The 112158-nt window shown below is 69.0% G+C and carries 114 protein-coding genes, 1 tRNA gene, 1 pseudogene and 1 riboswitch (2 of these 117 running past the window's edge); of the genes and pseudogenes, 42 read left to right on the top strand and 74 right to left on the bottom strand.

What is annotated here, in order from left to right; genetic code table 11:
- Window positions 1-641: the 3' portion of a hypothetical protein gene (locus HDA45_RS31865; protein WP_246480852.1), read on the top strand. 277 nt of this gene lie to the left of the window's left edge; only the last 641 of its 918 coding nucleotides appear in the window; the start codon falls outside the window, past its left edge; it ends in the stop codon at window positions 639-641.
- A gap of 33 nt (window positions 642-674) precedes the next feature.
- Here the strand turns inward: HDA45_RS31865 and HDA45_RS31860 are convergent, their stop codons facing one another.
- Together HDA45_RS31860 and HDA45_RS31855 are read right to left on the bottom strand one after the other, a co-directional pair.
- The gene (locus HDA45_RS31860; RefSeq protein ID WP_184901578.1) at window positions 675-1178 is read right to left on the bottom strand and encodes a DUF488 domain-containing protein; all 504 of its coding nucleotides are present in this window, start codon (window positions 1176-1178) and stop codon (window positions 675-677) included.
- Window positions 1178-1516 (bottom strand): nuclear transport factor 2 family protein, encoded by a 339-nt coding sequence (locus tag HDA45_RS31855; protein WP_184906258.1) that lies wholly within the window; start codon window positions 1514-1516, stop codon window positions 1178-1180. Before HDA45_RS31855 ends, HDA45_RS31860 begins: the two co-directional genes overlap by 1 nt.
- A gap of 76 nt (window positions 1517-1592) precedes the next feature.
- Here HDA45_RS31855 and HDA45_RS31850 point away from each other — a divergent pair, with 76 nt between their 5' ends.
- Window positions 1593-2570, top strand: a complete 978-nt coding sequence (locus tag HDA45_RS31850; protein WP_184901576.1) for a helix-turn-helix transcriptional regulator — start codon at window positions 1593-1595, stop codon at window positions 2568-2570.
- A gap of 61 nt (window positions 2571-2631) precedes the next feature.
- Here HDA45_RS31850 and HDA45_RS31845 read toward each other — a convergent pair whose 3' ends face one another.
- From HDA45_RS31845 to HDA45_RS31835, 3 genes are all read right to left on the bottom strand, one after another.
- On the bottom strand, window positions 2632-3051 hold the full coding sequence (locus HDA45_RS31845; protein WP_184901574.1) for a histone-like nucleoid-structuring protein Lsr2: 420 nt from the start codon (window positions 3049-3051) through the stop codon (window positions 2632-2634).
- A gap of 69 nt (window positions 3052-3120) precedes the next feature.
- Window positions 3121-3648 carry a pyridoxamine 5'-phosphate oxidase family protein gene (locus HDA45_RS31840; RefSeq protein WP_184901572.1) on the bottom strand — a complete coding sequence of 176 codons (528 nt, stop codon included), beginning with the start codon at window positions 3646-3648 and terminating at the stop codon, window positions 3121-3123.
- Window positions 3645-4520, bottom strand: a complete 876-nt coding sequence (locus HDA45_RS31835) for an NAD(P)-dependent oxidoreductase (RefSeq protein ID WP_184901570.1) — start codon at window positions 4518-4520, stop codon at window positions 3645-3647. Before HDA45_RS31835 ends, HDA45_RS31840 begins: the two co-directional genes overlap by 4 nt.
- Before the next feature lie 83 nt (window positions 4521-4603).
- Between HDA45_RS31835 and HDA45_RS31830 the strand changes: the two genes are divergently transcribed.
- The 4 genes and pseudogenes from HDA45_RS31830 to HDA45_RS42520 all read left to right on the top strand — a co-directional run bounded on the left by HDA45_RS31830 (window position 4604) and on the right by HDA45_RS42520 (window position 6435).
- Window positions 4604-5608 (top strand): GlxA family transcriptional regulator, encoded by a 1005-nt coding sequence (locus HDA45_RS31830; RefSeq protein ID WP_184901568.1) that lies wholly within the window; start codon window positions 4604-4606, stop codon window positions 5606-5608.
- A pseudogene (locus HDA45_RS43280) lies at window positions 5605-5886 on the top strand (DMT family transporter); the annotation flags it as partial. The gene HDA45_RS31830 and the pseudogene HDA45_RS43280, both read left to right, overlap by 4 nt.
- Window positions 5887-5917: 31 nt before the next feature.
- Window positions 5918-6211: a DMT family transporter gene (locus HDA45_RS43090; protein ID WP_221471295.1), complete on the top strand. Its 294-nt coding sequence runs from the start codon at window positions 5918-5920 to the stop codon at window positions 6209-6211.
- Complete coding sequence (locus tag HDA45_RS42520; protein WP_221471294.1) at window positions 6208-6435, top strand: hypothetical protein; 228 nt, start codon at window positions 6208-6210, stop codon at window positions 6433-6435. Before HDA45_RS43090 ends, HDA45_RS42520 begins: the two co-directional genes overlap by 4 nt.
- Here HDA45_RS42520 and HDA45_RS31820 read toward each other — a convergent pair.
- A complete protein-coding gene (locus tag HDA45_RS31820) occupies window positions 6374-6883 on the bottom strand; it encodes a DUF4231 domain-containing protein (protein WP_246481464.1) in 510 nt (169 codons plus the stop codon). The two genes, HDA45_RS42520 and HDA45_RS31820, sit on opposite strands and share 62 nt — an antisense overlap.
- A 561-nt stretch (window positions 6884-7444) precedes the next feature.
- Here HDA45_RS31820 and HDA45_RS31815 point away from each other — a divergent pair.
- From HDA45_RS31815 to HDA45_RS31805, 3 genes are all read left to right on the top strand, one after another.
- The gene (locus tag HDA45_RS31815; protein ID WP_184901566.1) at window positions 7445-7903 is read left to right on the top strand and encodes a VOC family protein; all 459 of its coding nucleotides are present in this window, start codon (window positions 7445-7447) and stop codon (window positions 7901-7903) included.
- A gap of 21 nt (window positions 7904-7924) precedes the next feature.
- Window positions 7925-8728 carry a metallophosphoesterase family protein gene (locus tag HDA45_RS31810; RefSeq protein ID WP_184901563.1) on the top strand — a complete coding sequence of 268 codons (804 nt, stop codon included), beginning with the start codon at window positions 7925-7927 and terminating at the stop codon, window positions 8726-8728.
- 294 nt (window positions 8729-9022) lie between these two features.
- Window positions 9023-10687, top strand: a complete 1665-nt coding sequence (locus tag HDA45_RS31805) for an alpha/beta hydrolase family protein (protein WP_184901561.1) — start codon at window positions 9023-9025, stop codon at window positions 10685-10687.
- A gap of 110 nt (window positions 10688-10797) precedes the next feature.
- On the opposite strand, the gene HDA45_RS31800 is transcribed toward HDA45_RS31805, so the two are convergent.
- Both HDA45_RS31800 and HDA45_RS31795 read right to left on the bottom strand, forming a co-directional pair.
- On the bottom strand, window positions 10798-12264 hold the full coding sequence (locus tag HDA45_RS31800; protein WP_184901559.1) for a trypsin-like serine protease: 1467 nt from the start codon (window positions 12262-12264) through the stop codon (window positions 10798-10800).
- 61 nt (window positions 12265-12325) lie between these two features.
- Complete coding sequence (locus HDA45_RS31795) at window positions 12326-13876, bottom strand: S8 family serine peptidase (RefSeq protein ID WP_246480851.1); 1551 nt, start codon at window positions 13874-13876, stop codon at window positions 12326-12328.
- Between the two features lie 227 nt (window positions 13877-14103).
- Here HDA45_RS31795 and HDA45_RS31790 point away from each other — a divergent pair, with 227 nt between their 5' ends.
- Complete coding sequence (locus tag HDA45_RS31790) at window positions 14104-16953, top strand: ATP-binding protein (protein ID WP_246480850.1); 2850 nt, start codon at window positions 14104-14106, stop codon at window positions 16951-16953.
- A gap of 18 nt (window positions 16954-16971) precedes the next feature.
- Here the strand turns inward: HDA45_RS31790 and HDA45_RS31785 are convergent, their stop codons facing one another.
- From HDA45_RS31785 to HDA45_RS31755, 7 genes are read right to left on the bottom strand one after another with little or no spacing between them, the layout of a single operon-like run.
- Window positions 16972-18681: an ABC transporter ATP-binding protein gene (locus HDA45_RS31785; RefSeq protein WP_343072201.1), complete on the bottom strand. Its 1710-nt coding sequence runs from the start codon at window positions 18679-18681 to the stop codon at window positions 16972-16974.
- Window positions 18682-18686: 5 nt separating this feature from the next.
- Window positions 18687-20405, bottom strand: coding sequence for an ABC transporter transmembrane domain-containing protein (locus HDA45_RS31780; protein WP_221471293.1), 1719 nt, complete (start codon window positions 20403-20405; stop codon window positions 18687-18689).
- On the bottom strand, window positions 20402-21583 hold the full coding sequence (locus HDA45_RS31775; RefSeq protein ID WP_184901555.1) for an alpha/beta hydrolase: 1182 nt from the start codon (window positions 21581-21583) through the stop codon (window positions 20402-20404). Before HDA45_RS31775 ends, HDA45_RS31780 begins: the two co-directional genes overlap by 4 nt.
- Before the next feature lie 38 nt (window positions 21584-21621).
- Window positions 21622-22692, bottom strand: a complete 1071-nt coding sequence (locus HDA45_RS31770; protein WP_221471292.1) for an iron chelate uptake ABC transporter family permease subunit — start codon at window positions 22690-22692, stop codon at window positions 21622-21624.
- On the bottom strand, window positions 22689-23696 hold the full coding sequence (locus tag HDA45_RS31765) for a FecCD family ABC transporter permease (RefSeq protein WP_343072200.1): 1008 nt from the start codon (window positions 23694-23696) through the stop codon (window positions 22689-22691). The genes HDA45_RS31770 and HDA45_RS31765 overlap by 4 nt, the downstream gene beginning before the upstream one ends.
- Window positions 23697-23731: 35 nt before the next feature.
- Window positions 23732-24712, bottom strand: a complete 981-nt coding sequence (locus HDA45_RS31760) for an ABC transporter substrate-binding protein (RefSeq protein ID WP_184901553.1) — start codon at window positions 24710-24712, stop codon at window positions 23732-23734.
- Window positions 24713-24745: 33 nt separating this feature from the next.
- Window positions 24746-26596 (bottom strand): siderophore-interacting protein, encoded by a 1851-nt coding sequence (locus HDA45_RS31755; RefSeq protein ID WP_184901551.1) that lies wholly within the window; start codon window positions 26594-26596, stop codon window positions 24746-24748.
- Between the two features lie 125 nt (window positions 26597-26721).
- Here HDA45_RS31755 and HDA45_RS31750 point away from each other — a divergent pair, with 125 nt between their 5' ends.
- On the top strand, window positions 26722-28335 hold the full coding sequence (locus HDA45_RS31750) for a helix-turn-helix transcriptional regulator (RefSeq protein WP_221471291.1): 1614 nt from the start codon (window positions 26722-26724) through the stop codon (window positions 28333-28335).
- Between the two features lie 121 nt (window positions 28336-28456).
- Here the strand turns inward: HDA45_RS31750 and HDA45_RS31745 are convergent.
- Window positions 28457-28529, bottom strand: a tRNA-Asn gene (locus HDA45_RS31745).
- A gap of 113 nt (window positions 28530-28642) precedes the next feature.
- Here HDA45_RS31745 and HDA45_RS31740 point away from each other — a divergent pair.
- Window positions 28643-28870, top strand: coding sequence for a hypothetical protein (locus HDA45_RS31740; RefSeq protein ID WP_184906585.1), 228 nt, complete (start codon window positions 28643-28645; stop codon window positions 28868-28870).
- A 76-nt stretch (window positions 28871-28946) separates the two neighbouring features.
- On the opposite strand, the gene HDA45_RS31735 is transcribed toward HDA45_RS31740, so the two are convergent.
- Genes HDA45_RS31735 through dnaG form a run of 3 tightly spaced genes read right to left on the bottom strand, consistent with a single transcriptional unit; the run spans window position 28947 to window position 32164 of the window.
- Complete coding sequence (locus tag HDA45_RS31735) at window positions 28947-29711, bottom strand: trans-aconitate 2-methyltransferase (protein ID WP_184901547.1); 765 nt, start codon at window positions 29709-29711, stop codon at window positions 28947-28949.
- Between the two features lie 33 nt (window positions 29712-29744).
- Complete coding sequence (locus HDA45_RS31730) at window positions 29745-30257, bottom strand: hypothetical protein (protein ID WP_184901545.1); 513 nt, start codon at window positions 30255-30257, stop codon at window positions 29745-29747.
- Window positions 30258-30259: 2 nt separating this feature from the next.
- Window positions 30260-32164 carry a DNA primase gene (gene dnaG, locus HDA45_RS31725; RefSeq protein ID WP_184901543.1) on the bottom strand — a complete coding sequence of 635 codons (1905 nt, stop codon included), beginning with the start codon at window positions 32162-32164 and terminating at the stop codon, window positions 30260-30262.
- A gap of 45 nt (window positions 32165-32209) precedes the next feature.
- On the opposite strand from dnaG, the gene HDA45_RS31720 reads away from it, so the two are divergent.
- The gene (locus HDA45_RS31720) at window positions 32210-33148 is read left to right on the top strand and encodes a sigma-70 family RNA polymerase sigma factor (RefSeq protein ID WP_184901541.1); all 939 of its coding nucleotides are present in this window, start codon (window positions 32210-32212) and stop codon (window positions 33146-33148) included.
- Here HDA45_RS31720 and HDA45_RS31715 read toward each other — a convergent pair whose 3' ends face one another.
- Complete coding sequence (locus HDA45_RS31715; protein WP_184901539.1) at window positions 33149-33715, bottom strand: carboxymuconolactone decarboxylase family protein; 567 nt, start codon at window positions 33713-33715, stop codon at window positions 33149-33151. It lies immediately after the preceding gene.
- 236 nt (window positions 33716-33951) lie between these two features.
- Between HDA45_RS31715 and HDA45_RS31710 the strand changes: the two genes are divergently transcribed.
- Window positions 33952-35292 (top strand): aldehyde dehydrogenase family protein, encoded by a 1341-nt coding sequence (locus HDA45_RS31710; protein ID WP_184901537.1) that lies wholly within the window; start codon window positions 33952-33954, stop codon window positions 35290-35292.
- 387 nt (window positions 35293-35679) lie between these two features.
- Here the strand turns inward: HDA45_RS31710 and HDA45_RS31705 are convergent, their stop codons facing one another.
- The 12 genes from HDA45_RS31705 to HDA45_RS31650 form a co-directional block, all read right to left on the bottom strand.
- Window positions 35680-37482 (bottom strand): glycosyl transferase, encoded by a 1803-nt coding sequence (locus HDA45_RS31705; protein WP_184901535.1) that lies wholly within the window; start codon window positions 37480-37482, stop codon window positions 35680-35682.
- A 9-nt stretch (window positions 37483-37491) separates the two neighbouring features.
- Window positions 37492-38568, bottom strand: a complete 1077-nt coding sequence (locus HDA45_RS31700) for a serpin family protein (protein ID WP_184901533.1) — start codon at window positions 38566-38568, stop codon at window positions 37492-37494.
- A gap of 573 nt (window positions 38569-39141) precedes the next feature.
- The gene (locus HDA45_RS31695) at window positions 39142-40413 is read right to left on the bottom strand and encodes a deoxyguanosinetriphosphate triphosphohydrolase (RefSeq protein WP_184901531.1); all 1272 of its coding nucleotides are present in this window, start codon (window positions 40411-40413) and stop codon (window positions 39142-39144) included.
- Between the two features lie 29 nt (window positions 40414-40442).
- Window positions 40443-41105 (bottom strand): ElyC/SanA/YdcF family protein, encoded by a 663-nt coding sequence (locus HDA45_RS31690; RefSeq protein WP_184901529.1) that lies wholly within the window; start codon window positions 41103-41105, stop codon window positions 40443-40445.
- Window positions 41106-41137: 32 nt separating this feature from the next.
- A complete protein-coding gene (locus HDA45_RS31685) occupies window positions 41138-41743 on the bottom strand; it encodes a response regulator (protein WP_184901527.1) in 606 nt (201 codons plus the stop codon).
- Window positions 41740-42936, bottom strand: coding sequence for a histidine kinase (locus HDA45_RS31680; protein WP_184906246.1), 1197 nt, complete (start codon window positions 42934-42936; stop codon window positions 41740-41742). The genes HDA45_RS31685 and HDA45_RS31680 overlap by 4 nt, the downstream gene beginning before the upstream one ends.
- A gap of 15 nt (window positions 42937-42951) precedes the next feature.
- Window positions 42952-43680, bottom strand: a complete 729-nt coding sequence (locus tag HDA45_RS31675) for an ABC transporter permease (protein ID WP_184901525.1) — start codon at window positions 43678-43680, stop codon at window positions 42952-42954.
- On the bottom strand, window positions 43677-44600 hold the full coding sequence (locus HDA45_RS31670; protein WP_184901523.1) for an ABC transporter ATP-binding protein: 924 nt from the start codon (window positions 44598-44600) through the stop codon (window positions 43677-43679). The genes HDA45_RS31675 and HDA45_RS31670 overlap by 4 nt, the downstream gene beginning before the upstream one ends.
- Before the next feature lie 156 nt (window positions 44601-44756).
- Window positions 44757-46145, bottom strand: coding sequence for a glycine--tRNA ligase (locus HDA45_RS31665; protein WP_184901521.1), 1389 nt, complete (start codon window positions 46143-46145; stop codon window positions 44757-44759).
- Window positions 46146-46237: 92 nt separating this feature from the next.
- On the bottom strand, window positions 46238-46903 hold the full coding sequence (locus tag HDA45_RS31660) for a class F sortase (protein ID WP_184901519.1): 666 nt from the start codon (window positions 46901-46903) through the stop codon (window positions 46238-46240).
- Window positions 46904-46990: 87 nt separating this feature from the next.
- Window positions 46991-47620: a sortase domain-containing protein gene (locus HDA45_RS31655; protein ID WP_184901517.1), complete on the bottom strand. Its 630-nt coding sequence runs from the start codon at window positions 47618-47620 to the stop codon at window positions 46991-46993.
- 7 nt (window positions 47621-47627) lie between these two features.
- Window positions 47628-48695 (bottom strand): hypothetical protein, encoded by a 1068-nt coding sequence (locus HDA45_RS31650; protein ID WP_184901516.1) that lies wholly within the window; start codon window positions 48693-48695, stop codon window positions 47628-47630.
- A 223-nt stretch (window positions 48696-48918) separates the two neighbouring features.
- On the opposite strand from HDA45_RS31650, the gene HDA45_RS31645 reads away from it, so the two are divergent.
- The gene (locus HDA45_RS31645; RefSeq protein ID WP_378317079.1) at window positions 48919-49302 is read left to right on the top strand and encodes an ArsR/SmtB family transcription factor; all 384 of its coding nucleotides are present in this window, start codon (window positions 48919-48921) and stop codon (window positions 49300-49302) included.
- Between the two features lie 2 nt (window positions 49303-49304).
- Entirely contained in the window at window positions 49305-49718 is a 414-nt protein-coding gene (locus tag HDA45_RS31640) for a Fur family transcriptional regulator (protein ID WP_101606092.1), read from the top strand.
- Between the two features lie 397 nt (window positions 49719-50115).
- On the opposite strand, the gene HDA45_RS31635 is transcribed toward HDA45_RS31640, so the two are convergent.
- The 21 genes from HDA45_RS31635 to HDA45_RS31535 form a co-directional block, all read right to left on the bottom strand.
- Complete coding sequence (locus tag HDA45_RS31635; protein ID WP_184901512.1) at window positions 50116-50841, bottom strand: TIGR03943 family putative permease subunit; 726 nt, start codon at window positions 50839-50841, stop codon at window positions 50116-50118.
- Window positions 50838-51854 (bottom strand): permease, encoded by a 1017-nt coding sequence (locus HDA45_RS31630; RefSeq protein WP_184901510.1) that lies wholly within the window; start codon window positions 51852-51854, stop codon window positions 50838-50840. Before HDA45_RS31630 ends, HDA45_RS31635 begins: the two co-directional genes overlap by 4 nt.
- Before the next feature lie 37 nt (window positions 51855-51891).
- Window positions 51892-52314, bottom strand: coding sequence for a hypothetical protein (locus HDA45_RS31625; protein ID WP_184901508.1), 423 nt, complete (start codon window positions 52312-52314; stop codon window positions 51892-51894).
- Window positions 52311-53132, bottom strand: a complete 822-nt coding sequence (locus HDA45_RS31620) for an isoprenyl transferase (protein WP_020629380.1) — start codon at window positions 53130-53132, stop codon at window positions 52311-52313. The genes HDA45_RS31625 and HDA45_RS31620 overlap by 4 nt, the downstream gene beginning before the upstream one ends.
- Before the next feature lie 39 nt (window positions 53133-53171).
- Entirely contained in the window at window positions 53172-53933 is a 762-nt protein-coding gene (gene recO, locus HDA45_RS31615; RefSeq protein ID WP_184901506.1) for a DNA repair protein RecO, read from the bottom strand.
- A 49-nt stretch (window positions 53934-53982) separates the two neighbouring features.
- Window positions 53983-54420 carry a CD225/dispanin family protein gene (locus HDA45_RS31610; protein WP_184901504.1) on the bottom strand — a complete coding sequence of 146 codons (438 nt, stop codon included), beginning with the start codon at window positions 54418-54420 and terminating at the stop codon, window positions 53983-53985.
- A gap of 27 nt (window positions 54421-54447) precedes the next feature.
- Entirely contained in the window at window positions 54448-54921 is a 474-nt protein-coding gene (locus HDA45_RS31605) for a CD225/dispanin family protein (RefSeq protein WP_184901502.1), read from the bottom strand.
- Between the two features lie 54 nt (window positions 54922-54975).
- Window positions 54976-56130, bottom strand: a complete 1155-nt coding sequence (locus HDA45_RS31600) for an RDD family protein (protein WP_184901500.1) — start codon at window positions 56128-56130, stop codon at window positions 54976-54978.
- Between the two features lie 147 nt (window positions 56131-56277).
- Window positions 56278-56730 (bottom strand): DUF2752 domain-containing protein, encoded by a 453-nt coding sequence (locus tag HDA45_RS31595; RefSeq protein WP_184901498.1) that lies wholly within the window; start codon window positions 56728-56730, stop codon window positions 56278-56280.
- Entirely contained in the window at window positions 56727-57077 is a 351-nt protein-coding gene (locus HDA45_RS31590; protein WP_125676138.1) for a CD225/dispanin family protein, read from the bottom strand. The genes HDA45_RS31595 and HDA45_RS31590 overlap by 4 nt, the downstream gene beginning before the upstream one ends.
- 25 nt (window positions 57078-57102) lie before the next feature.
- Window positions 57103-57444, bottom strand: coding sequence for a CD225/dispanin family protein (locus HDA45_RS31585; protein WP_184901496.1), 342 nt, complete (start codon window positions 57442-57444; stop codon window positions 57103-57105).
- Between the two features lie 156 nt (window positions 57445-57600).
- Window positions 57601-58500 carry a GTPase Era gene (era, locus tag HDA45_RS31580; RefSeq protein WP_184901494.1) on the bottom strand — a complete coding sequence of 300 codons (900 nt, stop codon included), beginning with the start codon at window positions 58498-58500 and terminating at the stop codon, window positions 57601-57603.
- Window positions 58500-58826, bottom strand: coding sequence for a cytidine deaminase (locus HDA45_RS31575; protein WP_038517063.1), 327 nt, complete (start codon window positions 58824-58826; stop codon window positions 58500-58502). Before HDA45_RS31575 ends, era begins: the two co-directional genes overlap by 1 nt.
- Window positions 58819-60171 carry a hemolysin family protein gene (locus HDA45_RS31570; protein ID WP_184901492.1) on the bottom strand — a complete coding sequence of 451 codons (1353 nt, stop codon included), beginning with the start codon at window positions 60169-60171 and terminating at the stop codon, window positions 58819-58821. The genes HDA45_RS31575 and HDA45_RS31570 overlap by 8 nt, the downstream gene beginning before the upstream one ends.
- A gap of 12 nt (window positions 60172-60183) precedes the next feature.
- Complete coding sequence (ybeY, locus tag HDA45_RS31565; RefSeq protein ID WP_184901490.1) at window positions 60184-60738, bottom strand: rRNA maturation RNase YbeY; 555 nt, start codon at window positions 60736-60738, stop codon at window positions 60184-60186.
- Complete coding sequence (locus HDA45_RS31560; RefSeq protein WP_184901488.1) at window positions 60735-61820, bottom strand: PhoH family protein; 1086 nt, start codon at window positions 61818-61820, stop codon at window positions 60735-60737. Before HDA45_RS31560 ends, ybeY begins: the two co-directional genes overlap by 4 nt.
- 114 nt (window positions 61821-61934) lie before the next feature.
- The gene (locus HDA45_RS31555; RefSeq protein ID WP_184901486.1) at window positions 61935-62285 is read right to left on the bottom strand and encodes a histidine triad nucleotide-binding protein; all 351 of its coding nucleotides are present in this window, start codon (window positions 62283-62285) and stop codon (window positions 61935-61937) included.
- A 491-nt stretch (window positions 62286-62776) separates the two neighbouring features.
- Window positions 62777-63529 (bottom strand): 16S rRNA (uracil(1498)-N(3))-methyltransferase, encoded by a 753-nt coding sequence (locus HDA45_RS31550; RefSeq protein ID WP_184901484.1) that lies wholly within the window; start codon window positions 63527-63529, stop codon window positions 62777-62779.
- Window positions 63530-63532: 3 nt separating this feature from the next.
- Window positions 63533-64699: a molecular chaperone DnaJ gene (dnaJ, locus tag HDA45_RS31545; protein ID WP_184901482.1), complete on the bottom strand. Its 1167-nt coding sequence runs from the start codon at window positions 64697-64699 to the stop codon at window positions 63533-63535.
- 40 nt (window positions 64700-64739) lie between these two features.
- Window positions 64740-65765: a heat-inducible transcriptional repressor HrcA gene (gene hrcA / locus HDA45_RS31540; RefSeq protein ID WP_101606072.1), complete on the bottom strand. Its 1026-nt coding sequence runs from the start codon at window positions 65763-65765 to the stop codon at window positions 64740-64742.
- 391 nt (window positions 65766-66156) lie between these two features.
- Window positions 66157-67653 (bottom strand): CoA-acylating methylmalonate-semialdehyde dehydrogenase, encoded by a 1497-nt coding sequence (locus HDA45_RS31535; RefSeq protein ID WP_184901480.1) that lies wholly within the window; start codon window positions 67651-67653, stop codon window positions 66157-66159.
- Between the two features lie 140 nt (window positions 67654-67793).
- On the opposite strand from HDA45_RS31535, the gene HDA45_RS31530 reads away from it, so the two are divergent.
- Both HDA45_RS31530 and HDA45_RS31525 read left to right on the top strand, forming a co-directional pair.
- Window positions 67794-69416: a PucR family transcriptional regulator gene (locus HDA45_RS31530; protein ID WP_184901478.1), complete on the top strand. Its 1623-nt coding sequence runs from the start codon at window positions 67794-67796 to the stop codon at window positions 69414-69416.
- A 59-nt stretch (window positions 69417-69475) separates the two neighbouring features.
- Window positions 69476-69841, top strand: coding sequence for an SSI family serine proteinase inhibitor (locus tag HDA45_RS31525; protein ID WP_184901476.1), 366 nt, complete (start codon window positions 69476-69478; stop codon window positions 69839-69841).
- A 129-nt stretch (window positions 69842-69970) separates the two neighbouring features.
- Here HDA45_RS31525 and HDA45_RS31520 read toward each other — a convergent pair whose 3' ends face one another.
- From HDA45_RS31520 to HDA45_RS31510, 3 genes are all read right to left on the bottom strand, one after another.
- Window positions 69971-71524 (bottom strand): DUF4153 domain-containing protein, encoded by a 1554-nt coding sequence (locus tag HDA45_RS31520; RefSeq protein WP_184901474.1) that lies wholly within the window; start codon window positions 71522-71524, stop codon window positions 69971-69973.
- A gap of 68 nt (window positions 71525-71592) precedes the next feature.
- Window positions 71593-72630 carry an ATP-binding protein gene (locus tag HDA45_RS31515; RefSeq protein WP_184901472.1) on the bottom strand — a complete coding sequence of 346 codons (1038 nt, stop codon included), beginning with the start codon at window positions 72628-72630 and terminating at the stop codon, window positions 71593-71595.
- On the bottom strand, window positions 72627-73310 hold the full coding sequence (locus HDA45_RS31510) for a response regulator (RefSeq protein WP_184906244.1): 684 nt from the start codon (window positions 73308-73310) through the stop codon (window positions 72627-72629). Before HDA45_RS31510 ends, HDA45_RS31515 begins: the two co-directional genes overlap by 4 nt.
- Before the next feature lie 240 nt (window positions 73311-73550).
- Between HDA45_RS31510 and HDA45_RS31505 the strand changes: the two genes are divergently transcribed.
- From HDA45_RS31505 to HDA45_RS31490, 4 genes are read left to right on the top strand one after another with little or no spacing between them, the layout of a single operon-like run.
- A complete protein-coding gene (locus HDA45_RS31505; protein WP_184901470.1) occupies window positions 73551-75122 on the top strand; it encodes an NCS1 family nucleobase:cation symporter-1 in 1572 nt (523 codons plus the stop codon).
- The gene (locus HDA45_RS31500; RefSeq protein ID WP_184901468.1) at window positions 75073-75915 is read left to right on the top strand and encodes a nitrilase-related carbon-nitrogen hydrolase; all 843 of its coding nucleotides are present in this window, start codon (window positions 75073-75075) and stop codon (window positions 75913-75915) included. The genes HDA45_RS31505 and HDA45_RS31500 overlap by 50 nt, the downstream gene beginning before the upstream one ends.
- Window positions 75915-77300, top strand: coding sequence for a dihydropyrimidinase (gene hydA / locus HDA45_RS31495; protein WP_184901466.1), 1386 nt, complete (start codon window positions 75915-75917; stop codon window positions 77298-77300). The genes HDA45_RS31500 and hydA overlap by 1 nt, the downstream gene beginning before the upstream one ends.
- A gap of 10 nt (window positions 77301-77310) precedes the next feature.
- The gene (locus tag HDA45_RS31490) at window positions 77311-78300 is read left to right on the top strand and encodes a TIGR03842 family LLM class F420-dependent oxidoreductase (protein WP_184901464.1); all 990 of its coding nucleotides are present in this window, start codon (window positions 77311-77313) and stop codon (window positions 78298-78300) included.
- 61 nt (window positions 78301-78361) lie between these two features.
- On the opposite strand, the gene HDA45_RS31485 is transcribed toward HDA45_RS31490, so the two are convergent.
- Window positions 78362-79855 (bottom strand): FAD-dependent monooxygenase, encoded by a 1494-nt coding sequence (locus HDA45_RS31485; protein WP_184901462.1) that lies wholly within the window; start codon window positions 79853-79855, stop codon window positions 78362-78364.
- Window positions 79856-80028: 173 nt separating this feature from the next.
- On the opposite strand from HDA45_RS31485, the gene HDA45_RS31480 reads away from it, so the two are divergent.
- On the top strand, window positions 80029-81498 hold the full coding sequence (locus tag HDA45_RS31480) for an alpha/beta fold hydrolase (protein ID WP_184901460.1): 1470 nt from the start codon (window positions 80029-80031) through the stop codon (window positions 81496-81498).
- Here the strand turns inward: HDA45_RS31480 and HDA45_RS31475 are convergent.
- From HDA45_RS31475 to HDA45_RS31455, 5 genes are all read right to left on the bottom strand, one after another.
- Complete coding sequence (locus HDA45_RS31475) at window positions 81474-82703, bottom strand: styrene monooxygenase/indole monooxygenase family protein (RefSeq protein ID WP_184901458.1); 1230 nt, start codon at window positions 82701-82703, stop codon at window positions 81474-81476. The two genes, HDA45_RS31480 and HDA45_RS31475, sit on opposite strands and share 25 nt — an antisense overlap.
- An 88-nt stretch (window positions 82704-82791) precedes the next feature.
- Window positions 82792-84027, bottom strand: coding sequence for a serine hydrolase domain-containing protein (locus HDA45_RS31470; protein WP_184901456.1), 1236 nt, complete (start codon window positions 84025-84027; stop codon window positions 82792-82794).
- A 10-nt stretch (window positions 84028-84037) separates the two neighbouring features.
- Window positions 84038-84838, bottom strand: a complete 801-nt coding sequence (locus HDA45_RS31465; RefSeq protein ID WP_184901454.1) for a siderophore-interacting protein — start codon at window positions 84836-84838, stop codon at window positions 84038-84040.
- Window positions 84839-84868: 30 nt separating this feature from the next.
- Window positions 84869-85225, bottom strand: a complete 357-nt coding sequence (locus HDA45_RS31460) for a hypothetical protein (RefSeq protein WP_343072199.1) — start codon at window positions 85223-85225, stop codon at window positions 84869-84871.
- The gene (locus tag HDA45_RS31455; protein ID WP_184901452.1) at window positions 85222-85638 is read right to left on the bottom strand and encodes an SgcJ/EcaC family oxidoreductase; all 417 of its coding nucleotides are present in this window, start codon (window positions 85636-85638) and stop codon (window positions 85222-85224) included. The genes HDA45_RS31460 and HDA45_RS31455 overlap by 4 nt, the downstream gene beginning before the upstream one ends.
- Window positions 85639-85750: 112 nt before the next feature.
- Between HDA45_RS31455 and HDA45_RS31450 the strand changes: the two genes are divergently transcribed.
- Complete coding sequence (locus HDA45_RS31450) at window positions 85751-86422, top strand: TetR/AcrR family transcriptional regulator C-terminal domain-containing protein (RefSeq protein WP_184901450.1); 672 nt, start codon at window positions 85751-85753, stop codon at window positions 86420-86422.
- On the opposite strand, the gene hemW is transcribed toward HDA45_RS31450, so the two are convergent.
- The 3 genes from hemW to HDA45_RS31435 form a co-directional block, all read right to left on the bottom strand.
- Window positions 86415-87629, bottom strand: coding sequence for a radical SAM family heme chaperone HemW (gene hemW / locus HDA45_RS31445; RefSeq protein WP_184901448.1), 1215 nt, complete (start codon window positions 87627-87629; stop codon window positions 86415-86417). The genes HDA45_RS31450 and hemW overlap by 8 nt on opposite strands.
- A 64-nt stretch (window positions 87630-87693) precedes the next feature.
- Window positions 87694-88050: a hypothetical protein gene (locus tag HDA45_RS31440; RefSeq protein WP_184901446.1), complete on the bottom strand. Its 357-nt coding sequence runs from the start codon at window positions 88048-88050 to the stop codon at window positions 87694-87696.
- A gap of 85 nt (window positions 88051-88135) precedes the next feature.
- On the bottom strand, window positions 88136-88549 hold the full coding sequence (locus tag HDA45_RS31435; protein ID WP_184901444.1) for a VOC family protein: 414 nt from the start codon (window positions 88547-88549) through the stop codon (window positions 88136-88138).
- Window positions 88550-88631: 82 nt separating this feature from the next.
- Here HDA45_RS31435 and HDA45_RS31430 point away from each other — a divergent pair, with 82 nt between their 5' ends.
- The 10 genes from HDA45_RS31430 (at window position 88632) to HDA45_RS31395 (ending at window position 96626) form a co-directional block, all read left to right on the top strand.
- A complete protein-coding gene (locus HDA45_RS31430) occupies window positions 88632-89204 on the top strand; it encodes a TetR/AcrR family transcriptional regulator (protein WP_184901442.1) in 573 nt (190 codons plus the stop codon).
- Window positions 89205-89356: 152 nt separating this feature from the next.
- Complete coding sequence (locus tag HDA45_RS43275; protein WP_360907593.1) at window positions 89357-89443, top strand: putative leader peptide; 87 nt, start codon at window positions 89357-89359, stop codon at window positions 89441-89443.
- Window positions 89444-89479: 36 nt separating this feature from the next.
- The gene (locus HDA45_RS31425; RefSeq protein WP_184901440.1) at window positions 89480-91174 is read left to right on the top strand and encodes a nitrite/sulfite reductase; all 1695 of its coding nucleotides are present in this window, start codon (window positions 89480-89482) and stop codon (window positions 91172-91174) included.
- The gene (locus tag HDA45_RS42515; RefSeq protein ID WP_276368387.1) at window positions 91171-91323 is read left to right on the top strand and encodes an eL43 family ribosomal protein; all 153 of its coding nucleotides are present in this window, start codon (window positions 91171-91173) and stop codon (window positions 91321-91323) included. Before HDA45_RS31425 ends, HDA45_RS42515 begins: the two co-directional genes overlap by 4 nt.
- A complete protein-coding gene (locus HDA45_RS31420; protein ID WP_184901438.1) occupies window positions 91320-92015 on the top strand; it encodes a phosphoadenylyl-sulfate reductase in 696 nt (231 codons plus the stop codon). The genes HDA45_RS42515 and HDA45_RS31420 overlap by 4 nt, the downstream gene beginning before the upstream one ends.
- Window positions 92016-92026: 11 nt before the next feature.
- Window positions 92027-92947, top strand: a complete 921-nt coding sequence (gene cysD, locus HDA45_RS31415) for a sulfate adenylyltransferase subunit CysD (protein ID WP_184901436.1) — start codon at window positions 92027-92029, stop codon at window positions 92945-92947.
- A complete protein-coding gene (locus HDA45_RS31410; RefSeq protein WP_184901433.1) occupies window positions 92947-94209 on the top strand; it encodes a sulfate adenylyltransferase subunit 1 in 1263 nt (420 codons plus the stop codon). The genes cysD and HDA45_RS31410 overlap by 1 nt, the downstream gene beginning before the upstream one ends.
- On the top strand, window positions 94206-94955 hold the full coding sequence (locus HDA45_RS31405) for a sirohydrochlorin chelatase (protein WP_184901430.1): 750 nt from the start codon (window positions 94206-94208) through the stop codon (window positions 94953-94955). Before HDA45_RS31410 ends, HDA45_RS31405 begins: the two co-directional genes overlap by 4 nt.
- 194 nt (window positions 94956-95149) lie before the next feature.
- Window positions 95150-95773: a cyclase gene (locus tag HDA45_RS31400; protein ID WP_184901428.1), complete on the top strand. Its 624-nt coding sequence runs from the start codon at window positions 95150-95152 to the stop codon at window positions 95771-95773.
- Between the two features lie 79 nt (window positions 95774-95852).
- Window positions 95853-96626, top strand: a complete 774-nt coding sequence (locus HDA45_RS31395; protein WP_184901426.1) for an enoyl-CoA hydratase-related protein — start codon at window positions 95853-95855, stop codon at window positions 96624-96626.
- On the opposite strand, the gene HDA45_RS31390 is transcribed toward HDA45_RS31395, so the two are convergent.
- Genes HDA45_RS31390 through HDA45_RS31380 form a run of 3 tightly spaced genes read right to left on the bottom strand, consistent with a single transcriptional unit; the run spans window position 96623 to window position 97649 of the window.
- Window positions 96623-96967, bottom strand: a complete 345-nt coding sequence (locus HDA45_RS31390; RefSeq protein WP_184901424.1) for a barstar family protein — start codon at window positions 96965-96967, stop codon at window positions 96623-96625. The genes HDA45_RS31395 and HDA45_RS31390 overlap by 4 nt on opposite strands.
- Window positions 96964-97434: a guanyl-specific ribonuclease gene (locus HDA45_RS31385; protein WP_184901422.1), complete on the bottom strand. Its 471-nt coding sequence runs from the start codon at window positions 97432-97434 to the stop codon at window positions 96964-96966. The genes HDA45_RS31390 and HDA45_RS31385 overlap by 4 nt, the downstream gene beginning before the upstream one ends.
- Before the next feature lie 11 nt (window positions 97435-97445).
- Window positions 97446-97649 carry a hypothetical protein gene (locus HDA45_RS31380; protein ID WP_184901420.1) on the bottom strand — a complete coding sequence of 68 codons (204 nt, stop codon included), beginning with the start codon at window positions 97647-97649 and terminating at the stop codon, window positions 97446-97448.
- A 58-nt stretch (window positions 97650-97707) separates the two neighbouring features.
- Here HDA45_RS31380 and HDA45_RS31375 point away from each other — a divergent pair, with 58 nt between their 5' ends.
- The 3 genes from HDA45_RS31375 to HDA45_RS31365 all read left to right on the top strand — a co-directional run bounded on the left by HDA45_RS31375 (window position 97708) and on the right by HDA45_RS31365 (window position 101459).
- Entirely contained in the window at window positions 97708-98673 is a 966-nt protein-coding gene (locus tag HDA45_RS31375) for a zinc-binding dehydrogenase (protein WP_184901418.1), read from the top strand.
- A 184-nt stretch (window positions 98674-98857) separates the two neighbouring features.
- Entirely contained in the window at window positions 98858-99904 is a 1047-nt protein-coding gene (locus tag HDA45_RS31370; RefSeq protein WP_184901416.1) for an alpha/beta hydrolase, read from the top strand.
- A gap of 79 nt (window positions 99905-99983) precedes the next feature.
- Window positions 99984-101459 carry an amino acid permease gene (locus HDA45_RS31365; RefSeq protein WP_184901414.1) on the top strand — a complete coding sequence of 492 codons (1476 nt, stop codon included), beginning with the start codon at window positions 99984-99986 and terminating at the stop codon, window positions 101457-101459.
- Here the strand turns inward: HDA45_RS31365 and HDA45_RS31360 are convergent.
- Window positions 101434-102483 (bottom strand): nitronate monooxygenase, encoded by a 1050-nt coding sequence (locus HDA45_RS31360; RefSeq protein WP_184901411.1) that lies wholly within the window; start codon window positions 102481-102483, stop codon window positions 101434-101436. The two genes, HDA45_RS31365 and HDA45_RS31360, sit on opposite strands and share 26 nt — an antisense overlap.
- 152 nt (window positions 102484-102635) lie before the next feature.
- Between HDA45_RS31360 and HDA45_RS31355 the strand changes: the two genes are divergently transcribed.
- Window positions 102636-104399: a family 20 glycosylhydrolase gene (locus tag HDA45_RS31355; RefSeq protein ID WP_184901409.1), complete on the top strand. Its 1764-nt coding sequence runs from the start codon at window positions 102636-102638 to the stop codon at window positions 104397-104399.
- 57 nt (window positions 104400-104456) lie between these two features.
- Window positions 104457-104903, top strand: coding sequence for a pyridoxamine 5'-phosphate oxidase family protein (locus HDA45_RS31350; RefSeq protein WP_184901407.1), 447 nt, complete (start codon window positions 104457-104459; stop codon window positions 104901-104903).
- A 49-nt stretch (window positions 104904-104952) separates the two neighbouring features.
- Here the strand turns inward: HDA45_RS31350 and lepA are convergent, their stop codons facing one another.
- Complete coding sequence (gene lepA, locus HDA45_RS31345; RefSeq protein ID WP_184901405.1) at window positions 104953-106791, bottom strand: translation elongation factor 4; 1839 nt, start codon at window positions 106789-106791, stop codon at window positions 104953-104955.
- A gap of 113 nt (window positions 106792-106904) precedes the next feature.
- Between lepA and HDA45_RS31340 the strand changes: the two genes are divergently transcribed.
- Window positions 106905-107492 (top strand): class I SAM-dependent methyltransferase, encoded by a 588-nt coding sequence (locus HDA45_RS31340; RefSeq protein WP_184901403.1) that lies wholly within the window; start codon window positions 106905-106907, stop codon window positions 107490-107492.
- Here the strand turns inward: HDA45_RS31340 and HDA45_RS31335 are convergent.
- Both HDA45_RS31335 and HDA45_RS31330 read right to left on the bottom strand, forming a co-directional pair.
- The gene (locus HDA45_RS31335) at window positions 107489-107863 is read right to left on the bottom strand and encodes a VOC family protein (protein ID WP_184901401.1); all 375 of its coding nucleotides are present in this window, start codon (window positions 107861-107863) and stop codon (window positions 107489-107491) included. The genes HDA45_RS31340 and HDA45_RS31335 overlap by 4 nt on opposite strands.
- 23 nt (window positions 107864-107886) lie before the next feature.
- A complete protein-coding gene (locus HDA45_RS31330; protein WP_184901399.1) occupies window positions 107887-108792 on the bottom strand; it encodes an EamA family transporter in 906 nt (301 codons plus the stop codon).
- A 331-nt stretch (window positions 108793-109123) separates the two neighbouring features.
- Between HDA45_RS31330 and rpsT the strand changes: the two genes are divergently transcribed.
- Complete coding sequence (rpsT, locus tag HDA45_RS31325) at window positions 109124-109384, top strand: 30S ribosomal protein S20 (protein ID WP_037310642.1); 261 nt, start codon at window positions 109124-109126, stop codon at window positions 109382-109384.
- Between the two features lie 51 nt (window positions 109385-109435).
- Here the strand turns inward: rpsT and holA are convergent, their stop codons facing one another.
- Window positions 109436-110419 (bottom strand): DNA polymerase III subunit delta, encoded by a 984-nt coding sequence (gene holA / locus HDA45_RS31320; RefSeq protein ID WP_184901397.1) that lies wholly within the window; start codon window positions 110417-110419, stop codon window positions 109436-109438.
- A gap of 135 nt (window positions 110420-110554) precedes the next feature.
- Window positions 110555-110687: riboswitch (SAM riboswitch) on the top strand.
- 12 nt (window positions 110688-110699) lie between these two features.
- Here holA and thrC point away from each other — a divergent pair.
- Window positions 110700-111965 carry a threonine synthase gene (gene thrC, locus HDA45_RS31315; RefSeq protein WP_184901395.1) on the top strand — a complete coding sequence of 422 codons (1266 nt, stop codon included), beginning with the start codon at window positions 110700-110702 and terminating at the stop codon, window positions 111963-111965.
- Between the two features lie 17 nt (window positions 111966-111982).
- Here the strand turns inward: thrC and HDA45_RS31310 are convergent, their stop codons facing one another.
- Window positions 111983-112158, bottom strand: partial view of a ComEC/Rec2 family competence protein gene (locus HDA45_RS31310; RefSeq protein WP_184901393.1) — the final stretch only. It continues 2230 nt past the right edge of the window; only the last 176 of its 2406 coding nucleotides appear in the window; the start codon falls outside the window, past its right edge — the gene reads right to left on this strand; the stop codon is at window positions 111983-111985.

Raw genomic sequence — 112158 nt, 5'->3', positions numbered from 1 at the left:
ACGGGCTCGCCGAATCCCTGATGGTGGCGATCCACGAGGAAACCCACATGTGGGATCTGGATCCCTCGAGAACCTCTTGGGACGTGTACATGTCCGCGTGGATCAACAATTCCCGCAAGGCGATGAAGGTACCGCTCCACGGTGGATTCCCCCGGCGCGAAATCCTGCCGCTGATCACGGACAAGCTCACCGACTCGATGGACGGCATCTACCTGCGAGACCAGCAGCAAGGGTCGTATCGCATGCAGGGAGTCATGGCGGAACTCAACGCCGGGCTCATGGGACTGCCAGCGGCGACGGTGGTCGCCGAGTACATCCAGGGCGTGGGAGCCAGCAACTCCAGGGACATCGCCGCCACCAACATCCGGTATCTCCTGCTCTATCTGCGCGTCGCCAAAGCCAGATATCCCGATTACTGGGCCAAGGCCAAGGCCCAGCCCGAACTGCGTGAACTGGTACTCGTCGAGTTTCTCCGCGCGGCGTATTGGCTCGATCAATCCGCGCCTTACGCGAGCAAACTCGGCAGCGCGGACGTGGACAAGATCGTCGCCAAGAACTACGCGCCCGAAAACATCGCGATACTCGAAGAATTCACCGGAGCCAAGGTGAACACGAGCACTCAGAAGAACTGCTCGACCTGACCTCGCCCACGGCTTGCCGGTGACGGGCCCGCTTCAGTCCGGGCGCAGGTCCGTGACCGGCAAGCCGTTCCCCCTTCGCAACCGAGCGGCCACGAGGGAACGGTGGCATGCTTCCGGATCGCGTTCGACGCAGAAGAGCGCGGTCACCGAGTGGCCGGGAAGCCCCGCCACGAGAGGACCGAACTCGAACGGGTCGAGGATTTCACGGGTGTAGCGCTCGGTGTACTCGGGCGCCAGCGCGACACGGTTCCGCTTGCCCACGCCCTGGCGGTCGTCCTCGCGGTACTGGAGCCGGCGCAGTTCGGTCGTCGGCGCCAGCTCCTTCACGTGCCGGTAGCCGATGTCCGCCGCGGCGAGCGCGCGCTGGAGCCGCACCGAGTTCGCCCAGGAGTAGTCGGGACCCCGCACACCGCGGCGCTGGCGGAGGTCGAGCAGCGACGCCACGCCCTCGTCGGCGAGTTTCTCGACGAAAGCGCCGGCCGTGAAGCCGTAGACGCCGATCGTCACGATCCGTCCGACCTCCGCCAGCCTCCCCATTACGGCAGGAGCACCGGCTGGTCCACGGCCCACAGCCACGAACCGTCCGGCTGGCGGCGGGCGACCTCGACGGTGATCTCACCGGTGGTCAGCGTGGACGCCGTGAGCGCCAGGTCGCCGCTCACCAGCGCCGGATGCTGTCTGCCCGGCTCGAGCACCGGCGCGGCCGCGACGAACTGCTCGTACACCTTGCGGATCTCCGCGTGCCCTGTCGCGAGGTTGCCCGGCGGGAACGCCAGCACGGCGTCCGGTTCGTACAACGCCACCAATCCTTCGACATCGCCCGCGTTGCCGCGTTCGATGAAGAACTTGCCCAGGTCGTTCGGCTCAGTGGCCACGGTCTTGCTCGTCATGTGGATGAGCCTCCCAGCGAATCACGACATCCTGTGTCGTGTATTCCGCTAGGCTTTTCGCATGCGCGCCGACCGGTTGGTCTCGCTGGTGTTGCTGCTGCGCCACCGCGGCCGGTTGTCCGCGTCCTCGCTGGCCCGCGAGCTGGAAGTGTCCACCCGCACCGTCCTTCGCGACATCGAGGCGCTCTCCGCGGCCGGGGTCCCGGTCTACGCCGAACGCGGCAGGCACGGCGGTTTCGCGCTGCTGCCCGGTTTCCAGACCGAGCTCACCGGGCTGAACCACGACGAGGCGCTCGCGCTGCTGGTCGCCGGATCGCGGCGCGGCGCGCAGATGTTCGGCCTCGGCTCGGCACTCGCTTCCGCCATGCTCAAGGTGGTCGACGCGCTGCCCGAAGGTCAGCGGGACACCGCGGCGGGCGCGGCCCGGCGCCTGCTCGTCGACCCGGAGACCGATCTGCTCTCGCGCCGTGTGGCGGGCGAGGAGGTTCCCGACGGCATCGTGGCCGAGGTCCGGCGCGCGGTGTTCTCCGGGAACAAGCTGCGGATCCACTACGCGGCGGCGGGCGGGCCCGCCCGATGGCGCACGGTGGACCCGATCGGCCTGGTCACCGTTCGCGAGCAGGGATACCTGCTGGCCACGAGGTCCGGTGAGGACCGCACCTACCGGCTGTCCCGGTTGCGGGCCGCCGAGGAACTCCCCGAACCGGCGCAACGACCGGATCTGGTCGATCTGGACCGGGCCTGGCAGGAACGCGGCACGCGGTTCCGGACCGGCGGCGAAGACCAGGTCGTCGTGCTGCTGCGGATGAATCCGGGACGGCGGGAGGAACTGGCGGGCACCGCGCTGGCCGTCCTCTCCGAGGAGACCGAAGCGGACGGCTGGCTGCGGCTGGAAGTGACCTTCCAGGACGCGCGACACGCCGAATGGGCGTTGTGGCAGCTCGCCACGAACGCGGAAGCCCTTACCCCGCAGTGGTTGCGTGATTCTCTGCGCGACCGCGCCACCGCGATCACCACCAGCTACGGAGCGCCTTCCTGAGGCGGGGAGCAGTCCGTTCGTGGTGCTCGCGTCGTGCGACCACCACGAACGGACCGGCGACCTACTTCTTCCGGGGCGAACGCTTGCGCGCGGGCTTGGCCGGAGCGTCTTCGACGGCCTCCGGCTCGGCGGCGTCGAAAGCCTCGTAGATCTCGTTCGGGATCCGGCCGCGCTCGGCGATCGAGTACCCGTTCTCCCCTGCCCAGGCCCGCACGGCCTGGTTGCGCTCGCGGTCGACAGGCTTCTTCGCACCGTCCACGGCACCCGCCACCGTGGTCTGCCCGGCCGCGACCTTGACCCGGCGCCCGCCGACGCGTTTGCCCGCTTCGACGTACTGCGCGAGTTCCTCACGCAACGCCTCGGCGTTCGAGTCCGACAGGTCGATCTCGTACGAGACACCGTCGAGCGCGAAGGGAACGGTCTGTGTCGCGGTCCCACCATCCAGGTCGTCCACGATCTGGACGACGACTTTCTGAGCCATGAAGAGCCTTTCACCAGGTCACGCGGCAGATCATCCGCATGAGCGATCGCTGGCGAGCGTAACCGGCCTTCACGGGATCGGCGGGCTGACACCCGCCGTCGTCACGAGACGTGACTCACCACGGTCCGCTCGCCAGATCCGGCTGCGCAGGTCCGCGCCGCGGATCACCTGGACGCGCCACGGTGTCAGGCGCAGCACGTGCAGCTTCGGATCGGACGGATCCGTCCAGAAGTTGCCGAGCGGATAACCGGCGCCGCGCGGGCTCGTCCGGCGATACAGCTCCCACACGTGTTCCTTGACCGGGAGTTCGTTGTCCCAGACGGCGGTCGCGTCGACGGCCACCGAGTTGTTCCCCGGTGCCCAGTAAGAGAAATTGGTGTGCGGGTTACGCGCGAGGTGGGCCGCCTTGACCGGGGTCCGGTAGGTGGCCAGCCAGCCGAGCGGCTGTCCGTCGACCTTCTCCCACACCGGGATGAGGACGCGGGTCCGCGGGCGGTTCTCCGCGTCGACCGTCACCATCGTGGCGTAGTTGATGGCTCCGACGTAGGTGTCGAACTCGGTTTCCAGCTCGCCGAAGTCGCGGGTCGTCATGCTCATGCCGCGCTCCGGAAGGACTCGACGGCGCGGGAAAGGCTGGCCGCGCCGTGCCCGTCGTCGATCTGCCGGTCGATCAGGTCCTTGACCGGGGCCAGCGTGCCCACCGGAACGCCCAGCTCCCGGCTGGCGCGGATGATCGTGGCCAGCCCCGCCTGGTTCATGGCCAGACTCGACTCGCCGCCGCTGAACCCGCCGCTGTCGATCTCCTCGGCGAAGGTGGACAGCGCCGGGAACGAATCCGTCAGCCACGACAACAACATCGGCGTCAGTTCGGTGGCGCGGACGCCCGCGGCCGCGGCCATCGCCGTGGCGTGCAGGAAACCGCCGATCATGCCGTACATCCCGGCGAGGATCGCGACGTCGTAGCCCGAGGCGAGACCGGCGTCCCTCCCGAGGAAAGTGCCTCGCCCCAGCAAATCCAGCAGCGGCTGCCAACGCCGGTGGACGGTTTCCTCACCGCTGTAGCTGATCGAAGACCCGGCGGTGCCGATCGTTTGCGGTACCGCGTAAACGGCTCCGTGCAGATACCGCGCCCCGTGCTCGTCCGCCCAGGCGGCCAGTTCCCGCGCGTCCTCCGGCCCGCCGGAGGTGACGTTGACCAGCGCCCGCCCGGCGACGGCGCCGGCCGCACCGGCCAGGACCCGCCGGGCGACAGTGGAATCCAGCAGCGCGACGATCACAAGATCCCCGGCCGCGATCGCCTCCTCGGCCGTGGCCGCCGCCTTCGCCCCGGCCGCGACGAGCGCGTCCGCCTTGTTCGCGTCGCGGTTCCAGACCGTCGTGGGATGGCCGTGGCGAAGGAAGGTCTCGGCCAGCGCACGGCCCAGATTGCCGAGGCCGATGACGGTGACGTGTTCGGGTGTTGTGCTCATGACTCCAGCCTCGCGACCCCTGCTTCCGGCTGCCAGTGACACAGATGACCGGGAGCACCAAATTCGTGCCATAGGATGGGGGCATGAGCGCTGGTTCGGTCGCCCTGGTCGTCCCCGAGGAGATCGGGATCGCCTTCTGGGATCTGTACGAGGTGAGCATCCCCGCCACCGTTTTCGGGATGCCGCAGCCCGATCTGGCCGATCCCTGGTACGACCTGCGGCTGTGCGGAACCGGAGACCGGGCCCGGGAAGCCGCCCCGGGCTTCGCGCTGCGCACCCCGTACCGGCTCGAGGACATCGTCGGCGCCGAGACGGTCATCGTGTCGTCAGTGCCGGACGACGTACTCAGCGACGGCGCGCCGGTCTCACCCGAGCTGATCTCCGCGCTGCGCCGCGCCCACGACGCGGGCGCCCGGATGGTGTCCCTGTGCTCCGGCGCCTTCGCGCTCGCCGAGGCCGGGCTGCTCGACGGCCGCCGCGCCACCTCACACTGGATGCACACCGCCCAGCTGGCCGAACGCTTTCCCGACGTCGAGGTCGACGACTCCGTGCTCTACGTGGACGACGGCGACGTGCTCACCAGCGCCGGGATGACCGCCGGTCTGGACCTGTGCCTGCATCTGGTCCGCCGCGATCTCGGGGCGCACGTGGCCAACCAGCTGGCCCGCCGGATGGTCGTCCCCGCGCACCGGCCCGGCGGGCAGGCGCAGTTCATCGACCTGTCCGTCCCCGCCACCGACGATCAAGGACTCGCGCCGGTGCTCGACTGGGCGAGGGCGAACCTCGACAAGCCGCTGACGATCGAAGATCTCGCGCGGCGCGCCATGATGAGCCGCCGGACCTTCTACCGGCGTCTGCAACAGGCCACCGGCACGACACCGCTCCAATGGCTGCTCGCGCAACGACTTTCGCAAGCGCAGAGCCTGCTGGAATCGACGGACTTCCCGGTGGAGAGGATCGCGGAACTCAGCGGTCTCGGCACCGCGAACAACCTGCGCCACCACTTCCTCAAACAGGTCGGCGTCTCGCCGGGCGCCTACCGGAACGCTTTCCCGCGACAGCCCCAAATGACCGCCGCCGCCGGGTGATCGCCGCAGCGGAACGGACGCGGAGCGCCGTCCCGTTGGCGGGAGCGGTGTCCGCCGGTGCCGGGTTGGCGGTTCAGGCCCGGTTGAACGGCGAGCTCGGTTCGCGGGTGGGAGACGGGTTCGCGACGACGCTGACGTCGACGTCGGTCAGCCTCTTCCTCCTGCTGGTGCTCGTTCCGCTGCTGCCGGCCGGACGACGCGGGCTCGGTCTGATCCGCACGGCGGTGCGCACCGGCGAGCTGCGACGGCGCCACCTCACGGGCGGCGTCTGCGGCGCGGTGGTCGTGGCCGGTCACCGCGGCGCGGGCGGTGGGTGCCGCGGCCTGCGTGGCGGCGGTCGCGATCGCCGGGCACGATGCCTGGGACACTCCCGGAACCCTGGTACTGGTGGCGCTACCCGTGCTCGCCGGTGTCGCGATCGCGATCCAGTCGGCGTTGAACGGACGGGTCGGAGCGGTCGCCGATTCGCCGTGGCCACCCACTCTGGTCAACTTCTCCGTCGCGGCCGTCTCGCTCGCCGTCGCTCTGGCCATCCGCGTCGCGTTTCGCGGCCCCCGCCCGGACGCCTGCCGTCGGAGCCGCTGCTCTACCTGGCCGGGGTGATCGGCGTCGGCATCATCGCGGTGGCGACGATCGCCGTCCGGCGCATCGGCGTGCTGGTCTTCGGGCTGGCCACGGTGGCGGGACAGCTGCTCGGCGCCGTCGTGCTGGACGCGCTGACACCCGGCCCTCGGCCCTCGCTCGCCACGTTCACCGGTGTCGCGATCACGTTCCTCGCGCTGGCGCTGGCGGCGCACCCGCGTTTCCGGCGAGCGGATGGGCGTTGACCCTCAAGAGGGCGGCCCAGGCGGAGGAGCGGCCGCGGTCAGCCTTCTCGTCGCCCAGCGCTGCCCGGCTTCCCCAGCGATCTCCTCGACCGTCTTGACCAGCGTGTGACCGGCATCGTCGTTTCCGTAGGGCGGAGACTTCACCAGATACAGCGCCGCTTCGCGTTCGATGGCATAGCGAACCTGACTTTGTTCGACCCCAGTTCTCGTGAAGACTGAAAGTGGTCCGCACTCCCGTCGAGACGAGCACGACCGCGCCGAGTGCCGCGATCACGAGCGACGGCAAGGGAGTCGCGGCGAGGACCGGGATCGCGGCCGCGCAGCAGATGGCCACGAGTTCGGTCGCGGCGTAGCGCCGACGATGTCTGGCACTACCGGCCTGGTACCACCGCCACTTGGCGATGACCGTGACCGGTAGTGAGGCACCGTCGCGCTGGGAGGTGAGCATCCAGTGAGGAGCGGCGGTGGAAGGCTTCTCCACGGGTTGGGACACCATGTCCGGTATATCGCGGCGAGCCCTCGTGTTCGTTCGGCCTTCCGCGGAACGAGTCCTTGTCGTGACGTGGCCCGGGCACGTGCCCGACCCCGCTGTCCTGAAGGCCTCCTTTGAGACGCTGATCGTCTCAAAGGAGGCCTTCAGGACACGAGAACACCTCGTCGCGGCCCGGCCATTAGTCTCCAGTGGACGATGGAGCAGGGCAGTGATCGTGTCCAGCCACTTCGAGGCGATCGGGATCGGCGTCACCAGCGAGGACGAGTTCGAGGAAAGGGTCGTCTCCCTGATCGGCGCGGGCACCGGCGATGCTCGGCCTCCTCGACGGCGTCGATCGGGAGATGGTCTGTCCCATCGCGGTGGAGTTGGAAGACCGAGCGGTCCTCGCCCACTCCGGCGGACGGCTCGGTTCCGTCGATAACCCCACCAATCACGACAGAGGGTGTCGTATTTCCGTTGGGAAGGTGACCTCGCGACCGTCGGGCAAGCCGACGGTCACTGGCGAGGAGTGTGCGGATGGGATCTCAGGCCAACCCCTGCATCGTGTTCGACGGCAACGCGCGACAGGCGATGGAGTTCTATCAGGAGGTGTTCGGTGGCGATCTCGAGGTGGGGACGGTCGCGGACTTCGGCTCACCGGACTCGGCCGACGGCGACAAGGTCATGCACTCCCGGCTGGACACCGCCGCCGGGTACACACTGATGGCGTGGGACTTTCCGGAGGATCGGCCGGGCCATCCGGCTCACCGGCCGGGCAACAACGTCGCGGTCTTCCTCGGTGGAGACGATGACGAACTCCGCGAATACTTCGAGAAGCTGTCCGTCGGCGGCGAGGTGACGCTGCCTCTGGAGAAACAGGTGTGGGGCGACCAAGCGGGTTCGCTGGTGGACCGATTCGGGATCAGCTGGATGTTCAACGTCACGTCAGAGCGAAGCGAGACCCTCCGGCGCGAGAGTCCGTACGCTGGTTCCTGAAGGCTGTCTTCGGGGGTGGTCATGGGAAGAGTCGCCATCATCGGCGATGTCGGCGGGCATCCGGACCAGCTGCGCCGGGCCTTGGCCTGGCTCGGCGCCACCGAACGAGGACTTCCGCCGGATCTCACCGTGATCCAGGTGGGCGATCTCGTCGATCGCGGCCCGGACAGCCCGGGTGTGCTCGACATCGTGGCGAACTTGCTGGACGTGCGGCGATGGATCCAGCTCGCCGGGAACCATGAGGCGCAGTATCTACCCGGCAGGGCCGTCTTCTGGCGCGAGCCGCTCGGGGAGGGCGACGTGGCTCGGCTACGGGAGTGGTGGGCCGATGGGCGGTTACGTGTGGCCGAGGCCGTCCGTACCGCCGAGGGCGACGAACTCCTGGTCACCCACGCGGGTTTGACGCTCGCCTGCTGGCAGCGGCTGGGAGAACCGATGTCGGCGACCGAGGCCGCGGGCCTGCTCAACGAGCGTCCGGAGTTGATCTGGGAAGTCGGCGCACACGGCCGCGACGGCGGCGCGGGTCCACTGTGGGCCGAATCGGGCGCGGCGCTGCACGAACCCTGGATGGGCTATCGCGGTGTCGTCCCCTTCGGCCAGGTCCACGGGCACTCCACGGTCGTGCGGTTCGCCGACCGAACCTGGCGGTGCGCCGGACGGGTCCGGCAACGCGCGGCGGTCGATTGGCACGCTCGCCACGTTCGCGTGCGAGTGGGAGGACGCGTGTTCACCGGTATCGACCCGGGGCACGGCCGCAACGGCGCCGCCGAGTGGCAACCGCTGGTCCTCGAAGACTCACAAGTCACGACACCGAGCCTGCGCTAGAGAACTATGTCCTGACACCATTCACGCTTTTCGATCCCCTAAGATTTCTCCTTGGATCCGTTCCGCTTTTCACCGTCCGCCTGAATGAGGTCGAACTCCTCGCCGTACCACTCCAGCTCCCCTGAAGCCAGTCGAATTACGTGCCCCGGCCAGTTCTTTTCCGCTCTGGCGCACGATATCCGCGGACACGGGCGCGGGCCCACCGAGCTCCGGCCGATCACGATTCGGATGCGAACGTAACAACCTCCTGGCCGGATCGCGACGTGGCTAACACGGCACACCACGGAGGCGGATATGGACGCGTTCGAGATCCGAGTGCACGGAATCGGCGACCATGACTACTACAGCGCCCTGGGACGACCGGAAATCGAGCCGCGGTTCGGTCGCTCGGAGGTGGCGAAGGCCCCGAAACCGGTCGGCCACCCACTCAAGTTGGTGAACTGGTCACGGACGTCCCGCGGACTCTCCAAGGGTTTGCTGTGGTATTTCGCGTTCCCGTTCACACTGGTCAACACCGTGGGCGAAATGGGACGCGGTGAGAGACGGCTGCGCTTCGCCGTGTCGACGGTCGGCATCCTGCTCACGATTTCCGCCGCGGCCTGGCTGATCGTGTTCGCCGAAACGATCCTCAAGGTCGTCCCCCTTCCAGGCGACGACCGGCTGATATCCCAGCTGATTTCCGTTCTCATCCCACTGGGATTGGCGGTCACGATCATCAGGCGCCGCCCCACCGAAAAGATACGATCGAGATGGCTCAACGTCGTTGCGCTCGCAGGCTTCGGCGTCTTCGTGGGAATCTTTCAACCCGCGCAGTTCCAGTACACCGGCTGGCTGTCGCGCGCCGGCCGGTTCGACGCGATGACCGCGGTGGTCCTGACGACGACCGTGGTCACCATGCTGATCGCAGCTGTGCTGATCACAAGCAGGAAAGGCCGCGCCTACATGGCGGCCGCAGCCCTGCTCCTCGACATCGCGATGGTCGCCATGCACTCCGTCAGCTCCATGCTGCGCATGAGCCTCGACTGGATCGCGACCTGGCTCTCGCCGCTCCCGGCGGGGGACGCTCCGACACTGCAGGCCGAGGAACGATCGTTGATGGCCTACTTCGACCGGGCCGAAATAGTGTCTTCCCGGCTCGACTTCGTCGCCGTATTCAGTCTCGTCGCGCTCATCGCCTTCCTGATCGCCGCCGTCTCGAAGCTGGGCCTCCGATTCCCTCGGGACAAGCGCGAACGAGCCGAACACCTGCACAATCGAGTCGAGAAGGCACCCGAGCTGCTGGCCGGGGTCCTCATCGTCGCGACGATCTTGATGGCCGCGGGCGCCGCCCTCCTGGTGCTCTCCGCCGAACCCCTGCTCACCGGCGGCTCACGACATTGGGTGATCATCTTCGTCAACACGCTGACAGCGGCGATGGCGCTCCTGATCATCCTCCGGCACCGATTGCCCGCAATGCGCATGGTCATGGGCAAATCAGCCGACATCGCGGGCTTCTGGCCGGTACACGGCCACCCCCTCGCGGGCGGGTCCTACAGACAAGACGCGCTCGATGCCATCACCCGCGCGGTCGGAACGGGTCACCACGTCGTCCTCGTCGGCCACAGCCAAGGCTCGATCGTGTGCGCGTGGTGGACCAAGCTCTACCCTCAGGGCACCATCGACCTCGTCACCTGCGGATCGCCGCTGAAATCGCTCTACGCCACCTACTTTCCCGGCCATTTCAGCAACGAGTTCTTCACCACCGTCAAGACGAAAAGCCCACAGTGGACAAACTTCTGGCGTCAGACCGATCCGATAGCGACCGCGGTGTCGTCAGCACGCAACACCGAACTCGACGACCGACCCGAAGTCCTCGGACACAGCGACTACTGGACCGACCCCACCCAGATCAAGTGGGTCAAGGAACGCATCGCGGCCACCCTCGAGACCAATCCAGCCAGTGGAGGCTGCATGATCTGACGCCGGCTCGCTGGCCGCCCTCGACAGCTCCGTGGAGCCCGTGGCCGCTCGAGCGGTCACGGGCTCCACGTTTGGCGGGGCTTCGGATCAGGAACCCGCTGATCCGCCGGTCATCGGACCGTGAGGGTGTACTCCGTGGTTCCGGCCTTGCCGGTGCTGTCCGTCGCGGTGACGGTCACCTTGTACGTACCACGCTGGTACGGGCCCATGAGCGTCATTCGCGAAGTGCCGCCGGGGTTGACGGTCTGCGGCGTGAACGTCGGTGCGTAGGACAGGCCGGCGCCGCTGAGCCGGATGGGACCCGTGCCGCCGGTGACGGTGATCGTCGCGTTGGCGTAGCCGCCGGGCGGGACGGTGCCGGAGTTCGGCGAGGTGGACGGTTTCGGGCCGTCGCCGGTGCCGCCGTCGCCGACCGTGAGCGTGAACTCGGCGGTCTTGGCTCCGGAAGCGCCCTTGGCGGTGACGGTGACCTTGTAGGTTCCCGCCTGGGTGCTCGCCGAGGTCTGCAGGGTCAGTTTGGCGACCTGCCCGGAGTCGACGGTCGCTGAGGGCTGGAAGGTGGCGGTCGTTCCGGCGGGCAGGGACGCCGCGCTCAGCTCCAGCTTTTCCGGGCCCTGGTCGCCCGCCGTGGTGGTGACGCTGGTGGAGACGTGCTTGCCGGGCTCGGCCTTGCCCGCCGCCGGGCTGAGGGAAACGCCGAACTTCCCGTCGCCGGGCTGGGTTCCGCCGATCTCACCGCGCGCCCAGTCGCCCATCGTGTTGGTCAGGCGCGCCATGATGCTGTAGCGGTCGCAGGCGCTGGAGCCCCACGACGAGACACCGACGATCACGCCGTCCACGATGAACGGACCGCCGCTGTCACCCGAGCAGTCGGCGGTGCGCCCGTCGTTGTAGCCCGTGCACACCATCAGGTCACCGTTGACCCGGATGTCGAAGACCTGGCAACCGGCGGGGTCGTTGACCGGCATGGTGGTCTTGCGGAGTTCGCCGGAGCCGCCGCTCGACGACGTCTTGCCGTAGCCGAGGGAGATGCCGGACTTGCCCGGCTTGGTGAGTGCGCTGTCTCCCGAGCCCGCCACCTTGGCCCACTGGCTTTCCGGCACCGGGAGGTCGTCGACGGTGGTGACCACCGCGACGTCGTGGCCCGTGCGCCAGCCGCCGGAGCCGGTGTACTGGGGGTGGGCCTTGAACGAGGCGACGGCCGTGCGGAACGTCTCGTCGCCCGGGGTGTTCAGGTCGTCGTCGCCGTAGATGTAGCTCTTGGCACCGGTGGTGTCGACCATGCAGTGCGCCGCGGTCAGGATCTTGCGTTTGCCGACCACGGAAGCGGTGCAGGACTGTCCCTGCGGACCTCCGCCCCCGACCCGCATACCCGCGATGACGGAAGGGTTTTCCTTGACCGTGGTGCGTTCACCGTTGACGATCCGGGTCCCCATTTCCGCCGCACGGAGCTGATCAGTCGGGGTCGCCGCGACGCTGATCTCGTCGGCGGGAGCGGCGATGGCGGTGCTCATGACTGGCGAGGTCGCCGCGGCCAAGGCGAGAGTGAGCGCTACGGCGAAGCGTGCTGTTCTCATCGTTTCTCCTTCAAGGGCAAAGACATGCGGAAGAGCGGACGGCGCTGTCCGTCCACTGTGGTCAGAACGTGATCGACCAGCCCGTGAGCGTGCCCACGTCGAATCGGTAGGTGTCGCGAACCGAGAGCCGCCATGTGCCGTTCGCGTCCTCGTGTGAGGCGTCGACGGTGAAGCTCTGGTGCACGCCGCCGGATTCGCCGACGCCGCCCGCGCGTTTGAGCGGATAGGACGTGCCGCTCGGCCCGATCAGGTCGATGGCGAGATCCCCGGTGTAGGCGTGGTCGATGTCCACTCGCACCGCCAGCGTGGCCGATGCCTTGCCGTCGCAGGAATCCTGGCTCACGGAGGTGCCCACCGCCGCGTCCGCGTCGGGGATGGCCACGTCCTGGTCGTTGCTCTTGATCCCGCACCTGGACGGCGTGCCGCCACCCAGGTCACCGACGTAGAGCAGCTTGTTCGGCGAGTCCGTGCCGGGGTTGGTGATCAGGTCCGGGGTGGCGCTGCGTACCAGCGCGTCGCCGACCTGCTGCGGGCTCGCGCCGGGGTTCGCGGCGAGATACAGCGCGGCCGCGCCCGCGACGTGCGGGGAGGCCATGGACGTACCGCTCCCGGTGCGGAACTTTCCGGTGTTGTCACTGGAGTAGATGTTGCCGCCTGGCGCGAAAAGGTCGACGCAGCGGCCGTAGTTCCCACCGCGGGTACGGTCCTTGTTGAACCAGCCGACGGTGAGCGCCTCCGGGACGCGGGCCGGGCTGACGGCGCACGCGTCCTTGCCGTCGTTGCCCGCGGAGACCGCCACGACGATTCCCTTGGCCACCAGGGCCTTGACCTGTTCGTCGCCGACGCCGAGCACGTCCATGCCCAGGCTCAGGTTCACCACCGCGGGTTTGACGGCGTTCTTGGCCACCCATTCCATGGCGCTGACCGTGGCCGAGTCCGGTCCGGAGCCTTTGCAGTCCAGCGAGCGCACGGCCACGACCTTGGCCTTCTTCGCCACACCGACGGTTTTGCCCGCGATCGTCCCCGCCACGTGCGAGCCGTGCCAGTAGCAGTCACTGGCGTCCGTGTCGTTGTCGAGGAAGTCGTAGCCGTGGCTCGCCCTGCCCTCGAACTCGGGGTGCTGGGCCTGCACCCCGGAGTCGATGACGTAGGCGGTCACCCCGTCGCCCGAGTTCGGGAAGGTGTACTTCTTGTCCAGGGTCGCGGTTCGCTGGTCGATCTGGTCCAGGCCCCATGACGGCGGACTCGGTTGTTCGCCCGCCGCCCTGGTCGTGCCGTCCTGGTGCACTGCCTTGACCGATGGGTCGGCGGCCAGCCGCCGCGCCTGCCGCTCGGAAAGGTTTCGGACCGAGAATCCGTTCAGTGTGACCGAGTACGTGCCGGTCACCTCACCGCCATAGCGCCGGGTGAGCGTCGCGGCGTGACCGTCGGCCGCGGCACGGGCGTCGCCTTCGAGCACCACGATGTACTGGCCGGAGTAGGGCCGATCGGCCTGGACGACAGCCGCTTCCGCCGGTTGCGCCCCGGCCACGCCCACGGTCGTCGCCATCGCCGCGGCGGCGACCGCGACGGTGAACAGGTTCGCCATCCATCTCGTTCTGCGCTGTTGCATCGATTCCTCCATCGCACGTTCGAGCGGCCGCAGGGGTTGTGACGTCGAGCCGCTCGGGAAATCACTTTTCGGCGTGGCGGAGAGGGGAACAAGTGTGGTCGCGACCCGTACCGGTACCTGATCCCGTGTGGACGCAAGTGCCGTAGTTCGCGGGGTTATGGCGCCGGTGCCCGCCGACCTACCATGTCGGGCATTCCTCTGCGGACGGATCACCGACAGGAGCGAACATGGCCGACGGTTGCGCGGATCCCCTTTCCGGCCGGTTCCGCTCGCCGCCGATGATCGGCCGGGACGCGGAACTCGCCGCCCTGCTCGACGCGGTACGGCACCCGCCGTCGGCTGTTTTCGTGGCAGGCCAGGCCGGAGTGGGCAAGTCCAGGCTGGTCACCGAGTTCGCCGCCGCGGCCGCCCGCGACGGCTTCCCGCGCGTGATCACGGGTTCGTGTCAGCCGCTGCCCGAACCGTTCCCGTACGGAGTGCTCCTCGACTGCCTCAGCCAGTGCGGCGACCTGCTGCGCGAGCCCGGCCCGGCGACCGGTGCGCTCCGGGACCATCTGCCCGAACTCGCCGACCGCCTGCCACCGGCGCCGCGCCCCCTCGGCGACCCGCACGCCGAACGGCACCGGGTGTTCCGCGCCGTGCGGGATCTCCTCCGTGCGCTGGGACCGGCCGTGCTCGTACTCGAGGATCTGCAGTGGGCGGACGAAAAGACCCGCCGGGTGTTGCGTTTCGTGCTGGCGAACCCGCCGCCGGACCTGTCGATCGTGGCCACCTACCGCCGCGAGGATCTGCCGTCGGTGGCACCACTCGGCCACGCCTTCCACGTCCCGCACGGAGTGACCGGGGTCGATCTCGTCCTGCGGCCCTTCGGTGTGGCGGACGTGCGCGCGATGATCGACGCCCTCGTGGGGGCCGCCGTGACGTCGCGTCGGTTCGCCGAGGCCGTCCTGCGTGAAACGGCGGGGATCCCGTTCGTGGTCGAGGAAACGGTGCGGGCGCTGCGTGATCCGATGCGGGACGTGCGCGCCGAAGGTGACTCGGCCCGGCGAGTCCTCGCCGGGGTCGACGTGCCGGCCTCGGTGGCGGACACGATCGAGGAACGGCTGGCGACCTTGCCCGACGCCGCACGAATCCTCACCGAGGCCGCTTCGGTGCTGGGCGTCCCGGAGACGCCCGAGGTGCTGAACACCGTGGCGGGAGAGGCGGAAGTGGCGCACCTGATCGCGTCGGTGGAGTCCGGTGTGCTCGTGGAGGAAACGGTCAACAGATACGGTTTCCGCCACAACATCGCCCGGCGCGCGGTGTACGCGTCGCTGCCGGGGCCGCGGCGGCGAGAACTGCACGAACGCGCTTTCGCCGCGCTGTCCGCGCTGGACCACACCCCTGTCGCCAGCCTGTGCGCGCACGCCAAAGCGGCGGGCATGAAAGCCGAGTGGTTGCGCTACAGCGAACTCGCCGCCAAGGTCGCGGAGGACGCGAACGACGTGTCCACCGCGGTCGACCTGCTGGTCGAGGTGTTGAGCGATGCGGAGACCAGTCCCGAGGTCGCGAACCGGCTGGCGACCAAACTCTGTGACCACGCCCTGACCGGACTGCCCGGCGGGGTGATGACCGCGAGGGTCGAAAACCTGCTGTCGGACCCGCGCCTGGCCCCGGACGTCCGGGCCCAGGTTCATCTGTGGTTCGGACTGCTGCTGCAACGGGAGACCGGGTCTCTCGACCGCGGCGCCGAGGAGATCACCCTCGCCCTCGGCCTGCTCGGTGACCAGCCGGAACGCACCGTACGCGGGATGGCGGCGATGGCCGGGCCCTATCTGGGATCCGCGTCCATCGCCGAGCACCAGAGGTCGCTCGACCGGGTCGAGGGGATCGTCGACCACCTGCCCACCCGGGAACTGCGCACCGCGCTGCTGGCCACGACGCTCGGCGGGCGGCTGATCGTCGGCGACCCGAGCACCTGGGAGCGCATCGCCCGGCTACCGTCCCCCTCGGACGTGCGCGACCCCGAGGAGCTCCATCACCTGGCCAGGGCCCACTGCAACCTGGCGGACGCGTGCTCGTGGATCGGGCACTACGCCAAGGCCTGGGAGTTCCTGCGCGACGGGATCGTCTTGGCCAAGCGGGTCGGCTCCTCGTACGTCGTCGGCACCGCCGAGGCCACAGCGGCCCGGCTCGACTGGCTCAGCGGGCGATGGTCGGATTTGGGGCAGCGCCTCGACAATCTGATCGAGACCTATGCGGACCTGCTGCTGACCACGGACCTGCATCTCACGCGAGGCTGGTTGGCGGCGGCACGGGGCGAGTGGGGGCGAGCGGAGGAAGCCTTCCAGGCGACGACGGGTCCGTACCCGGCGGCGCAGGTCTTCCCGGTGGGCATCTCGGCGGCGGGCGGGATGGCGGGCATGCTCCTCAGCCGGGGCAAGGTCGCCGAGGCGGAGGAACACGTGCGACGCGGCGTGACGATGGTGCGGAGCAAGGGCGCGTGGGTGTGGTCGGGCGACCTCCTCCCCCAGGCCGTCGACTACCACCTGGCGGTCGGCGACGTCGACGCCGCACGGCTGCTCGTCTCGGAAACGGCGAGTGGTCTCCGAGGAGTCGACGCTCCTCTGGCCCGGGCGGGGCTGGCCGCGTGCCGCGCGCGGCTGGCCGCGGCCACGAACGACCGCGTCGAGGCCGACCGGCTCTACCGGGAAGCGATCGACCTGCACTGGGATCTGGGTCTGTCCTACCGGGCCACTCAACTCGCCGAACAGGCCGAAGGCGAAACCCTCGCCGACGCCGAGGTCCTCGAAGCCCTGACCCGGTCCTACGACGCCCTGGGAGCCACGGTCGACGCCGCCCGCTGCCGCCACCGCTCCCGCAGTACCGGTGCGGCCACCCCGTCACCCCGTGGCAGGCGCGGCTACGGCAGCGAACTCTCCCCGCGTGAACAGGATGTCGCCCGCCTCCTGGCAGGCGGCCACACCAACCAGGAAATCGCCCAGGCCCTGTTCCTGTCCCGTCGCACGGTCGAGGAGTACGTGGTCAAGGTCCGCCGCAAACTGAACGTTTCTTCCCGCCACGACGTCCGGCTCTGAAGGCTCGCGCGCCCTGGATCACCCCGACCCGTTCTGCCATGCCGACCACAGCCTGGCGTAGACACCGCCGACGGCGATCAGCTCGGAGTGCGTCCCGCTCTCGGTGATGCGGCCGTGCTCCATGACCACGATCCGGTCGCACGCGGCGGCCTGGGAAAGCCGGTGGGCGATCACCAGCCCGGTACGGCCGGCGAGAACCGCGTCGGCCGCACGATCGAGCAGCCCCGACTGTGCCGAATCGGCTTCGGCGGTCGCCTCGTCGAGGATCGCCAGTTGCGGGTCGGCGAGCAGCAGGCGGGCCAGCGCGAGCTGCTGCGCTTGGGCGTCGGTCAGCGGATGACCGCCAGTGCCGACCACCGTGCCGAGGCCGTCCGGCAGCGCGTCGAGCAGATCGGTCGCGCCCACGGCCTCGAGCGCGGCGCGCGACTGGCCGTCAGTGGCGCCAGGAGCGGCGAGGGTGAGGTTGTCACGCAGGGTTCCGGCGAACACGTGGATCTCCTGGGTGATCACCGCGGTGCGCTCCGGCCGCGCGACGGTTCCGGTGTCGGGTGGGTGGATACCGGCGATCACGGCGGCCAGCGTGGACTTGCCCGCCCCGGACGCGCCGACGACGGCGAGGCGCTCACTGGCGGGGATGTCGAGCGTGATGTCGTCCAGCACGCGGGGGCCATCCCCGTAGCCGAACGTGACCTCGCGGAGCCGGACGGCCTGGGCGGTGGGCGGCTCGGGGGCCGGTTCCGCGAAGGGGATGGTGGTGACGCCGATCATGCGGCTCAGTGACGCGAGGGCGGACTGGAGGGTGTCGATGACGAACATCAGCTGGTTCACCGGGCCGAGCAGGCGCAGCACGAGCAGCATGGCCGTGGTCGCGCCACCGACGGTCGAGGCTCCGTGGCCGATCAGGACGAAGCCGACCACGAGCACGGCGGCCAGGCTCAGCAACTCACCGAGATTCAGGCGGGCGTTGAGCATGCTCTGCACGGTGCGGGCCCGCAGCGCCTGCGCGGCGACAGCCCAGGAGGCGGTCAGCACGGCACGATGGCGTCGTTCGCCGAGCCCGAAGCCGAGCACGGTGGCGTAGCCGCGCTGGGACTCGACGATCTGCTGGGCACGGGCGCTCATCACCGCACGCTCCGCGCGGTACACCTCGGGCCCGGTGCGCAGATACCACCGCAGCGCGAGTGCGTAGCCGGGCAGCACGACGGCGAACGCCGCGGCGTAGGGCCATTCCAGCGCCGCCAGGCCGCCCAGCGACACGACGATGGTGAACGCGGTGGTGGTCAGCACGCCGATCACCGCCGGGGCGGCATCGGCGACGGCGGTCACGTCGTCGCTGGACCGCGAGATCAGGTCCCCGGTTCCTGCTCGCTCCACGCGGTACTGCGGCAGCGTCAGGGCGCGGGCGACGAGCTGCTCGCGCAGTCCGGCGAGGATGGTGTGGTAGACCCGGGTGGCGAACACCGTCGTCGCCGCGGTGCCGGCGGCTCCGAGGATGGCCGAGACAGCCAGGAGGGCGGTGACTGTCAGTACGGCGCCGCGGTCGGCGGTGCCCGCCTGGACCCGGTCGACGAGGAGCCCGATCACCACGGGCCCGATCAGGCCGGCGGCTGTGCTGAGAATTCCCAGCGCCACGACGGCGGCGAGCCGCCACCGGTGGCCACGGCTGAGCCGCCACACCTCCCGGGCGGTCTCCCTGCCGCCCGCGACAGGCAGCGCAGAGTCGATCACGTCGGTCACGTCCTTCCGCCGCGCAGCTCGACGACCCGGTCGCAGCCGCCCAGCAGCGCCGGGGACGAGGCGATCAGCAGCGTCGAGCGCCCCGTGCGGATACCGGACATCCGCTCGGCGATGGCCTGCTCGGTCACCGAGTCGACCGCGGTGGTCGGATCGTGCAGGACCAGCACCGGTGCGTCGCACGCCAGCGCCCGGGCGAGCGCGACCCGTTGCCGCTGTCCACCCGAGAGCCGGGTGCCGTTCTCGCCGACCGGCCTGTCGGCATCGGTGGCGAAGTCCGCACACGCCGCTGCCCGCAGCGCCGCGTCCAGCAGCCCGGGCGCACGGGCGGACAGGGTGAGGTTGTCGCGGATGGTGCCGGTGAACAACGTGACCCGATGGGGCGCGACGGTGACCTGGGAGCGGTACTCGGCCGCGGTCAGCTCCCGCGCCGGACGTCCGTCGAGACGCACTTCGACGCCGTTTCCGGTCTCGCTCGGGAGGTAGGGGTTCATCAGCGCGTCGGCGACCTGGGCGGCGGTCCGGTCGTCGGCACGCACTCCGACGAATTCGCCAGGCTTCACTTGGACCGTCTCGCCGAATACGGACACGTCCAGCACAGGCGGAGGCGTGGCCCCCGGCGGTGGCGTGTCACCCGGCGAGGCCGCAGGCGTGCCCGCGCCACGCAGCACGTCGAGAATGCGCAGCGACGAGCCGCGAGCACCCGCGAGATTGGGGATGGCGGCGCTCGCGATCCACTGCATCTGCGGTAACAGCGCCTGGGTGAGGCCGACCGCGGCGATGAACCCGCCGACGCTCAGCCGCCCGTCCACCGCGAACCAGCCCGCCAGTCCCGTCACCGCCGCGACGAACACGCCGTTCACCGCGCCGGAGCCCACGAGGAACCTCCCGAGCAGGCCCGCGTTGCGTTTGGCGCCGGCGAGCGTTGCCCGGCTGGCCTGCCGGTATCGCCGAATCGCCTCGGCCTCCGCGCGTACGCCCTTGATCACCCGGTAGCCGGCGACCAGATCGGTGGCCCGCCCCACGGTGTCGGCGAGGAGATCCTGGTAGGCGCGAGTGTCGCGGGAGAGCCTTTCGCTCAGCAGCCCCATCGACCAGACCGCCACCGGCGCGCCGAGCAGCACCATGACCCCGAGCGGCCAATACGTGACCAGCAACGAGACCGCGATGAACCCGATCGCGGTGATCCGCGCGATCGGCAGGACCACGAGCAGCCCGGCGTTGGCCAGGCGGGCGACGTCGTTGGTCACCATCGAGACCACATCGCCGCCCGGCGCCCGCACTCCTCCGCCGTCGGGATGCAGCACCCTGGCCGACAGCGTGGCCCGCAGCCGGTGCTGCAACAGCTGGATCGCGTAGGTGTTGAGCCGGTTGGTGAGCCTGGCCGCCGTCGTCAGCGCGACGTACAGGGCCACCAGCACAGCGATCCACAGCACCAGTTGACGGGTGTCGCCGGTCGCCAGCGCCCGGTCGATCGCGAGGCCCATCACCACCGGGACGGCCGACTCGCCGACCTGCCACGCGATCGCCAGCAGCATCGCCGGGATCGTGACCTGGGGCAACGAGAGGATCACCCGCGCCACGAACCGGCCGGGACGCATCCCCGCCGCGACCTCGAACGGCGGGAGATCGGGAGGCTCGCCGCGAGCCTGCCCGAGCACCGGCATCCACCGGGTCAGCGGCCCCCGGCCCAACCCGGCGGGGTCGGAACGGGTCACGATCGCTCGAGCGGGAAGCACCAGCGCAGGGCATCGGCGAAGAGTCCTCGCCACCACGCGTAGTCGTGTCCGCCGGCGAATTCTCGGTAGACGGTGTCGTAGCCCTTCTGTGTGAGCACCTGGTCCAACCAGCGGCTGTGGGTGTTCGAACTCTCCAGCTCGCCGGCATCGTGGAAGACGCGGATCGGTGCCGGTGCCGCGGCCAGGTAGTCGGCGATCAGCGTCGGCACGGGGGTACGACGCAGCAGCTCGCCTGCCCCGGTGCCCCACTTGAGGTCGGGGTGGTACCCGCACGAAGGGGACTGGATGACGGCGTTCCCGAACGTCGCCGGGTGATGGAGCACCGTCCATCCGGCACACAGGCCGCCGAAGCTCTCGCCTGCCAGCGCCACGTCGCCAGGGTCGCGCGAGAGCGGATACCGGTCGTGGAGCCAGGGCAGCAGCTCGTCGATCAGCATCCGCGAGAACACCGGATCGCAGAGCAGCTCCTTGTCGCGCCGCTGTCCGGGCTGCTCGACGAGAACCACCGCACAGGGCCGGATCAGTCCCGCCTGGACGAGGGCGTCACGAACGCTCGGCGCGCTGTGGTCCGGCGTACCGTCCAAGTGGATCACGAACGGCAGTGCGCTCTCGGCTGAGAACTCTCCAAGGGGCATCGAGACCCAGATCCGGCGCTCGTTTCCCAGGAGCCCGCTCGCCAGCACGGCGGACTCCATGGACGGCGCCGGCCGCGCTTCGGCCTGATCGAGCCAGGGCAACGGCATCGCGTCGGGCAGCGACGCCACCGAGGCGCCGGAGAACCTCTCGACCGAGCACTCGGAGAATCTCGGCGGCGGGTTGAACGGATCCGGAACCCGTTCGCCTTCCCCCGTCGGCCCACTTCGGGTGAACACATACGAGAAGCGCAGATCGGAACGCATCCGCAGGGTGAGCACCCGGAACGGCGTCCCCGGCACCGAAGCGAACTCCGTGTCGATCTTGTTGAAGCCGATGACGGGGCCGATGACGACCGAGAGGGTGACCGTCGTGTCGTCCCCGGACTCGTCGACGAACGTCACCAGCACCTCGTCCGCGGTGACCCGCTCGACAAGCGGAGCACCCGTCTCCTCGAGGTGCCGTCTGAATCTTTCAGGACTCCACTCACCGGTCGACAGCTTCTCGACGGACGGATCAGCCATTTCTCGCGCTCTCGATTCTGTGTCGCCAGGGGAAGTGGTCACAGGCGTCTCCTGGCTTCGATGAACAGCAGCCAGCCGAGGTAGCCGCCGCCGAGCATGACGGTGATGATCCCCACCGGCAGTGGGGTGGGCGCGACGTGCTGGGCGATGTAGTCCGCGGCCAGAGCCAGCAGCGCGCCGACGAAGGCGGCGGGCGCGAGGGTGGTCCCGGCGGTGCGGGCCAGCCTGCGAGCGATATGCGGCGAGACCAGGGAGATGAACGCGATCGGCCCGGAAGCGGCGGTGACCGTCGCGGTCAACGCGACCCCCACCACGATCAGGCCGAGGCGGACCGTCGAGACCCGCACCCCTTGGGAGGCGGCCGCTTCGTCACCCAGTTCCAGCTGCCGCATCGGACGGCTCAGCATCGCGGCCAGTAGCAGCAGTACGGCGATGCAGGCGCCACCGATGAGGACCTGGTTCCAGGACACGCCGTTGAGGGCGCCGGTGCCCCAGGCCGCGGCGGCCATGGCGACTTTCAGGTCGGCTTCGAGGATCAGCCAGGTGTTCAACGAATCCAGGACGGCCGCGAGGCCGATACCGACGACGATCAGCCGGAATCCCTGCACCCCACGCCGGTAGGCGAGAACGTACACGACGACGGCGGTGGCCATCCCGCCCAGCAACGCCCCGCCGACCAACTGCCAGTAGCTGCCGTTGACGACCAGGATCACGATCAGTGCTCCGGTGTAGGAGCCCTGGGTGAACCCGATGATGCCGGGGTCGGCGAGCGGGTTGCGCAGCGTCGACTGGAAGAGCGCACCGGACACCCCGAGCGCGGCGCCGAACACCAGCGCCGCCGCCACCCGGGGCAGCCGCCACTCGACCACGATGTCGTGGACGAGCCCGGTCTCGCCGCCGGTCAGCGCGGAGATCGCCTGTCCGGGACTGAGCTGGTACGAGCCGGTCATCAGCGCGAGTACCGCCATGCCCGCGGCCGCCAGCGCGAGCACCGCGCAGACGACGACCGAACGCCAGTCGAGCCGTACCGCGATCCTCCGGTGCCGCAGCACCAGCACCCGCCGCCCGAAGTCCACCTCGCCGGTATCGGGTCCAGTGCGCGTATTCACAGTCCGCTTGCCTTCTTCCGCAGCACCATCGCGATGAGAACGGGAGCGCCGACGAACGCGGTGACGATGCCGACGGGGATCTCGCTGGGTCTCATCACGATCCGGCCGAGGATGTCGGAGGCCAGCAGCAGGATCGGGGCCAGCAGGAGGCTGTAGGCGAAGATCCAGCGCTGGTGCTGGCCGGCGATCCAGCGAGCCACGTGCGGCACCATGAGCCCGACGAAGCCGATGGGTCCGGCGATCGCCGTCGCTCCGCCGACGAACAGGGTGAGCGCGATGATCGCGAGGACGCGGGTGCGGGTCACCCGGACGCCTTGGGTGACCGCCAGATCGTCGCCGAGAGCCATGGCGTTGAGCGGACCTGACACCGCGAAGGCCAGGACGAGTGCCACCGCGAAGAACGGCAGGATCGGCCAAACCAGATCGAGTGACCTGCCCACGATCGAACCGGCGTTCCAGGATCGCATCGCGTCGAAGGCGTCCGGGTTGGTCGCTTGGAGCACCTCCCTGACACCCCCGAGCACCGCGCCGACGCAGACCCCGGCGAGCACCATCACCACCGGCGAGGAGCCCCGCCGCGTCGACCCGAGGGTGAGCACCATCAGCGTGACGATCAACGCCCCCGCGAGGGCGAACCACAGGTAGCCGCTGATATCGCGGACGCCGAGCACACCCACGGCGACCGTCACCGCGAAGGAAGCACCCGCCTGGACGCCGAGGATGCCCGGATCGGCCAGCGGGTTGCGGGTGAGCGCCTGGATCAGCGCCCCCGCGACCCCGAGCGCCATTCCCACGACCAGGCCGACGATGGTGCGCGGCATCCGGTAGTCGCGGATCGCGAAGTGATCGATGTCCGCGGTTGGATGGAACAGGGCGTCCCACACCACCGACGGCGCGATCGCCGTCGACCCGATCATCATGCTCGCCATCAGCAAGGCCAGCAGCACCACGAGCGCGACGACCAGGCAGGCCAAGCGACGCCGCCGCGGTCCGGGCAGCCTCACGGTGCCCGGACCGGCGGGTGGATGAGCGAGGGCTGTCACTTCTTGGCGGGCAGAGTCGCCAGCGCTCTGTCGAGCGAGTCCAGGTACTGCAGGACGGGGCCGTAGGAGTTGTTGCCGGCGCAGAAGAGTCCGAGCGCGCGGCCCGAGTTCACCGCGGGCAGCGCCTTCCACGTGTTGGTCTCGACCACGGGCGCGAAGGCCTGTTTCGGTTTGCCCTCGGCGTCGACGGGATAGGTGATCACGTCGTATTTGGACAGTCCCGCGATCTGCTCGAACGGCAGGAACTTCCAGCCCAGGGGGTCTTGGCCGTCAGCCGCCTTGGGGAAGTTCATGCCGATGTCGTCTTGGGCGATCTCGACACAGCCGAAGTCCGCGATGGAGAACGTCCCGGGATCGGAGCTCTCCCAGCGGTCGACATTGACGAACGAGGTCTCGTCGATGACCTTGCGGTACGTCTCCTTGATCTTGGTGATCTTCTTGTCGAACTCCGCCTTCTGCGCGCTGAGCCCGGCCGTGACGTTGGCGGCCTCCGCGAGTCCGCCGGCGAGGGTCTTCCACTCGGTGTCGAGCCCCCAGAAGAGCGTCGGGGCGATCGATTTCAGCTGCTTCTCGATCTGCGCGAACTCGCTGTCGGGAAGCTGGGCGAGGATGACGTCCGGCTTCAGGCCGGCGAGCTTCTCCATGTCGACCTGGTCACCACTGGAGCCGACGTTCGTGGCCGCCTTGAACGTGGCTTTCTGTTTCTCGGGAATGAGGGCGAGTTCGGAGGCGGTCACCTCCGTGACGCCCACCGGCGCGCCACCCATGTCGATGAACGGAAGAGTCGTGTTGCCGATCGTGACGACCCGCTGCGGATCGGCGGGAACGTCGACACTGCCGTTGCCTGCCTTGACGGTGCGCATCGGTCCGGCCGGGTTGGGGTCGTCGCCGCTGCCGCCGCAGGCGGAAAGGACGAGCGCGGCACTCAGCAAGGCGGCCAGGGCGGCGCCCCGTCGTCTCAGGGGTGTCATGGTCATGATGTGCTCTTTCTCTTCTTTACTGTGCGAAGGTCAGGGGGTGCCGGCCGGTACGAGGTCGCGGATGGTGGTGCCCCAGCCGACGGTGTGCGTCGCTCGGCAGACGAGTCCGGCTCGGGCGATGACGGCGTCGAGTTCGCCGTCGGTTCGCAGTCCGGAACCGTGCACGGTGAGGGCGAGCAGGTCGGCTCCGGCGTCGTGCTCGTCGAAGGTGTCTTCGATCAGCAGCACCCGGCCGCCGGGAAGGAGCTTCTCGGCTGCTCGGCGCAGGGCATGGGCGGCATCGGCGTCGGCCAGGGCCTTGAAGGCGCGGATGACGAACACGGCGTCCGCCGGCGGGCCGGCCTCGAAGACGGACTGCTCGACCACCGTCACCCGCGCGCGCTGCGCCCCGTCGGGAATGGTGGCGGGCAAGTCACGGCGCAGCCAGTCCGCCTGGGCGGGCAACGCGCAGATCGTCACGCGGAGGTCGGGGTGGGTGGCGACGAACTCGCGCGCCTGGGCACCGGCCCCGCCGGAGTGGAGCACCAGGTGCCCGACGCCGGTGAGGACGTCCGATGTGGCGATGGGTCCGGCCAGCGCGGGCTGGAACTTCGCCAGCCGCTCCAGGTAGCGGTCCTCATAACCCTGCTCGGCGCGGGCCTCGGCGTAGGTCTGGCCGGTGACCGAGGCGTACGACGCCCGGCCGGTGCGGATCGACTCGGTGAGCCCGTGAATGCCGAGCATCTCGCGGCCGGCCACCCCGGCCCGGTGCAAGGCGTCGACCATGAAGTCGTTGGTCAGCACCTCGCCCACCGGGGCGAGTCCGTAGTGGCCCGGCTCGGTCTCGGTCAGCACGTCCAGGGTGTGCAGGTAGCGCACGAGCTTGCGAAGGGCCCGCTCGTCCGCGTCCGCCTTGACGGCCAGATCCGCGACACTGGTGACGCCGCGGGAGATCAGGTCGGGGACGCCCAGCTCGACGGCGGTGCGGATCGCGGTCGGCGCTGTCAGCTCGGTCAGCTCGTGGAGCCTCTCGAACGGGGTCTTCGTCTTCTCGGGGTCGGGCACCGCCGCGTCGGTCTCCAGGGCGATGACCTCGCCGCGTCGCCAGTACCCGGCGAAGTCGATGTCCTCCTTCGGCACGCCCCGGTCCTCGACCAGGTGACGTCGCAGGTCCCGGACGGACGTGTGTTCCCCGGCGAGCCACGCGAACGGTCGCCCCTCCCACCAGCCGCCGTTCTTGACCGCGTCCAGGAGAAGGGTGCTCGCACCCGCCTCGGCACCGTCGCGCACCAGCCAGGTCACCTCGACGTGCGGTAGCTCGCGCAGTTTCAGCCGGTGTGCGTCCTCGGCGACCTCGACGAACACCCGTGCCCGCGTGTCCTCGGGCAGTTCGTCCACCAGCCGGGCGATGGCGGGAAGGGCGGTGTCGTCCCCGACGGCCAGGAGCCAGTCCGCGTCGCCCGGGAGCGCGCGCGACGCGCTCGGGCCGTAGAAGTGGATGCGGTCGCCCGGTTGCGCGCGGTAGGCCCAGGTGGTGCCCACGCCGATGCCGTGCTTGACGAAGTCCACGTCCACCTCGCCTGCCTCGGCGTTCCAGCGGCGGACTGTGTACGCCTTCGACAGGGGCCGGGGGTTCCTCGGCAGGTCCACGCCCCTTTCCTGCTGGACCGGCAGCACCGGCTCGGCGTGGCCGGGGGACCGGAACACCAGCCGGATGTCGTCGTCGAAACCGAGCGAGACGAACGCGGGCTGCGGGAAGCCGTTGGCCGAGGTGAACGCACGGAGCTGCGCTCCACCCAGCGTGATTCGCCGCATCCCTGGCGTCAGGTCCACCACGCCGAGAACCTCGACCTCGCGCAGGGTCACTGGGTGCACGGTGAGCCGGCGTGAGGTCTTCGGCATGAAGGCAGCCCTTCTCGGTCGTTCGGCAAAAGAGTCGGAGCCACGCGCGCCAGAGCGTCGCCCGGGCTAGATTAGGTAATCCTTACCTTAAAGGGCGTGCGCAGGCTGCCATATTGTTTATGGGCGTGGCGCTCTCCTCCCTGTTCCCCGCCGACGCGGGCGAGGCCCCGCCGATTCCGGCCGCGCGGTCGGACTCGACCGGGCATCCCCGCCGCCCCCTGCTGATCTGGGTCCGCACCGGCACGGCGCACGTGCGCATCGACGGCGACGCGGTGTTCCACCTCACCGCCGGGCACGGCACCTGGATTCCCGCGGCCGGGTGGAACCACCGCGCGATCAGCACCGAGCCAGGCACGGTCGCCTTCCCGCTGTGGCTCCATCCGGGTGCCGACGGGCCGCCGGAAACGACCCGGTTCCAGGTCCCCCACGGTTGGCAGGACTGGCTGATCCAGCACTTCAACCTGCAGGTCACCCCGTTGATCGGGCACGGGTACTTCCAGGACGCGATCACCGATCTCTTCGGCCGTCCCCGAGTACACCCGCCCGCACCCACGGCAGGCGAGACGGCACCGTTCACTCCGCCGGAGCTGCCGAGAGCCGCCGGTGCCAGAGCGGTGGCCGAGGAGTTGATCCGTGACCCCGCGATCGACCTCGCCGTCGAGCAGTGGGCGATCAGGGCGCTCTCCAGTCCGCGGACCCTGCGCCGCGACTTCCTCGCCGGCACCGGGCTCACCTTCGAACAGTGGCGACTGCGCAACCGGCTGATCGCGGCCGTCGAGTTCCTGGCCGCGGGATTCGACGTCGACCAGGTAGCCGCACGGGTGGGCTTCGCCAGTCGCAACGGCTTCACTCGCGCGTTCAAGCGGCAGTACGGACCGACGCCCCACGACTTCAGCAGGAAGCTCGCCGCCAGTTCCGCCCACGTCGACCTGACACCGCGCGCCACCTTGGCACGCCAGACCGATGAACTCATGGGCATGGTGCGGGGCGACGGCTCCTTCGCCGCCTCGTCCGATCTGCTCCCTGCCGCCCGCACCCCGCGGCATGCCAACGACATGCACGTCCTGAGCTGGATTTACCGCGGCAGCGGATACCTGGACATCGGCGAAAGCCGCTACGAACGACACCGCGGCGTCGCGACCTGGATCCCCGCGGGCTTGAAGCACATCACCGGTCTCCGGGAGAACTCCATCTCACTGCCCCTCGGCAGCGCGACCACCGCCGACCTCCGACTCGCCGAGCCGCTACAGGTGCGGTTCTCACCCGCCTGGGACGACTACCTGATGCATTGCTCCATCAGCGCCCGATCAGGACTGCACCCCGACGACTACGACCCCCGGCACATCCTCGACCTGTTCGCCGAACAGGTCGCCACGCAACGAGCGCTGTCGGTGCCGATGCCCGCCCATCCGCGGGCACGCGCGGCCGCGCTGGACTACCTGCGCCACATCGACATCTCCCGCGAATCGGCCGCATTCGACGTCCCCGCCGAGGTCCACCGAGCCTTCCGCGACGAGACCGGCATGACCTTCGCTCGCTGGCGCTACGGCGCCCGCATGCGCATCGCCCGCGATCTGCTCGTCGGCGGCGCCAAGCCGAGCGCCGTCGCCCGCCGCGTCGGCTACGCCCACCTACCGGCCTTCAGCACCGCTTTCACCCGGCTCCATGGCCTCTCACCACGCGAGTTCCAAGAACGCGAGAGAGTTTCCCTCGAGGCCCGGACACCCGACCCGAGGTGACCCACCGGCGGTGCGGTTTGACGTCAAGGGTGTACACCACCCTCCACAAAGGACTGCCGGGGATGGCGCCCCATCACCCCTGGACACGAAGAAGGCCCAGGTCGTCGACCTGGGCCTTGTGCTCCCCCGCTTGGACTCGAACCAAGAACCCTCCGGTTAACAGCCGAATGCTCTGCCAGTTGAGCTACAGGGGATTGTGCTCCGTACCGGCCGGATCGCTCCGACCGATGAGAAAACTTTAGCCCATGCCCCCGTGGCGCCGCACACCCACCCCCCACTTTCGGCGGCGACTCGTCAAGCTCGCGTTTTGAGGGACAATGACAGCCGGAGCAAGATCGAACGGGAGGCGTGGACTCGGATGAAGATGTTCCTGCTGGGTGCGGCCGCGGGCTACGTATTGGGCGCGAAGGCCGGCCGGGGACGGTACGAGCAGATCGTGCGGACCTACCGCAAGATCGCTGACCACCCCATGGTGCAGGGCGCCGCCGGGGTCGCTCGCGCCAAGGTCGGTGAGAGGTTCGGGCGGTCCTCATAGCGCCGGCCTGAGCCGAAGGGGCCCTTCACCGCATGCGACGCGGCGAAGGGCCCCTTCACTGCGTCTGACGAGGAGATCAGCTCACGACGGCGACCACGAAGACCCGCCGGAACTCGAACCAGGTCGTCCCGTCGGGGCGCGGCGGGTAGGCCTCGTCCAGTTCGCGGGCGATCTGCGCGCGGAAGTGGTCCCAGTCCTCCCCGGGCAGGGCGTTCTTGACCGGCCGCAGCGAGGTGCCCGTGATCCATTCGAGCACGGCGTCCTCCCCCGTCAGCCGCTGCAGATACGTCGTCTCCCAGGCGTCGACGGCACACCCCGCGTCGGCGAGCAGGTTCCCGTAGCCGAGTGGGCTGTCGACGGCCTCGTTCTCCCGCAGGACGACGTCGGCGAGGCGCGGGGCCCATTCCTCGGTGCGCGCGAGGGCACGGACCAGGGCATGCGACGGGGCGTCGAAGTTGCCGGGGACCTGGAACGCGAGCGTCGCCCCGGACGGCAGGAGATCCACCCAGCGACGGAGCAGGACACGGTGCTCCGGGACCCACTGGAGCACGGCGTTCGAGATGACGACGTCGGTGTCCGGCTCGGGTGCCCAGTCGTTGACGTCCAGCACCCGGGCGTCGACGCCCCGCGAGCGCGCGGCCTCGACCATTTCAGGGGAACTGTCGCTCGCTTCGATGATCGCGTCCGGCCAGCGTTCCGCCAGGTCGACGGTCAGATTCCCGGGTCCGCAGCCGAGGTCGGCGACCCGGCGCGGCTTCACGGCCGGTATCCGCGCGACGAGGTCGTGGAACGGCCGGGCCCGCAGGTCGGCGTAGTCGAGGTATTTGACCGGATCCCACATGGCGCCTCCCAGCGATACAGTACGAGCGTACTGCTAGCCGCGGGGCTTGGCCAGTTTCTCCGCCGCTTCCTCGGCGATCGCCTTGATCACCTCGACGTCGGTGCCCGGATCGGGTCGCACCTGCAGGACGGTGCCGTCCTGACCGGGGATCTTGCGCTCGACGAACCACGCTCCCCCGGTCCCGAGGTCCTTGCGGTGCCGCTCCCGGACCGAGCCGTCGACACGCTGCCGGATCAGGATCGGGACCTTGCCCGGCCTGGCGAGCCTGAACCGGACAGGGGCTTTGTCTGCCAGCAGCACGGCTTTCCCCGCCGTTCCGGTCTCCTCGGATTCGGTGAGCGTGACCACCCCGTCGGACCACGCGGCCTTGCCGACCAGATGCCAGCCGACCCGGCGCGGGCCCGGCACCCACAGGCCGAGCGGCGTGACGAGCAGGTACCCGCCGCCCTCGACCGCCGCGCTCCCGACGACGTGCTCGCCGTCGTCCAGCGTGCCGTCGAAATCCGCCGGGACACGGTCACCCAGCAGGTGACGCAGCCAGCCCATGCTCAGTCCAATCCGCCGATGGCCTGTTCCTTCAGCGCCTTCCGGTACTGCTCGAGCGCGACGAGGTCGCCGAACAGCGCGCGATAGTCGTCCGGCGCCTCGACCGGGGAAAGCCGCTGGAGTTTCGACTTGATCTCGTTGATCTGGCGGCCGATCAGGCTCTCCTGCACCGCCGCGAGCTGTGCGGAGATGTAGCGCGAGTCGACCTCGCCCTTGGCGCGCAACGGTTCCACCGAAAGCTCGCTGAGCACGCGCCGCACCGTCCCTTGTGGACAATGCGGGGCGGCCGCGTCGAGCAGGGCGGGCCCGGTCAGGCCGGATCCCGCTCCCCCGGCGGCCAGCAACGCCTTGTGGACGGCGACGTACACCGGATGGGTGAACGCTTCCTCGGGGAGCGCGTCGTACTCGGCCCCGGCGAGCATCGGCTGCTGCAGTGCCGCCTTGAGCGCCTCGCGCTGCGCGATGAACCGCGGATCACCGGGCGCGGGCCTCGGCAGGTCCTCGTCGGCGGTGGCGGTGGCCGCCGGGGCGGACCGCCGGGTGTCGACGGTGGTGGAGCGTTTCGCCGTGGCGCCCGCGCTGCCGCGGACCCGGTTCACCACCTGCGCCGCGTCCTGCCAGCCGACCCACCAGGCGAGTTTCGACGCGTAGCCGTCACGGCTGGCGCGGTCCTTGATCCCCGCGACCATCGGGACGGTCTTCTGCAGCGCCGCGACCTGACCGTCGACGGAGTCGAGGTCGAAGGCCTTGAGCATGCTCTTGATCGCGAACTCGAACAGCGGGATCCGCCGCGCGACCAGATCGCGCACCGCGGTGTCACCCTTGGCGAGCCGCAGTTCGCACGGGTCCATACCGTCGGGGGCGACCGCGATGTAGGTCTGCCCGGCGAAGGTCTGGTCACCCTCGAAAGCCTTCAACGCCGCCTTCTGGCCCGCTTCGTCACCGTCGAAGGTGAAGATCACTTCGCCGCGGAAGGCGTCGTCGTCCATCATCAGCCGGCGAAGCACCTTCATGTGGTCCTCGCCGAACGCCGTCCCCGACGACGCGACGGCCGTCGGAACCCCGGCGGCGTGCATCGCCATCACGTCGGTGTAACCCTCGACCACGACGACCTGGTGCCGCTTCGCGATCTCGCGTTTGGCCAGATCGAGGCCGAACATCACCTGCGACTTCTTGTAGATCGGCGATTCCGCCGTGTTCAGGTACTTCGCCGAGACACGGTCGTCGTCGTACAGTCGCCGCGCGCCGAACCCGACCACCTCGTTGCCGACGTCCCGGATGGGCCAGAGCAGGCGCCGGTTGAACCGGTCCATCGGCCCGCGCTGCCCCTCCTTGGCCAGTCCGGCCGTGAGCAGTTCCTTGACCTCGAACCCGCGGTTGAGCAGGTGCTTGGTGAGCTTGTCCCAGCCGGCGGGCGCGTAGCCGCAGCCGAACGTCTGCGCCGCGGCGGCGTCGAAACCCCGCTCGGACAGGAAGTCCCGCGCCGCGCGCGCGTCCGGGGTGACCAGCTGCTCGGCGTAGAACTCCTGGGCCGCGCGGTGCGCCTCGATCAGCCGGGCACGGGTGCCGCGATCGCGCTGGACGCTCCCGCCGCCGCCCTCGTAGGTCAGCCGGAACCCCGCGCGATCCGCGAGCCGCTCGACGGCCTCCACGAACGAAATCAGGTCCATCTTCTGGATGAACTTGATCACGTCGCCGCCCTCGCCACAGCCGAAGCAGTGGAAGGTGCCGTGGGTGGGGCGCACGTTGAACGACGGGGTCTTCTCGTTGTGGAACGGGCAAAGGCCCTTCAGGCTGCCGCCTCCGGCACTGCGCAGCGCCACGTAATCACCGATGACCTCGTCGATCCGGTTGCGCTCGCGCACCTCCGCGATGTCGCTCTCCCGAATCCGTCCTGCCACGCTCATCACTCTAGGCCGTGCTCCCGGAGCGCCGTGCGGCACACTCGGGGAATGAGCACCGCCCTGGACGAACTCGCCGGGAAGTTCGCCGCACTGCGCCCCCATCTGGTGTCGGTCGCGTACCGGCTCACCGGCGCGCTGTCCGACGCCGAAGACGCGGTCCAGGAGTCCTGGCTGCGGTTGAGCGGCTTGGACGAGCGCCGCCGCACGGCCATCGAGGACCACAAGGGCTGGCTGACCACCGTCGTCAGCCGGATCTGCCTCGACAGGCTGCGTTCGGCGGTGGTCCGCCGGGAGCGATACGTGGGCGAATGGCTGCCCGAGCCGGTCCTGGGCCCGCTCGGCACGCCGTCGTCGGAGGATCCGCTGGCCGTCGCCGTCCGCGACGACGGGATGCGGATGGCGGCGATGGTGGTCCTCGACCGGCTGACCCCCGAGCAGCGCGTCGCGTTCGTCCTGCACGACGCGTTTTCGGTGCCGTTCGGCGAGATCGCCGAGATCCTGGGCTGCACCACCGACGCCGCGCGCCAGCACGGTTCCCGCGGCCGCCGCGCGCTCGCCGACGCCGACCCGCCGCCCAGGACGGTGCTGGCCGAGCAGCAGCGGATCATCGAGAAGTTCATGACCGCGATGCTCACCGGCGACATCCAGGCGGTGGCCGAGGTGCTGCACCCGGACGTCGTCCTGATCGGCGACGGCGGCGGCAAGGCGCGCACGGCGGTGCACACGGTCACCGGCTTCGACAAGGTCAGCCGGCTGTTCCAGGGGCTCATGCGGATGTACGACCCGGCCGGGATCGAACAGGCGAGGCTCGCGCTGGTCAACGGCGACCTCGGGCTGTACATCCCGCCGCAGGCCGCTTCTGAGGGATACCGGGCGCTGGACGAGCACGTCGACGCGTTCGTCATCCGTGACGGCAAGATCGAGGCGATCTACGACATGGCGAACCCGGACAAGCTCACCACCGCGCGGGCCCGCGTCGACGCCTGATCAGGGAAGCGGGACCCGGCAGGCGTCGCCCGAGGTGAACCCCTGCGCGGTGATGTCGAGCGCGCTGTTCATCCGGGCACGCATGTTCTCGAGCGCGATCTGGTAGGTCAGCTCGATGACGCCCTTGCGGCCGAACTCGCCTTCCAGTTCGGCGACCTGCTCGTCGGTGACGGTCACCGGGCTCTCGGTCATCGCGTCGGCGTACGCGAGCGCCAGCCGTTCCTGACCGGTGAAGGCGGGCGACTTCGCGTAGTCGTCGATGTTCTTCAACCGTTCGATGTCGAGCCCGTCGTGCATCTGCAGCATGGTCCCGAAATCGATGCACCACGCGCAGCCGAGCCGCGTGGCGACCCGGTACACGGCCAGCTCGCGCACGTTCGACGGCAGCGCCTTGCTGGCCTTTTCGACCAGCATTTCGTGGAGCCCGCTCGCGCGGAGCAGCGCCGGGTGGTGCGCGGAGACCGCCAACGGCTCGGGCACGGCGCCGAAGCGCTTCCCGGCGAACTTGTAGAACAGCTTCAGCAGGAATCCGGCTTCGGCGGTTTTGACGGCGGGAATACGCGGCATGGTGTCCTCCTCGTGCGGTTGCGATCAGAAGGTGGACGAGACGGCCCGCGCGGACGTGACAGCGGTACCGGTGACGTAGGCCACGAGACCGGAATGGAATCTGGTTAGCCTTTTCGCCGGAACCCCCATTCGATCAACGAAGGTACGCTTACGCTCGGCAATTCCTTCGATACAACCGATGCCGACACGTCGGTCTCTTCGGCGATCCCTCCGCACTCTCCCACCGGAGGAAACACATGGACCACCCGATGCTCGCCGTCGAAGACCCCGCGACGGGGCAACGGATCACGAACGTCCCGGACGCCGGACCCGATGATGTCGACAAAGCGGTACGGGCCGCCGCCCGCGCCTGGCCCGCCTGGCGCACCACCGATCGGCACGCCGCGTTGGCTTCGTGCGCTGTCGTCGTCGACGAGGCCGCGGCGGTGCTGGCCCCCGTGCTGACCGAAGAGCAGGGAAAGCCGCTGCGGGAGGCCAAAGCCGAGTTCGCCAGGGCAGCGGCGCGGTTCCGGCACTTCGCCCGGCTGAGACTCGAACCGCAGGTCGTCGGCGATGGCCGGGTCGAGGTGCACCGGCGGCCGCTGGGCCCGGTCGCCGCGATCACGCCGTGGAACTTCCCCGTGCAACTGGCCGTCGCGAAGCTCGCGCCCGCGTTCGCCGCGGGGAACACGGTGGTGCTGAAGCCGTCGCCGCGGACCCCGCTCACCACCCTGCACCTCGGCCGGATGCTGACGGAGGTGCTGCCACCGGGCGTGCTGACCGTGCTCACCGGGCAGGACCCGCTGGGCGAACGCCTGGTCGCCCACCCCGGCATCAAGAAGGTCGACTTCACCGGCTCCGTCCCCACGGGGAAGCACGTGGCCGCGGCGGCCGCGCCCGGGTTGAAACGGCTGGCGCTGGAACTGGGCGGCAACGATCCCGCGATCGTCCTCCCCGATACCGATCCCGCCGATATCGCGGAAAGACTGTTCTGGAGCGCTTTCGCCAACTGCGGGCAGAACCGCATGGCGGTCAAACGGGTCTACGCCGTCGGCCCCGCGTACGACGGCATCGTCGAGGCGCTGGCGGCCTTCGCGGAAACGGTGGTGGTGGGCGACGGGCGGGCACCCGGGACGCAGCTCGGCCCGGTGAACAACAAGCCGAGGTACGACCGCGTCATCGAACTCACCGAGGAGGCGCGGGCGGCGGGGGCCCGCATCGTCACCGGCGGACGGCTCGACGGACCCGGGTACTTCTTCGCCCCGGCGATCCTCGCCGAGGCGCACGACGGGATGCGGGTGGTGCGCGAGGAGCAGGCCGGCCCGGTGCTGCCGATCGTGCGATGCTCCACAGTGGACGAAGCCGTCGAACTCGCGAACGCCACGACGTCCGGCCTGTGCGGTTCGGTGTGGGGCGCGGACGAGGAGCGTGCCGCAGAGGTCGCGATGCGGCTCGAATGCGGCACGGTGCGGGTCAACGAGCACATGGCCAGAACCCTCGACGAACCGTTCGCTGGCTCACAGTGGAGCGGGCTCGGCGGCTCCTGGGGCGTCGATGAGGACACGGAACCTTTCGTCGTGCACCGGCGGCGAGGTTAGTCATCCGGCCGAGGTCGATCGCAGGTCCGTGAAGGACCTCTTGCCTACCCTGAAGGTAGGGAAGGAGGCCTTCATTTGTTTACCTACGTCTGACCTGCGCGTAGCTGGCGGCTCGATCTGTTCGGGGATCGACGGTGGAGGATTTGGGACGTTCAACGTCCCAAATCCTTCACGCTCGACCGCCGGCCACGCCAGTGGGCAAGCAAATCGAGGGTCGCCAAGGAGGCCTTCACTCTCTCCGTGATCGCCATGGTCGCCCCAGGGACACCATCAGTCACAGCGGCTGCGCGTGAAGGACTCCTTCACGCGGCTCCCAAGTACATGAAGGCCCCCTTCACAGCGCTAGACGCAAGGAAGGGGGCCTTCACGTACTCAACGGTGACCCGGTCAGGGAGTGATCGTCCGGACGTCCCAGACCCACACACCGTCGACGAACTCGGCGGGCTTCCGCAGCAGCAGGTCCACCGTGGCCCGGAACGCGTCCTGGTGTTCGCGCGGGATCAGTACGAGGACGTCCGCGTTCCAGTACCGCAGGTCTTCCAGCGCCTGCACGCGCTGCGACTCGGTGATCGTCGCCGGGATCCCGGTCTGCTTGACCTGGTCGAAGATGATCGACGTCGGCCGCTGGATCGCGCCGTAGCGGCCGCGTTTGTCCTCCGGGCCGCTCGGCCCGACGAAGTACCCCTCCGGCATCGAGTAGCCGAGTCCCGCGTCGATCTGCCAGTGCAGCGGCTCGGATTCGCCGGAACTCGGCAACGGCACGGGCACCACGGTCCCGCCGGGCGCGACGTAGTTCCGCCAGGTGCCGTCGGCGAGGAACCGCGGTGTCGGCGGGCGGTCCTTCACGATCAGTTGCGTCGGCGCGATCGGCAGCAGTACCGCGATGACGACGCCGATCCACACCAGCCGCAACGGGAATCGCCGCTCCCCCGGCACGTCGGGCAGCTTCGACGCGACCGCGTAGACGCGTTCGGTCGCCAGTGCCAGGAGAGCGCCGATGAGCGGGATGCAGCCCATCGCGAGCCGGGATTCCAGCAGTGATTCGAACAACGGCAGTTCCGACAGCAGTTTCCACGGCCCCGGGATGCCGGTTTCCTCGTGCACCACGACGAGTTGCACGCCGAGCGAGAGCCACGCCATCACGAACATCGAGACCGCCAGCGCCCGCGCGAACACCTCACGCCACAGCCAGACGGTGATGACCACCATCAGCACGATCAGCGGCCAGCCGAAGAAGGCGTTCTCCTCGGTGCGGTTCATCGACACGTCCGCGGCGGCGGCGGGCTGTCCGGCGACGGACTGCGTCGCGAACCGCGTGAACGCGGCCGTGTCGTTCCCGACGGGGCCGTGTTCGATCGCCTGATAGCTCTGCGGACCGAAGAACTGCCACCACAGCGGGAAAGCGCACAACACGAGCGCCACGAGGACACCGATGCCGACGCCGGTCCCCAGCGGTTTCGCCATCGGCGGGAACTCGCGGTAGTTCGTCGCGAAGTAGGCGATGGCGAAGATCGCGAACGCCATCGCGAAGATCAGCAGGGGCTCTTCGCCGAGGAAGATCTGGTACGCCGCCAGCAGGCCGAGGAAGATCCCGTTGCGGACCGGGCGTTCGCCGCGGGCGATCTTGAAGACCAGCAGCGCGATGAACGGCAGGACGAACCACGCGACGAAGTTCGGATGCGCGTTGCCGTGCGAGATCATCGGCGGGGCGAATCCGACGAACGCGCCGCCGATGGCCGCACCGACGCGGTGGGTGACCAGATGCCGCGAGAAGACCCAGTACCAGGCCGCCGCCGTACCGGCGAGACCGCCGGTGAGGGCGATCGCCCAGGTGACCGTCGGGCCGAAGGTGAGCGTGATCGGCGAAAGCGGGATGCCGATGCCGAGCATGGCCGTGTTGGCCATCAGGTTCACGCCGAGCGGATGGTTCTGGAAATGCGAGGAGAGCGGGTTCCTCAGATGCAGCACGTTGTCCGCGGTGACGGAGAAGAACCACTCCCACAGGTTCTGGTCCGAAGCGCTGTTCCAGAGATAGCCCTCTTTGAGATCGAGCCAGAGCCCGTTGTAGAGCAGGAAGGCGAACAGCAGGAAGCCGCCCATGATGGCGGCGTCGGCGGCGGCGAACCGGCGGGGTCTCGTGGGAGTCTCCTCGGCCTCCACGGCCGCCGCCTCAGCCTGGAAAAGACTCACTGACCATCCTCACGGCTCGACAACGCGGGCGAGAAAGTAGATCACACCCGTCGAGGCATGCCTCACGAGCAGAAGGAAGGGGCGATCGACGGCGACCTCGAGCGGTTCGTCGACCATGATCGACGTCAGCCGCATCAGCACCGCCGTCGCGGCGGCGCCTTCGAGGCCCTGTTCGTCGATGCGGAGCACGGACTGGTGGACGACCTCCGACACTTCGAGCCTGTCGTCGTCGGCGAGCCCGGTGAGATCGGCTCGGGCGGTGAACATCGTCCGCACGCCGAGTTCCTGCAGTTTCTCCGTCAGCGGGCTGTCGACATCGAGGTCGAGCTTCGGCAGCGACAGGGCGAGCGTCTTGGACCGCGTGTTCTCCAGCAGCCGCGCCAGCTTGCCCGCGTCGAGTTCGGCGTCGTCGAGCTCGCCGTCCGGCAGCAGGACGATCGCCTCCACCCCGCCCTCGGCACCGAGGCGGACGACCTGCCAGCCGTCCTCGTGGGTGTGGTCGAGCTGTTTTTCGAGCCACATCGTCGGGACCGTACGGGTCCCGGACGGCGCGTGGAAGTCCGCGGGCGCGGTGTTGTCACGCGAGAACGGATTGTTCCAAGCGGTTTTGAGATACAGCGCGTTGACGATCGCGGCGACGGTGTCCGGCGCGACCGTCCCCGGCTTCAGCAGTTCGGGGATCAGCTCGCGGGTGGCCTCGGCCACGTCGGCGTTGATCAGCCGCCGCGCGGCTTCCGGATCTTCGAGGAACGGGGCGCTCTCGACCTTGCCGCCCGGCCACGCCGCCAGTTCCTCGCGGAAGGAGTCCTCGAGAGGGAGCCCGTCCCAGGCCCAGAGCGTGTTCGCGACCGCGAGTTCGGGGCCGTCGTCGAGCAGCGACGAGGCCTTGCCCAGCAGGTCGGCGAGCTCGTCCGGGTCGCCGAGCAGCGCGATGAGCTCGTCTCTGGTCTTGCCCTTGGCGGCCTGCGTCACCAGGCCGAGCGCGCTCGCGATCGAGTACGGCGAGAAGCACGCGTTCTCCGCGCGGCTCGCCAGCACCCGATAGAGGTCCAGACCAAACCGGAGGTGGCTTTCGACAGCGCCCATGCCGCAGACCGTACCGTGGACGGGCCCGTCCGTCTCCTGTCCGAAAGTTCCGCGTTGGGTGGTTACCTCGGCTTCAGCCGTGGCTGCCCCGCCGTAAGTCCGTGAAGGCCTCCTTGGCGACCCCCGATTTGCTTGCCCACTGGCGTGGCCGGCGGTCGAGCGGGGAAGATTTGGGACATTCAACGTCCCAAATCCTCCCCACTCGCGTTGCCTGCCACCAGTCCGCGACCGGACGGACCCGCGCAACCACCGTCCTCACGCAAGTCAGACGAAGGTAGTGAAGGCCTCCTTCACTACCTTCAGGGTAGGCAAGGAGCCCTTCACGGCCCGCGCCTGCGACAACCGCAGCCAGAATGCCGGTAGGTACCTCAAGGCACCTTCAGCCCTAACCCGAATCGCCCCTCACGACCACCTGCACCGACACCCCACCCGGCGAACCATGTCGCGAAAGCCACTTTCAGGACATCAGACGTCCCGAAAGTGGCTTTCGCGACATCGACGACAGCAGCGACCACCGGGACCGGCTGGTCTTGAGTGGCAATTCAAGTTCTAGCCCGGACTGCCACGCACGACTCAGCCGTGGCGGCCCGTGTGCCAGGCATGCCACGCGTAGGCCTGGGCGTCCGTGAGCGAGGCCACCTGGTCGACGACCACGCGCAGGCGGGTCGCGTCGTCGGTCGCGGCCTCCCACGCGGGCAGGAACAGGCCGTCCAGCGCGTCCGGCGCGCGGCGGCACAGCGCGCCGACCAGCTCGGCGAGCGTCTGGCGCTGGCCGTCCTGCATCGCGAGACGCCGCCTGTCGCTCATCACGTACCGCAGCGCGAGCGCCTTGAACAACGCGACCTCGGCCGCGACCTGCTCCGGGATCACCAGTTGCGCGGCGTAGCGGCTCAACGGGCCCTCGCCGTAGACCTCGCGTGTCGCGCCGACGACCGCTGTCGCGAACCGGCCGACCAGCTCGCTCGTCAGCCGCTTCAGCGCGACCTGTGCCTTGAGCGATCCGTCGAGTCCCGGTTCGGTGAGTTCCGCGACCACGGGCAGGTCGAGCAGTTCCTTGGCCGCACCCTCCAAAGTGGACTGCGACTGGTGCGAGAACCTCCGCGCCGCCTCGGCCACCGCGGCGCGTTCCTCGGCGTCGGCCAGTACCCGCAACGAGATCCGGCCCGCCAGCACGCCGTCCTCGACGTCGTGCACGGAATACGCGACGTCGTCGGACCAGTCCATGATCTGTGCTTCCAGACAGGTCCGGCGATCCGGCGCACCCTCGCGGACCCAGGCGAAGACCTCGGCGTCGTCGGCGTAGACGCCGTACTTCGGATTGCCCTCTTCACGCCGCCAGGGATACTTCGTCGAGGCGTCGAGACAGGCGCGGGTGAGGTTCAGCCCGCCCACGGCCCCGCCCTCGAGCAGGACCTTGGGCTCCAGCCTGGTCAGGATCCGCAACGTCTGCGCGTTGCCCTCGAAACCGCCGCACGGCTGCGAGACCTCGTTCAGCGCGCGCTCGCCGTTGTGCCCGAACGGCGGGTGCCCGATGTCGTGCGCGAGCCCGGCGGTGTCCACCAGATCCGGATCCGCGCCCAGTTCGTCCGCGATCCCCCTGCCGATCTGCGCGACCTCCAGCGAATGCGTCAGCCGGGTGCGCGGCACCCCGCTGACCTCGGCACCTTCACCGGGGCCGACCACCTGGGTCTTGCCGGCCAGTCGCCGCAAGGCCGCCGAGTGCAGCACCCGCGCGCGATCACGGGCGAAGGCGCTCCGCCCGTCCTCGGCGCCCTCCAGCGCCGCACCCTTGGGCCGCTCGGGCAGCAGGCGCGCCCTGTCGGCCTCGGTGTAGGTGTCACTCACCCGTCCAGCTTAAGCGTGCGCACCGACACTTATCGGGCGTCGACCTCGCCGGTACCGAACAGAGTGTCCGCCGGGGACTTCGTGAGGCGGTAGTACAGCAGCGCGCCGGTCTCGCGGACGATGTAGCGCGCCTGCGTCTCGCGGGTCTGCACCACCGGGCCGCGGTGGGTGGGCGAGGTCCAGGTCTCCAGGCCGACATCGTCGGCCATGATCCGGGCACGGAACGAGTGCCACGGGTCGCTGACCAGCACCGCGGTCTTCCAGCCCCGTTTCTGCACCTGTTCGGCGACGGCGCGCAGGCTGCGCAGGGTGTCGCTGCCTTCACCGACCGGCAGCGTCGCCGACGCGGGCACGCCACGTTTGCGCAGCCACTGCGCGCCCGCCTGCGCCTCGGTGTAGTTGTCGTCGGCCTTCTTGCCGCCCGCGGTGACGATCGTCTTGGCGACACCCTGGTCGTACAGTGTCTTCGCCTTGGCCAGCCGGGACTCGAAGATCCCCGACGGCCTGCCGTTGTACTGGGCCGCGCCGAGCACCACGATGACGTCGGCCTGATCGCGCACGTCCTCCCGCGCGACCTGCCAGACGCGGAACGCCGTCCCGCCGATCACCGCGAAGACGACCAGCAGGAAACCCGCCACGGTCCGGCGCACCCAGTTCGCGCGGGTCGGCTTGGTCCGTTCGGCGGTACTCACGGGGGTGATTCTCGCAGAGCGCCGAGTCGGTCTCAGAGCCAGCCGTGCTCTTCCGCGAGCCGCACCGCCTCGGCCCTCGTCCTCGCCCCGGTCTTGCCGATCGCGGCCGAAAGATGGTTGCGCACGGTGCCTTCCGAAAGGTGCAGCGCACGGGCGACGTCGGCCACCGTGCTGCCGTCCTCGGCCGCTTTGAGGACGTCGCGCTCACGTCCGGTGAGCGGACTCGCGCCGGTGGCGAGCGATTCGGCGGCGAGCGCGGGATCGACCACCTTGAGTCCACTGTGGACCCTGCGGACTGCGTCCACGAGTTGCTCCGGCGGGGCGTCCTTGACCACGAATCCCGCGGCACCCGCGGCCATCGCCCGCGCGAGGTAACCGGGTCTGCCGAAGGTGGTGCAGATGATGATCCGGCACGACGGCAACGCGACGTGCAGCTCTGCGGCGGCTTCGAGGCCGTCCTTGCCCGGCATCTGGACGTCGAGCAGCGCGACGTCCGGCGTCGATTCCTTGGCCTTGGCGAGTACTTCGTCCCCTGAACCGATCTGAGCGACCACTTCGATGTCGGTTTCGAGGGCGAGCACCGTGGCCAGCGCCCCTCGTACCATCGCCTGGTCGTCGGCGAGCAGGACCCGGATCACGCACAGCCTCCAGCGGGTTCGGTGAGCGGCGCACGCGCACCGCTCCGGACGGCGGATTCCGGTACCTCCGCGCGGACGATCCATCCTCCCGCAGAAGGCGCTGTCGCGGTCAAGGTCCCACCGACCGCTTCCAGCCGTTCGGTGAGCCCGCGCAGGCCGTTCCCCGGCGTCACCTCGCCGCCGTCACCGTCGTCCTCGACTTCGAGCCAGGTCTTGCCGAAGCGGACTTTCACCCGCTTCGCCCCGGAGTGCCGGAGCACGTTGGTGACCGCCTCCCGCAGCACGTAGCCGAAGGTCCGCTGCAGGGCGGGATCGACGTTGTCCACCGCGTGCGGCAGATCCGCGTCGATCTCGGCCGCCCGCAGCGCCGCCCGCGCCCCGGCGACCTCCGCCGAAAGCGACACCTCGCGGTACTCGGAGACCGTGGCGCGGATGTCCGAGAGCGCGCTGCGAGTGAGGTTCTCGACCTCGCTGATCTCCTGCAGCGCGCGGCGTTCGTCCTTGCCGCTCTCCAGGATCCGGCGGGCGAGCCCGGCCTTGACCGTGATGGTGGTGAGGCTGTGGCCGAGGATGTCGTGCAGATCCCGCGCCAGGCGCTCGCGTTCACCCGCCACCGCGAGCGTCGCGATCTCCTGGTTCGCCGCCTCCAGTTTCCGCACCGCGCGGACCAGGTTCGCCATGAAGAACATCGCCGCCGTGATCGAAGTGGCCGCCACCAGATCGCCGAAGTCGTCCTTCCCGATGGCCAGGTGCACGATCAGCACCGCCAGCAGGGCGCCGCCGTCCAGGATCACCGCCCACGCCGGCGGCAGGGTGAAGGACAGCACCGCCGTCGCGTAGATCAGGATGTACGGGTTGTTGTCGTGCAGGAACACCAGGGTGAGGCCGATGAGCAGCATCACCACCGAGAAGACGTAGGTCGTCTTCCGCCGGGAAGGCCGCAGGCTGAGCGGGAACAGCACGTAGCAGGCGCCGTAGGCGATCATGAGAGCGGTGATCAGCAGCTCTTCACCGGTCACCCCGTCGGTGAACAGTTCGACCGCGGTGGGGACGAAGCTCGGCAGGATGAAGGCGATGCCGAGGATCGCCCACCGCCCCGGCCGGGGTCCCCGGCCGGTCCGCGGCGGCATGTCCGACCACCAGTTCTCACGGCTGTTCAAGCCCGTCTTGACCCTGCCCGGGTAGTCGTTCACCTGTTCACCCATTTCTCAGACCCGCGCGCTGTCCTTACGGTAACGCCTGATCACCAGCGCCCCGAGAACCGCGGTCCACGCCGCCAGCACACCGAGCGCGGCCGGGAGACTCACCGTGAGATGGTCGGTGACGACCGGGCGGACCAGCTGGATCAGCCAGTAGGTGGGCGTCACCTGGGCGACGTCGGCCATCCACGACGGCATCCCGTCGATCGGGATCCACAGGCCGCCGAGGAACCCCATGCCCATCATGACGATCATGTTCATCGGCTGCATCGACTCCGGCGTGCCGAACTGGCCGAGCAACAGGCCGAGCAGCACCAGCGGGATCGCGCCGAGCCAGATGCCGAGCACCAGCCGCAGCCAGCCCGCGGCGTCGAGGTGGACACCCTGGACCAGGACGCCGACCAGCGGAACGACGAGCAGGGACGGAAGCGCGACGAGCATCGCCGACAGCGCCTTGCCGCCGAGGTAACCGGTGCCGGTCAACGGGGTCAGCCGCAGCTGGCGCTGCCAGCCCGTGGACCGCTCGATGGCCAGCTTCGCGCCGCTCGTCATCGCGGCGGAGAAGGTGCCGAAGGCCATCATGTTGACCATGATCACCCCGGAGATGTCCACGCTGGCGGTGCTGAAAACGTTGGCCTGCAACAAGAACATCAGCACCGGGAAGGCGACGGCGAAGAGCACGAACCGCGTCGAACGGAAGGTGCGGACGATCTCGGTCTTGAGAAAGGTCGGGTTCATCGGACGGGTTCCTCGGTCGAGTCGGTCGTCAGGGAAAGGAAGGCGCCTTCGAGGCCGACGGCGCTGATCTCGATGTCGCGCGCTTCGGGCACCTGGGTCAGCAACGCCCGCAACGTGGCGTCGGAATCGGAACTGGAGATGGCGACGCGGCCGCCGCGGAGTTCGAAACCGGTGACCGCGGGCAGCCCCGCGATCACCGGTTCCGCCGCCGCAGGGACCACCGCGCGGACCGTGCGTCCCCCTGCCAGCGCACGGACCTGCGCGACCGAACCGTCCGCGACGATCCGCCCCGACCGCATCAGCACGACACGGTCGGCGAACTCTTCGGCCTCTTCGAGATAGTGGGTCGCGAACAGCACCGTGCGCCCGGAGTCCGTGTACTCGTACATGGACTTCCAGAACTCGCGGCGCGTGCCGACGTCCATCGCGGCGGTCGGCTCGTCGAGGATCAGGAGGTCGGGGTCGCTCACCAGCGCGACCGCGAACCGCACCCGCTGCTTCTGCCCACCGGAAAGCCTGGTGGAACGCCGGTTCGCGACGTCTTCGATCCCGGCGCGGCGCAGCGCTTCACGCACGGGCATCGGCTTGCGGTGCAACGCGGCGACCATACCGACGGTCTCGGCGACCGTGAGATCCTCGACGAGCGCGCCGCCCTGCAGCATCGCGCCGATCATCCCGTCGCCGACGGCGTCGGCCGGTTCGCGTCCGAAGACGTTCACGGTGCCGGTGTCGGGCACGGTGAGGCCCAGGATCATGTCGATCGTGGTGGATTTGCCCGCGCCGTTGGGGCCGAGGAGCGCGACCACCTCGCCCGGCGCGATCGTCAGGTCCACGCCGTCGACGGCGTGGACGTCGCCGTAGTGCTTACGCAGGCCGGAAAGCCGTACCGCCGCCCCCGCGGTGATGTCTTGTTCTCGCATACCCAGAGCTTGTCGCGCGGGGACGTCCTGTCCGTGGGCCGCGCGTCACGACCTGAGGGTGACAGTTGTCAGGGGTGGGGTCGGCGGAGGTGCAGGAAGGCCCCCTTACTTGCGCCTAACGCAAGGAAGGGGGCCTTCCTGTACCTCAAAGGGGTGTCAGGCGCCGATCAGGCGACCCGCCAGGTACGACTCCAGCTTGTCGATCGCGATCCGCTCCTGCGCCATGGTGTCGCGCTCCCGCACGGTCACCGCGTGGTCGTTGAGCGAGTCGAAGTCGACGGTGACGCAGTACGGCGTCCCGATCTCGTCCTGACGCCGGTACCGGCGGCCGATCGCGCCGGCGTCGTCGAAGTCGACGTTCCAGTGCTTGCGCAGCGCCGCCGCGACGTCGCGCGCCTTCGGCGTGAGGTCGGCGTTGCGGGACAGCGGGAGGACGGCGACCTTGAACGGCGCGAGCCGGTAGTCCAGCTTGAGCACCGCGCGGGTGTCGGTGCTGCCCTTGGCGTTCGGCACCTCTTCCTCGTGGTAGGCGTCGACGAGGAACGCCATCATCGACCGGCCGACACCGGCCGCGGGCTCGATGACGAACGGGCGGAACCGCTGCTTCGTGGCCTGGTCGAAGAACGACAGGTCGACGCCGGAGTGGTTCGAGTGCGTCGTGAGATCGAAGTCGGTGCGGTTCGCGATGCCCTCGAGCTCGCCCCACTCCTGGCCCGCGTTGAACGCGAAGCGGTACTCGATGTCGACGGTGCGCTTCGAGTAGTGGGAGAGCTTTTCCTTCGGGTGCTCGTAGAGGCGGAGGTTGTCCGCCTTGATCCCGAGGTCCTTGTACCACTCGGTGCGCGCGTCGATCCAGTACTGGTGCCAGGTCTCGTCCTCGCCCGGCTCGACGAAGAACTCCATCTCCATCTGCTCGAACTCGCGCGTGCGGAAGATGAAGTTGCCCGGCGTGATCTCGTTCCGGAACGACTTGCCGATCTGGCCGATGCCGAACGGCGGCTTCTTGCGGGCCGCCGTCTGCACGTTGAGGAAGTTGATGAAGATGCCCTGCGCCGTCTCCGGGCGGAGGTAGTGCACGCCTTCCTCGGACTCGACCGGGCCGAGGTAGGTCTTCAGCATCATGTTGAAGTCACGCGGCGCGGTGTACTCGCCCCGGTTGCCGCAGTTCGGGCACGGGACCTCGGACAGATCGTCCTCGGACACCTCCTTGCCCGTCCGCGCGGAGAAGTCCTCGGCCAGCTGATCGGCGCGGAAACGCTTGTGGCACGAGAGACATTCGATCAACGGGTCGGTGAAGACGTCGAGGTGACCCGACGCGCTCCAGACCTGGCGGGGAAGGATCACCGAGGAGTCGAGGCCGACGACGTCGTCCCGGCTCTGCACGACGGTCTTCCACCACTGGCGCTTGATGTTGTCCTTGAGTTCGACCCCGAGCGGCCCGTAGTCCCACGCCGACTTGGTACCGCCGTAGATCTCTCCACACGGGAAAACGAAGCCTCGACGCTTACACAGGCTGACGACGGTCTCAATGGTGTTCGCGGGCACTCCACGCTCCGAAGCATGCGGGGACGGTTAGGACTTGGAACGACAAGCCTAACCGGAGGACCCCGCACGACCTCCGGCGAGGTTGGAACGGCTCAGGGCTTGCTGACCAACGAGGCGGTGACGATGCGGTTGTCCTCGTAGCCGTCGGTCCCGCCGACGTACTCGCCACCACACGTGACCAGCACCAGCCGGTGCGGCCCGTCCGGTCCGAACAGCTTCTCCGCCTGGTCGGCCAGCTTCGTCTTGTGCACGGTGACGACCTCGCCGATCTTGTAGACCCACTTGCCGCCGTCGGTGTCGACGAGCGAGACCTCCTGCCCGGTCTTGAGCCGCCACAACTCGTCGAACGGGCCCTTCTTGCCCTTCCAGTTCACATGCCCGGAAAGCAGGGAAGCGCCCTGGTCCGCGCCCAGTTTCGCGCCCCACCAGGTGGCTTCGTCGAGACCCTCGGGGATGGGGAGGGTCCCGTCGGCGGTCAGTTCCTTGCGGATCAGTTTCGCCGTGCCGCCGCCGGGCAGTTTGACCGTGCCGGGCGCCTGGCCGGTGTCGGCCGGGACTTCGGCCGTCTGTACCGCGGACGTGTTCGCCTGGTCCTGAGCGGCCGCGGCGACCACCGGGTCACTCTTTGCGGTGAACACCAGCACCGCGGCCACGGCCGCCACCACGAAGATCGCGGCGACGGCGAGGATCACCCCCAGCTTGGAGCGCTTCTTCGGCTGCTCCTCGCTCGCCGGGCTGTCGTCGAACTGTCCCACCATCGGGTATTACTCCTTGCTCGCGTCAAGCCGCCGGAGCGGCCGGTGTCGCTAGACACGCGTCGCGAGCCGAGGTGGGTTGCACCGACTTCAGGCGGGCGGCCCGGAGACGGGAGTCGCGACGACGACCCGGTTGTCCCGGTAGCCGTCCGTCCCGCCGAGGTAGTCGCCGCCGCAGGTGACCAGGACCAGCCGGTGCGGCCCGCTCTGGGTGAACAGCTTCGCCGCCTGCGCGGGCAGGTCGTTCTTGTGCACGGTGACGACCTCGCGCACGCGGTAGACCCAGATCCCGCCCGCGGCGTCGCTGACGGCCACCTCCTGGCCGTCCCGCATCCGCCACAGCTCGTCGAACGGCCCTTTGGCGCCGCCCCAGTTGACGTGCCCGGAGATGAGGGCCGTGCCGGCTTCGGCGCCGAGCCGGGCGCCCCACCACGCCGCGTCGCCGAGTCCACGCGGGATCGGGAGGACACCGTCGGAGTTGACCTCGGAGCGGACGAGCTTCGCCGAACCGCCTTCGGGCAAGCGGATCGTGCCGGGCTTCTGCCCGCGCTTCGAACTGTCGGCGGGCAGCGCCAGGGGAGCGCCGTCTTCCCCCGGCATGACGGCGGGCTCCGCGAACGGGACCGCCTGTTCCGGCGGGATCCAGGTCAGCACGATCACGCCCGCTGAGATGGCGAGCGCGGAGACGACGGCGGAGAACCCCGCCAGCCAGTTCCGCACGGGGCCGCTACTTCTCCCGCACGGGAACGGGTTTGCGGCGACGGTGGACCAGCATGGCCGCGGCGCCGATCAGGATCCCGCCGCCCAGCAGCCCGAGGCCGACCACGGTCCGAGTCGAGTCGGCGGCCTGCGGCGGGATACCGCCCGCGGGCACCGTCCCCGGCACCGCGGGCTGCTCGGGCGCCGCGCCCGGGCCGGTCCCGCCGGCGGGCTTCGCCACGAAGTTCTTCGGGATCGCGCAGCTCACGCCGCCGAGCACGATCGACGTACGGGCCTCGCGCAGATCCTTGCCCGCCGCGTCACGCACGTGCGTGACGATGTCCAGTTTCCAGCCGGCCACCGCGGTCACGTCGCCGTTGCGCCAGCCGCTCTGCCGGATCAACTGGTCGAACGCGGTCACCCGGGACACGACCAGGTCGGAGGTGGTCCTGTCCTTGCTGATGTTCTCGTTGTCGACGACCGACGGCGGGCCGAGCTTGAGCCCCTTGACGTCGACGCCCGAAGCACCGGCCTGCCTCAGCGTGCCGTTGTCGCGCACCCAGATCTTGCCCACGCTCGTCGACGACGTCGCCTTGCCGGGCGAACCGCAGTCGACGGCGCTTTTCGCGCCTTCGAGCACGAGCACGGTGTTGTCGGCGGGCTTCGCACCGCCGTTCCCGTTGTCGATCAGGGCGTAGTTGCTCTCCGCGACCGCTGTCGGGACCGTGGTCTGCTGGAGGGCGGCGAGCACGTTGTGGTCGCGGCTGGCGATACCGGCCGGATACGGGCTCTGCGTCCCGTAGCGGCCCAGGTTGATGTCCCACTTCTTGCCGAAGGTGTTCCGCTCGCCGTCGTTGAGGGGGACGACGGTGCGATCCGGGGAGAGTTTCGACTGGCCGGGCGTCAGCGGTGACCGCTGCGTCTCCGTGATCAGCGATCCCGAGTCCCCGATGCGCACCGACGCCACGTTCGCGAACGACACGGGGCCGGTCTTCTCATCGACGGCCTGCGTCGTCTGCGCCGAGGCGAGCCCCGGAACCGACGCCAAAGCGAAGGCCGCCGTCGCGGCGGCCAGCTTCGTCACGAAACGAGTCATGTCTCCCCACTGCCTCTCAGACCCTCGCGACAACCTTGCACCGTTAGCGACCACATGCGAAGTGGAATGGTCATTTCTTTGCTAAGTCACCCGAATGGAGCAGTAACGTAGCCGCCAAGTGGTCGCCCGGTCGGCGAACAGACCACCGGTGGCGGGAACACTAAGATGGGCTGGACTGTTACTGGCAATGACTTCGGAAATCATGATGGACATGGAGGCGGCAATGGCTACGGTGACCCCGGACTCCGCCGCCCCGGGCTTCACGGAAGACCCCGGTCCGCATTCGACGGCCCGTCCCCCCGCCGAGCCCGCGACGTCGGCCTCGGCCGCCGTCCTCGCGGACGCCGGCGACCTGCTCAGGGCGCTCGCAGCACCCGTGCGTATCGCGATCGTCCTGCAACTGCGTAACGCGGACAGGTGCGTGCACGAACTTGTTGACACGCTCGATGTGGCGCAGCCGCTGATCAGCCAGCACCTGCGGGTGCTCAAGACGGCGGGTGTCGTACAGGGTGAGCGACGCGGCCGTGAGGTGGTGTACCGACTGGTCGACGATCACCTTGCGCATATCGTGGTGGACGCCGTAGCCCACGTTCAGGAGGGGAAGTGAGCATGAGTCCGACGACGGCCAACAGTTCCGCGCCGGTGCCGGGACGCCGGTCGACCAAACAGCGGGCCGCCGTGGTCGAGCTGCTCAAGGCGATCGACGACTTCCGTTCCGCCCAGGAACTGCACGACGAGCTGCGCAAACGCGGCGACGGCATCGGCCTCACCACGGTATACCGGACGCTGCAGTCGCTGTCGGAGGCCGGCGAGATCGACGTCCTGCGCACCGATACCGGCGAGGCCATCTACCGGCGCTGCTCGTCGCACCACCACCATCACCTGGTGTGCCGTCTGTGCGGCAGCACCGTCGAGGTCGAGGGGCCGGCCGTCGAACGCTGGGCCGAGAAGATCGCTTCGGAGCACGGCTTCTCCGACATCAGCCACACCGTGGAGATAGTCGGAACCTGCTCGAATCACTGACGTCGGTACCGAGGCGCCATTCTCTTGAGTACGTGAAGGCCTCCTTGGCGACCCCCGATTTGCTTGCCCACTGGCGTGGCCGGCGGTCGAGCGTGAAGGATTTGGGACACTCAACGTCCCAAATCCTTCACGCTCGGTCCCGTCGCTCAGGGATCTGGGCACTGAGCGCCCCCCATCCCCTGTGCTGGATGCCGGCGCGGTCGAGTGGGGAGGATTTGGGACGTTCAACGTCCCAAATCCTCCCCACTCGGGTTGCCTGCCACCGGTCCGCGACCGGATGGACCCGCGCAACCACCGTCCTCACGCAAGTCAGACGAAGGTAGTGAAGGCCTCCTTCACTACCTTCAGGGTAGGCAAGGAGGCCTTCACGGACCGGTCCCGCGACCATCGAGCGCCCTCAGTACTCGTAAGGGTCCTTCGGCGCCGGAACCTGCTTCACCGAAGTGAGCGTGAAGTCCGGCATGTAGCTGTTCTCCCGCACCGCGGTACCCGGCACGACCGTCCCGGTCACCTCCAGCCAGGTGTCGTCGCCGAACGCCGAAACCCCGTCGCCCACCAGCCGCACGGTGATCGGGAAGGCGTCGGCCGCACAGCAGCCGATGACCATCCTGGCCAGCATCGTGTTGCCCTCGTTGTGCACGACGAACCCCGAAAGCCGCACTGTGCGCCCGTTCAGCGTGCCGCTCTTGTCCCAGCCCGCGCGGCTGACGAAGTCGTTGACCTCCAGCGGCACCACGTCGCCGGCGGGCAGGGGCGGGAAGGCGGCCGCGTTGCTCGCCGACGCGCTCTGCGGCGCCCTGGCCTCGGTCCTGGTCACCGAGTCGGCACCCAGCGCGGGCGGCGCGACCAGGAAGACGGCCAGCACCGGCACCATCAGCAGCCAGGCGGATCGGGTGTTGTGGTCGTGCGCGTGGACGTCCCCGGAAGCGACGGCGGCGGCCCGCGCGGCCAGCAGGTCGCGGACGATCGCGACCGCGCCCAGCGCGACCATCACCGCGCCGCCCGCGATGATCCACGGCTGCTGCGCGGGTTTGACGTAGCGCAGGTAGTCGCCGTTGATCGTGATCTTGAGCAGTGCCCCGCCGAGCAGGATCAGCAGGATGTTCTGGGTCTCGCGTTTCACGCGCCACCTCCGAGGATGAGCACGCCCGAAATCACGGCGCACGACAGCGCGACGACGAACGTCACCGGCGCGAACCGCAGCGCGAAGGATTTGCCGAAGGTGCCCGTCTGCAGGGCGAACAGTTTCACGTCGATCGCGGGCCCGACCACGAGGAAGACCAGTTTCGGCAGCAGCGGCATCGCGGTCAGCGACGCGGCGACGAAGGCGTCGGCCTCACTGCACAGCGCCAGGACGACGGCGAGCACGGCCATCACCAGCACCCCGAGCACGATCTGCTCCCCCAGCACCCCGAACCACTTGGCGGGCACCAGCACGTTCATCGTGGCCGCGATCATCGCGCCGAGTACGAGGAAACCGCCCGCCTCGACCAGATCGCCCCGTGCGGTCTCGGCGAAGGTCTTCCACCGCGAGCCGTGCCGGACCTCCGGCAGCCGCCGCAGCGCCCGCTCGGCGATCCAGTCGAGCTTGCCCCACTTCGCCCACAACCAGCCCATCACCATCGCGGTGGCGAGCGAACCGGCGAACCGGGCGAACACCATCTCCGGATTCCCGGGGAACGCCACCGCCGTGGCGACCAGCACCACCGGGTTCACCGCGGGAGCGGCCAGCAGGAACGTCAGCGCGGCCGCGGGCGCGACACCCTGGCCCATCAGCCGTCGCGCGACCGGCACGGACGCGCATTCACAGCCCGGCAGGGCGACCCCGGCCAGCCCCGCGACGCCCACCGCCGCACCGGCCCGGCGAGGGAGCACCTTCTCCAGCACCCGCGCGGGGACGAACGCCGCGATCGCGCCGCTGATCAGCACCCCGAGCACCAGAAACGGCAAAGCCTGCACGCAGACGGCGACGAACACCGTCGAGCCGGTCCGCAGCGCGGGCACGTCGAACACCTGCTGGAGCCAGCTCTGCCCGAGGATCGCGATCAGCAGGATCGCGCAGAGCACCTCGATCGAGGTGATCTTGAACCGCCGGGCCGGCTTCTTCTCCGGGGCGCTCCTGGAAATGGTTTCCATGCGCGAGATGATGCCAGGTGACCCTGTGTCCCGGCGGTCACTCCCCGGGAGCGGTGCCCAGCAGATCGGTGCGCAGCTGCGAAGCGGTCGAGATGACCAGCATGAGCAGCGTCCCGAGCGGCGAGGAGTCCATGCCCTCGGCCGGGAACGCGTACCTCAGCGTGATGTCGAGCCCCTTCTCCGAACGCACGACCCCGAGCGTCCCGAACAGCCCCTGCCCGGCGCGTTCCGCCGCCGAGGCCGCGATCGCCGGGTCGTCCGGCAGATCCCAGGCGACCACGCAGGTCAGGCTCAGCACCGTCAGTCCTTCGGCCAGCCGGGTCGCCTGGATGACACACGGGACGTCCGCGTGCGAGAAGGTCAGCGCGCCGTCGTCGTCGACGTGGACTTCGAGATAGCGCTCGAGGGCTTCTCGTGCGGCGGTGAGCAAAGCCGCCGTGTCCGCCGCTTCGGTCGTCATGAAGTTCCTTCCGAAGCCTTGTCGATGGCCCCGCCGAAGCGGCGGTCCCGTTTCGCGAACTCGAGGCACGCCCGCCACAGGTGGGTGCGGTCGAAGTCCGGGAAGAGTGTGTCCTGGTAGACCATCTCGGCATAGGCCGACTGCCAGAGCAGGAAGTTCGACGTCCGCTGCTCCCCCGACGGCCGCAGGAACAGGTCCACGTCCGGCATGTCGGGCTGGTACAGGTACTTCCCGATGGTCTTCTCGGTGACCTTGTCCGGGTTCAGCTTCCCGTCGGCGACGTCCTGGGCGATCCGGCGCATCGCGTCGGCCAGTTCGGCACGGCCGCCGTAGTTGACGCACATGGTCATGTTCAGCGCCGTGTTGTTCTTGGTCTTTTCCTCGGCGACCTGCAGTTCCTTGATGACGCTCGCCCACAGCTTCGGACGGCGGCCCGCCCAGCGGATGCGGACGCCGATCGAGCCGAGGTAGTCGACCTGGCGGCGGATGGTGTCGCGGTTGAAGCCCATCAGGAAGCGGACCTCTTCCGGGCTCCGCTTCCAGTTCTCGGTGGAGAACGCGTACACCGAGAGCCATTTGACGCCCAGCTCCACGGCACCGCTGGCGACGTCGATCATCACCGCTTCACCGCGTTTGTGGCCCTCGATCCGCGGCAGGCCCCGCTGGTTGGCCCAGCGGCCGTTGCCGTCCATCACCAGCGCCACATGCTTCGGGAGGAGTTCCTGGGGGATCTCCGGCGGCCGGGCACCGGACTCGTGCGGCTCCGGCGCGCGAAGCTCGAATTGTGACGCCTTGTTCTCGCGTCCCCTGCGCAGCACCTTCGAGCCTCCTGATCGAGTGAACCTGTGCCTGCGACCCTACTGCGCTCCGGTGGCGCCCTCCCGCGCACGCCTCTCCACCAGCGGAAGTGAGCGCAACTGCCGCTCCAGATGCCATTGAAGATGCGCCGCGACCAGGCCGGACGCGTCCCGCCGCGGCACCGGCTGCGCCGCTTCGGCCACCGGCCACTCGCCGTGCAGGAGCGCCGCGAGCAGGGTCAGCACCTCTTGGGAGGGGTGGACACAGCCGGGAACCCGGCAATCCGGGCACATCGAGCCGCCGGCGGACACGCTGAACGCCTTGTGCGGTCCGGGCAGACCGCACCGGGCGCATTCGGTGATCGCGGGCGCCCAGCCCGCGTATGCCATGGCCCGCAGGAAGAAGGCGTCGAGGACGAGGGAACTGTCCCGTTCACCGCCCGCGAGCGCTCGAAGGGCGCCGACGACGAGCATGTACAGCTTGAGCACCGGTTCGCCCTCTTCGGCGGACAACCGGTCCGCCGTCTCGGCGATGGCGCTCGCGGCGGTGTAGCGCTGGTAATCGGCCACCAGTGGCAACGCGAAGGCGTCGACCGTCTCGACCTGGGTGATCACGTCGAGGGAGCGGCCGGTGTAGAACTGGACGTCGACGTGCCCGAACGGCTCGAGACGGGCCCCGAAACGCGATGACGTCCGACGCACGCCTTTCGCGACCGCACGGACCTTGCCGTGCCGCCGCGTGAGCAGGGTGATGATCCGGTCGGCCTCACCCAGCTTGTGCGTCCGCAACACCACTCCGGTGTCGCGATAGAGGTTCACCACCCCGACATCGTCCCACCCGGGACCGACATCGGGGTGGTGCGCCCCGAAATCAGCAGTAGCTGCCGTAACAGGTGCTGTAGGTCGCCGTCGAAGCCGCGACGATCGTGAAGATGAAGATGACGATGCCGACGACACAGCCGAGGCCGCCGATGATCGACGCGATCATGCACATCGTCTTCGTGGACCTCGACGCGTCCGCCGCGGCGGCGTAGTTGCCCTGCATCTTGTAGGTGTTGACCTCGTTGGACTTCATGATCGCGAAGATCGCGATGATCCAGCAGAGGAAGATGCAGCCGATCGCCCAGCCCTTGTAATCCTTGATGGCGTTGATGTCGCCGCCACCGCCGGGCATACCGCCCGGGGCTCCGTAGGGAGCGGGCTGGCCGTACGGGGCGGGCTGGCCGTAGGGAGCGGGCATGCCGCCGGACGGGGGCCCGTAGCCAGGCTGCTGTCCGTAGGGCTGCTGCTGGCCGTAAGGGTTGGTCATGTGAAGTGTTCCTCGTTGTTATTAGGACTAGAACGACGCGGCGGCCACGATGATCCAGAGCAGGGAGAACAGACAGCCGACGCCACCGATGATCGAGGCGATCATGCACATGGTCTTCGTCGACTTCGACGCGTCCGCCGCGGCCGCGTAGTTGCCCTGCATCTTGTACGTGTTGACCTCGTTGGACTTCATGATCGCGAAGATCGCGATGATCCAGCAGAGGAAGATGCAGCCGATCGCCCAGCCCTTGTAGTCGGGGATCGAGTTGATGTCGCCGCCGCCTCCGGGCATACCGCCCGGAGCACCGTAGGGCGCGGGCTGGCCATAGGGCGAAGGCTGACCGTACGGAGCCGGCTGACCGTACGGCATCGGGTTCGCCCCCGAAGGCTGGCCGTACGGTGCGGGCGTGGCGCCGGACGGAGGTCCGTATCCGGGCTGAGGCTGCTGGCCATAGGGCTGCTGCTGGCCGTAGCCGGGCTGCTGGCCGTACGGGTTCGTCATCGGGTTCCCCACTTGTGTCGTGCTTCCCGGCGGGTGGATCCCGCCGGTCGTTCGCTACTGCTGCGGCGTTCCGGGCCCTTTCGGCCCGTCCGCGCCGGGCAACTGCTGCCTCAGCTGCTCCGGCGTGATCTTCTGCGTCGGCTCGGCTTCGTCGAACCCTGACGGTGCCCGTGGAGGCTCCTGCTGACCAGGGCGGAGCACCTGGGTCGGCTCGGCCTCGCCGAAGCCCGGTCCGGGCTGGGACTCCGGGGACGGCGCCGCGGTTCCCTGCGGCTGCTGACCGAAAGGCTGGGACGGCTGCGGGGGCTGCCCGAACTGACCCGGCTGCTGGGGCTGCGCGCCGAACGGCTGCTGGGGCTGCCCGAACGGAGCGGGCTGCGCCGGGAACGACGGCGAAGGCGCGGGGAATCCCGGGGCCTGGCCGAACGGCGCCGACGCGGGCGCGGCGGCTTCGGCCGGGAGGACGACGGTGCTGAGGATCTTGTCGGCGAACGTCTGCTTCTTCTGGTCCCACAACGGCCAGAGGTAACCGAGGCCGCAGACCCAGCCGTCCAGGTTGTGGCACAGATCCCGGACGAAGGCCATCAGCGGGCCGATCGGCTGCCCGTCGGCCTCGCGGACGAGCTTGATCTTCAGGACCTTCTTGCCGAGCGACTGGCCGGTGGTTCCCATCTGGATCCACCGGTTGTAGATGGTCCAGCCGAGACCCGCGAGGTAGCCGAGACCGGCGATGATCATGCCGACGGTGTAAGACGCCGTCGCGGAGATGATGGAGCCGATGATCGGGAGCACGACGATCGGCCCGAAGTCGATGAGGGTCGCGCCCGCTCGCAGTCCCCAGTGGGCGTAGTCCTGCCGCGGACCGAACTGGGCGGCCTGGCCGAACGGCGCCTGCCGGCCCGGCTGTCCGAACGGGGAAGGCTGGCCCTGCTGCTGGCCGAACGGTGACGACTGCTGCGGCTGCTGCCCGAACGGCGACTGCTGCTGCGCGCCGAACGGCTGCTGCGGCTGCTGACCGAACGGCGAAGACTGGTCACCCTGGGGAGCATGCGGGGGTTGCTGACCGAACGGCGAGGGCTGCTCACCCGACGACGACTGTCCGAACGGCTGCTGCGGCTGCGGTGACTGCGGCTGCCCGTCCCCCGGCGGGGGCCCGGACCCGGGCGGCGGCTGCTGTCCCGGCGGCTGCTGGCCGTAGGGAGTGGTCATCGAAATCCCCTCGCTGGTTCCTCGCCCCTGGCGCACGGGGCTTCGTGCGGCGACCCGGGCTGAATGTACGGCATGGGTACACGCCGAGCAGACCGGTGCGCGGGAGCGTACTCGGTGCCACCGACGATCCGGGGCTCGGCCCGGTACTCAGACGTGGAGCGAGGTGAACGGGGCGAAGGGCAGGTTGCGGATGACGAACCAGACGACGAACACGACACCGAACGCGAGCGGCGTCCAGCGCCAGTGCAGCCAGCTGTCCATCGCGCGGCCGCGGAACCGGCCGACGGCCCAGGCGACGGTGCTCCAGACCAGGAGCAGAACGACCACAAAGGACACCGCGTTGTAGTGCAGCGCGGCGGGGATGTCGCCGTGCAGCACGCTGTAGACCATGCGCATGCCACCGCAACCGGGGCAGGAGATGCCCAGCAGTGCCTTGGTGGGACAGACCGGAAGCGGTCCGCCGGGAGTGGTGGGATCGCCCAGCCAGAGGGCGACGCAGCCGAGACCGGCGCCCGCGGCGATGGCCAGGGGCGGCCCCAGCGCGCGGGCCCGTGCTTTGAACCCGCGCGCCGGGAATCCCGTGTAGACGGACGTCGTCACGGCGTGAAGCTTCCCGCCGAAGCGCCGATGATGACCATCACCACGATGAAGATGATGTACAGCAGGAAAAGAACGCCGGTGGAGATCGCTCCCCACATCGACCACTTCTTCGCGTCGTCGGCGGCCTTCTGGGCTTCGGCGTGGAAGCCCTGCGACCACAGCGTCTGGACCTGGCTCGACTTCACGATCGCCACGATACCCAGCGGCAGACAGCACAACACCGTGCAGAGAATGGCCCACACCAGGTTGTTGTCCGGCGGCGGGCCGTAGTTCGGCATGCCACCGTAGTACGGCTGCTGCGGCGGAGGCCCGCCCGGAGGCGGGTAGTTCGGGTACTGGTCGGTCATGAGGTCTCCCCCTCGGTTGCCTCTATCAGCGGTAGTTGCTCACGTCGACCGAAGCCGAGAAGACACCGAGGGCGACCACCAGGACGAGGTACAGGATGCCGATCACGACGCCGACGATCGCGGCGATGATGGCCCACTTCTTGGCGGCGTCGGCGGCCTCCTGCGCGGCGGCGGGCTGCCCCTGAGCCCAGAGGGTGTTCACCTGGGTCGCCTTGACGATCGAGACGATACCGAAGGGCAGGCAGCACAGGATCGTGGTGAGGATCCCCCACACCAGGTTGTTGTTGGGCGGCGGGCCGGGGTTGTTGAAGCCGCCACCGCCCTGAGGGTCGCCGGAGTAGTTGGGCAGGCCCTGGTTGTCGGTCATTTACCGCTTTCCCTTCACGAATGAGATGTGGAAATCGACCCGCGCGCCGCCGCCCGATCAGCGATCACCGGAGTCGAGGAGTGAGACTCTAAGGTCACCCGTCCGGTTCCACATCATCAACCGGTCTCCGCGACCGAATCGAGACATTCCGTTCAGTCAGAAGCCCAGTCGTCGCAACTGACGGGGGTCACGCTGCCACTCTTTGGCGACCTTGATGTGCAGATCGAGGTACACCTTCGATCCGAGGAGCCCCTCGATCTGCTGCCGGGCGCGGGCGCCGACGTCCTTGAGACGCTCCCCCTTGTGCCCGAGGATGATGCCCTTCTGGCTCGGCCGTTCCACATAGAGGAACGCGTGCACGTCGATCATGTCGTCCCGGCCCTCGTGCGGCAGCATTTCCTCGACGGTGACGGCGATCGAGTGCGGGAGTTCGTCACGGACGCCTTCCAGCGCGGCCTCGCGGATCAGCTCGGCGACCAGGGTCTGCTCGGGCTCGTCGGTGAGTTCGCCGCCCGGGTACAGCTGCGGGCCTTCGGGAAGGTGGCGCACCAGCAGATCCGCGAGCGCGCCGACCTGGAAACCGTCCACAGCGGACACCGGGATGAGCTCGGCGAACTCCATGACCTCCTGCAGGGCGAGCAGTTGCTCGGCGACCTGTTCGGGTTTCACGAGATCGGTCTTGGTGACGACACCGATCACCGGGGTTCGCTTGGCGATCTTCTTGAGTTCTGCGGCGATGAACCGGTCACCGGGACCGACTTTTTCGTTGGCGGGCACACAAAGTCCGACAACGTCCACTTCGGACCATGTCGAGTGGACGATGTCGTTGAGCCGCTCGCCGAGCAGCGTCCTCGGCCGGTGCAGCCCCGGCGTGTCGATGATCACCAGCTGCGCGTCCTCGCGGTGGACGATGCCGCGGATGGCGTGCCGGGTGGTCTGCGGTTTGCTGGAGGTGATCGCCACCTTGCTGCCGACGAGCGCGTTGGTCAGCGTGGATTTCCCCGCGTTGGGCCGCCCGACGAAACAGGCGAAACCGGAACGATGCGGCTCGGACATCAGTTCAGCACCTTGCCACTGGGATCTGCGAGATAAATGGGCGCCTTTTCGGCGATGTCGCGAACAGCGTGCACGGAGGCCTCCTTGAGCAGGCCTTCGGCGGTGACCACGACGGCGGCCTCGATTCCTTCGGCTCCGCTCGAAACGGCGGCGGCGACGGCGGCCTGCAACGCGGTGAGCTTGAACGACGGCTGGTCGACCGTGCTCGCCGCGTAGGTCCGGCCGTCGGTGTCGCGGAGCGCGGCGCCTTCGGCGGCCTGGGTGCGGGCTCGCGCGGACCTGGCCAGGGTCACCAGCTTCTCGTCCTCGGCGTCCAGCTCAGGCATGTTCGACACTCCTGTCACTTTCATCGGGCTGCGGGATCCGGGTGCGGCGCCTGCCCTGGGCCGCGTCGTTCACCGCTTCCGCGTCGGCGGGGTGGACGACCACCGTGGTGATCCGCATCCGCCCGCGCCGGTCCTTACCGCCTTCGGCGAACAGCCGAAGTCCGGCGACCTCGGCTTCGGCCCCCGGCAGCGGGACCCTACCCAGTCGCTCGGCGAGCAGCCCGCCCACGGTCTCCACGTCATGGTCTTCGAGGTCGATCCCGAACAGTTCGCCCAGGTCGTCGATCGAGAGCCGGGACGAGACGCGGACCGCGCCGCTGTCGAGTTCCTCGACCTCGGGACGTTCGTCGGTGTCGGATTCGTCGGTGATCTCACCGACGATCTCCTCGAGGATGTCCTCGATGGTGAGCAGGCCGGCGGTGCCGCCGTACTCGTCGACGGCGATCGCCATGTGGTTGTGCGAGACCTGCATCTCCTTGAGCAGATCGTCGAGCCGCTTCGAGTCCGGCACGAAGCTCGCCGGGTTCATCAGCTCCTCGACCACGCGTTGCGGACCACCCTCGGCCATGTAGGCGGGCATGAGGTCCTTGATGTTGACGACGCCCACGATGTCGTCGACGGATTCGCCGATCACCGGCAGCCGCGTGAACCCGGTGCGCAGGGCCAGCGCGAGCGCCTGGCGCACGGTCTTGTCGTGCTCGATCCAGACGATCTCCGTCCGCGGCACCATGACCTCGCGCGCGACGGTGTCGCCGAGTTCGAACACCGAGTGGATCATCTCGCGTTCGGATTCCTCGACGACGCCGCGTTCCTGGGCGAGGTCGACCAGCTCACGGAGTTCGACTTCGGAGGTGAACGGGCCCTCGCGGAAACCTCGGCCGGGGGTGATGGCGTTACCGAGGACGATCAGCAACCTGCTGAGCGGGCCGAGGATCGAACCGAGGACGCGGACCGGGCCCGCGACGACCAGGCCGATCCGGTACGGGTGCTGACGGCCGAGGGTGCGCGGGCCGACGCCGATGAGCACGTAGCTCACCACGACCATCACGCCCGCGGCGACGACGATGGCGAGCCACAGGGGCTCGATCCAGCCGAGGATGTCGACGGTGACCAGCACGGTGGCCGTCAGCTCGCAGGTCATCCGCAGCAGCAGGATCAGGTTGATGTGGCGGCGGCGTTCGGCGATGACCAGTGCGAGCTGGCGCGCGCCGGGGCGGCCGAGCCGGACGAGGCCGTCGGCACGGGCCTTGGAGACCGTGCTGACCGCCGCGTCGGCGGCCGCGAACACCCCGGCGAGCAGGATCAGCGCGATGGCGATGACCAGCAGTGCCGTGGGACTACCCATTTCGGCGCCCGCCTAGGCCTGGGGGTCGTCGGCGGGAACGGTGTCCAGACCGGCGGTGCCGAGGAGCCTGTCGTCCGCGGTGCGCTGCGCGTCGCGCCGGTTCACCGCGGCCACGGCCGCCTGGAACTCGCCGAGGATCCGCTTCTGCAAGCCGAACATCTCGCGTTCCTCGGCGGGCTCGGCGTGGTCGTAGCCCAGAAGGTGCAGCACGCCGTGCGTGGTGAGCAGGTGCAGCTCGTCGATCAGCGCGTGCCCGGCGGTCTTGGCCTGGTCCTTCGCGAAAGCCGGGCAGAGCACGATGTCGCCGAGCAGCGCGGGTGAGGCGTCGGGCGCGTCGGGACGGCGCGACGAGTCGAGCTCGTCCATCGGGAAGGCCATCACGTCGGTGGGACCGGGCAGGTCCATCCACCGTTCGTGCAGGTCCTCCATCACCTCGAGGGTGACGAGCAGGATGGACAGCTCGGCGAGCGGGCTGACCTCCATCTTGTCGAGGGCGAAACGGGCGGCCGACACGATGGAGGTCTCGTCGACGTTCACGCCCGATTCATTGGCGATCTCGATGCTCATGAACGGCGTTGCCCTTTCCAGCCACTGCCTTGATCCTGGCTGTCCTGCACTGCCTGCCACTTCTCGTACGCGTCGACGATGTCGCCGACGAGCTTGTGCCGCACCACGTCCTGGCTGGTGAGCTGGGCGAAGTGCAGGTCCTCGACACCTTCGAGGATGTCCCGGACCACCCGCAGGCCGCTCTTCTGGCCGTTGGGGAGGTCGACCTGGGTGACGTCGCCGGTGACGACGATCTTGGCGCCGAACCCGAGCCGGGTGAGGAACATCTTCATCTGTTCCGGCGTGGTGTTCTGCGCCTCGTCGAGGATGATGAAGGCGTCGTTGAGGGTGCGGCCGCGCATGTACGCGAGCGGCGCGATCTCGATGGTGCCCGCCTGCATCAGCCGGGGGATCGACTCGGGCTCGACCATGTCGTGCAGCGCGTCGTAGAGCGGGCGCAGGTACGGGTCGATCTTCTCGTTGAGCGTGCCCGGCAGGTAGCCGAGGCGCTCACCCGCTTCGACCGCGGGCCGGGTCAGCACGATGCGGCTGACCTGCTTGGCCTGCAGGGCCTGGACGGCCTTGGCCATGGCGAGGTACGTCTTGCCGGTACCGGCGGGGCCGATGCCGAACACGATCGTGTGCTTGTCGATGGCGTCGACGTAGCGCTTCTGGTTGAGCGTCTTGGGCCGGATCGTCTTGCCGCGCCGGGAGATGATGTTCATGCTCAGCACTTCGGCCGGTGACTCGTGGTCACCGGTGGAGAGCATGCCGACGGTGCGGCGGACGGTGGCCGGGTCGACCTGCTGGCCGCGGCCGGCGAGCGTCACGAGCTCGGCGAAGACACGTTCGGCGAAGGCGACGTCGGCGGGAGCGCCGGTCAAGGTGACCTCGTTGCCGCGGACGTGGACGTCGGCGGCGAGGAGTTCCTCGGCGACTCGGAGGTTTTCGTCCCTCGAGCCGAGCAGGCTGAGCGCGGCGGCGTCGGGGATGGGGAATCGGGACTGGGCCGCTTCGGTGACGGCGGCCTCGTCGGCCTTCGTCGCTGTGACGTCCGCGGGGACGTCGGGTCGGGCGGCTTCGCCCGGTACGGTTCCGGCCACGTGGCCTCGGGCCTACTTCCTGCGCTTACGCTGCGATTTTCAACGACACTGACAAGGTCGATGCTACTGGTTGAGGGTGGCGGCACGCAGTCCGGTTTCCGCAGGCCGCGCGCCTCAGCGTCCGAAATGACCCAGCTGCTCGCCGCCGAGCACGTGCGCGTGCACGTGGAAGACGGTCTGCCCGGCGTCACCGTCGGTGTTGAACACCACCCGATAGCCGGACTCGGCGATCCCCTCGGCGACCGCCACCTCACGAGCCGCCAAGGCCATATCGGTCAGGAGTTGCGGATCACCGGCGGCCAACTCGGCCAGATTGCGGTACCGCTTCTTCGGCACCACGAGCACATGGACCCGCGCCTGCGGCGCTATGTCCCGAAACGCATAAGTCGTCGCGTCCTCGTACACCTTTTCGGACGGGATCTCCCCCGCGATGATCCGCTCGAACAACGTCTCCGCGTCACTCATCCCCCCACCCTATCCCCCACCCGCACTCACGTGATCAGACGCGGAACTCACGTGCCCAAACCCGGATCTCACGTGATCAGACTCGGAACTCACGTGACCTCCACGCACTCCGCACTTCTCTCTCACCAGGCGAGGGCCGCCAGGCCCAACGCCGAACCCAAAGACCAACCGCCGCTTCACGCACCGTGGGGGTCCGGGGGGCTCGGCCCCCCGGGTCAACACGCGGAACCGCGCCGCGGCAGTCGAATTTGGGGCGGAGCCTGCGAAGCCCCCAAATGAAGACGCCGCGGCGCGGTGGAGCCTGGGGGTCGCTCCACCGTCGCCGCGGCTCCGCCGGACCGAGGGGGGAGGTGCCCGGCGGGGATTCACACGCGCGACCGGGCTCAATCCCCAGTGGCGCGCCGAAACCGTGTGTTGCGCGTCAGTTAACGAGAGTAACGGCTGTTTGCGTGATCGCGCCATAACTCGCCGCAAATTAGTGGGGTGTTTTTTCACTTCCAGCGGTCGGTGAGAACTCCGAGTGCGCCGAGGGCGACGGCGGCGGCGGTGGAGGTGCGCAAAACGGTGGGGCCCAACCGGATGGCGGTCGCGCCGGCGTCGGAGAGGGTGGTGAGTTCTTCGTCGGTGATGCCGCCTTCGGGGCCGACGATGAGGAGGATGTCGCCTTGTGGCGGGAGTTCGATCTCGGTGAGCCGCGTGGTGATGCCGGATTCGAGGACCAAGGCGCGGGAAACGGTCTGGACGAGTTCGGCGAGTTCGCGGGTGTTCGCGGGTTCGGCGACTTCGGGGACGTGGGCGCGGCGGGCTTGTTTGGCGGCGGCGCGGGCGGTGGCGCGCCAGCGGGTGAGGGCTTTGTCGCCGCGGGTTCCTTCTTCCCAGCGGGCGACGCTGCGGGCGGCGCGCCAGGGGACGATCGCGTCGGCGCCCGCTTCGGTCGCCAGTTCGACGGCGAGTTCGCCGCGGTCGCCTTTGGCGAGTGCTTGGGCGACGATGACGCGCAGTGCGGGCGGTTCCTCGATCCAGTGTTCCTCGATGGCGAGGGTGAGTGCCGCGTCGCGGCCGGCCTGCACGGCTTCGACGACACAGCGCGCCATGCCGCCTTCGCCGTCGGAAAGCACGAGACGTTCGCCGACGCGCAGCCGCCGGACGGTGGCGGCGTGCCGGGCTTCCTCGCCGTCGAGCGTGGTGCGCCCGGATCCGGGCAGCGCGGCGGTGAGGAAGACCGGCAGCGTCGTCTCGGGCACGGGTTACCGGTGGTTCTTGGTGCGCAGCTTGGAGAACAGCCCGCCGGGCTTGGAACCGTTCGAGGAAAGCGAAGGCACGTCTTCGCCGCGCTGCTGGGCCAGGTCGACGAGGAGGTCTCGCTGGGCGTCGTCGAGTTTCGTCGGCACGACGACGTCGATGTGGACGTGCAGGTCGCCGCGGCCGTCGACGCGGCCGGAGGACCGCAGCCGCGGCATGCCCTTGGCGGTGAGCACGAGTTCGGTGGCGGGCTGGGTGCCCGGCTCGATGTCGAGTTCGTAGTCGCCGTCGATGAGTGTCTCGATGGGCACCGTGGCGCCGAGGGCGGCGGTGGTCATCGGGATGCGGAAGTTGCAGTGCAGATCGTTGCCCTGCCGGACGAACACCTCGTGCGGCGCCTCGTCGATCTCGACGTACAGGTCGCCTGCCGGGCCGCCGCCGGGGCCGACCTCGCCCTGGCCGGAGAGCCGGATGCGCATACCGTCGCCGACGCCCGGCGGGATCTTGGCGGTGACGTTGCGGCGGGCGCGGACCCGGCCGTCGCCGCCGCACTGGCGGCAGGGGTCGGTGATGACCTCGCCGAAGCCGCGGCAGACCGGGCAGGGGCGGGCGGTGACGACCTGGCCGAGGAACGACCGCTGCACGGACTGGACCTCGCCGGCGCCGCCGCACGTGTCGCAGGTCTGGCTGCCGGTGCCTTCGGTCGAGCCGGCGCCGCGGCACAGGTCGCAGACGATGGCGGTGTCGACGGTGATCTCGCGGTCGACACCGGTCGCGCAGTCCTCCAGCGTCAGGCCGAGGCGGATGAGCGCGTCGGAGCCGGGCTGCACGCGGCTGCGCGGGCCACGGCCACGTCCGCCGCCACCCCCCGCGGCGCCGAAGAAGGCGTCCATGATGTCGCCGAGACCGCCGAAGCCCGAGAACGGGTCCCCGCCGCCTCCGCCGCGCGCCCCGCCGTCCATCGGGTCCCCGCCGAGGTCGACGACCTTGCGCTTCTGCGGATCCGACAGCACCTCGTACGCGGTGGTCACCTCGCCGAAACGGTGCTGGGCGTCCTCCGACGGGTTGACGTCGGGGTGCAGTTCACGGGCCAGTTTGCGGTACGCGCGCTTGATCTCCTGATCAGTCGCGTTCTTCGCAACCCCGAGAATGCCGTAATAGTCCCTCGCCACCGTCTTCGCCTTCTCCTTCTGACTTCGACCTCAACGCGGCTCAGCGGCCGGAGAGGATCTGCCCCACGTAGTTCGCCACCGCGCGCACCGCGGCGATGGTGTTCGGGTAGTCCATCCTGGTCGGCCCGACCACGCCCATACCGCCCAGCAGCAGGTCGTCCATGCCGTAGCCGATGGACACCACCGAGGTGCTGCGCATCTGCTCGTCTTCATTTTCCTCACCGATGCGCACGGTGATCGCACCGGGGTTGCGGGCGGCCGCGAGCAGCTTGAGCACGATGACCTGCTCCTCGAGCGCCTCCAGCACCTGCCGCAGCGATCCGGGGAAGTCCGAGACGTTGCGGGTGAGGTTCGCCGTGCCGCCGAGCACCAGCCGCTCTTCGGGGTGCTCGACCAGCGATTCCACCAGCACCGTGCAGACACGGGTGAGGTTGTCGCGCAGCTCGCCCGGCGACTTCTCCGGCAGTTCGGCGACCGCCGCCGCGGCCTCGGAAAGCCGGCGACCGGCCAGTGCCCCGTTCAGCACCGTGCGCAACCTGCCCACGTTCTCCTCGGTGATGACGTCCCCGAGGTCGACCGTGCGCTGGTCGACGCGGCCGGAATCGGTGATCAGCACGAGCATCAGCCGGGCCGGGGTGAGCGGCACCACTTCCAGGTGCCGGACGGCGGAATTGGTCATCATCGGGTACTGGATGACCGCGACCTGCCTGGTCAGCTGCGCGAGCAGCCGGACGGACCGGCGCAGGACGTCGTCGACGTCGGTGCCGCTGTCGAGGAACGCCGTGATGGCCCGGCGCTCGGCCGTGCTCAGCGGTTTGACCTCGGCTATCCGGTCGACGAACAGCCGGTACCCCTTGTCGGTGGGGATCCGGCCCGCGCTGGTGTGGGGCTGTGTGATGTAGCCCTCTTCTTCGAGCGCCGCCATGTCGTTGCGGACGGTGGCGCTCGACACCCCGAGGTTGTGCCGGTCGACGATCGCCTTGGACCCGACGGGCTCCTGGTTGGACACGTAGTCGGCGACGATCGCGCGCAGCACTTCGAAGCGGCGCTCTTCCGCGTTGGCCATCCGCACCTCCCTCGGCTCGTCCTCACAACGAGTTTACGGAAGGCATCGTGCCCGGGGAGCCACCGGACATCTTTGGGGCCTCGTGAGCGGCTAGGACGGTTGGAACCGAGAGTGTCTTGGCCACCTACTGGGTTCCGGCTGCGGTTGTTCGTGGCACCGGTCCGTGAAGGGCCCCTTGCCTACCCTGAAGGTAGTGAAGGAGGCCTTCACGGCCTTGCGGATCGCCACACCGGCCCCACGCGCACCAGCAGTCACTGCGGCTGCGCGTGAAGGACTCCTTCACGCGGCTCAGCCGAGGAAACTCGACCTTCGCACCTTCCCAAGTACAGGAAGGCCCCCTTCCTTGCGCCAGGCGCAAGGAAGGGGGCCTTCCTGTACTTCAAGCGGGAGCTCAGCTATTGCGCGGGAACCCGAGGTTCACGCCGCCCTGCGACGGATCCGGCCACCGCGAGGTGACGACCTTCGTCCGCGTGAAGAAGTGGAACCCCTCAGGCCCGTACGCGTGGCTGTCCCCGAACAGCGAGTCCTTCCATCCGCCGAACGAGTAGTAGCCGACCGGCACCGGGATCGGCACGTTCACGCCGACCATCCCGACCTCGACCTCGTTCTGGAACCGCCGCGCGGCCCGCCCGTCGTTGGTGAAGATCGCGGTGCCGTTGCCGTAGGCGTTGGCGTTGATCAGCTCCAGCGCCGCGTCGTAGCCCTCGGCCCGCGCGACCGTCAGCACCGGGCCGAAGATCTCGTCGGTGTAGACCGACATCTCCGGCGTGACGTGGTCGAACAGCGTCGGGCCGAGCCAGAAGCCGCCGTCCTCGCCGTCGACCTCGATCCCGCGGCCGTCGACCACGAGCCGGGCGCCGGCTTCGACGCCCGCCTCCACATAGGACTCGACGCGTTCGTGGTGCGCGGCGGTGACGAGCGGCCCCATCTCCGAGGTCGGCCGCCTGCCGTCGCCGACGCGCAGGCGCGTGATCCGCTCGGCGATCTTCGCGACCAGTTCGTCGCCGACCGGATCGACCGCGACCACGACCGACACCGCCATGCACCGCTCCCCCGCCGAGCCGAAGCCCGCCGAGACGGCCGCGTCGGCGGCGAGGTCGAGGTCGGCGTCCGGGAGGACGACCATGTGGTTCTTCGCGCCGCCGAGCGCCTGTACGCGTTTCCCGTTCCTGGTCCCGGTTTCGTAGACGTACTTCGCGATCGGCGTCGACCCGACGAACGAGATCGCCTTGACGTCGCGGTGTTCCAGCAGTCCGTCGACGGCCACCTTGTCGCCGTGCAGGACGTTGAGGACGCCGTCGGGCAGACCCGCCTCGGCGAACAGTTCCGCGATGAAGTTGGACGCGGACGGATCCTTCTCGCTCGGCTTGAGCACGACGGTGTTGCCGCAGGCGAGCGCGTTGGGCACGAACCACAACGGGACCATCGCCGGGAAGTTGAACGGCGAGATCACGCCGACCACGCCCAGCGGCTGCGAAAGCGAGTAGACGTCGACACCGGTCGAGGCGTTCTCGCTGAACCCGCCCTTGAGCATCTGAGCCGCGCCGCACGCGAACTCGACGTTCTCGATGGCGCGCGCGACTTCACCCGCCGCGTCGGACTCGACCTTGCCGTGCTCGCTGGTGACGATCTTCGCCAGCTCGTGACGCCGCGCCGAAAGCAGCTCGCGGAAGGCGAACAGCACCCGCGTCCGCCCGGCCAGCGACGTTCCGCGCCAGCCCGGCAGCGCCCGGGAGGCGGCCGCGACGGCGGCGTCGACGTCGTCCTGCGCGGCGAAGGGGACCTTCGCCCGCACCTGTCCGGTGGCCGGATCGAACACGTCACCGGAACGATCGCTGATGCCCTCGAACGGTTTGCCGTCTACCCAGTGGGTGATGCGGTCGGTCACGGTTCCGCCTTCCTGGTCCGGATGCCTGCTCCCGGTCGAGTTTGGGTGCGCGCGCCACACCGACGCCATCGGCAACGTGTACGGACTCCCGGTCCCGGCCGTACAGTCTGTCTCCTGCGTTCCGACCAGGTGGGAGGCCGATGTACCCGACCGTCGCCGAGGTGCTCGCGCTGCCGGTGCTGCGTCAGGGCAGGCCCCATGTGGTGGCGGGCGCCGCGGGGCTGGACGCGCCGGTCCGCTGGGCGCACGTCGCCGAGGTCGCGGACATCGCCCCGCTGCTGCGCGGCGGGGAACTCGTGCTCACCACCGGGGTCGCGCTGCCCGACGACGCCGCCGCGCTCACCCGCTACGTCGCCGATCTGGCGGGGGTCGGCGTGGCCGGGATCGTCATCGAGCTGGTCCGTCATTGGAGTGAGAAACTGCCGCCCGCGCTGGTCGAGGCCGCGGACCACCACGGCCTCCCGCTGGTCACCCTTTCGCGGGAAACGCGCTTCGTGTCGGTCACCGAGGCGGTGAACGGGCTGATCGTCGACGCCCAGGTCGACGAACTCCGAGCGGCGGAACGGGTCCACGAGACCTTCACCGCGCTGACGGTCGCCGGCGCCGAGCCGGGCGAGATCCTGCGTGAGGTCGCGAGGCTCACCGAGCATCCCGTCGTGCTGGAGACGCTTTCGCACGAAGTCCTCGCCTACGACACGGCGGGCGCCGACCCCGGCGAGCTCCTGCCCGGCTGGCCGTCGCGGTCGCGACCGGTACAGGTCGGCGAGCGGACCGGCTTCCACGCGGGCGCGGGCTGGCTGATCACCGTGGTCGGCGCGCGCGGGCACGACTGGGGACGGCTGGTGGTCGTCTGCGGGGATCCGCCGCCGCACCGGCACGTCGTGGTCGCCGAACGCGCCGCGTCCGCGCTCGCGGTCCACCGGCTGGTCGCCAAGGACACCGACAGCCTCGAACGCCAGGCGCACCGCGCGATCCTGACCGAACTGCTGGCGAATCCGGTGCCGCCCGCGGAGCTGACCGCGCGGGCCTCCGCGCTGGGTGTCCCGCTGACGGGACGGCTGCTGGTCGGGGTCGCCGTGCGGCCCCGGATCACCGCGACCGCCAAGACCGCGCAGTCGACCCCGGTGCTGCTGAGGGAACTCGCCGAGGCGACCGCGCTCGCCGCCCGGCGCGCCAAGGTGTCCGCGCTGGTGGCCACTGACGACACGCTGGTGCGCGCGCTGATCGCGCTCTCGCCCGAGGCCGGGGTCGACGCGGTCCTGCGGCGGCTGGCCACCGACGTCCACGAGGCCCGCTCCAGCGCGCCCGCCGTGGTCGCTGTCGGGACCACGGGCACCGGGCCCGCCGAAGCGCGGCGGACGCTCGTCGAGGCCGCGCAGGTCGCCGCCGCCGCGCTCGCCGAGAACGCCGAGCGGGTGGTCCACCGGCTCGACGACGTCCGGTTGCGCGGCCTGCTGCATCTGCTGGCCGGGGACGAACGGATCACCGCGTTCGCCGCGCGGGAGCTCGGCCCGCTGTTGAGTCGCGACGCCGCGCAGGGCAGCAGACTCGTTCAGGCGTTGAGACATTATTGCGAACACGGCGGCAACAAATCGGCGGCCGCGGCCGCCGCGCACACCTCCCGCACCGCCTACTACCAGCAGCTGGCCCGGATCGAGCAGGTGCTCGGGGTGCGGCTCGAAGACCCGGAATCGATGCTCTCCCTGTATGTCGCTTTGCTCGCACACGACCTTCGAGAGACGAACGACCACCCGACAGGGTGAGTAAATCTCACCCAAGCGTGGAACACAGTGATCGGGTCATGTCAGCCGATAGTGGAAGTATGGCTTTCTTCGAACCGATCGGCGCCTGCGTGCTCGCGCTGGCCTGCATGGCCCCGGCGCAACCCGCCGAATCCACGTTCCAGCTGACCAGCCACGACACCCGCGGCCGGGTCGGCACCGTCTCGCTCACCTGTGAGCCCACCGGGGGGTCACACCCGAGGCGCGGCAACGCCTGCGACAAACTGTCCGAAGTGGACGGAAAGTTCGACAGGCTACGCGCGGAACCGCGGGCCTGCACCTTGGAGTACAACCCGGTGGACGTCTCCGCGGTCGGCAAATGGCGCGGCGAACCGGTCACCTTCCGCACCTCGTACGCCAACCCCTGCGTCGCCGACAACGAGTCGGCAGGCGTCTTCACCTTCTGACCTGACCGGAAAGCGTTACCGCGCAAGGCTTCCGCCGGGCCTCCCCCTCGGTGGCCCGGCGGTCGCCGTTCACCACCGCCTTGATCGCCCTCACCCCCAGGAGGGCGATCAAGGCCGTGGTGTCACGGCTCAAGGGCGGGCCGGATACCGGCACTCGGCCCAGCCCTTCGCGGCAACGGGGGTCTGACGCGCGAGGGACCGGCTCAGGTTCCATCCGCGCCAATCATCTTCCGAGATGCCCGTCACGACCGGTCCGAGCACGCAGGACCGCAGCGGCTCCGGGAGCCGGTCCGCCGCGGGGACGACGTCGGCGGAAAACCCTGACAGGTACCGGGTGTCGAGCGTCTTGCCGTGCACGAGCCGGTCGATGTTGCGGTCGGCGATGAACCGTTCCGGATCGAGGACGGCGAGCCCCAGCAGCGCCGCGGCCGCGGCGCCGATGGCCGCGCGCGGCAGCCAGGACGACCTCAGCGGTGCCAGCGATGCCAGTACCAGCAAGAACACCAGTCCGATCCAGAGTTCGCAGACCTCCACCAGCAGCCGCAGCACGGTGAACCCGTACGCCTGCTGGTATGTCCACATGCGACTCAACGCCGACGCGACCAGCACCAGGCTGAGCACGCTCAGCACACCGAGCAGCCCGCGCTGCCACCCGCGATCGGCCACCGAGGACTTCGGCGCCCACCTCAGCGCCGCGGCGACCAGCAGCAGGGTCAGCACGGTGATCGCGGAAAGCTGCCAGAACCCGCTCCTGGCGTATTCGGCCGCCGTCAGCCCGCTCGTGGCCAGGACGTACTCGCTGCCGCCGAACAACACGACCAGCCGGACCACGACGAAACTCGCGAACAGCAGCACCAGCACGCTCAGCGGCAAGGTCCATTCGAGCCGGTGCGCCAGCCGCTTGCGTGGCGCGTCGTCCTCGGCGGGAAGCGGTGGCGCCGCCAGCAGGTAGCACGCCCCGGTGACGGCGAACGCGGCCACCACGAACAGGAAACCCCAGCGCACGAAGGTTCCCGGGTTGAGCTCCGGGATCACCGCGTCGACGACGTTCGCGAAAGCGGCGTCCGCGCCCCGCAGCAGCGGGACGAACACGAGCAGCAGCCCGACGCTCGCCAGCACCGGCACCAGGAACCTCGGCCGCGCACGGCTTTCCGGCTTCTTGCCGAGTTTCACGAGCCCTCGCCCGATCCACGGGACCGAAAGCAGCGCTTCGATCGGAACCGCGAAGACGTCGTAGACGATCGTGTTCACGGTGCGTTTCCCGACCACCGCGAGAGATCCCGCGACGCAGGCGGCCAGCACGCACAGCACGTTCAGCCAGATCGACGCGCGGAAGGTGCCGACGGCGAGCAGTCCGAGCGCGGCCGCGGCCCACAACCCGCTGGTCAGGCGGAAGTGCGGCTCGGCGTCACCGCGGGCGCGTTTGTCGGCGAAGTAGACGGCCACCGCGAACGCGAGCCCGGCCACGAGCCAGCCGGCCCCGGGTTCGTCCGGCATGGCGACGGCGGCGATCAGCCCGGCGGCGACCGCCGCGGGCAGCACGGAGCCGGGCAACGGGACGATCGACGACTTCGGCGGCACCCGTGGCCGCATCAAGACGGGCACCGGCGGCGCGGGCGGCAAGGTGGTCGTCGCCGACGGGGGCGACGCGTGCGCCTGCTTCTCCTCTTGTTCTTCGCTCATCGAATCCTCCAGTTTGCGAAAGCACATCCGGGTGGATATGCGGAGCCGCGGAAAGAAAGCGGAAAGGACTAAGGAACCGGGATCACGACGCGGATGACGCAGCCCGGCCGCCGCTCGGGGGCGACGACGGCGATGCTGCCGTCGTGGAGGTCGACCACCCACCGGGCGATCGCGAGCCCGAGGCCGGTGCCTCCGCCGCCCGCCCGCTCGCCGCGGGTGAACCGTTCGAACACGCTGTCCCGCTCCCCCGGCGGGATCCCGGGGCCTTCGTCTTCGACCTCGATGACGACGTCGGCCTCACGGGCCTCCGCCCGCACGCGGACCTCTCCCCCGGCGGGCCCGTGCCGGACGGCGTTGTCGAGCAGATTGACCACGACCTGGTAGAGCCTGCCGCGGTCGGCGACGGCCACCGCGCCGGGCGGCTGGACGTCGACGGCGAACCGCACGCCGCGGCCGGTCGCGGCGGAGGTCACCCCGGCTTCGGCGGCGACCTCGTCCAGCAGCAGTTCGAGATCGAACTCCTCCAGTTGCAACGGGAACGCGCCGGCGTCGATCCGTGAGAGGTCGAGCAGTTCCGAAACCAGCCTGCCGAGCCGTTCGGTCTGCTGCAGCGCGGTCTTCAGCGTCGCCGGATCGGCTTCGGCGACCCCGTCGACCAGGTTCTCCAGCACCCCGTTCAGCGCGGTGATCGGCGTGCGGAGTTCGTGGGAGACGTTCGCGATCAGTTCGCGCCGTCGTTGATCCGAGGCGTCGAGATCGGCGGCCATCTGGTTGAAGGCGTGGGCGAGCTCGCCCACCTCGTCGCGGGCGGTCGCCCGGACCCGCCGCGTGTAGTCGCCCTTGGCCATCGCGCGGGCGGCGACGGTCATCTCCCGCAGCGGCCTGGTCATCCCGTGCGCCAGGATCTGCGAAGTGACCACCGCGAGCACCATCGCGGCCATGGTGGTCTTCGGCGGCAGCCAGCCGATCTGCCAGTTGAAGAAGGCGAACGCGATACCGCCCGAGGACACCAGCAGGATCGCGAGCTTGAGCTTGATGGAGCGGACCGGGTCGAGCGGTCTCGGCAGCGCGTCGACGATCCGGCCGAGCAACGGGCGAAACTTCACGCACCCACCTCCAGCGCGTATCCGACACCGTGCACGGTGCGGATGAGGTCCGCGCCCAGTTTGCGGCGCAGCGCCTTGATGTGACTGTCGACAGCGCGAGTGCCCGAACCGGTGCCCGCGACGTCCCAGTCCCACACCTCGCTCAGCAGCCGTTCCCTCGGCTGCACCGCCCTCGGACGTTTCGCGAAGTGGACGAGGAGGTCGAACTCGATCGGCGTCAGCTGGGCCGGGGTGCCCGCCCGCGTGACCCGCCGCTGTTCGACGTCGATTTCGAGGTCGCCGAGCACGATCTTCGTGCCCGTCTCGCTCACGTCGGTCCGCGCCGATCGTTCGACGCGGCGCAGCAACGCGTGCACCCTCGCCGAGAGCACGCGCATGGAGAACGGTTTGGTGAGGTAGTCGTCCGCGCCGACGCCGAGGCCGATCAGCATGTCCGTCTCGTCCGAACGGGCGGTCAGCATGAGCACCGGGACCGGACGGCGGGCCTGGATCCGGCGGCAGACCTCGAGCCCGTCGAACCCGGGCAGCATCACGTCGAGCACCACCAGATCCGGCTCACGCGCGGCGTCCGTCTCGACTCCGGAAGGGCCGTCGTGCGCCAGATCGACGGTGAAACCCTCGGCCCGCAGGCGCGCGGCGATGCTTTCGGCGATCGTCACGTCGTCCTCGACGACCAGCACCCGGCGTCCTCCCAGTTCCATGGGGATGACTGTAAGCACCGGCCGTGGAGACCGTTCGGGTGAGCTGTGGAGATCCTGTGGAGATGTTTCACCCGGTTTGCCGGATTACTACGGTCGTGTGTGTGACGCAGGTCATGCACCGAGACCGTTCGAACGCAATCGACAGTCTGCGTTCCGACGCCATCAACAGTGAACAGTCTGCCAGTCCCACCCGCGCGGCGTGGCGAGCACGATTCCGCAATGGAGCCGACGGCACGCGGAACGCAGCACGTGCACCCTGATGGCCGGGTCGAACTCGGCGAGGTCGAGTCCTTGAAGGACAGCCGCTTCTACAACGAGGAACTCGCCCCCGTCCCGGTCGAAAAACGGACCTGGACCACCTACAACTACTTCGCGCTGTGGATGGGGATGGCGCACAACATCCCCTCGTACGCGCTCGCCGCGTCCTTGATCGCGCTCGGCATGGACTGGCTCCAGGCGCTGATGACCATCACCATCGGCAACCTGATCGTGCTCGCCCCGATGCTGCTCAACAGCCACGCCGGGACGAAGTACGGCATCCCGTTCCCCGTGTTCGCCCGCGCCTTCTTCGGCATGCGCGGCGCGAACCTCGCGGCGTTGCTGCGGGCGTTCATCGCGTGCGGCTGGTTCGGCATCCAGACCTGGGTCGGCGGCGAGGCCGTCTACATCATCGTCGGGCGGCTGGCGGGCTCCGGCTGGAAGGACTCCACCGTCGTCCTCGGCCAGCACTGGACGCTGTGGCTGTCCTTCGGGTTGTTCTGGCTGTTCCAGATGCTCATCATCTGGCGCGGCATGGAGGCCGTCCGCCGCTTCGAGAACTGGACGGCTCCGCTGGTCTCGGTCGGCTTCCTGATCCTGCTGGGCTACGTGCTGGTCAAGGCGGGCGGACTCGGCCCGATCCTGTCCGAACCCGGGAAACTGGGCTGGGGCCCGGACTTCTGGAAGGTGTTCGCGCCGTCGCTGATGGCGATGATCGCGTTCTGGTCGACGCTTTCGCTCAACATGCCGGACTTCACCCGCTTCGGCGGCAGCCAGGGCAAGCAGGTCCGCGGGCAGATCCTCGGCCTGCCGACCACGATGACCTTCATCGCGATCGTGGCCATCCTGACCACGTCGGGCGGCAGCGTCCTCTACGGCGAACAGATCTGGGACCCGGCGAAACTGGCGGACCGGTTCGACTCCCCGATCGTGGTGGTGGTCGCGCTGATCGCGCTGGTGCTGGCGACCGTTTCGGCGAACCTCGCGGCCAACGTGGTCAGCCCGTCCTACGACTTCTCCAACGCGTTCCCGAAGAAGATCACGTTCGCCGTCGGCGGGCTGATCACCGGGATCATCGGCATCGTCATCCAGCCGTGGCGGCTCTACTCCGACCCGAACATCTACATCTTCGCGTGGCTCGGCTTCTACGGCGGCCTGCTCGGCGCGGTCGCCGGGGTGCTCGTCGCCGGCTACTGGGTGGTCAAGCGCACGCGTCTCGACCTGCGGGACCTCTACACCGAACGCGGCGTCTACTGGTTCAAGGGCGGCTGGAACTGGCGCGCGCTGGTCGCGACGCTGGTCGGCGCCGTGCTCTCGGTCGGCGGCGCGTACGGCGGACCGTTCCCCGCCGACGGGCTGATCCCGTTCCTGAAACCGCTCTACGACTACAACTGGGTCGTCGGACTGGCAGGCGCGTTCATCGTCTACCTGCTGCTGGCCCTGCCCGAGCACAAGCGCACCGCCTACACAGAGGAGGAAGCAAGTGAGCGACCTGGTCCGAGCCGGATTGATCCAGCAACGGTGGACGGGTGACAAGGAGTCGATGATCGCGGGGGCGGTCGAAGCCATCGGCAAGGCCGCTTCGCAGGGCGCACAGGTCATCTGCCTGCAGGAGTTGTTCTACGGCCCGTATTTCTGCCAGGTGCAGGACACCGACTACTACTCCTACACCGAGGGCATCCCCGACGGGCCGACGACGAAGCTCATGCAGGAGGTGGCCGAACGCCACGGCGTCGTCCTCGTCGTCCCGATGTACGAGGTCGAACAGCCCGGCGTCTATTACAACACCGCCGCGGTGATCGACGCCGACGGCACCTACCTCGGCAAGCACCGCAAGAACCACATCCCGCAGGTGAAGGGCTTCTGGGAGAAGTTCTACTTCCGGCCCGGGAACATGGGCTATCCGGTGTTCGACACCGCCGTCGGCCGCATCGGCGTCTACATCTGTTACGAGCGGCACTTCCCGGAGGGCTGGCGCGCGCTGGGCCTGGCGGGGGCGAAGATCGTGTTCAACCCATCGGCGACCAGCCGCGGCCTGTCGGAGTACCTGTGGCGGCTGGAGCAGCCCGCGGCCGCCGTCGCGAACGAGTACTTCGTCGGCACGATCAACCGCGTCGGCGTGGAACCCTTGGGCGACAACGACTTCTATGGCCAGTCGTATTTCGCGGACCCGCGTGGCCAGCTGATCGGCGAAGCGGCTTCGGACACCGAGGAGGAGATCGTCATCCGCGATCTCGACATGGCGCAACTCGCCGAGGTGCGGGACCTGTGGGCCTTCTACCGAGACCGGCGTCCCGACAGCTACGGACCCCTCGCGGAGGCGTGATGACCACCCTCATCAGCGGCGGGCAGGTACTCAGCACCGCGGGCGCGTCGGCGGCGGACGTCCTCGTCGACGGCGAGACGATCGTGGCGGTCGGCTCCCCCGGCACGCTCGGTCCGGCCGACGAGACCATCGACGCCACCGGGAAGTACGTGCTGCCCGGCGGGATCGACGCGCACACCCATATGGAGATGCCTTTCGGCGGAACGCATTCCGTCGACTCGTTCGGCACCGGGACGACGGCGGCGGCGTGGGGCGGGACGACCACGATCATCGACTTCGCCGTCCAGGCCAAGGGCACCTCGCTGCTGTCCACCATGGACAAATGGCATGAGAAGGCCGACGGCAACTGCGCCATCGACTACGGCTTCCACATGATCGTCTCCGACGTCAACGATTCGTCGCTGAAGGAGATGCAGGCCTGTGTCGACGGCGGTGTCGGCAGCTTCAAGATGTTCATGGCGTATCCGGGGGTCTTCTACTCCACGGACGGCGAGATCCTGCTGGCCATGCAGAAGGCGCGCGAGATCGGCGCGACGATCATGATGCACGCGGAGAACGGCATCGCGATCGACCAGCTGGCCGCGCAGGCTTTCGCCGCCGGGAAGATCGACCCGGTGCAGCACGGGCTCACCCGGCCGCCGGAACTGGAGGGCGAGGCGACCTCGCGCGCGATCCAGCTGGCCAAGGTGACCGGGGCGCCACTGTACATCGTGCACCTTTCGGCGTCGCAGGCGCTGGCGGCGGTCGCGGAGGCGCGCAACGACGGCCAGAACGTCTTCGCGGAGACTTGTCCTCAGTACCTCTATCTGTCCATAGAGGACTTGGCGAAGCCGGATTTCGAGGGCTCGAAGTACGTCGCTTCTCCCCCGCTGCGCGAGAAGTCGCATCAAGCGGATCTGTGGCGAGGGCTGCGGACCAACGACCTCTCGGTGGTATCGACGGATCACTGTCCCTTCTGTTTCAAGGACCAGAAGGAACTCGGCCGCGGCGACTTCCGCGCGATCCCCAACGGGATCCCCGGCGTCGAGCACCGGATGGACCTGCTGCACCAGGGTGTCGTGGCGGGCGAGCTCACCCTCGGCCGCTGGGTCGAGACCTGCTCGACCACCCCGGCGCGGATGTTCGGGCTGTACCCGCGCAAGGGTGTCATCGCGGCGGGTTCGGACGCGGACATCGTCATCTACGACCCGTCGGCGAAGCAGACCTTGTCGGTCGAGACGCATCACATGAACGTGGACTACTCGGCCTATGAAGGACTGGAGATCACCGGGAAGGTCGAGACGGTGCTTTCACGCGGCCGTGTGGTGGTGTCGCCGTCCGGGTTCTCGGGCAGTACGACGCACGGGAAGTTCCTCTCGCGCGACCTGAACCAGTACCTGAACTGAGGTGGTGGCCGTGGATTTCGGGATAGTTCTGCAGACCGACCCGCCCGCACGCGATCTGGTGCGGCTGATGAAGGCCGCCGAAGACCAGGGTTTCCGCTACGGCTGGACGTTCGACTCGTGCGTGCTGTGGCAGGAACCGTTCGTCATCTACTCGCAGATCCTCGCGGCGACATCGTCGATGATCGTGGGCCCGATGGTGACCAGCCCGGCCACGCGGGACTGGTCGGTGATGGCGTCGACGTTCGCCACGCTCAACGACATGTACGGCAACCGGACCGTCTGCGGGATCGGCCGGGGCGATTCGGCGCACCGGGTCGTCGGCATGGCACCGTCCACTTTGGCCACCGTGCGCGACTGCATGCACGTGGTCAAGGAGCTGGCCGAAGGCCGGGAGGTCCTGTTGCGGGACAAACCGGTCCAGATCCCCTGGATCCGCAACGGCAGGCTCGAGATGTGGATGGCCGGATACGGGCCGAAGGCGCTGAAGACGGTCGGTGAACACGCCGACGGTTTCATCCTCCAGTGCGCCGATCCCGCGATCGCCCGGTGGACCATCGGCGCGGTCCGCGAGGCGGCCCGTGCGGCGGGACGGGATCCGGGCGGGATCACGATCTGCCTCGCCGCCCCGGCGTACGTCGGGGACGATCTGGCGCACCAGCGGGAACAGCTGCGCTGGTTCGGCGGGATGGTCGGCAACCACGTCGCGGATCTCGTGGCGCGCTACGGCGATTCCGGGCCGGTGCCGCGCGAACTGACCGATTACATCCGCGAGCGGGAGGGCTACGACTACTCGCACCACGGGCGGGCGGGGAATCCCTCGACCGACTTCGTACCGGACGAGATCGTGGACCGCTTCTGCCTGCTCGGGCCGTCTTCGGCGCATATCGAAAAGCTGGAGGAGCTGGCTTCGCTCGGAGTCGACCAGTTCTCGCTGTACCTCATGCACGATCAGCGGGAAGAAACCCTGAAGCGCTACGGCTCGGAGGTCATCGGCCGCTGACAACCCCGCGTTCAGTCCTCTGGATGCGATTCACCGCATCCAGAGGACTAAAGGCGTTGGGTCAGGCGCCGAACCAGGTGGCGAGGGCCTCCCGCAGGCCGTCGGTGTCGGTGTCCCCCGCCCAGGCGACGTAGCCGTCCGGGCGGATCAGGAGGACGTCGGCGGGCCTGTCCTCGGCCTTCGCGACCTGGACGTCCACGAGCCCCTGCGCGAGTGCACGCAGTTCGGGACGGTCCGCGAGGTCGAGCAGCACCGGCCGCGCCTGACGCAGCAACTCCCCGACGCTGGTCGCGCCCTGGTCGGTCTCCAGCGCGAGATCCGGGACGAACGTGCCGGCGAGCGCGTGCCCGGAGCCGGGCATCGGGTGGCGCAGGTCGGTCCCGGCGAGATGCTCGGCCAGCCTTCGCGCGGGTTGCTCGTCGCCCAGCAGTTCCTGGAAGACCGTCCGGAGTGCCTCGGCGGCCTCGTCGTGCCCGCGCCGCAGCGCGACCTGCGCCTGGGACTGCAGCAGCGCGCGGGCACCGGCGGCGTGCCGTTCCGTGTGATAGCTGTCCAGCAGCCCTTCCGGCGCCCGGCCCTGGATCTCGGCGGCGAGCTTCCAGGCGAGGTTGACCGAGTCGGACATGCCGACGTTGATCGCCGTACCCGTCGACGGCAGCAGGTGGGCCGCATCGCCCGCCAGCAGGACCCTTCCCTCGCGGTAGCGCTCCGCCTGGCGGGAGGAGAACTGGTAGCGCGAGAGCCGGACAGGCTCGCCCAGCGGGACGTCCCCGCCGAGCACGCGGCGGATGCTGTCGCCGAGTTCGGTGAGCGTCATCGGCATGTCGTCGTCGACCTCGCCGAGATCCTCCTCGGTGGTCTGGATGAACACGATCCCCGGCGTCAGCGAGCCGAGCGCGAACACCCCGTTGTCGGTGCGGGTGTAGCCCGCCTTGATCCGGCCCAGCCCCGGCGTCTCGATGTCGCCGTTGTCGTGCACCGTCAGCCCGTCGGGGATCTTGACCTGCCCGATCCGGTTGACCTCGGGATAGGTGGTCCCGGGGAACCCGATCCCGGCGAGCGTGCGGACGGGGCTGCGGCCGCCGTCGCATCCCACCAGGTACGGGGCGGTGATCTCGTACTCCCCCTCGGGTCCGCGGACCCGGGCCGTCACGGCGGCGCCGTCCTGGGACAGCCCGATGACCTCGTGCCCGCGGCGCACCTTCGCGCCGAGTTCGAGGGCGTGTTCCTCCAACAGCCGCTCCAACAGCTGCTGACGCACCGAAAGCGCCTTCAGCGGAGGCTCGTCGAACCGTGTGAGGTCGACGTGCACACCGCCGAAAGGGAACCTGTGGGGCGGGACGGGGTCGGTGGCGAGCCCCCGCACCCGGTCCAGCAGGCCGCGGTATCCCAGCAGGTCCAGGATCTGCCCGCTGAGGCCGTGGGCCTTCGGTGTCGTCCCCTGTTCCGGCCGCCGTTCCAGGACCAGCGGGCGCACCCCGGCCAGCCGCAGCTCCGCGGCCAGCATCAGACCGGTCGGGCCGGCACCCACGATGATCACGTCGACGTCGGTCAATCTTCACTCCTGTTCGGCCTGCTCCAGCTACAGCCGAGGATTCTGCGGTACCACCGGGGTCTTGCCGCAAGCCCCCCGGTGCGCTATATGTTGACCATGGAGGGGTTCACCCCACCATGTTTCCGGGTACGCGCACCAGGGATCGCGCGCCCTCGAGGCGGGACGCTGGACCGGTGACCACCATCAGAGTCCGCACCGCCGCTTTGATCACCCTCACCGCACTCGCCACCGTCACGATCGCGCCCGTGGTCTCGGCCACTCCGAAGGGCATCGACTGGGGCCCCTGCCCCGCGGGATCACCGCCCGGCTACGACTGCGCCGAACTCCAGGTCCCGCTTTCGTACCAGGACCCGGGCGGCCCGCGGATCACCATCGCGCTCGGCCGTCTCCCCGCGACGGACCGGAAGCACAAACGCGGCACCCTCTTCACCAACCCCGGCGGCCCCGGGAATCCGGGTCGCTTCAGCGAGTTCCAGACCGAGTCGCTGCACCGGCAGTTCGACATCGTCGGTTTCGATCCGCGCGGCGTCGGCGCCAGCACACCGGTTCGCTGCTTCGCGAGCGAAGCGGAAACCGAGCCGCTCAAACGCGTGCTCGGCCAGTTCCCGATCACCGTCGAGCAGGAGACCCGCCATCTCGCCGACGTCCGCGAGGTCGCCGCCTCGTGCGGCCGCAACGCCGGGCCGCTGCTGGGTCACCTGTCGACCACGAACGTCGCCCGGGACCTCGACAAGCTGCGCCAGGCCGCAGGCGAGCCCCACCTGCGCTACTACGGTCTCTCGTACGGCACGTATCTCGGCGAGGTGTACGCCAACCTGTTCCCGCAGCGCGTCGGCGCCTTGGCCCTCGACGCCGTCGACGATCCGGTCGCCTGGTCCACCGGGCATCGTCCGGACGACGCGAACGTCCCGTTCAGCACCAGGCTCGGCGGCTTCCGGGACGCGGACCGCGCGCTGCAGGCGTTCCTCGACACGTGCGCGGCCGACGTCCGGTGCGCGTTCCGCGAGCCCGGGACGGATCTGCGGGCCAAGTACGACGGCATCCTCGACCGGCTCGAAGCCACACCGGGCGCGCTCACCTACCAGGAGGTCATCCGGCGCACCCACAACGCGCTGACGGACGAGGCCAACTCTCCCGCGCTGGCGGAATTCCTTCAGGCCGCGACGAAATCAGTGACCTCGAAGGCCATCGTGACACCGTTCGACTCCGCGCTGGGCGGCGGCGGGACGATCTGCGCGGACACCACGAACCCGCGTGACCCGGCGGCGTGGGCGAAAGCCGCCCGCGAGGCCGATCGCGAAGGCCGTGGTTTCGGTTCGTACGACACGTACCTCTCGCTGCCGTGCGCCTTCTGGCCCGCCTCCGACCCGGCACGCCACACCGGCCCCTGGAACCGGCCGACCGCGCCGATCCTGTTGCTGGCCAACGGCAAGGGCGATCCGGAAACGCCGTACGCGGGGGCGAAACGGACCGAACGCATCCTCGGGAACGCCCGGCTCCTGACGCTGGACGCCTGGGGGCACGGTGCGGCGAACCGCAGCAAATGTGTCGACGCGGCCCTCGACGCCTACCTGACCTACGGCCGTCTCCCGGCGCGCGGCACCGTCTGCGCTCCGGATCAGAAGCCGTTCGACCCGAGGTAGTCGAGCGCGACCTTCTCGTCGGTCAGCCAAGCGGCGTAGTCGGCGGGGTCGGAGAAGACGTGCGCGAACCGGCGAGCCACCTCGGGCGCCGTTTGCGCGGCGTCCAGGGTGGCCAGCACGTGATCCGGTGGCGGCGCGAGAAAATCGTTGCTCAGCCGGGTCGCGTGCTGTGCCTTTTCCCAGTATTCGGCGAAAGTACGGCGCTGGAACGCTTCGTCGAACGGACGGTCGCCGTGGTCGAGGATGCGCCGTTCGTAGACCGCGGCCGCGTGCGACGCCATGTTCGCGCCCTGTCCGGCGATCGGGTCGTTCGTCACCGCCGCGTCGCCCATCGCCAGCACTTTCGCCCCCGACGGCAGCGTCCCGACCGGATCGCGCACGATCGGCAGGACCCGGCCGCGCAGGACGTCCAGCGGCCCGCTCGGGCGGGCGTCGGCGAGCGACTCCTCGACCCACGGGAACTGCTTGCGCAGCAACGCCATCGCGAGCGCGAAATGTTCGTCGACATCGGCGACGTCGTCCCAGACGTCCATGGGGCCGCCGGGCACGCCGAAGAACCCGAGGCCGAAGACGGGTCCGCGCACGGACTGGACCGGCAGCCCGAACAGCTCACCGGCTTGCGAAAGCCCGAACGTCAGACCCGGATACACCGGCAGCGGCTCGTCGCGGCCGGAGACGAGGTACATGATCCCGATGGTCCGCTGCGGTTCGCGATACGGGGAACGCGCGTCGTCACGCGGGAAGAGACTGTCGAACTGCGGCCCTCGCCCGGCCGCGACCAGGACGAGATCGAACTCGCGGGCGTACTCCTCCAGCCCGTCGGGTGTCACCTTGCCGAGCCGCACCTCGCCGCCGCGGCCGGCGAAGGCGGTCAGCCAGTCGGACACCTTGACCCGCTGGTCGACCGACTGCGCGGGGTGGTCGAACCGGGCCTGCCACGCGATGGCGGGCTCCGGGGAGTCCCCGGCGAGCCCGAAGGACGCACCGAGGATCTCCGGGGCATCGCCGTCCCAGAAGTTGATGCCCAGCGCGCGTTCCCGCGTCAACGCGGGGTGGAACAAGCACTGGTTCGAGATGAGCCCGCCCGCACGGATCGTCTCGGCGTCGCGGTCGGTGACCACGGTGACGGCGTATCCGTGCCGTTGAAGACCCAAAGCCAGGACCAGACCGGCTTGCCCGGCCCCGACCACCACGATCCGGCGCATGAAGACCCCTCCCCATCGGCTGGGGTCCAGTGTGGCCGGGTTTCTCCTGCGCGGTAAAGGATTCGCCTGATGGGCTGCCCGAAAAGGATCAACCCGCGAGGGCTTGGTACACCAGGTTGCGCAGTTCGACACGGATCGGATAGGTCGTCGACGGCAGCAGCTGGGTGAAGAACAGCACCGTGACGTCCTCGTCCGGATCGACCCAGAACGCGGTGCTCGCCGCGCCGCCCCAGGCGAATTCCCCGGCGCTGGCGAGGGTTTTGGCCTTCACCGGGTCCTCGAGCACGGAAAAGCCGAGTCCGAAGCCGAAACCGTCGAACGGCGTCTCGGAGAACGCGCCGCCTCCGTAGGTCTCCAGATCCACCCCGCCCGGCAAGTGGTTGCTCGCCATGAGCTGCACCGTGCGCGGGCCGAGCAGCCGGACTCCGTCGAGTTCACCGCCGCGCACCAGCATCTGCGTGAAGCGGTGGTAGTCGCCCGCCGTCGAAACCAGGCCTCCACCGCCCGAAAGGCACGCGGGCGTGACGCGGCCGATGGCGCCCATCTCGTCGTGGCGGAACGGCGCCTTCGTCTTCGGGTTGGGCACGTAGAGGGCGGCCAGCCTGTCGAGCGCGTCCGGGTCGGTTCGGAATCCAGTCTCGTGCATGCCGAGCGGAGTGAAGATCCGCTCGGTGAAGAAGGTGTCGAGGGATTGACCGGAGACGACCTCGACGAGCCTGCCGAGGATGTCCGTCGCGACCGAATAGTTCCATTGGGTACCGGGCTGGAACAGCAACGGCTGCCGCGCGATCGCCTCCGAGACACCGGCCAGATCGAGCCCCGGCGCGGTGCCCCAGTCGAAACCGGCCTCACGGTAGAGCGCGTCGACCGGATGCGTGCGGTGGAACCCGTAGGTTAGGCCCGCGGTGTGGGTGAGCAGATGCCAGAGGCGGATCGGTTCCGTCGCGGGCTCGGTCATCGGCCGGACGAAGGAGCCCGCCGTGTAGACGCGCGGCTGCGAGAACTCCGGCAGCCAGCGCGAGATCGGGTCTTTGAGGTCGATACGTCCCTCTTCGACGAGCATCATCGCGGCGACCGAGGTGACCGGCTTCGTCATCGAGAAGACACGCCAGATCGTGTCGGTCTCGACCGGAAGCCCGGCCTCGATGTCGCGCAGCCCGTTCGACGCGAGATGCGCGACCTTCCCGTTCCTGGTCACCACGGCCAGATACCCGGGAAGCAGATTTCGCTCCAGATACCCGTCGAAGTGCTTGTCGATTCGCTGTAGCCGCTCCGCGTCGAAACCCACCTCGGCCGGGTCGACGTCCACCTTCAGCTCGATCATGTGACCGAGGTTACGCGTTCCGCTCGGCCTGTTTCTCCAGCCGCCACGCCTCGTCGGTCTTCCCGATCCGCCAGTATCCGGAGATCGACAGCAGGTCTCGCCGCATCCCTCGGTCGTCCAGCAGATGACGTCGCAGATCCCGGACGAACGCGGCCTCGCCGTGCACGAACGCCTGCACGACACCGTCCTGCCAGTCGAGCGCGCGGACGGCGGCCGCGAGATCGTCGCCCCGGCTCCGGTGCAGCCAGGTGATCCGCGCGTCGCCCTTGGTGGTCAGCGACTGCTCCTCGGCGGCGTCCTCCACGAGGATGACCGCGTGTACGGGGACACCGGCCGGCATCGCCTCGAGGGACGCGGCGATCGCCGGCAGGGCGCTCTCGTCGCCGGCGAGCAGATGCCAGTCGGCCTCCTCGCCCGGCGCGTACGCCCCGCCGGGACCGGAGATCAGCAGCTCGTCGCCGGGTTTCGCAGCGGCGGCCCACGGTCCGGCGACACCCTCGTCACCGTGGTGGACGAAGTCGAGCACCAGTTCGCCGAGATCCCTGTCGAAGGCCCGGACGGTGTAGGAGCGCATCCGCGGCCACTGCTCCCGCGGCAGTTCTTCGCGGACGCGCGCCAGGTCGAACGGCTCGGGATAGGTGACGCCGGGCACCCGGAAGTGCACCTTGACGTAGGCGTCGGTGAATTCGTTCGGCTGAAACGAGGCGATTCCTTCGCCCCCAGCGACGATCCGGACCATATGCGGGGTGATCCGCTCGGTGCGCAGCACCCGCAACCGGGTCGCCGACACCGATCTCCTCGCCTCGGCCATCCACGATTCCTTTCCTCAGGTTAGGTCAACCTAACCGAGCGTACGCCGATCCCCGATCGGACGTGCGACGTCTCCCAGCATCCGATCAAAGCTCTCTCGGACCCGCACGGCGAACCCGGCGAAGAACCGGTTGGCCAGCGGGACCGCCCACCGCCCCCGGGAAGCGACGTTGTACACCCGATGGGTCACCCGCGCGCCGGCCGGATCATCCACGACGGTGTACTCCCCGCGATACCACCAACCGCCCTGCTGGGCGATGAAGCCGCGCGCGGGGTCCATTTCGAAGCGTGGGTTGTACTGCTGCGCCTGAAGAATCCCCGCGATCCGGGCGAAGACCTCGTCGGCGGACGCGGGCACCACACCGTCGACCTCGACCAGCGGTTTCACGCCGCGCTCGCGGCCGGATCGCTCACCCTGGTGTTCTGGAACGAGGCGACCCGCCAGCCATCGGGCTCCTCGACCAGCACGTACGTCAGCGTCGACTCCCGGCCCGGCTCGGGCTTGTCCCCGCCCGACACCGACGACCCGCCGCCGGACACGACGATCGCGACGTCCGGCCGGACGAACCGGACCTTGGGCTCGCCGCTCCCGGCCACGAGTTTCGACCCCTTCAGCAGCCCCTCGAACAGGGATCGGTGCGCGCTTTCGATGACCGCCCGACCCGGCATGTTCATCCCGAAGAAGGTCACGTAGTCGGCGTCTTCGGTGAACAGCGAGGCGTACGCGGCCGCGTCGCCGTCGTTCCACGCGTCGGCGAGCTTGCCCAGCACGGCCAGGACCTCGGTCCGTCGTTCGGTCATGATGTCCTCCAGTTAGTCGAACAGCGTTCGTGTTGCGAACACCGTTCTACAGACGAACAGCGTTCGCGTCAAGTAGAGTTCCCGGCGAACCCCGGATCAGGAGGCGAACGAAGTGAGCAGGCCCCGGCGTCGCGCCGAGAAACCCGTGCTGTCCCAGGAGCTCGTGGTGAAGACGGCACTGGACCTCCTCGCCGCCGAGGGGCTGGAGGCGGTGAGCATGCGGCGCGTGGCCCAGGCGCTGGAAACCGGCCCGGCGTCGCTCTACGCCCATGTGGCGAACAAGGAAGAGCTCCACGAGCTGATGGTCGACCACGTCCTCGACTTCGGCCCGTTCCCCGAACCCGACCCGGAACGGTGGATCGAGCAGGCGAAAGACCTGTTGCGGGAGAACGTGCGCGCGCTGACGTCGTTCCCCGGGATCGCCAAGATCGCGTGGGCCATCCCCGTCCCGGTCGGCGCGAACGCCTTGCAGCAGGCCGAAGCCATGCTCGCGGTACTGCGCGCGGGCGGCCTCGACCTCAAGCGGGCCTTGTTCGCCGCCGACGCGCTATGGCTCTACGCCAAGGCTTTCGCCTACGAGGGCGCGGGCTGGCAGCACGGCGACATCGACCTGGCCGAACAGGAGGAACGCGGCAAACAGATGGTCGAGTACATGTCGTCGTTCCCGCCCGGCTCGTTCCCGAACCTGCTCGGCTCGGGCGAGTACTTCACCGCGGAGACGGCTCGGGAGCGGTTCGAGTTCGCGATCGACATGTTCCTCGCCGGCCTGACGCGGCTCACGTGAGGCGTCGCACCAGTCCATCCGCGAGCAACCGTCCGCGATCGGTCAGCACCGCCCGATCCTGACCGTCCAAAGCGGACTGATCGAGCAACCCCTCGGCGGCCGCGACACGGGCTTCCGCGCGGCCGTCGTCGTCGAGGGCGCCGAGGGGAAGTCCTTCGGACAGCCGGAGTTCCAGCATCACGCGTTCCAGATGCCGGTCCTCGTCGGTGAGCAGTTCGCGGCCGGCGGCCGGTGAGTCCCCGGCGGCGAGCGAGGCGGCGTAGCGCGCCGGATGTTTGACGTTCCACCAGCGGACGCCGCCGACGTGGCTGTGCGCGCCGGGTCCGGCGCCCCACCAGTCGCCGCCGCGCCAGTAGCCGATGTTGTGCCGGCAGCGGGCTTCCTCGGAGGTCGCCCAGTTGGACACCTCGTACCAGCGCAAACCCGCCGAAGCGAGGACACGGTCGATCATCTCGTAGTCGGCGGCCAGCACGTCGTCGTCCGGCGCGGGCAGTTCGCCTCGGCGGATGCGGCGGGCGAGCGCGGTGCCTTCTTCGACGATCAGCGCGTACGCCGACACGTGGTCGACACCGGCGGCCAGCACCGCGTCCAGCGAAGCCTGGAGGTCTTCGACGCGCTCCCCCGGCGTGCCGTAGATGACGTCGAGGTTGACGTGCTCGAATCCGGCGGCTCGCGCTTCCTCGGCGGCCGCGACCGGACGGCCCACGGTGTGCACGCGGTCGAGGATCTTCAAGACGTGCCGCGCGGCCGACTGCATCCCGAGCGAGATCCGGTTGTACCCGGCGGCGCGGATGCCGTCGAAGAACTCGGGTGACGTGGACTCCGGATTGGACTCGGTCGTCACCTCGGCGCCGGGCGCGAGGCCGAAAGTGTCACGTACGGCGTCGAGGACGCTTCGGAGCCCTTCGGCGCCGAGCAGGGACGGAGTGCCTCCGCCGACGAAGACGGTGTCGACCGCGGGCGGCTTCCCGAGGACGCGCGCGGCCAGGTCGAACTCGCGCTTGAGGCCTTCGAGCCAGGACTGCGGCGACGAATCACTGTCCAGCTCACCGGCGGTATAGGTGTTGAAATCGCAGTAGCCGCACCGGGTCGCGCAGAACGGGACGTGCACGTAGACACCGAACGGCCGGGTGCCGAGCCCTTCCAGCGCGCTCTCGGGGAGCGCCGACTCGACGGGCGTGGTGGTTTCGGGCAGCAACGCGGGCACACCCCAGTGTCCCCCACGCCGTGAAGGCCTCCTTCCCCGGGGAAAGAGGCCTTCACGGAGCACGCTATCTGTCCGCGATACGCACCTTGACCGACGTGGAGCGGGTGCCGTCCTCGAACCGCACCCAGACCAGGGTCTCCATGTTCAGCGAGTAGTCGTTGACCACGTAGTCGGGCGACCAATCGCCGTGGTCGTCCGTGGCGGCGTCGCGGCTCATCGCCACCTCGACCAGCACCGTTTGAGACAGGTGCCCCCGGGCGTTCGGCGAACAGCCGACCGCCTCGAACCGGTACGAGCTGCCCTTGTGCAGCACCGCCCCCTCCTCGGGCGAGACCAGCCTGCAGCCCTGTTGAGCCCCGGAAGCCGTACCCGGGACCAGCAGGGACGCCAGCACCATCGCGGCGACCACCCATCGGCGCATGCGCAACTCCTCCGTCCAGTGTGGATCGGAGACCGAAGCTAGCGCCGACGGGGAGTCCGCGCGGCCTCACTCACCCGAAGCGGTACTAGGCCAACCCGTTAGCGGCCAGCCATTCCTGCGACGGCGGGATCACCTCGATGATGTCGATGAGGAAGCCGTTCAGGTCCTCGATGTAGAAGTGCCGCTGGCCGAATTCCTCGTCCACGAGCTCCGTGACGATCTTGACCCCTTCCCCACGCAGCCGCTCGTACTCGGCCGCCGCGTCGGCGACCATGAACCCGACCATCGAGCCGGCCGCGTCCTGCGCGCGCCACGGCTCCGGCGTGGCCTTGTGGCCGCGCTTCGCGAAGCTCATTTCATAGCCCGGCACCCCGACGTTGAGGCTGGAGAACCAGTCGAGCTCGATCGTCACCGTCAACTGCAGGTGCCGCTTCCACCAGGCGGTGGTCTCGGCGATGTCGTCGACGAGCACACAGGCACCGAAACCGCTGAGTTGCATTTGGTGTTTTCCTCCCAGAAGAACCACTTGATGCGTAGTACTATAAGCATAGTGGTTTGATCGAAGCAAGGAGAATGTCCCGATGCGACAGAACCCGGAGCGCCGGACCGCTCTCACCGACGCCGCCATCACCGTTCTCGCCCGCGAGGGCGCTCGCGGGCTCACCTACCGCGCCGTGGACGTCGAAGCGGACGTTCCGCCGGGGACGACGTCCAACTACTTCCGGAACCGGGACCAGCTGCTCGGCGAGGTCGGCGTCCGCGTGCAGGAGCGGCTTTCGGCGCCGGCCGACGTCATGGCGAATCCGCAGGCCGAGACGCCGTCGCACGACCGGGTCGGCGTGCTGCTCGGCGAACTCATGGGACGGCTGACAGGCCACCGTGAGCCGTATCTCGCCCTGCTCGAACTCCGGCTCGAAGCCACCCGGCGCCCGGATCTGGCGGCCGAGCTGACCAAGACGATCCGCGAGGGCATCGACATGAGCGTCGAGTGGCATGTCGCGGCGGGGATGCCGGGCGGGCGCGCCGAGGTCCTGCTGATGTATCTCGCGCTGACCGGGCTCACCGTCGAACGGCTCACCCTCCCGGAAGTCCTCGCGGACGTCACCGACGAAGACGTCATCCGGCTCATCGTGGACCGCGTCCTGCCCTCTTGAGTCTTGCGCGTTCTGCGTCACAGTGGCGGCGGCGAACCCGGGCTTGACCTTCGAAACAGGCCCTCGACCAGCGAAAACAGTCTCGTTCGGACTCCGTTCCCAGCATTCGGACCGGCCTAGACCACATAGTGGGCGCGTGGCACGCTGAACGAATGACCCGCGCCGGAATCACCCTCGTGGCACGCCGCCACGTGGATCTCCGTCGTGTGGCGAGCGCGCTCTGTGCGACGAACCGCTGACTCCCCGCCACCACCACGATCTGCCGGAGGACTCCCATGTCGTCGCCCACGCGCGAGACCCCTGCCCGCACGCCCCGGGTCAAACAGAAACGCGGCGAGGGGCAGTGGGCGTTGGGGTACCGCGAGCCACTGAACCCCAACGAGCGGTCCAAGAAGGACGACAACCCGCTCAACGTGCGCGCGCGGATCGAGAACATCTACGCCCACCGCGGGTTCGACTCGATCGACCCCGGCGACCTCCGCGGCCGGTTCCGCTGGTTCGGTCTCTACACCCAGCGCAAACCGGGCATCGACGGCGGCCGCACCGCCACGCTGGAGCCCGAGGAGCTCGACGACCGCTACTTCATGCTGCGGGTCCGGCTCGACGGCGGCGCGCTGACCACGGATCAGCTCGCCGTGCTCGCCGAGATCTCGCAGACCCACGCGCGCGACACCGCCGACATCACCGACCGGCAGAACATCCAGTACCACTGGATCCAGGTCGAGGACGTCCCGACGATCTGGGCCAAACTGGAGAAGGCCGGGATGACCACGATGGAGGCCTGCGGCGACAGCCCGCGCGTCATCCTCGGCTCCCCCGTCGCCGGTATCGCCGCGGACGAGGTCATCGACGGCACCCCCGCGATCGACGAGATCAAGCGCCGCTACATCGGCGACCCCCGCTACTCGAACCTGCCGCGCAAGTTCAAGACCGCGATCTCGGGCCAGCAGGACGTCGCCCACGAGATCCACGACATCGCCTTCGTCGGCGTGGACCACCCGGAGCACGGGCCCGGTTTCGACCTGTGGGTCGGTGGCGGCCTGTCCACCAACCCGATGATCGGCCAGCGGCTCGGCGCCTGGGTCCCGCTCGACGAGGTCCCCGACGTCTGGGAAGGCGTGATCAGCGTCTTCCGCGACTACGGCTACCGGCGCCTGCGCGCCCGCGCCCGCATCAAGTTCCTGGTGAAGGACTGGGGCGCCGCGAAGTTCCGCCATGTGCTCGAGGACGAGTACCTCGAGAGGAAGCTGACCGACGGCCCGGCGCCCGAGGTGCCCGCCACCCAGATCGACCACGTCGGCGTGCACCCGCAGACCGACGGCAAGTTCTACGTCGGCGCCGCGCCGATCGCGGGCCGGGTGTCCGGCGCCACCCTGCTGGCGGTCGCGAAGGCCGCCGAACGCGCCGGGTCGAACCGTGTCCGCCTCACCCCGCAACAGAAACTCGTGATCCTCGACGTCCCCGAGGCCGAGGTGAGCGGGCTGAAGACCGAACTGGCCGACCTGGGCCTGCAGACCGAGCCGTCGCCGTGGCGGCGCGGGATCATGGCCTGCACCGGCCTGGAGTTCTGCAAACTCGCCATCGTCGAGACGAAGGCGCGCGCGATCGAACTGGTCACCGAACTGGAGAAGCGTCTCGCCGACATCCAGGCGGAGATCGAGAACCCGGTGACCGTGCACCTCAACGGCTGCCCCAACTCCTGCGCCCGGATCCAGACCGCCGACATCGGGCTCAAGGGCCAGATCGTCACCAACGCGGACGGCAAGCAGGTCGAGGGCTTCCAGGTCCACCTCGGCGGCGGCCTCGGCCTGGACGCCGGATTCGGCCGGAAACTGCGCGGGCACAAGGTGACAGCGACGGAGCTGACCGCGTACGTCGAGCGGGTCGTGCGGGCGTACATCGCCGGCCGCGAACCCGGCGAGCGGTTCGCCCCATGGGTCACGCGGGCCGAAGAAAGCGTCCTGCAGTGACCGAGCGTGCGACGCCGTACCACTGCCCTTTCTGTGGCGATGAAGACCTGCGGCCGGAAGAGGGCGGCTCCTGGCTGTGCTCGGGCTGCCGCCGGGTCTTCACCGTGAAGTTCCTCGGACTGTCCTTTCCGGAGGTGTCACCAGGATGACCGCCACTGCCGACTACAAGACCCTCGCCGAACGGGCCTCGAAAGAGCTCGCGGAGGCGACCGCGACCGAGGCCCTGCGCTGGACCGCGGAGACCTTCGGCGACGACTTCATCGTCGCGTCGAACATGCAGGACGCCGTCCTCATCGATCTGGCCACCCAGGTCAAACCCGACGTCGACGTGCTGTTCCTGCAGACCGGCTACCACTTCCCGGAGACCATCGGCACCCGTGACGCGGTGCAGGCGGTCTACCCCGGCGTGCGGATCGTCAACGCGCAGGCCGCGCAGAGCGTCGCCGAACAGGACGCGGAGTACGGCCCGAAACTGCACGAACGCGACCCGAACCAGTGCTGCCAGCTGCGCAAGGTCGTGCCGCTGCGGAACACGCTCGCGAAGTACTCGGCGTGGGTGACCGGCGTCCGCCGCGTCGACGCGCCGACCCGCGCGAACACCCCGATCGTCACCTGGGACGACCGCAACGGGCTGGTGAAGATCAACCCGATCGCGCCGTGGTCGGACGACGAGTTCAACGGCTACATCAGCGAACACGGGATCCTCGAGAACCCGTTGGTGTCCATCGGTTATCTGTCGATCGGCTGCGCGCCGTGCACCGCGAAGGTCGCCCCGGGTCAGGACCCGCGCAGCGGCCGGTGGGCCGGGCAGGGCAAGACCGAGTGCGGCCTGCACGGGTGAGAAGGGACGACATGACCACGCTCGAACCGGCGACGGACGCCGCGCAGGACAACCTGGCGGCGCTGGAATCCGAGGCCATCCACATCTTCCGCGAGGTGGCGGGCGAGTTCGACCGGCCGGTGATCCTGTTCTCCGGCGGCAAGGACTCGACACTCCTGCTGCATCTGGCGATCAAGGCGTTCTGGCCCGCGCCGGTGCCGTTCCCGTTGCTGCACGTGGACACCGGGCACAACCTCGACGAGGTCATCGACTTCCGCGACCGGGTGGTCGAGCAGCACGGGCTGCGGCTGCTCGTGGCGAAGGTGCAGGACTGGATCGACGACGGCAGGCTCGAGGAGCGCGCCGACGGGATGCGCAACCCGTTGCAGACCACTCCGCTGCTCGACACGATCGCCGAGAACAAGTTCGACGCGGTCTTCGGCGGCGGGCGCCGCGACGAGGAGCGCGCCCGAGCCAAGGAGCGGATCTTCAGTCTCCGCAACGCTTTCGGCCAGTGGGAACCGCGTCGGCAGCGCCCCGAGCTGTGGAACCTCTACAACGGCCGTCACCGCCCCGGCGAGCAGGTCCGCGTCTTCCCGCTGTCCAACTGGACCGAGGCGGACGTCTGGAACTACATCGCGCGGGAGAAGGTCGAGCTGCCGTCGATCTACTACGCGCACCGGCGCGAGGTCTACCAGCGCGACGGCATGTGGCTGACCGAAGGCCCCTGGGGCGGGCCGCGGCCGGGCGAGGTCGTCAAGGAACTCACGGTGCGCTACCGGACCGTCGGCGACGGTTCGTGCACCGGCGCCATCGAATCGACCGCCGCCACGGTGGACGAGGTCATCGCCGAGGTCTCGGCCTCCCGGCTCACCGAACGCGGCGCCACCCGCGCCGACGACCGGATGTCGGAGGCGGCGATGGAAGACCGCAAGCGGGAAGGGTACTTCTGATGTCCAGCCTCCTCAGGCTCGCGACCGCGGGCAGTGTGGACGACGGGAAGTCGACCCTGGTCGGGCGGCTCCTGTACGACACCAAATCCGTTCTCGCCGACCAGCTGGACGCGGTCACCCGCGCCAGTGTCGACAAAGGACTGTCCACTCCGGACTTGTCGCTGCTCGTGGACGGCCTGCGCTCGGAACGCGAGCAAGGCATCACGATCGATGTCGCGTACCGGTACTTCGCGACGCCGAGGCGCAGCTTCGTGCTCGCGGACACCCCTGGACACGTGCAGTACACGCGGAACACGGTGACCGGGGCGTCCACCGCGCAGCTGGCCGTCCTGCTGGTCGACGCGCGCAAGGGCGTCATCGAGCAGACCCGCCGTCACGCCGCGGTGCTCGCGCTGCTGGGCGTCCCGCATCTGGTGCTGGCGGTGAACAAGATCGATCTCGTCGACTACGACGAGGCGACTTTCGCCGTGATCGCCGAGGAGTTCGCCGAGCACGCCGCGTCCTTGGGCTACGAGCGGGGTTCCGTGCTCGCGGTGCCGGTTTCGGCGCTCGAGGGCGACAACGTGGCGGAGAAATCGGACAAGACCCCGTGGTACTCCGGCCCGACCCTGCTGGAGCATCTGGAAACCGTGCCCGTGGCGCCGGATCCGCACGATTCGGCGTTCCGCTTCCCGGTGCAGTACGTGATCCGGCCGCGTACGGCCGACCATCCCGACTACCGGGGTTACGCGGGGCAGATCGCGGCGGGCACCGTCCGGCCGGGCGACGAGATCGTCGTGCTCCCGCAAGGCCTCCGTAGCCGGGTTGAGGGCATCGACACCGCCGACGGACCGCTCTCCGAGGCCGGGGCGGGCACCTCGGTGACCTTGTTGCTCACGGACGACCTCGACATCTCTCGGGGTGATCTGATCGCCGCCGCCGACAGGCAGCCGACGGTGACCGACGAGATCACCGCGACCTTGTGCTGGCTTTCGGCCAAGGCGCTCAAACCGGGCGCCCGGGTGCTGGTGAAGCACGGCACGCGGACGGTGCAGGCCCTCGTCGGCGAACTCCACGCCCGCTTCGACGAGCAGACGTTGTCCAGTGTGGACGATCCGGCCACCTTGGAGCTCAACGACATCGGCCGGGTCACGCTGAGGCTGGCCGAAGAGATCGGCGTGGACGACTACGGCGTGAGCCCGCGAACGGGTGCTTTCCTGGTCATCGACCCGAAGGACGGCGACACCCTCGCCGCCGGACTCGTCGGCGAAAGGTTCGCATGACCCCAAGCCTCACTCCGCCACTGGTCGCCGTCGCCCACGGCAGCCGCGATCCGCGGTCCGCCGCGACGATCCGCGCGCTGCTCGACGTCTCCCGCGGGCTGGCACCGGGCCTCGACATCCGGGAGTCCTTTTTGGACCTCTCGGAGCCGTTGCTCACCGAAACCCTGCGCGGCCTCTACGCCGAGGGGCATCGCGAGGTCGTCGTGGTGCCGCTGTTGCTCGGCGTGGCCTATCACGCCCGGGTCGACCTGCCCGCGCTCGTCGCCGAGGTGACCGCGGACTGCCCCGGCCTCGAAGTGCGGGTTTCCGGGGTGCTGGGCATCGACCCGCTCATCGAGACGGTCGCGCTGGACAGGCTCACCGAGGCGGGTGCCGATCTCGGCGACCCGGACTTGGGTGTCCTGCTGGCGGGCGTCGGCTCGTCGAATGTCGCGGCGAACGACGCGGTCGCCGGGATCACCACCCGCTGGCAACTGCGTCGCGGGTTGCTCGCGACACCGGCCTTCGCGAGCGCCGCTCAGCCGGACGTGCCCGCCGCCATCGCGCGGTTGCGGCTCAACGGGGCCCGGCGGCTCGCGGTCGCGGGCTGGTTCCTCGCGCCGGGTCTGCTGCCGGACCGGATCGCGCGCCTTGCCCGCGAAGCCGACCCGTCCGTGATCGTCGCCGGTCCGCTGGGACCGGATCCGCGGATCGCCGGGCTCGTCCTGGAACGCTACGACGTCGCCGCCTCCCGGCTCGCCGCCTGATCATTCATCGGCACGGTAGAGCGACTCGTCCCGTTCGGGCGCTTGATGCCGATCTTCGGAGGGTCTTGTTCCCAGTTCCGTGACGCCTCGCGTATGGGAACGGAGAATTCTTGACGAGTTACTTAACTTGCCGGTAACTCTCTAAACGCTGCGCAGCTCCCTTTCTCCCCATCGAACCCCCAGGTAGGTGGAACATGAAGGCTGCCATCCGTGCCCTCGTCTGCGCTTCGGGCGTCCTCGTCCCGCTCATCGGTCTCGCCGCCCCGGCCTCGGCGGCGACCACCGTCGTCTTCGACTGCGAGGCGAAGCCGCCGCTCGTCGGCAACAAGTACCTCAAGCTGAACCAGGACGCCGACGTCACCGCGCCGGCCACGGTCGCGCCCGGCGCCGCCCTCGACATCGTCATCGACCCGGCGGCCAACACCGTCCCGGCCGAGGTCAGCGGATACAAGGTCAAGAACATCAAGGACTTCTCCCTGAAGATCCCGATCCCGGCGAACTCGACCTGGGTGGGCGCCGAGCTCACCGGCGGCTCCGGCATCGGCTCGACCCCGCCGAAGATCACCGTCTCGGGCAGCGTCGCGACGCTGAGCTTCCCCGGTCCGATCGCGGGCGGGTCGACGTTCGAACTGCCGACCGTGACCGCGCATCTCACCGCGGGTTCGTCCGGCACGATCGAGACGAAACTGGGCGGCTCCAGCTACGCCGACCCGGGCCTGACCTTCACCGCGGTGGTCAGCGCCGGCTTCGACGTCTCGGCGCCGACGTCGTGCTTCCCGAACCCGAGCCCCACCTTCACCACGACGACGATCGGCTGAGCTGCGGCCTGCGCCACCCTCGGAACTGGGTGGCGCAGGCCACTGCCCGGCCCGACTTCGGCCGTGCGAAGGTGTGGCCATGGCTGACGAACTGGTGCACTACGACGTGGTGGGCGGCACCGCCACGATCACCTTGGACTCCCCGCACAACCGCAACGCGCTCTCCGCCCAGCTGCGGCGCGAGCTGAGCGAGTCGCTGGACAAGGCGCGGGCGGACGACGCGGTACGGGTCATCGTGCTCACCCACACCGGCCCGGTGTTCTGCGCCGGGATGGACCTCAAGGAGGCTCGCGGCGCCGGTGCGGGCAACCAGGGCGTCAACGAGTTCCCGAAGATCCTCGACCAGCTGTGGACCAGCCCCAAACCCGTGGTGGCGAAGCTGGCGGGCCCCGCGCGAGCGGGCGGCATCGGCATGGTGGCCGCGACCGACATCGCCGTCGCCGTGCACGAAGCGACGTTCGCCTTCTCCGAGGTACGGATCGGGGTCGTACCCGCCGTCATCTCGCTCACCGTGTTGCCTCGGCTCAACGCCCGTGCCGCGCACGAACTGTTCCTGACCGGAGACACATTCGACGCGAAGCGCGCCGTCGAGATCGGCCTGCTGAACTCGGCCGTCGCGGCCGACGAGCTCGACGGCGAGGTCGCCCGTTACGTCAAGGCTCTCGCCCTCGGTGGGCCGAAGGCTCTCGCCGCGACGAAGGAACTGCTCAGCAAGCCTCGTCCGGCGACCCCCGGCGAAGGCTTCGAGGCCATGAACAAGCTGTCCGCCGGGTTCTTCGCGAGCGAAGAAGGACAGGAGGGCATCACGGCCTTCGCGCAGAAGCGCAAGCCGAACTGGGTTCCGGAAGCCTAATCCGGCAGGACCACGGTGAGGCGCCGGGAATCCGAGCGGTCCCCGCTCGGCCCCAGCGCCCGCTGTGCGTCCGAGAGCACGCTCCGGACGGCCAGATACGCCTTCGGATCGCGCTCCCTGAGTGCCGACGAACCGGCCCAGATCAGCACGTGCTCCCCCGAGGGGAGCCAAGACAGGTCGGTGAGGCAGTCGTAGAGCGCGTCGAGGTTCTTCCCGAAGTAGTCGGGGAACGACAGCGCCTCCGCGATCGCGTCGAGTGTGGAGGCCTTGTCGACCGTCCGGCCGCCGTCGATCAGATGCGGATGCGCACCCCTCGCGAAGGCCTTCTCCGCCTCGTTCATCGGTCGGTGTCCACTACGACGAAGGACTTGTAGTGGTCCTCGGTGTAGTACAGCTCCTTGCCGGTGCCGGTCACCAGCCGCCTCGCCCCGCGATCCGGGCTGCCCGGCGTCTTGACCGTGTATTCCCGGTAGTAGCCGGATGCCTTGGCGGGCAAGACCTTCTCCCGGTTTTGGAAGAGGACGTCGTCGTTGCGCGGATACGGGTACGGCCCGCCCGCCTTGATGAGTCCCCAGGTCTCGGAAGCCTGCGGGGGCAGCCCCGTGAGCGGTTTGACCGGGAGACCGGACTCCTCGCCCGCGACCTTGCCCTTGGCCGCACCCGACGGTTTGGTCTGAGCCGACGAACTCGCCGGGGCCGAAGTGCTCTTCGAATCGTCACCGCTGATGCCGTCCTTGACGAACCAGCCGGCGAGCACCAGCACGATCAGGCCGATCAGGGCGGCGGTGATCCGCCTACGGTTGAACATGGTGTGCCAGCTTAGGAGGGCCGGTCGGGGTCGTTCGCATCGCGGGCCGCGCCGAAGAGCCGGGCGACCTTGCCGAAGAGCGAGTCGAGCACCCAGGCCGCGACCAGGCACAGCGGCACCACGACCGCCATGACCAGCACGAATTGCACGGGAAACGGGGCCTGCGCGAGCCACAGCTCGACGCCGTCCCACCAGTCTGCAAGCCCGTTGAACACTTTGTGAGCCTACGCTCGCGCCCCTGCCACCGCCGGTCAGGCCATGTAAGTTGCTGGAATGTTCGCCGTTTACGCTTCCGAACCCAACGCCGAAAAGCCGCTGGACTCGCTCGTGATCGGCGAGCGACCCGAGCCCGAAGTGCCCGCAGGCTGGGTGCGGGTCAACATCAAGGCCGCCAGCCTCAACATGCACGACCTCTGGACGCTGCGCGGTGTCGGCATCAAACCCGAGCAGTTCCCGATGATCCTCGGCTGCGACGGGGCGGGCACCCTCGACGACGGCACCGAGGTCGTCCTCCACTCGGTGATCAACGCCCCGGGCTGGCAGGGCGACGACACTCTCGACCCGAAGCGCACCCTGCTCACCGAGAAGCACCAAGGCACCTTCGCCGAACAGGTCGTGGTCCCGGCGCGCAATGTCGTGCCGAAACCGGCGAGCCTGAGCTTCGCGGAAGCCGCGACCATGGGCACGGCGTGGCTGACCGCGTACCGGATGCTGTTCGTGAAGTCCGGGTTGCGGCCGGGACAGACGATGCTGGTCCAAGGCGCCTCCGGGGGCGTTTCGACCGCCCTCGTGCAGCTCGGGCGTGCGGCCGGATTCAGGGTTTGGGTCACTGGGCGTAGCGAAGAGAAACGCGCGCTGGCCGAGAATCTGGGCGCACATCAGACCTTTGAGTCCGGCGCGCGACTGCCGGAGCGGGTCGACGCGGTCTTCGAGACCGTCGGGAAGGCGACCTGGTCCCACTCGGTGAAGTCGCTCAAACCGGGCGGCATCATCGTCGTCTCGGGATCGACCAGCGGTCCGGATGCTCACGCGGAGTTGCAGCGCGTGTTCTTTCTGCAACTGCGTATCGCGGGTTCCACGATGGGGACCAGGGACGAGCTGACCGATCTCCTCGCCTATTTGGAGCTCACGGGCGTCCGTCCGCAGATCGGTGCCGAATTACCGTTCGCGGATGCCGAAACCGGGTTTGAAAACATGCTCGCCGGGGAAACTTCAGGGAAGGTCGTCTTCGCGCATTGATCGGAGGGGTGCGGTCTTCCCCCTCGCCGCGATCCAGCGCGCACATTCGCGCACGTCCGCGCGTTCCACGCAGGTCAAGCAGTCATTTCGCGGTCTTGTCAAGTGTCAAGAACGTTATGACTCAGCGAGCTTTTCCCGACCAAAGTTCGACCAAAATCCGACCTCTCGCGGTTAGCCTGGAGAGATGACCGCATCGCAGCGGCCCGAACCGGCGGACCCGGGGGGCCGGAACACCACCGACACCGACCCGATCCGCGTCTCCTTCCGACGCTACGCCGGTGTCCGCACCAGAGTGCTCGAAGTCGGGCCGCAGCCGGTGGAATCCACCGACCGCGCGCCTCGGCGGGTGCTCGGCAAGCGGACCACCTCGCGCGGGCACGCCAAGCCGACGGCACCGAGGCTGGTGCTGCTGCACGGCTACTGCGACAGCGCCGATACCTGGCGCCCGGTTCTCGAACTGCTGGCGGCCGCCGGTGTCCCGGCGGTCGCGGTCGACCTGCCCGGGTTCGGTGACGCTCAGCCACTCCGGCCGGGCCCGATGCTCCCGCAGCTGGACGCGTTCACCGCGGCCGTGATCAAGGAGCAGGCCGTACTCGGCACGGTGGTGCTCGCCGGAAACTCGCTCGGCGGCACGATGAGCCTGCGTGCCGCCGAGAACCACCGGCTGCCGGTCTCGGGTGTGGTGTCGATCGCCGCTCCCGGTTTCGTGGACAGCTGGCTCATCCGCACCGTGGCCCGCTACCCGCTGCCGCTGCGGATGTACTCGGCCCTGCCGCTGCCGATCCCCGGATTCCTCGTGCGCGCCGTCGCCGAGCAGGTCGTCCCCCGGCTGCTGTACGCCAACGCCACCGCCGCGGACGCCGACCAGGTACGCCGGTTCACGTCGCTGTTCCCGGACTACCGCTCCACCACGACGCGGCTGGAGCAGGCGAGGCAACTCGTCGAGGAACTCACGAACGCGTACCGGCTCGAAGAGGTCCGCATCCCGCTCCTGGTGGTCGTCTGCGGCAAGGACAAGCTGGTCAGCGCCGCCTCCGGACGGCAGCTGCACGCGCTGGTCCCGCACAGCAGGTTGATGGTGCGCGAGGACTGGGGTCACTGCCCGCAGCTGGACGACCCCGTCGAGATCTCGGAGCTGCTGACCTACTTCTCCGCCAGCGCGTCGAGGCCGTCGAAGATCGCCGCCGCTCGCGTGGCCGCCGAAGTGAGCGAGGACACCGTCGCCGGATAGGTGCGGTGCCCCGTCTCCCGCTACGGTGCCCTTCGGACTGTGACCCGGTCCGAAAGTCACAACCTGTTGGGAGACGACGATGTCCGCACCGCGCAGCCTGGGCTCGGGATCCGGGGTATTCCGCCGCAAACCGATCGAGCAGATCCAAGAACTCAGTGACGGCGGCGGGCTCCAACGCACGCTGGGCCTGCGTCAGCTGACCGCGATCGGGGTCGGCGGCATCATCGGCGCGGGGATCTTCTCCCTGGCCGGCGCGGTCGCGAACAAGACGGCGGGTCCCGCCGTGCTCATCTCGTTCCTCATCGCGGGTATCGCCAGCGCCGCCGCCGCGTTCTCCTACGCCGAGTTCGCCGGGCTGATCCCCCGGGCCGGATCCGCCTACACCTACGGCTACACGGTGCTGGGCGAGATCGTCGGCTGGTTCATCGGCTGGGACCTGCTGCTGGAGTACACCGCGATCGTGGCGGTGGTCGCGATCGGCATCTCCGGCTACTTCAACGAGCTGCTGGGATACCTCAACATCGATCTCCCGACGTGGATGCTGGGCGCTCCCGGCACCGAAAAGGGAGGGGTGGAACCAGGGTCCTACAAGATCAACCTGTTCGCCGTCCTGCTGTGCCTCCTGATCGCCTTCATCCTCAACCAGGGCATGAAGAACGCGGCCCGGTTCGAGACGCTGCTGGTCTACCTGAAGGTCGGCCTGGTCCTGCTGGTGATCGTCGTCGGTGTCTTCCACATCAACACCGACAACTACTCGAACTTCTTCCCGTTCGGCCTCAGCGGCGCGTTCACCGGCGCGGCGACGGTGTTCTTCGCGGTCTTCGGCTACGACGCCATGTCCACCGCGGCCGAGGAATCGACCGACTCCCAGAAGCACATGCCGAAGGCGATCATCTACTCGCTCGCCATCTCGATGGTGCTCTACGTGCTGGCCTGCCTGGTCCTGACCGGGATGGTCAACTACAAGGACATCGACAGCGAAGCCGCGTTCTCCAGCGCCTTCGCCGGTATCGGGATGAAGTGGCTCGGCCTGATCATCGCGGTCGGCGCGATCATCGGTATCACCACCGTGCTGTTCACCTTCCTCATGGGCGCGAGCCGGGTCGGCTACTCGATGAGCCGCGACGGCCTGCTGCCCAAGTGGTTCGGCAAGACCCACCCGGTGCGCAAGGTGCCGAACCGGATGACCTGGGTGCTCGGCGGCGCGTCGGCGCTCATCGCCGGGCTGCTGCCCATCGGTGAGGCGGCCGAGCTGACGAACATCGGCATCCTGCTCGCGTTCGTCGTCGTCTGTGTCGCGGTGATCGTGCTGCGGTACAAGCAGCCGGACCTGCCGCGGAGCTTCAAGACGCCCGGTATGCCGATCGTGCCGATCATCGGCATCGTCTTCTCGATCTGGCTGATCACGTTCCTGAACCCGGAAACCTGGCTGCGGTTCGCGGCCTGGTTCGGCATCGGCCTGATCATCTACTTCGCCTACAGCCGCCGTCACTCCGCGATGAACGTGAACAACGGCGACACGAAGCAGGTCAGCGGAGACGACTCAAACGCGTAGCGGCTTCGCGGGCTTCGGTTCGGAGGCGTTCGACGATCGACGCCGCCGACCCGGAGCCCGCGAGCTCGTAGGTCTGCCCCGCGTAGAGGGACATCACTTCCGGATCCCCCGCCTTCCCCGCCGCCGCGCGGATCGGTTTGGTCAGGTTGTTGACCTCCGGATACGCCGACGGCGCCGTGGCCGAGAAGTCCTCGACCGCGCGGTTGACCAGGGAACGGGCGGGACGGCCGCTGAACGCCCTGGTGAACGCCGTCGGCCTTCCCGCGTCGGCGAGCGCCTGGCGGTGCGCGGGCTGCGTCCCGGCTTCGTCCGCACACAGGAACGCGGTGCCCAGTTGCGCCGCGACGGCACCCGCCGCCAGCACCGCGGCGATGTCGGCACCGTGCACGAGCCCACCTGTCGCGACGAGCGGCAAGTCCGTCCGCGCCGAGACCAGGCGAAGCAGGCTGAGCACGCCGTACTGCGCTCCCCCGCCTTCGGCTCGAGGCTCGTCAGCGAAGAGCCCTCGATGCGCCCCGGCTTCGAATCCCTGGACCACCAGCGCGTCCGCGCCGATCGCCACGGCCTGATCGGCCTCCGCCGGGCTGGTGACCGTGACCGCCACCTTGCTCCCGTTGGCGTGCAGGCGTTCGACGTCCTCGGTTGAGGGCGTGCCGAAGGTGAAGGAAACGACCGGCACCTTCCGCTCCAGCACGACCTCGAGCTTCGCGGTGTAGGCGTCGTCATCCCAGCGCGGTTCTCCGGGCTCGACGCCGTAGCGTTCGGCCTCCGCGCGCCAGCGCTCGATGTGGCCGCCGAGATCCGCCTCGGCCGCGTCACCCGGGACGAACAGGTTCACGCCGAACGGTTCGCCGGTGAGTTCGGCCGTCTTCGCGATCCGGTCCGCCAAGGCATCGGCGCTCAGATAGCCCCCGGCGAGGAAGCCGAATCCGCCCGCCACGGTCACCGCGGCCACGAGCTCGGGAGTGGTCGGCCCGCCCGCCATCGGGGCCGCGATCACGGGAAAACGCAGATCTGCGAACACGATTCCGACGATAGTCCTCTCATGACGACACGGAATGTGACCTTCGAGTCACTCCAAGGTTCCTTCTTGGTGGTCTAGACCTTTACCGCCGAAAATGCGACGATCTGACCAGTCGTGACGCGGGTCACGTCTCCACTCCCCAGGAGGCCCTGGTGAAGACCTTGAGAGTGCGGCTGGGCCGCGCCGTCGTCGGAGTGGCGCTGTTCGCCGGCGCCACCACCGCAGCCGCCCCCGTCGCCGACGCGGCCACCCCACCGCTGCAGGCGATCGTCCCGGTCCCGGTCTCGGCCCAAGCGGTCACCGGCGCCGACTACGCCCTGACCGCGAACACCAAGATCTACACGCAGGCAGGTTCGGCACCGGCCAAGGCGGTCGGCGACTACCTCGCCGGGGTCTTCCGCACGTCCACCGGCTTCGCCCTGCCCGTCTCCGACGCGCCGTCGGGCACGCCCGCCGACGGCATCTCGCTCCTGCTGTCCGGCGCCGACACGCGCGTCGGCGACCAGGGTTACCAACTGAACTCGACGTCCGCTTCGGTCATCCTGCGCGCGACGACGGCCCAAGGCCTCTTCGGCGGCGTACAGACACTCCGACAGCTGCTGCCCGGCAAGATCGAGAGCCCCACGGTGCAGCAAGGCCCCTGGACGATCCCCGGCGCCAACATCCTGGACTACCCGCGCTTCGGCTACCGCGGCGCGATGCTCGACGTCGCCCGGCACTTCCACCCGGTCGCGACCGTCAAGCGGTACATCGACCAGCTCGCGCAGTACAAAATCAACAACCTGCACCTGCACCTGGCCGACGACCAGGGCTGGCGCATCCAGATCGACAGCTGGCCGCGGTTGGCCACCTACGGCGGCAGCACCCAGGTCGGCGGCGGCGCCGGCGGCTATTACACCAAGGCGCAGTACACCGAAATCGTGAACTACGCGGCCTCGCGGTTCATCACGGTCATCCCTGAGATCGACATGCCCGGCCACACCAACGCCGCCCAGGCGTCGTACGCCGAGCTGAACTGCAACAACACCGCTCCCCCGCTGCGCACCGACACCGCGGTCGGCTACAGCTCGCTCTGCATCTCGAAGGAACTCACCTACACCTTCGTCAACGACGTGATCCGCGAGGTCGCCGCGCTGACGCCCGGGCCCTACTTCCACCTCGGCGGTGACGAGGCCCAGGCCACCAGCGACGCGGACTACCGCACCTTCATGAATCGCGTGCTGCCGATGGTGGCCGCCGCGGGCAAGCAGGTCGTCGGCTGGCACGAGATCGGCAAGGCCACGCTGCCCGCCACGGCGACCCCGCAGTTCTGGGGCACGACGACGTCCAGCACGGAGGTCTCGAACGCCGTCGCCCGCGGCAGCAAGGTGATCCTGTCACCGGCGAACAAGGCGTACCTGGACATGAAGTACAACTCCAGCACGCCGATCGGGCTGTCGTGGGCGGGCTACATCGAGGTCCAGGACGCCTACAACTGGAACCCGGGCGCCTACCTCTCCGGTGTGCCCGAATCCGCCGTCCGCGGCGTCGAATCCCCGCTGTGGACGGAAACCGTGGTGACCCCGGCGAACATCGACTACCTCGCCTTCCCGAGGCTCCCGGCGCACGCCGAGCTCGGCTGGTCGCCGTGGGCGACGCACGACTGGAACGTCTTCCGAGTCCGCCTCGGCGCGCAGGCCCCGCGTTGGCAGGCGCAGGGAATCAACTACTACGCGTCGAGCCAGGTGCCCTGGGAGACCGGATCCGGCAACCCCGGCACCTGCACGCTCCCCGCGTGGGACCGCGCTTCGGTCTACACCGGCGGAGCGACCGTCTCCCACAACGGGCACAAATGGGCGGCGCAGTGGTGGACGCAAGGCGAAGAGCCCGGCAGCACCGGCCAGTGGGGTGTCTGGCGCGACAACGGCACCTGCTGACCGCTTCCGTGCGTCCGCTCGGCCCCTCCACCGGGCCGGGCGGGCTACGGTGGATCCATGGCCGCAGACCTCGAACTCGTCCGCACTCTTTCCTTGCGCGAAAACGGACTCGCGACCGTCTCGACGGTCCGCGCGGACGGCACCGTGCATTCGTCGGTGGTGAACGCCGGCGTGATCGAAGACCCGGTCACGAAGGCACCGGGGATCGGTTTCGTCGCGATGGGCGGGGTGAAGAAACTCGACCTGTTCCGCCGCGCGGGCCACGCCACGATCACCTTCCGCCGCGGCTGGGAATGGGCGGCGGTCCAGGGCACCGTCCACCTCATCGGCCCGGACGACCCGGATCCGGACTTCGATCCGGCCGGGCTCCCCGGATTGCTGCGTGAGGTCTTCATCGCGGCCACCGGAACCCACGACGACTGGGACGAGTACGACCGCGCGATGGCCGCAGAACGCCGCGTCGCGGTCTTCGTCACCGCGAACCGCGTCAGCGGGAATCGCTGACACGAAAGGCCGCCCGATAGCGCTTCGGGCGGCCTTTCGTGAGTATCGCCTACTTCTTCTTACCGTTGTCCTCAGTGGACAGTGCGGCGACGAAGGCCTCCTGCGGGACCTCGACCCGGCCGACGGTCTTCATCCGCTTCTTGCCTTCCTTCTGCTTTTCCAGCAGCTTGCGCTTACGCGAGATGTCACCGCCGTAACACTTCGCGAGCACGTCCTTGCGGATCGCGCGAATGGTCTCGCGGGCGATGATCCTGGCACCGATGGCCGCCTGGATCGGCACCTCGAAGTTCTGCCGCGGGATCAGCTCGCGAAGCCGGTTCACCATGCGGTTGCCGTAGTTGTAGGCGTCGTCCTTGTGCACGATCGCGGAGAACGCGTCGACGCCCTCGCCCTGCAGCAGGATGTCCACCTTGACCAGGTCCGCCGCCTGCGAACCGGCCTCTTCGTAGTCCAGCGACGCGTAGCCGCGCGTGCGCGACTTCAGCGTGTCGAAGAAGTCGAAGATGATCTCACCCAGCGGCATGTTGTACCGCAGTTCGACGCGATCCTCGGACAGGTAGTCCATGCCGAGCAGCTGTCCGCGCTTGTTCTGGCACAGCTCCATGATCGTGCCGATGAACTCCGACGGCGCCAGGACGCTCACCTTGCTTACCGGCTCGAGCACCTTGTCGATCTTGTTCCCGGTCGGCCAGTCCGAGGGGTTGGTGACGTGGATTTCCTTGCCGTCGTCCTGCACGATGTCGTACACCACGTTCGGCGCGGTGGAGATCAGGTCGAGGCCGAACTCGCGCTCCAGCCGGTCCCGGGTGATCTCCAGGTGCAGCAGGCCGAGGAAGCCACAGCGGAACCCGAAGCCGAGCGCCACCGAGGTCTCGGGCTCGTAGTCCAGCGCGGCGTCGTTGAGCTGGAGCTTGTCCAGGGCCTCGCGCAGCTCGGGGTAGTCCGAACCGTCCACCGGGTACAACCCCGAGTAGACCATCGGCTTCGGCTCCCGGTACCCCGCGAGGGCCTCCTTCGCGCCGTTGCGCTCGGAGGTCACGGTGTCACCGACCTTGGACTGACGGACGTCCTTCACCCCGGTGATCAGGTAGCCGACCTCGCCGACGCCCAGCCCCTTGCTGGCCTTGGGCTCCGGCGAGATGATCCCGACTTCCAGCAGCTCGTGCGTGGCACCGGTGGACATCATCTTGATCCGCTCGCGCGGGGTGATCTTGCCGTCCACGACCCTGATGTAGGTCACAACGCCCCGGTACGTGTCGTACACCGAGTCGAAGATCATCGCCCGCGCCGGAGCGTCCGCGTCACCCTGCGGTGCGGGCACCTGCTTCACGACGGCGTCGAGAAGGTCTCCGACTCCGACACCGGTCTTCGCGGACACACGCAGCACGTCGGACGGCTCGCAGCCGATGATGTGCGCGATCTCGGCGGCGTACTTGTCCGGATCCGCGGACGGCAGGTCGATCTTGTTGAGCACCGGGATGATCTGGAGGTTGTTCTCCAGCGCGAGGTACAGGTTCGCGAGGGTCTGCGCCTCGATCCCTTGCGCGGCGTCGACCAGCAGTACCGCCCCTTCACACGCTTCGAGCGCGCGGGAGACCTCGTAGGTGAAGTCGACGTGGCCGGGGGTGTCGATCATGTGCAGGACGTGGTCCTGACCGTCGACCTTCCAGGGCAGGCGCACGTTCTGCGCCTTGATGGTGATCCCGCGTTCCCGCTCGATGTCCATGCGGTCGAGGTACTGCGCACGCATGGCCCGTTCCTCGACCACACCGGTGAGCTGCAGCATCCGGTCGGCCAGGGTCGACTTGCCGTGGTCGATGTGCGCGATGATGCAGAAGTTCCGGATGAGCTCCGGGGGCGTGAAGGTCGTGTCGGCGAACGTCGTCAACGGGTTTCCTCGCGAAGGTCGGGGTGTGCCACCTCTATGCTCCCATGCCGCTCCGGGTGCGAGTGGGGGTCATCCCCGATGCGGCCCGTGGCGTGCTGTGGTGCCCTCGAAGTATGAGTAATTCACTGACCCAAATCCTCGACAAGACGTTCGGCCATCCCAGGGGACTGCTCGGCCGGTTCGGTGGCCTGGCGATGGCGCACGGCAACGCTGCCACCGAACTCCGCATCGTCGAACTGGCGTCGATCGAGTCGGGCGAAACCACCCTGGTCGTGGGCCCCGGACCTGGTGTCGGCTTGCAGGCCGTGGCCGAACGCGCGGGCCGCGCGATCGGCGTCGACCCGTCCCCGGAGATGCTCGCCCGCTCCCGCCGCCGATGCGGCGACAAGGTGGAGCTGCGGAGCGGCGCCGCGGACTCCACCGGCGAGCCGGACGAGAGCGTCGACGTGGTCCTGAGCGTCAACAACGTGCAGCTCTGGGAGGACCGGCCTGCCGGGTTCGCCGAGCTGTTCCGCGTGCTGCGACCGGGCGGCAGGCTGCTGTTGTCATCGCACGAGAAGTGGCTGCCGGTCTCCCGCCACGAACTGGCCGACGAAGCGGCCGCCGCCGGCTTCACCGACCTGCAGACGTGGACCTGGGACCCGCCGGGCTTCGGCGCCTCCCTCGCCGCTCAGCTGCGCGCGGTCAAACCCCTGGCTTAACGCGGGTCGGTGCGCAACGGATGCTCACGCGGCACCTCGACCAGCACGATCCTGGTGCCGTCCGGGTCGGCGATCCACGCTTCGTCCAGGCCCCACGGCTCACGGCGTGCTCCGCGGACCAGGTCCAAACCCTTCGCGGCGAGTTCCTCGAGCGCCGCGGGCAGGTCCCGGACCTGGAGCCACAACGCGACGTCGGGGGTCGGACCGGTCTTCCCGGTCCCGACGATCTCGATCGACCCGTTCCCGGCGAAGAACACCGTCCCGCCGGGGAACTCCTTGTCGATCGCCAGGCCCAGGGTGTCCCGATAGAACGCCGTCGACACGTCGAAGTCCTTCGGGTGGATCAGCACCCTGCTGCTCAGCACGTCCATGGCTCAATCCCTACCGGATGGGCTCAGGCCATCGCAATCGCGGCGATGCCCGCCAGCACCACCATGGACCCGAGCAGCCTGCGGACGGCGTTCGCCTCCCTCAGGATCAACCAGGCCGCGAGGCCACCCAGGACGATGCTCAGCTCCCGCGCGGGTGCGACGAGGCTCACTGGAGCGATCTGAAGGGCGAAGAGGACCAGCAGGTACGCGACCGGCGAGAGCAGGCCGACGATGAGGACTTCGCGCTTGTGCTCGCGCCAGAGCCACGAGACCTCTTCACGGTCCTTCAGCGCGTACGGCGTCATAAGCAGGCTCTGCACGATCGCGCCGGTTCCGAAATAGACGATCGGCGGGACACCGAGACCGGTGACCGAATGGGCGTCCCACAGCGTGTAGGCGGCGATCGTGAGCCCGGTCAGCAGCCCGTACGCCACGCCCTTGCGTCGAGCGGCGTGATCCGCGGCGTCGGCGTGGGCGGGCGCTCGTCCGGTCCCGATGACCAGCACCCCGGCGACCACGAGGAACGCGCCCGCCAGGCCGAGCGGCCCCGGTCGCTCGCCGAGCAGCACGACGGCCGCGAGCACCGAGATCAGCGGCCCGGTTCCGCGGGCGAGGGGGTACACGACGGACAGATCACCGACGGCGTAACCCCGCTGGAGGACCACCCCGTAGGTGACGTGGAACACCGCGGTGACCGCGGCGGCGAGCAGCCACGTCCACTGTGGACGCTGCGGCTCCACGATCAGTGAGACCGCGATGACGGGGACGAACAAGATCGCCGAGAAGCTGTAGTAAGCCCAGACGAACCGGGCTCCGCCACGGCGGATCCGCTTGGCGGCGAGGTTCCAGCCCGCGTGAATGACGGCGGCGACGATGACGAGGGACAGGGCGGTGGCGTTCACTACGGACCTTTCACGTTTTCCGCGCATGCGGAAAACCCGGTCCTCCAGGCTTTTGTCCCGTCAGATGAACGGCGGGGCTTCCGGCGCCGCCGATGGTGCCGCTCGGACCTGTCCCACCCGCCCTGATTGTGTTTTTCGCTGAACAGGCAGGCGGCGGAACCCTAGGCACTACGCTCCCGACCGTACCGCAAGAGCCCTCCGGAGGCGGCCGGGATCCGCTCCGAGACGGCTGTTAAGCTGATCCTTCACCGCCGTGTGGCATTCCGTCATGGAGGAAACCCGCGCCGCTTTCACGAGCGCGCAGGGCCAGTCACAGCGCGGCGGTGAAACCACCGAGAGATTCAAGAGGAGCGCCCCCGTGGCCAACATCAAGTCGCAGATCAAGCGCATCACCACCAACGAGAAGGCGCGTCAGCGCAACCAGGCGATCCGGTCCTCGGTGAAGACCGCGATCCGCAAGTTCCGCGAGGCCGCCGACTCCGGCGACAAGGCCAAGGCCCTGGAGCTGCAGAAGGACGCGGCCAAGAAGCTGGACAAGGCCGTGACCAAGGGCGTTCTCCACGCCAACCAGGCCGCCAACAAGAAGTCCGCGCTCGCGAAGCGCGCGAACTCTCTCTGATCGGCTTTTCGAAGGCCCCGTCGACTCGCGTCGGCGGGGCCTTCGCCATGTTCAGTGACTGGTGCCGTGGGCGTCCACGACCTCGAGCACGGCGCGTTCCAACGCGTACTCGGGGTCGGCCGCGGCACCTTTGACCTCGGCGTTGAGCCGGGCGACGATCCGCATCGCGGTGGCGAGACCGTCCTGCCCCCAGCCACGCGACTGCCCCTGTGCCTTGCGCACCTTCCACGGCGGCATCCCCAGCTCGCCCGCCATCTGGTTCGGGTTCCCCCGGCCCGCGCCGGACACCCGCGCGATCGTCCGGACGGCGTCGGCGAGAGCGTCCGCGACCAGCACGTGCGGAACGCCCAGCTGCATCGCCCAGCGCAGTGACTCCAGCGCCGCAGCCTTGTCGCCGGCGACGGCCTTCTCGGCGACGGCGAACCCGTTCACATCCGCGCGGCCCCGGTGGTAGCGGCGGACCGCCTGTTCGTCGACAGTTCCCCCGGCATCCGCGACGAGTTGGGTCGCGGCCGACGACAACTCCCGCAGATCCGAGCCGACGGCGTCGATCAGCGCGAGCACGGCCGCACCGTCGATCTTTCCGCCGACCCGCCGGACCTCGTTGCGGACGAAGGATTCCCGCTCGGCGGCCTTGGTCAGCTTCGGGCACTCGACGACCTCGGCCCCGGCCTTCTTCAGCGCACCGGGAAGCGCCTTCGCCGCCTTGCTCCGGCCACCTCCGCTGTGCACGACAACGAGCACGATGCCTTCGGCGGGCGCCTTGACGTAGGCCATCACCCCGTCGGAGAGCTCCTGCGAGATGTCGTGCGCGGACTCGAGGACGATCACCCTGCCCTCGGCGAACAGGGAGGGGCTGACCATCTCCGCGAGCGCCGGCACTGTGAGGTCCGACACCCGGATCCGGGTGAGATCCGCCGTCGGGTCGGCCGCTTTGGCCGCGTCCGAAGCGCCGCGGACCGCGCGTTCGATCAGCAGCTCTTCCTCACCGAGAACCAGGACCAGCGGCGATGGGGCGGAAGCTTGCGTCGTCACGGACACGATCCTGCCATTCGTCCTCTCGTGTGCTTTGTCCGGTGATGTGTTCAGGGCACGGTGGCCCCACCGGAGGCTCATGTCGTACGGTGTTGGCGAGGCGACGCGATCATTCGCGTGCCGACAATCGAATACCGCTCATCCAGAGGGGCAGAGGGAACGGCCCGATGAAGCCCCGGCAACCGGCGTCAGCCTGTCATCCCGCGATCGCGGGGTAGCTGACGAACACGGTGCCAATTCCGGCCCGCCATGGCGGGGCAGATGAGGAAGGAACCTCGCGATGACCGCAACCCTCGGCACGACCTCCACCACCAAGACCCCGGATCTCGGACCGGCCGTCGAACTGGTGTCGAAGGAAGAGGGACACCGGCAGCCGCTCGCCCCCGAATTCGTTTCCGCCGAGGACTTCTCGCCGCTCGAGGTCGCCTACGACTTCGGCCGCGTCCGCCGCGAAGACATCGAAGCCGGGCCGAAGAACATCTGGCGCTACAAGAAACTCCTTCCCGTTCCGTCGAACGTCGAAGAAATCCCCAACACCGAACCCGGCGCCACCAGGCTCATCCAAGCCGACAGGCTCGCGAAGGCGTTGGGCGTCAAGAAGGTCTGGGTCAAGGACGACACCGGCAACCCGACCCACTCGTTCAAGGACCGCGTGGTCGCCGTCGCACTGGCCGCCGCGCGCGAGTTCGGGTTCGACGTGCTCGCCTGTCCGTCGACCGGCAACCTGGCCAACGCTGTCGCCGCCGCAGCGGCGCGCGCCGGCTGGCGGTCGGTCGTGCTGATCCCGAAGACCCTCGAGCGCGCCAAGATCCTCACCACCGCCGTGTACGACGGCGACCTCATCGCTGTCGACGGCAACTACGACGACGTGAACCGGCTCGCCACCCAGCTCGCCGCCGAGCAGGAGAGCTGGGCGTTCGTCAACGTGAACGTCCGGCCCTACTACTCGGAAGGCTCCAAGACGCTGGCCTTCGAGGTCGCCGAACAGCTCGGCTGGCGGCTTCCCTCCCAGATCGTCGTGCCGATCGCCTCCGGTTCCCAGCTCACCAAGGTGGACAAGGGTTTCCGTGAGTTCGGCCAGCTCGGCCTCGTCGACGAGACGCCGTACAAGGTGTTCGGCGCGCAGGCCACCGGCTGCTCGCCCGTCTCCGCGGCGTTCCGCGCGGGCCACGACGTCGTCCAGCCGGTCAAGCCGGACACGATCGCCCGCTCGCTGGCGATCGGCAACCCGGCCGACGGCCCTTACGTCCTCGACGTGGTCAACCGCACCGGCGGCTCGATCGAAGACGTCACCGACGAAGAGGTCGTCGAGGGCATCCGGCTGCTCGCCCGCACCGAAGGCGTCTTCACCGAGACCGCCGGCGGGGTCACTGTGGCGACGGCCAAGAAGCTCATCGAGACCGGCAAGCTCAACCCGGACGAAGAGATCGTGCTGCTCATCACCGGTGACGGCCTCAAGACCCTCGACGCCGTCGAGGACAAGGTCGGCCCGAAGGCCACCGTCAGCGCCTCGGCCGACGCGGTCCGCGAGGCTCTCGGCATCTGAGTTCCCGCAGGCCCGCCTCAAGAACGAGGCGGGCCGCGGGGCTCACCCCGGCGCATCAGGGCGAGCCCTCGGGCGTCGGCGACGACCGCGGTGTCGCCGTCCGTGTCCGTCCTGCCGATCGCGGCGCCGGCGGCCGTCAGGTTGTCCAAAGTGGACTTGTTCGGATGACCGTAGGTGTTCCCGGCGCCGACAC

Origin of the sequence: Amycolatopsis umgeniensis, assembly GCF_014205155.1 — a bacterium.
Taxonomy (GTDB): Bacteria; Actinomycetota; Actinomycetes; order Mycobacteriales; family Pseudonocardiaceae; genus Amycolatopsis; species Amycolatopsis umgeniensis.
This window is presented reverse-complemented; position numbering and strand designations above follow the sequence as displayed.

Bases quoted from the DNA above. Each gene is read 5' to 3' on its own strand.
- HDA45_RS31860 (WP_184901578.1), bottom strand. From the start codon at position 1,178: ATGGGGAGGCTGGCGGAGGTCGGACGGATCGTGACGATCGGCGTCTAC.
- HDA45_RS31850 (WP_184901576.1), top strand. From the start codon at position 1,593: ATGCGCGCCGACCGGTTGGTCTCGCTGGTGTTGCTGCTGCGCCACCGC.
- HDA45_RS31845 (WP_184901574.1), bottom strand. From the start codon at position 3,051: ATGGCTCAGAAAGTCGTCGTCCAGATCGTGGACGACCTGGATGGTGGG.
- HDA45_RS31840 (WP_184901572.1), bottom strand. From the start codon at position 3,648: ATGAGCATGACGACCCGCGACTTCGGCGAGCTGGAAACCGAGTTCGAC.
- HDA45_RS31835 (WP_184901570.1), bottom strand. From the start codon at position 4,520: ATGAGCACAACACCCGAACACGTCACCGTCATCGGCCTCGGCAATCTG.
- HDA45_RS31830 (WP_184901568.1), top strand. From the start codon at position 4,604: ATGAGCGCTGGTTCGGTCGCCCTGGTCGTCCCCGAGGAGATCGGGATC.
- HDA45_RS31820 (WP_246481464.1), bottom strand. From the start codon at position 6,883: ATGCTCACCTCCCAGCGCGACGGTGCCTCACTACCGGTCACGGTCATC.
- HDA45_RS31815 (WP_184901566.1), top strand. From the start codon at position 7,445: ATGGGATCTCAGGCCAACCCCTGCATCGTGTTCGACGGCAACGCGCGA.
- HDA45_RS31810 (WP_184901563.1), top strand. From the start codon at position 7,925: ATGGGAAGAGTCGCCATCATCGGCGATGTCGGCGGGCATCCGGACCAG.
- HDA45_RS31805 (WP_184901561.1), top strand. From the start codon at position 9,023: ATGGACGCGTTCGAGATCCGAGTGCACGGAATCGGCGACCATGACTAC.
- HDA45_RS31800 (WP_184901559.1), bottom strand. From the start codon at position 12,264: ATGAGAACAGCACGCTTCGCCGTAGCGCTCACTCTCGCCTTGGCCGCG.
- HDA45_RS31795 (WP_246480851.1), bottom strand. From the start codon at position 13,876: ATGCAACAGCGCAGAACGAGATGGATGGCGAACCTGTTCACCGTCGCG.
- HDA45_RS31790 (WP_246480850.1), top strand. From the start codon at position 14,104: ATGGCCGACGGTTGCGCGGATCCCCTTTCCGGCCGGTTCCGCTCGCCG.
- HDA45_RS31775 (WP_184901555.1), bottom strand. From the start codon at position 21,583: ATGGCTGATCCGTCCGTCGAGAAGCTGTCGACCGGTGAGTGGAGTCCT.
- HDA45_RS31760 (WP_184901553.1), bottom strand. From the start codon at position 24,712: ATGACCATGACACCCCTGAGACGACGGGGCGCCGCCCTGGCCGCCTTG.
- HDA45_RS31755 (WP_184901551.1), bottom strand. From the start codon at position 26,596: ATGCCGAAGACCTCACGCCGGCTCACCGTGCACCCAGTGACCCTGCGC.
- HDA45_RS31735 (WP_184901547.1), bottom strand. From the start codon at position 29,711: ATGTGGGATCCGGTCAAATACCTCGACTACGCCGACCTGCGGGCCCGG.
- HDA45_RS31730 (WP_184901545.1), bottom strand. From the start codon at position 30,257: ATGGGCTGGCTGCGTCACCTGCTGGGTGACCGTGTCCCGGCGGATTTC.
- dnaG (WP_184901543.1), bottom strand. From the start codon at position 32,164: ATGAGCGTGGCAGGACGGATTCGGGAGAGCGACATCGCGGAGGTGCGC.
- HDA45_RS31720 (WP_184901541.1), top strand. From the start codon at position 32,210: ATGAGCACCGCCCTGGACGAACTCGCCGGGAAGTTCGCCGCACTGCGC.
- HDA45_RS31715 (WP_184901539.1), bottom strand. From the start codon at position 33,715: ATGCCGCGTATTCCCGCCGTCAAAACCGCCGAAGCCGGATTCCTGCTG.
- HDA45_RS31710 (WP_184901537.1), top strand. From the start codon at position 33,952: ATGGACCACCCGATGCTCGCCGTCGAAGACCCCGCGACGGGGCAACGG.
- HDA45_RS31700 (WP_184901533.1), bottom strand. From the start codon at position 38,568: ATGGGCGCTGTCGAAAGCCACCTCCGGTTTGGTCTGGACCTCTATCGG.
- HDA45_RS31675 (WP_184901525.1), bottom strand. From the start codon at position 43,680: ATGAACCCGACCTTTCTCAAGACCGAGATCGTCCGCACCTTCCGTTCG.
- HDA45_RS31670 (WP_184901523.1), bottom strand. From the start codon at position 44,600: ATGCGAGAACAAGACATCACCGCGGGGGCGGCGGTACGGCTTTCCGGC.
- HDA45_RS31660 (WP_184901519.1), bottom strand. From the start codon at position 46,903: ATGGTGGGACAGTTCGACGACAGCCCGGCGAGCGAGGAGCAGCCGAAG.
- HDA45_RS31650 (WP_184901516.1), bottom strand. From the start codon at position 48,695: ATGACTCGTTTCGTGACGAAGCTGGCCGCCGCGACGGCGGCCTTCGCT.
- HDA45_RS31645 (WP_378317079.1), top strand. From the start codon at position 48,919: ATGGCTACGGTGACCCCGGACTCCGCCGCCCCGGGCTTCACGGAAGAC.
- HDA45_RS31640 (WP_101606092.1), top strand. From the start codon at position 49,305: ATGAGTCCGACGACGGCCAACAGTTCCGCGCCGGTGCCGGGACGCCGG.
- HDA45_RS31630 (WP_184901510.1), bottom strand. From the start codon at position 51,854: ATGGAAACCATTTCCAGGAGCGCCCCGGAGAAGAAGCCGGCCCGGCGG.
- HDA45_RS31625 (WP_184901508.1), bottom strand. From the start codon at position 52,314: ATGACGACCGAAGCGGCGGACACGGCGGCTTTGCTCACCGCCGCACGA.
- HDA45_RS31610 (WP_184901504.1), bottom strand. From the start codon at position 54,420: ATGACCAACCCTTACGGCCAGCAGCAGCCCTACGGACAGCAGCCTGGC.
- HDA45_RS31605 (WP_184901502.1), bottom strand. From the start codon at position 54,921: ATGACGAACCCGTACGGCCAGCAGCCCGGCTACGGCCAGCAGCAGCCC.
- HDA45_RS31600 (WP_184901500.1), bottom strand. From the start codon at position 56,130: ATGACCACTCCCTACGGCCAGCAGCCGCCGGGACAGCAGCCGCCGCCC.
- HDA45_RS31590 (WP_125676138.1), bottom strand. From the start codon at position 57,077: ATGACCGACCAGTACCCGAACTACCCGCCTCCGGGCGGGCCTCCGCCG.
- HDA45_RS31585 (WP_184901496.1), bottom strand. From the start codon at position 57,444: ATGACCGACAACCAGGGCCTGCCCAACTACTCCGGCGACCCTCAGGGC.
- era (WP_184901494.1), bottom strand. From the start codon at position 58,500: ATGTCCGAGCCGCATCGTTCCGGTTTCGCCTGTTTCGTCGGGCGGCCC.
- HDA45_RS31575 (WP_038517063.1), bottom strand. From the start codon at position 58,826: ATGCCTGAGCTGGACGCCGAGGACGAGAAGCTGGTGACCCTGGCCAGG.
- HDA45_RS31570 (WP_184901492.1), bottom strand. From the start codon at position 60,171: ATGGGTAGTCCCACGGCACTGCTGGTCATCGCCATCGCGCTGATCCTG.
- ybeY (WP_184901490.1), bottom strand. From the start codon at position 60,738: ATGAGCATCGAGATCGCCAATGAATCGGGCGTGAACGTCGACGAGACC.
- HDA45_RS31555 (WP_184901486.1), bottom strand. From the start codon at position 62,285: ATGAGTGACGCGGAGACGTTGTTCGAGCGGATCATCGCGGGGGAGATC.
- hrcA (WP_101606072.1), bottom strand. From the start codon at position 65,765: ATGGCCAACGCGGAAGAGCGCCGCTTCGAAGTGCTGCGCGCGATCGTC.
- HDA45_RS31530 (WP_184901478.1), top strand. From the start codon at position 67,794: ATGTACCCGACCGTCGCCGAGGTGCTCGCGCTGCCGGTGCTGCGTCAG.
- HDA45_RS31525 (WP_184901476.1), top strand. From the start codon at position 69,476: ATGGCTTTCTTCGAACCGATCGGCGCCTGCGTGCTCGCGCTGGCCTGC.
- HDA45_RS31520 (WP_184901474.1), bottom strand. From the start codon at position 71,524: ATGAGCGAAGAACAAGAGGAGAAGCAGGCGCACGCGTCGCCCCCGTCG.
- HDA45_RS31505 (WP_184901470.1), top strand. From the start codon at position 73,551: ATGGAGCCGACGGCACGCGGAACGCAGCACGTGCACCCTGATGGCCGG.
- hydA (WP_184901466.1), top strand. From the start codon at position 75,915: ATGACCACCCTCATCAGCGGCGGGCAGGTACTCAGCACCGCGGGCGCG.
- HDA45_RS31475 (WP_184901458.1), bottom strand. From the start codon at position 82,703: ATGCGCCGGATCGTGGTGGTCGGGGCCGGGCAAGCCGGTCTGGTCCTG.
- HDA45_RS31470 (WP_184901456.1), bottom strand. From the start codon at position 84,027: ATGATCGAGCTGAAGGTGGACGTCGACCCGGCCGAGGTGGGTTTCGAC.
- HDA45_RS31465 (WP_184901454.1), bottom strand. From the start codon at position 84,838: ATGGCCGAGGCGAGGAGATCGGTGTCGGCGACCCGGTTGCGGGTGCTG.
- HDA45_RS31455 (WP_184901452.1), bottom strand. From the start codon at position 85,638: ATGACCGAACGACGGACCGAGGTCCTGGCCGTGCTGGGCAAGCTCGCC.
- HDA45_RS31440 (WP_184901446.1), bottom strand. From the start codon at position 88,050: ATGCGCCGATGGGTGGTCGCCGCGATGGTGCTGGCGTCCCTGCTGGTC.
- HDA45_RS31435 (WP_184901444.1), bottom strand. From the start codon at position 88,549: ATGCAACTCAGCGGTTTCGGTGCCTGTGTGCTCGTCGACGACATCGCC.
- HDA45_RS31430 (WP_184901442.1), top strand. From the start codon at position 88,632: ATGCGACAGAACCCGGAGCGCCGGACCGCTCTCACCGACGCCGCCATC.
- HDA45_RS43275 (WP_360907593.1), top strand. From the start codon at position 89,357: ATGACCCGCGCCGGAATCACCCTCGTGGCACGCCGCCACGTGGATCTC.
- HDA45_RS31425 (WP_184901440.1), top strand. From the start codon at position 89,480: ATGTCGTCGCCCACGCGCGAGACCCCTGCCCGCACGCCCCGGGTCAAA.
- HDA45_RS31420 (WP_184901438.1), top strand. From the start codon at position 91,320: ATGACCGCCACTGCCGACTACAAGACCCTCGCCGAACGGGCCTCGAAA.
- cysD (WP_184901436.1), top strand. From the start codon at position 92,027: ATGACCACGCTCGAACCGGCGACGGACGCCGCGCAGGACAACCTGGCG.
- HDA45_RS31410 (WP_184901433.1), top strand. From the start codon at position 92,947: ATGTCCAGCCTCCTCAGGCTCGCGACCGCGGGCAGTGTGGACGACGGG.
- HDA45_RS31405 (WP_184901430.1), top strand. From the start codon at position 94,206: ATGACCCCAAGCCTCACTCCGCCACTGGTCGCCGTCGCCCACGGCAGC.
- HDA45_RS31400 (WP_184901428.1), top strand. From the start codon at position 95,150: ATGAAGGCTGCCATCCGTGCCCTCGTCTGCGCTTCGGGCGTCCTCGTC.
- HDA45_RS31395 (WP_184901426.1), top strand. From the start codon at position 95,853: ATGGCTGACGAACTGGTGCACTACGACGTGGTGGGCGGCACCGCCACG.
- HDA45_RS31390 (WP_184901424.1), bottom strand. From the start codon at position 96,967: ATGAACGAGGCGGAGAAGGCCTTCGCGAGGGGTGCGCATCCGCATCTG.
- HDA45_RS31385 (WP_184901422.1), bottom strand. From the start codon at position 97,434: ATGTTCAACCGTAGGCGGATCACCGCCGCCCTGATCGGCCTGATCGTG.
- HDA45_RS31375 (WP_184901418.1), top strand. From the start codon at position 97,708: ATGTTCGCCGTTTACGCTTCCGAACCCAACGCCGAAAAGCCGCTGGAC.
- HDA45_RS31370 (WP_184901416.1), top strand. From the start codon at position 98,858: ATGACCGCATCGCAGCGGCCCGAACCGGCGGACCCGGGGGGCCGGAAC.
- HDA45_RS31365 (WP_184901414.1), top strand. From the start codon at position 99,984: ATGTCCGCACCGCGCAGCCTGGGCTCGGGATCCGGGGTATTCCGCCGC.
- HDA45_RS31350 (WP_184901407.1), top strand. From the start codon at position 104,457: ATGGCCGCAGACCTCGAACTCGTCCGCACTCTTTCCTTGCGCGAAAAC.
- HDA45_RS31340 (WP_184901403.1), top strand. From the start codon at position 106,905: ATGAGTAATTCACTGACCCAAATCCTCGACAAGACGTTCGGCCATCCC.
- HDA45_RS31335 (WP_184901401.1), bottom strand. From the start codon at position 107,863: ATGGACGTGCTGAGCAGCAGGGTGCTGATCCACCCGAAGGACTTCGAC.
- HDA45_RS31330 (WP_184901399.1), bottom strand. From the start codon at position 108,792: ATGCGCGGAAAACGTGAAAGGTCCGTAGTGAACGCCACCGCCCTGTCC.
- thrC (WP_184901395.1), top strand. From the start codon at position 110,700: ATGACCGCAACCCTCGGCACGACCTCCACCACCAAGACCCCGGATCTC.